A 115343-nucleotide genomic window follows, 5' to 3' on the forward strand; every position below is an offset into this window, starting at 1 on the left:
CCCGGCCTCGCTGGCGAACCTGAACACCGCCATCGACCAGGTCGAGAAGGAGGCCGCGGCCGGCGAGATCGTCGGTGTCGGCATCACCGGCAAGCCGTTCATCTTCGCCGTCGGCGCGGACCTCAAGGGCGTCGAGCTCCTCAAGGAGCACAAGGACGCGCTCGCCATCGGCAAGGGCGGCCACGAGGTCTTCAAGCGCCTCGCGGGCATCGCGGTACCGACCTTCGCGTACTACAACGGCGCGGCGATGGGCGGTGGCGTCGAGGTCGGTCTGCACTGCACCTACCGCACGGTCTCCGCGGCCCTGCCCGCCTTCTCGCTCCCCGAGGTCTTCCTCGGGCTGGTCCCCGGCTGGGGCGGCTGCACCCTGCTGCCGAACCTGATCGGCGCCGAGAAGGCCGTCTCCGTCATCATCGAGAACTCCCTCAACCAGAACAAGCAGCTCAAGGGCGCGCAGGTCTACGAACTGGGCATCGCCGACGCGCTGTTCGAGGGCGCGGACTTCCTGGAGCAGTCCCTGCTGTGGACGGCGTCCGTCCTCAAGGGCGAGATCGTCATCGACCGTCCGGCGATCGACCGCGGTGAGGCCTGGGACCAGGCCGTCGCCAAGGGCCGCTTCATCGCGGACTCGAAGGTGCACGGGGCCGCTCCGGCCGCCTACCGTGCCCTCGACATCATCGCCGCCGCCAAGAACGGCGACCTCCAGCAGGGCTACGACGCCGAGGACCAGGCCCTCGCCGACCTGATCATGGGTGGCGAACTGCGCTCCGGCATCTACGCGTTCAACCTGGTGCAGAAGCGTGGCAAGCGTCCCGCGGGCGCTCCGGACAAGAACCTGGCCCGCCCGGTCACCAAGGTCGGTGTCGTCGGCGCCGGTCTGATGGCCTCCCAGCTCGCGCTGCTCTTCCTGCGCCGCCTGGAGGTGCCGGTCGTGCTGACCGACATCGACCAGGAGCGTGTCGACAAGGGTGTGGGCTACGTCCACGCCGAGATCGAGAAGCTGCTCGGCAAGGGCCGTATCAACCAGGACAAGGCCAACCGCCTCAAGGCCCTGGTCACCGGTGTGCTGGACAAGGCGGAGGGCTTCTCCGACGCGGACTTCATCATCGAGGCCGTGTTCGAGGAGATCGGCGTCAAGCAGCAGGTGTTCGCGGAGGTCGAGGCGGTCGCCCCGGCGCACGCGATCCTCGCCACCAACACCTCCTCGCTGTCGGTCTCCGAGATGGCGTCGAAGCTGAAGAACCCCGAGCGGGTCGTCGGTTTCCACTTCTTCAACCCGGTCGCGATCCTGCCGCTCCTGGAGATCGTCCGCGGTGAGCAGACCGACGACGCGTCGCTGGCCACCGCCTTCGCCGTCGCCAAGAAGCTGAAGAAGACCGCGGTGCTGGTCAAGGACGCCCCGGCGTTCGTCGTGAACCGCATCCTCACCCGCTTCATGGGCGAGATCCAGAACGTCATCGACGAGGGCACCCCGGTCGACGTGGCGGAGAAGGCGGTGGAGCCCCTGGGCCTGCCGATGTCTCCTCTCGTCCTCCTGGAGCTGGTCGGTCCCGCGATCGGTCTGCACGTCTCGGAGACCCTCAACCGGGCCTTCCCGGACCGCTTCACGGTCTCCCCGAACCTCGCGGCCGTCGTCAAGGCGGGCAAGCGCGGCTTCTACGTCTACGACAGTGGCAAGCCCGAGCTCGACCCCGAGGTCGCGGCGCTGCTCAAGCAGGGCGATGTGGTCCTGTCCGAGGAGCAGGTCCGCGAGCGCGTCCTGGACGCCGTGGCGCAGGAGATCGGGCTCATGCTCGACGAGGGTGTCGTCGCCGAGGCGCAGGACATCGACCTCTGCCTGATCACGGGCGCCGGCTGGCCCTTCCACCTGGGCGGCATCACGCCGTACCTGGACCGCGAGGGTGTCTCCGAGCGCGTGAACGGCAAGAAGTTCCTGGCTCCGGGCGTGGCGTCGGTCCCGGCGTAACGGTTCGTACGGCTGTGAAGAGGGCCTCCGCTCCGGACTTCCGGGCGGGGGCCCTCTGGCGTTCGGTCCCGGCGAGAACGGCGGAGGCCGCTTCGAGGCCCACGTACCCGGAACCGGGCCGTCAGACCTCCTGCCAGGCCGCCAGTGCCAGGCCCGGCTCGTCCTTCTGACGGGCGATCCGGAGGTCGCCGTCGGGGGTCACCGTGGCGGCCACGATACGGCCATCCGCGTCCTCGGCGAGGGCCACGGCCGTGCCCGCGGGCAACTGCGGCCCGGACTCCGTCCACCACAGGCCCGCCGACTCCTGCTCGGTCGGACAGGCGGCGAAGGCCACCCGGCCGGAGGCCGAACGCTGGGCGAGCAGCGTGCAGTCGTGGCCCTCGAGGGTGCAGCGCAGCAGGGCCGCCGGGCCGGGGCCGGCCGCCGCCAGCAGCGGGGTGGGCTCGGTGTCCGGACGCCAGGCGTAGAGCATGCCCTCGGGGTCCGCGAAGAACAGGGTGATGTGCTCCTTCGAGGTGGGCAGCGCGCTGAGTGTGCCCGGCTCGACGCGCACCGGCAGCGGGTCGGCGGGGACGGGAGGCGCGCCCGCCTCGCCCTGGCGCCAGCGCAGGACGCCGGCCGGGTCGGTGCCGTACAGCTCGATCCGGCCCGACTCCCCTGTCACGGCGGTCAGTTGCTCGTGCACGCCGGTTCCCCCGAGGTCGGCCCAGGCGTTCCAGCCGCCGCGCTCCTTCTGGATGAGGGCGTGCACACCGTCGCCGCGGTTGCGGACGAAGACATGCGCCCGGCCCTCCGCGTCGACGGCCACGGCGGGTGTGCCGGTGCGCGCGCCGGCTCTGTCGGGGTGGCCGACCGGACTCCAGTCGAGGGCGGCGAGGTGGACGCGGAAGTGCGTGGAGTGGACCAGGCCCGACTCCTTGCCCTTGGTGGGCCGCCAGGCGGCGAGGTGTGCGTAGCCGTCGGGCCCGTGTCCCACGGCGAGGCCGGGGTGCAGGCGCTGCTCGCCGCCGACCTTGCGCCAGGGCAGCCAGGTGTCGCCGCCCGGGCGGCTCTCCGCCCTGCACCACACCGCTTCGTCACGGGTGACGTAGACGCCGAGTCGGCCGTCGCGGGCGCGGATGAGCCAGTCGCCGTTCACTGTACGGACCATTGACACGGGTCCACTCTAATCGGGCTGTTGGCGCCGTCTTCGGGTGGGCCGGTCGTGGGACGCTGGGGGCATGAGTGACGTGCTGCTGGTCGTCGTGGATGCCGCGAATGTCGTCGGGTCGGTACCGGACGGATGGTGGCGGGACCGGCGGGGGGCGGCGGAGCGGTTGCGGGACCGGCTGGCGGTGGACGGGGTACCGGGGCGGGACGGGGCGGTGGAGATCGTGCTGGTGGTGGAGGGGGCGGCTCGGGGGGTGGAGTCCGTACCGGGGGTCCGGGTCGAGTCGGCCGCGGGGAGCGGGGACGACCGGATGGTGGAGCTGGTGGCACAGGCCGGTGAGCGGCCTGTGCTGGTGGTCACCGCGGACCGTGAACTTCGGCGGCGGGTCGGCGAGTTGGGAGCGGAGGTGGCGGGGCCGCGGACGGTTCGGCCGTGAGCGCGTTCCGATGTACGCCGTTGTGCCGTCCGGAGGTGGGTGCAGCCACCTGCCTGGCTGCACCCCCCCGGGTCACTCCGTCTTGCCGGCCGTCGTCGCCCTGCTCCGGCCGAGGCGGCTGTGGCTGCGGCCGTAGAGGAAGTACACGGCGAAGCCGATGACCATCCAGATCGCGAACCGCAGCCAGGTCTCGGCCGGGAGGTTGAGCATCAGCCAGAGGGAGGCCGCCACCGACAGGATCGGGATGAACGGCACCCACGGCGTGCGGAAGGCGCGGGGCAGGTCCGGGCGGGACCTGCGGAGGATGATCACGCCGATGGCGACGACCACGAAGGCGAACAGGGTGCCGATGTTGACCAGTTCGGCGAGTTCGCTCAGGGGCGTGAAGCCGGCGACGATCGCGATGATCACGCCGAGCAGGATGGTCGGGCGGTGCGGGGTCCTGAACTTCGGGTGGACGTGCGAGAAGAACGTGGGCAGCAGTCCGTCGCGGCTCATCGCGAAGAACACCCGGGTCTGGCCCAGCAGCAGGATCATGCACACCGTCGTGAGACCGACCGCGGCGCCGAAGCTGATGAAGCCGGCGAACCAGGGGTGGCCGGTGGCCTTGAAGGCGTCCGCGAGCGGGGCCGTGATGGACAGGTCGGTGTACTTCTGCATGCCGGTCACGACGATCGACACGGCCACGTAGAGGGTCGTGCAGATGAGGAGGGAGCCGAGGATGCCGCGGGGCATGTCGCGCTGCGGGTTCCTGGTCTCCTCGGCGGCCGTGGCGACGACGTCGAAGCCGATGAAGGCGAAGAAGACGACGGAGGCGGCGGTGAAGATGCCCATCACGCCGAAGTTGGAGGGCGCCCAGCCGAACATCAGCTGGATCAGCGGTGACTGGAGACTGTCACCGGCCGGCACGTCCTTCGCCTCGGGGACGAACGGGTGGTAATTGCCGCTCTTGACGAAGAAGGCACCGGCGACGATCACGGTCAGGACGACCGCCACCTTGATGGCGACGACGATCGAGGTCACGCGCGCGGAGAGCTTGGTGCCGAGGACGAGGATGCCGGTGAGCACCAGGACGAGCGCGGCGGCGAGGATGTCGAAGCCGAAGCCGTGGGCCCCGTCGCGGCTGCCGAGCGCCGCCGGCAGATGCCAGCCCGCGTTGTCCAGCAGCGAGGCGATGTAGCCGGACCAGCCGACGGACACCACCGCCGTGCCCAGCGCGAACTCCAGGACCAGGTCCCAGCCGATGATCCAGGCGGGCAGTTCACCGAGGGAGGCGTAGGCGAAGGTGTACGCCGACCCGGCCACCGGGACGGTGGAGGCGAACTCGGCGTAGCAGAGCGCGGCGAGCGCGCAGACGACGCCGGCCACGACGAAGGCCAGGGCGACCGCCGGGCCGGCGTTGTTCCTGGCGACGGTGCCGGTCAGGACGAAGATGCCGGTGCCGATGATGACACCGACGCCGAAGACGGTCAGATCCAGCGCGGACAACGACTTCTTGAGCGCGTGCTCTGGCTCCTCGGTGTCGAGGATGGACTGCTCGACCTTCTTCGTCCGGAAGAGGGTGCTGCTCACGGGTACCTCCCACGCTGTGTCGTCCCCGACATGATCGAGAGGGGGCGTAGGTCGTATGCCCCGGCACGGGCGGATTCACGCGAACGGGCCGGTGACACCACTGCCAAGAGTGGTGTCACCGGCCCGTACGGCCGAGCTGGGAAGGCGCTAGTCGCGGGCGGGCTCCGCCTCGGCGGGGGCCCTGTCGTACCGGCCGTCCAGCTTCGAGACGAGACCCGTGACCTGGCGGGCGATGTCGGGCGCGGTCAGCCCGATCTCGGCCATGATCTCGGCGCGGGACGCGTGGTCGAGGAAGCGGGGCGGGATGCCGAAGTCGCGCAGCGGGACATCGACGCCCGCGTCGCGCAGGGCCTGTGCGATCGCCGAGCCGACTCCGCCGACACGGCTGTTGTCCTCGACGGTGACGACCACGCGGTGCCGCTCGGCGAGCGGGGCCATGGCCTCGTCGACGGGCTTGACCCAGCGCGGGTCGACGACGGTGGCGGAGATGCCCTGCTTGTCCAGCAGTCCGGCGATCTCCAGGCACATCGGGGCGAGGGCGCCGATGGAGACGAGGAGCACGTCGGGCCTGTCCGTCCCCGGCTCGCGCAGGACGTCCATGGAGCCGACGGTGCCCACGGCGGGTACGGCGGGGCCGACGACGCCCTTGGAGTAGCGCAGCACCGTCGGCGCGTCGTCGACCTGGACGGCCTCGCGCAGCTGGGCCCGCAGTTGCTCGGCGTCGCGCGGGGCGGCGAGCCGGAGCGTCGGCACGACCTGGAGCATCGACATGTCCCACATGCCGTTGTGCGAGGCGCCGTCGTCGCCGGTGACACCGGCCCGGTCGAGCACGAACGTCACGCCGCACTTGTGCAGGGCGACATCCATGAGGACCTGGTCGAAGGCGCGGTTCAGGAAGGTGGCGTAGACGGCGAAGACGGGGTGCAGGCCGCCGGTCGCGAGGCCCGCCGCGGACACGGCCGCGTGCTGCTCGGCGATGCCCACGTCGTAGATGCGGTCGGGGAAGGTGTCCGCGAACTTCTTCAGTCCGACCGGCTGGAGCATCGCCGCGGTGATGGCGACGATGTCCTCGCGCTCACGGCCGAGCTTGACCATCTCGTCGCCGAAGACGGAGGTCCAGCTGGCGGCGGAGGCCTTCACGGGCAGGCCGGTGTCGGGGTGGATGGGGCCGATGCCGTGGAAGCGGTCGGCCTCGTCCTGCTCGGCGGGCTTGTAGCCGCGGCCCTTCTCGGTGAGGCAGTGCACGATGACCGGGCCGCCGAACCGCTTGGCGCGGGCCAGCGCCGACTCCAGCGCCTCGATGTCGTGGCCGTCGATGGGGCCGACGTACTTCAGGCCGAGGTCCTCGAACATGCCCTGGGGCGCGATGAAGTCCTTGAGGCCCTTCTTGGCGCCGTGCAGGGTCTCGTAGAGCGGCCGGCCGACGACCGGGGTGCGCTCCAGGAGGTCCTTGCCGCGGGCCAGGAAGCGCTCGTAGCCGTCGGTGGTGCGCAGGGTCGCGAGGTGGTTGGCGAGGCCGCCGATGGTCGGCGCGTAGGAGCGCTCGTTGTCGTTGACGACGATGACGAGCGGACGGTCCTTGGCGTCGGCGATGTTGTTCAGCGCCTCCCAGGCCATACCGCCGGTCAGGGCGCCGTCACCGATGACGGCGACGACGTGGTCGTCCCGCTTGAGGACCTGGTTGGCTTTCGCGAGGCCGTCGGCCCAGCCGAGGACGGTCGAGGCGTGGCTGTTCTCGATGACGTCGTGCTCGGACTCGGCGCGCGAGGGGTAGCCGGACAGCCCGCCCTTGGAGCGCAGCTTCGAGAAGTCGTGGCGCCCGGTGAGCAGCTTGTGCACGTACGACTGGTGGCCGGTGTCGAAGAGGACCCGGTCCTTGGGCGAGTCGAACACCCGGTGCAGGGCGATGGTCAGCTCGACCACACCGAGGTTGGGGCCGAGGTGGCCGCCGGTCTTGGAGACCGCACCGACGAGGAAGCTCCTGATCTCCTCCGCCAGCTGGTCCAGCTCCTCGAGGCTGAGCCGGTCCAGATCGCGCGGTCCCCTGATACGGGTCAGCAGCGGCACCCGTGCCTCCTTGCGTTAGAGCTGATCGAGCTTTGCCGGGCGGGTCGAGTCTAATGTTCTGCGAGAACAATCTTGCCCGGCACCTGGTGGGTGCCGGGCAAGAGGGATCGACCTGAAGGGTGCGACCAGGGGCTATCCGCGTCCCGCCGCCTTCTGAGACCTGCGCGACACCGAGTCGATGACGACCGCGCCCAGCAGAACACCACCGGTGATCATGTACTGGATCGAGGCGTTCATGTTCAGCAGGTCCAGACCGGTCGTGATGGACTGGATGACCAGCATGCCCAGGAGGGCGGACCACACCGAACCGCGGCCGCCGAACAGGCTCGTACCGCCGATGACGGCCGCCGCGATGGCGAGCATCAGGGTGTTGCCGCCGCCGGCGCTGAGCGTCGCGCTCGCGGTCTGACCGGCGAAGAACATACCGCCGATCGCCGCGAACCCGCCGGAGATGGCGAAGACGGTGATCCGGACCATCGGCACGTTGATACCGGCACGACGGGCGGCCTCGATGCCGCCGCCGACCGCGAAGACCTTGCGGCCGTACGTCGTACGCCGCAGCACGAAGTCCACGATCACCAGCGCCGCCAGGAAGATCACCAGCGAGTTGGAGACACCGTTCGCGTTGTTGAGCACGGCCGCGGCCACGAAGGACGCGACGGCGAGCGCGCCGACGCGCAGCAGGATCTCGCCGGTCGGCCGGAAGGGCACGCCCGCGGCCTTGCGACGCCGCTGCTCGCCGAAGTTGCCGACGAGGGTCAGCACGACGGCGAGGCCGGCCAGCAGGTACCCGCCGATGATGGCCTGGTCCATGAAGAAGGAGTTCTGGCCGAGCAGGTGGATCGGACCCGAGTCGGACGGGATGTTGATGGTGCCGCTGGAACCCAGCAGCCACAGCATCAGACCGTTCCAGCCCAGGAGGCCTGCCAGAGTGACGACGAATGCCGGCACCCCGATCTTGGCGAAGAACCAGCCGTGCAGTGCGCCGATGGCGATGCCGACGAGAATCGCCAGGAGCAGCGCGAGCCAGGCGTTCATGCCGTGCTGCACCACCCACACGGCGAACAGGGTGGAGGCCAGGCCGCTGACGGAGCCGACCGACAGGTCGATCTCGCCGAGCAGCAGCACGAACACCAGGCCGATGGCGATCATGCCGGTGGCCGACATGTAGTAACTGATGTTGGAGAGGTTGTCGGCGCTCAGGAAGCGGTCGTTCTTGAACTGGAAGATCGCCCAGATGACGATCAGGCCGATCACGACCGGCAGGGAGCCCAGCTCACCGCCCTTGACCTTGCGGGTGAACTCGGTCCAGTAGCCCTTGAGGCCCTCTTCGCGGACCAGCAGCCGGGGGTCGACCACCGAGACCGGCGCGGCGGTGGGATCGTCGGCGGGGGCGACCGTGGTCTGGCCCTTCGTCGCGGCGTCCGCCTTGGAAACCTTGGATGTGTCGCTCACTTCGCGGCCTCCGTGCTGCGACGCCCCGCGCGACGGGTCACGGCGTTGTCCGTGGCACCCGTGATCGCGGAAATGATCTCTTCCTGACTGGTGTCCTTCACCGAGAAGGAACCGTTGTTCCTGCCCAGCCGCAGCACGGCGACGGTGTCGGCGACTGCCTTCACGTCGGCCATGTTGTGGCTGATGAGGATGACGCCGAGGTTGCGCTCGCGCAGCCGCTCGACGAGGTCGAGGACCTGTGCGGTCTGCTCGACACCGAGGGCGGCGGTGGGCTCGTCCAGGATCACGACCTTGGGGTCGCCGATCAGGGCGCGCGCGATGGCGACGACCTGGCGCTGACCGCCGGAGAGGCTCGCGATCGGGATGCGCACACTCGGGATGCGGATGGAGAGCGTGCTCAGCAGCTCGCGGGCCTTCTGCTCCATCGTGACCTCGTCGATGATGCCGCGGCGCAGCAGCTCGCGTCCGAGGTAGAGGTTGCCGACCACATCGAGGTTGTCGCACAGGGCGAGGTCCTGGTAGACCGTCGCGACGCCGAGTCCCTGGGCGTCGTGCGGCTTGTTGATGCTGACCGGGTTGCCGTCCCACTCGATGATGCCCTCATCGATGGGGTGGACACCGGCGATCGTCTTGACCAGCGTGGACTTTCCGGCGCCGTTGTCGCCGACAAGGGCGACCACTTCACCGGCGTGGACCTCCAGTTCGACATCGGTGAGGGCCTGCACCGCACCGAATCGCTTGGAGACTCCGCGCAACGCCAGCACGGGCGTAGCGGACACGTGAACCATCTCCTTCGCCGCCTGACCGGCGGGGATGCCGCGCTATGGGTAAGGCGCGGAGGGGTCGTACGCACGGCACTCGGCTCGTAGCACTCGACTGACGAGTTGTGCCGTTGGTACGCATTTACTAGTCGAACATGCGCGCGGCCGATGCCTCTTGGCAACGGCTGCGTCCGCCATGCTTCCGTCCGGCGCCCGCCCCGCAGCGGGGTATGAAGGCGGTGCGGGCGCCGGACAGGCTCTGTGCCTGCCTGTCGGGGCGGGTCCGTCGAAGGACTCGCCCCGAGGGCTCAGCGGCTCTTACTGAAGGCCGGCCTTCTTGCACGCGGCGGCGTAGTCCGCGGTGCAGATGTCGGTGACCTTGTACAGACCGTCCTTGACGACCGTGTCGTTGATGTTCTTGACGGTCACCGAGACGGGGGTCAGCAGCTTCGCCTGGACCTTGTCGCCGGAGCCGCTGGTCACCGTGGTGTCGGCCAGGGACTTGATGTCCTTGCCCTGCAGCAGGTTGACCGCGAGCTCGGCGGCGGTGTCGGCCTCCGGCTTGTAGGCCTTGTAGACCGTGGCGGACTGGGTGCCGGCGACGATCCGCTGGATGGCGGCGAGCTCGGCGTCCTGACCGGTCAGCGGGATGGTGCTGATGCCCGCGCCCTTGAGGGTGTTGGCGATACCACCGGCCATGCCGTCGTTGGCGGCGTAGACGCCCGCGATGTTCTTGGCGCCCAGCTGGGTGATGGCCGCGGACACCTTCTGCGCGGCGACGGTGTCCTTCCACAGGCCGGACTGCTCGTAGGCGATGTCGACCTTGCCGTCGAGGACCTTGTGCGCGCCTTCCTTGAACTGCGCGGCGTTCGGGTCGGCGTCGTCACCGTTGATCATGACGACCTTGGACTTCGGGGTCGCCTTGGAGCCGAGCGCGTCGAGCAGGGCCTGACCCTGGAGCTCGCCGACCTTGACGTTGTCGAAGGAGACGTACGCGGAGACCGGGCCCTGGGCCAGACGGTCGTACGCGACGACCTTGACGCCCTTGCTGACCGCGGAGGCGATGGAGGACTTGATGGCCGCGGAGTCCTGCGCGGAGACCACGATCACCTTGACGCCCTTGGTGACCATGCTGCTCATCTGCTGGGCCTGCTTGGCCGGGTCGGCCGCGGCGTTGGCGTAGGAGACGGTGCAGTCGCTGCACAGCTCCTTGACCTTGGCCACGAAGTACGGCTTGTCGAACTTCTCGTACCGCGCGGTGACGTTGTCGGGCAGGAGCAGGCCGATCGACTTGCTGCCGGAGCCGGAGCTGCTGCTGTCACTGCCGCTGTTGTCGTCGCCGGCCTTGCCGCAGGCGGCGACCGAGACGGCGAGAGCCGAAATCGCTACGGACACGGCGGCACGACGCATGAGCGTGTTCACTTGAGAAACCTCCCTGACGAGGCCGCGTCGTTGCGGCCGAGGTGGCTGGAAGTCAACTCGGCCGCACGTGCGACGTCAAGAAGTAAATACTTAACGAGATGGCAACGGCGTCCTGCGTTCTCTAAGTGAAGGCAGGTGCCGCCGCATGCAGCGTGCTGTCCAAAAGGGTCGAATCGCCCATCTCGCTGAGGGCGAGAGCGAGCGCTCCGAGCACCTCCGCGCGACCTCCAAGTGCCCCTGGAAGCACGCTCAGTTGACGTGCCGCACTGGGGATCGCATAGCGGCCGACGGACTCCCTGATCGGCCCGAGCACCAGCTCACCGGCCTCGGCGAGATCACCGCCCAGGACGACTCGGCTCGGGTTCAGCAAGTTGCAGAGATTGGCGACTCCACTGCCGATGTGTCGGCCGACGTCGGCGATCACCCGACGGCAGCCAGGGTCTCCGTCCCGTGCGAGTCGAACAACGCCTTCCATGGTGAGATCGGTGCCGTGGCTGGACTGGAGCAGCGGGAGCACATAGCGCGCGGCCGCGAAGGTCTCCAGGCAGCCGCGGTTGCCGCAACGGCAGACGGGGCCGGACTCATCAAGAGTAATATGCCCGATTTCTCCCGCTGTGCCACCCGGGCCGCGGTAGATCTTGCCCTGGATCACCAGACCGGCGCCCACACCGCTCGCAACCTTGATGTACGCCAGGTCGCGCACCCCCCGGCCACTGCCCCAGACGAGCTCACCGAGGGCGCCCAGGTTGGCGTCGTTGTCCACGTGGACGGGCACGCCGAGGCGCCCCCCGAGCTCCTCGGCGGGCTTGGTGCCGATCCAGCCCGGCAGGATGGCGGAGGAGCCCAGGGAGCCGGATTCCAGGTCGATCGGGCCGGGCACGCCGAGGCCCACGCCGGCGATCTTCGAGCGGTCCACGCCGGTCGCCTCGATCAGCCTGCTGACCAGCTGTTCCGCCCGGTCGAAGCCCTGACTGGAGGAGGCGTCCACGTCCAGCGGCTCGGACTCCTCGGCGAGCACCTGATGGGCGAGGTTCCCGATCGCGACGCGCAGATGGGTGTGCCCGAAGTCCACCCCTATGACGATGCCCGCGTCTCCGCTCAGGGAGACCGCGCGGGCCCGCCGGCCACCCGCCGAAGTGGGCGTGACCTCGACGGTTCCGCCGTCCTTGAGCTCACGGACGATGTTGGAGACGGTCGCGGCGGACAGTCCCGTGGTCCGGGCGATCTCCGCCTGCGTGAGGGACCCGGCCAGCCGGACGGCCCGTACCACCCGCTCCAGGTTGGCTCGGTGCAGCGACGACTGCGACCCCGGAGTCTCCACGACGACCTCCTGCGCGCGGGGACCGCATCGATGAGGCCCCGTCTATGTCCAACTAGTGAACTCTAAGCTGAGCCGTTCGGGTCGCCTCCCGTCAAGAGGTTGAACACTATCCGGGGTGTAGGGCACACGTGAGCGCACCGTCACCGAAGGCGGGGACGGTGCGCGTGCGTGCGCTCGCGCAGCGCTACTTCAGGGTCGCCGAAGTCAGCCCCGCCTGCACCTGGCGCTGGAAGGACAGGTACACCACCAGCATGGGGATCATCGCGATGGTCACCCCGGCGAAGAGCACGGGCAGGTCCGACGCGTATCCCATCTGCTGCTGGAGCTGGATCAGGCCCTGGGTCAGCACATAGCGCTCCGGATCATCGCCGCTCTGGGGCTGCATCAACACCGTGGGAAGGATGAACTGGTTCCACTGGCCCAGGGTGTTGAAGATGCCGACACTGATCAGTCCCGGCTTCGCCATGGGCAGCATGACCTGGAAGAAGGTCCGGGTGTGCGAGGCGCCGTCGAGGACCGCGGCCTCGAAGACGGCCGTCGGCAGCGTCCGGAAGAAGGCGTGCATGAAGAACACCGTGAACGGCATCGAGTAGGCGACGTACACCAGGATCAGCCCCTGGTAGGTGTTCAGCATGTCCAGCCGCTTCACCATGAAGAACAGCGGGACCAGGGCCAGGAACACCGGGAACATCGCGCCCGCGACGAAGAAGAAGTACAGGAACCTGTTGCCCCAGAACTGGTAGCGGGCCAGGACGTAGGCGGCCATGGAGCCGAGCAGCATCGTCAGCGGCACCGAGAAGACCAGCACGATGACGGTGTTCAGGAAGTAGTCGCCGATGCCCTTGTCCCAGGCCCGTCCGAAGACGTCGAGGGACCAGTTCTGCGGCCAGCCGAAGGCCGAACCGCCGATCTGGACATCGGTCTTGAAGGAGCTGAGCACCAGCCACAGCAGTGGCAGCACGATCAGCAGGGCCCACAGCGCGAGGAACCCGTGCGAGAAGGCGTTCAGGACGACGCCCTCGCTGCGCTCGCTGCCGGGGCGGGCCGGGGCCGCGCCCGTGGCCCGCTGTGCCGGGACGGCGGCGGTCTCCTTGATGGGTGCGCTCATCGTCGTATCTCTCCCGCTCAGAACTCGACGCGGTCGCGGCGGGTGGCACGCAGCATGACCACGGACAGGACCAGGGTGAGCAGCAGCATGACGACGCCCATCGCGCAGGCGTATCCGCTCTTGCCGAAGTACTGGAAGTTGCGCATCATCACCGTCGACATCACGTCGCTGTGATGGTCGGGGCCGCCGCCGTAGGCGCCCATGTTCTGGGTCATCGACGACACCAGCACGAACATGTCCATCGCGACGATGCCCAGATAGACCCAGGCGGTCTGCACGGTGTCCCACAGCAGTGGCAGCGTGATGCGGAAGAAGGACTGGTTGCGGCCCGCGCCGTCGATGAGCGCGGCCTCGTAGATGTCCCTCGGAATGGACTGCATGGCGGCCGAGAACAGCACCAGGTAGAAGCCGACTCCGTGCCACACCACGGCGATGACCAGCATCCACAGCACCAGGTCGGGCTCGTTGAGCCATTCCATCGGATTCTCGGCGGAGACCAGGCCGAGTTTGATCAGGATTCCGTTGAGGAGTCCGCCGCCGTCACTGCGGTACACCGCGTTGAACAGCACGGCCACGATCGCCAGCGAGAGCACCTGGGGAAAGAAGTAGACGACCTTGTAGATCTGCGATCCGGCGACTCCCCGCACCCCGCCGGCCCTGCTGCGGCCTCCCGCGTTCAGCATGAACGCGAAGAACAGGGCGAGCAGAATGGTGATCACCGGGATGAAGATCAGGAACAGGATGTTGTGCCAGATCGCCTGCATGAAGACGTCGTCCTGGAACAGCGCCTTGTAGTTGTCCAGGCCGATGAACTTGAACGTCTGCGACTGCCCCTTCCAGTCGGTCAGCGAATAGCCGATCGTCTGGATGTAAGGCCAGATCACGAAGATCAGATAGAGCGACACGGGAGCGAGGAGAAATCCCGCGACGAACCTGTACTGCCCTTTGTGCATTGGCGATTCCTGCCCCTGGGGTCCTTTCCCGGGCCGGAGCACTCCGGCCCGGGAAACGGCGTTGCGGTCAGTCCCGGTGGTTCTTCTTGGAGGCCGGGTCCTTGGCCTGCTTGTCGACCGCGGCCTGGGCCCGCTTCAGCCACTCCTTCGGCTGGATGCGCTTGGCCATCAGCTCGTTGGACGCGGCCTCGATCGCCGCTCCCATCTCGCTGTACCACTCGGTGTACAGGTAACGGAAGGTGTCGTCACCGGCCGCCTTCGAGGCCTCGACGGTGGACTGGGTGCCGGGGCGCAGCTTCACGCTCGGGTCCACGCCGTCCTTGAGGATGGTGAGGGAGTTGGCCTCCTTGGCGAAGAGCGTGGACCACTCCTTGGAGAGCATGTGCCGCATGAACTCCTTCGCGCCCGCCAGGTTCTTGGCCTTGGCCGGGATGATGAAGGGCTCACCGGAGCCGGCCCGGATCGCCTCGAAGGGCAGCGCGCTGTCGGGCAGCAGCGGCATCGGCATGAACTTCATGTCGAAGTCCGCCGGCGTCTGCTTGAGCTGCTCGTTCTCCAGCCAGGAACCGCAGGTGATGAAGGCGGCCTTGTACTGGTTCCAGCGGGTCTGGGACTCGGTGTGGGTGAGGCCGTTGGTGCCCGGCATCAACAGACCCTTCTCCACCACCTCGTAGATCGCCTCGACGCCGGCCTGGGCCGCGTCCGAGCCGACGAAGGCCTTCGGGTCGAGGTTGTCGATCGCCTTCATGGCGTCCAGACCGCCCTTCTTGGCGATCAGGTCCATGATGGCGACGTTGATGTAGTACGGGTACTTGCCCTGGTGGGCGAGGCCGCCGATGCCCTGCTTCTTGGCGTCCTGGCAGACGGCGAGGAAGTCGTCCCAGGTCTTGGGCTCCTCCCAGCCCTTCTCCTTGAAGAGCTTGCCGGAGTACCACAGGCCCCAGACGGTGTAGATGTAGTTGAGGGCGACGACCTTGCCGCCCTGGAGACCCGCGTCGAGGGTCCCCGGGATGATGAGGTCGCGGACCTTCTTGCTCGGGTCGTCGATCGCGGGCGCGTCCAGAACCTCGGCGAGATCGAGCAGCTGCCCGTTCTTGTAGAGGACGTCGACCTTGATCTGCTGGGCGCCGGAGTCGTCGACGATGTCCGGTGGGTTGCCCGCGTTGAAGCGCGGCTGGAGCTTTCCGGTGATCTCCTGGGTGCCGGTGTGGGTGGAGGTGATCCCGAGCTTCTTCTGGAAGTCGGCTTCCCACGCCTTGGCGTAGTCGTCGCCGTAGCCGCCCTTGAAGATCACGACGTCGAGCTTGCTGCCCTTCGCCGCGCCGAAGGGGTTGTCCTTCGAGGCGGTGCCCTTGGTGCTGTCGTCACTCGAATCGTCGCCGCCGCCGCTGGCGCAGGCGGACAGAAACCCGGTCGCGGGAACGGCGGCCAGTCCGAGCGCGGCGGACCGCTTGATCAGATCGCGGCGGCCGACACCTTCATCACCGTGGCTGTCTGCGGAAGTGGATCCCATGCTCAAGTCCTCGCCTTCTCCAGGACTCAGGCGGTGAACCGGATCCTCCCCGGCACCGCGGTCAGGTCAAGCAGGTTCGTGCAGGAGCTTCGTGCAAGAGGTTCGTTCAAGAGGGGTGAATCGCCGACAGGTATAGTCCACTTCCGGTCGGCGTAGCAAGATCGAATGCAATGTTGGCCATGGGTGTTTTCGAGTTGAGACCTCGCGGAAATATGAGCGCCCTGTGCGAAGCTTGCCGGAAAAATCCTCGACATAAGCCCCGAATGCCACAGTCAACACACTTGACAGCACTGACCACTTGGGCCACTACTGATCCTTGCACGGATTGTGTGACAACGTTGTCCGTCCTTGTGCAGGGAGGGTACTCGCCGATGGATCGGTACAGAACTCGGCTCAGACGGAGTACGGCGGTCGTGATCACGGCCGCCTTTTGCGTGACGGTGGGCTCGCAGGGCGCTGCGGTCGCCCTGCCCGAGGCCCCGGCCCCGGCGGACCGGGGGTTCGCCTCCTCCTTCGAGGCCGGCGAACCGGCGCCGGACTGGAACAGCAGCGTCGACGGCGACCGGGCTTCCGGCGTCGACGGCGGCTACAGCACCGGCATCCCTGGCAATGTCACCGACCAGGTCACGGACGTCCGGGCGAGCGCCGAGAACACCGGCGGCGGCGAGGTGAAGGAGAACCTCGTCGACGGCGAGCCCGGTACCAAGTGGCTGGCCTTCGAGTCCACCGGCTGGGCCGAGTTCGACCTGGCCAAGCCGCTCAAGGTGGTCACCTATGCGCTGACCTCGGCCAATGACGCCGCCGAGCGCGATCCCAGCGACTGGACGCTGAAGGGCTCGACGGACGGCAAGGACTGGAAGACCCTCGACACCCGTTTCGGCGAATCGTTCGACGAACGGTTCCGGACAAAGTCGTACGACATCGCGGATCCGGCCGAATACCAGCACTTCCGGCTCGAGATCACGAAGAACAACGGCGCCTCCGGCATCCTCCAACTGGCCGATGTGCAGTTGTCCACGGGCGGCGGCGAGGGGCCGGTGCCGCCGGACATGCTTTCGCTGGTCGACCGCGGTCCGAGCGGATCGCCCACCGCGAAGGCGGGCGCCGGATTCACCGGAAAGAGAGCCCTGCGTTACGCCGGACGGCACACCGCGGTCGGGCGGGCGTACTCGTACAACAAGGTCTTCGACGTGGACGTGAAGGTCGACGCGCTCACCCGGCTGTCCTACCGGATCTTCCCGGCGATGGCGGACGGCGACCGGGACTACGACGCGACGAACGTCGCCGTGGACCTGGCCTTCACCGACGGCACCTTCCTGAGCGATCTCGGGGCGCGTGACCAGCACGGATTCACGCTGTCGCCGCAGGGGCAGGGTGCCTCGAAGGCGCTCTACGTCAACCAGTGGAACCACGTGGCCGCGCGGATCGGGTCGGTCGCGGCCGGGAAGACCGTCGACCGGATCCTCGTCGGATACGACTCCCCGAGCGGGCCGGCGAAGTTCCGGGGCTGGCTGGACGACGTGACGCTGGAGCGGGCCGCGCCCGAGGAGCCCAAGGCGCATCCGTCCGACTACGCGCTCACCACCCGCGGCACCCACTCCAGCGGTGGCTTCTCGCGCGGCAACGACTTCCCGGCGACGGCCGTGCCGCACGGCTTCAACTTCTGGACGCCGGTGACCAACGCGTCCTCGCTGAGCTGGCTGTACGACTACGCGCGGGCCAACAACGCGGACAACCTGCCGACGATCCAGGCGTTCAGCGCGAGCCACGAGCCGAGCCCGTGGATGGGTGACCGGCAGACCTTCCAGGTGATGCCGTCGGCCGCCGCCGGGACCCCGGACACCGGCCGGGAGGCGCGGGAGCTGGCCTTCCGGCACGAGAACGAGACCGCGCGGCCGTACTACTACGGCGTGCGGTTCGAGAGCGGGCTGAAGGCGGAGATGGCGCCCACCGACCACGCGGCGGTCCTGCGCTTCAGCTACCCGGGCGACGACGCGAGTGTGCTCTTCGACAACGTGACGGACCAGGCGGGGCTGACACTCGACAAGGCGAGCGGGACCTTCACGGGCTACTCGGACGTGAAGTCCGGGCTGTCGACGGGAGCGACCCGGCTCTTCGTGTACGGCGAGTTCGACCGGGCGGTGAAGGAGGGCTCGTCGAGCGGGGTCAAGGGCTATCTGCGGTTCGACGCCGGCGCCGACCGGACCGTCACCCTGCGCATCGCCACCTCGCTCATCAGCCTCGACCAGGCCAGGGACAACCTGCGGCAGGAGATCCCGGACGGCACGTCCTTCGACGACGTGAAGGGAAGTGCCCGGCGAGCCTGGGACCGGCTGCTCGGCAAGGTCGAGGTGGAGGGTGCCACACAGGACCAGCTCACCACGCTGTACTCCAGCCTGTACCGGCTGTACCTGTACCCCAACTCCGGCTTCGAGAAGGTCGGTTCGACGTACAGGTACGCCTCGCCGTTCTCCCCGATGCCCTCCCCCGACACCCCGACGCACACCGGGGCGAAGATCGTCGACGGCAAGGTGTACGTCAACAACGGCTTCTGGGACACCTATCGGACCACCTGGCCGGCGTACTCCCTGCTGACGCCCTCTCAGGCGGGCGAGATGGTCGACGGGTTCGTCCAGCAGTACAAGGACGGCGGCTGGACCTCCCGCTGGTCCTCGCCCGGTTACGCGGACCTGATGACCGGCACCTCCTCGGACGTCGCCTTCGCGGACGCGTACGTCAAGGGGGTCGACTTCGACGCGAAGTCGGCGTACGACGCGGCCCTGAAGAACGCCACGGTCGCGCCCCCGTCCTCCGGTGTGGGCCGCAAGGGCATGGAGACCTCGCCCTTCCTCGGCTACACCAGTACCGACACCCACGAGGGCCTGTCCTGGGCGCTGGAGGGCTACCTCAACGACTACGGCATCGCGCGGATGGGACAGGCGCTGTACGCGAAGACCGGCGAGAAGCGCTACCGGGAGGAGTCGGAGTACTTCCTCAACCGGGCCCGGGACTACGTGAACCTCTTCGACACCAAGGCGGGCTTCTTCCAGGGCCGGGACGCGGACGGCAACTGGCGTGTCCCGTCGTCGAGTTACGACCCTCGCGTGTGGGGCTACGACTACACCGAGACCAACGGCTGGGGTTACGCCTTCACCGCCCCGCAGGACAGCCGGGGCCTCGCCAATCTGTACGGCGGCCGCTCCGGGCTCGCCGAGAAGCTGGACGAGTACTTCGCGACGCCCGAGACGGCCTCGCCGGAGTTCGTCGGCTCCTACGGCGGGGTCATCCACGAGATGACGGAGGCGCGGGACGTCCGGATGGGCATGTACGGCCACTCCAACCAGGTCGCCCACCACGTCACCTACATGTACGACGCGGCCGGTCAGCCGTGGAAGACGCAGAAGAACGTCCGTGAGGTGCTGTCGCGGCTGTACGTCGGCAGCGAGATCGGGCAGGGCTACCACGGCGACGAGGACAACGGCGAGCAGTCGGCCTGGTACCTGTTCTCGGCGCTGGGCTTCTACCCGCTGGTGATGGGCAGCGGCGAATACGCAGTCGGCTCACCGCTGTTCACCAAGGCCACGGTCCATTTGGACAACGGCCGGGATCTGGTGGTCAGGGCGCCGAAGAACAGTGCGCGGAACGTGTACGTACAGGGCCTGAAGGTCAACGGGAGGCCCTGGACGTCGACTTCGCTCCCCCACTCGGTCCTGTCCAAGGGGGCTGTCCTGGACTTCGACATGGGTCCCCGGCCGTCCAAGTGGGGCACGGGCAGGAACGCGGCCCCGGTGTCCATCACCCACGACGACGAGGTGCCGACGCCGCGTGCGGACGTGCTCGCCGGTGACGGGGCGCTGTTCGACAACACCTCCGCGACGGACGCGACCGTGACCTCGGTGGATCTGCCGGTGTCCGGATCGGTCAAGGCCCTGCAGTACACGGTGACATCGTCCCGGGACCACGCGAAGGCGCCGGGCGGCTGGACACTCCAGGGCTCGGACGACGGGACCAAGTGGAAGACCCTCGACCGGCGCTCCGGTGAGGCCTTCGCATGGGACCGGCAGACACGGGCGTTCTCCGTGAGGTCCGCGGGTACGTACGGGAAGTACCGTCTCGTGCTCGACGGCGAGGCGGTGGTCTCGGAAGTCGAACTGCTCGCCTGAGCAGGAGCCTTGGGGGTCTCATGCAGGGTGTCGATCCGGCCTGGCTGCCGGACGGGGCGTTCCGGCCGATCGGCACCCGGCGGACCCTGATCCGCGGCTCGCATCCACTGGTGGACACGGTCCACGGGGAGGTGGCTCAGGCCTGCGAACGGTTCGGCGGGAGCGTCTCGCGCGAACCCGGGGCCTGCGACCTGATGTTGGAGCTCAACGGTGACGACGGCTCCGAGGGGTTCATGTTCGGACGCCGTGACGGCTGTACGACCGTCACGGCGTCCGGCGCGCGCGGGTTGCTGTACGGGTTCTTCCATGTCGTGCGGCTCGGAGAGGCGGCGTTCCAGGGGCAGCTCCAACTGGAGAAGCACCGACCGCAGTTGGCGCTGCGGATGCTCGACCACTGGGACAACGTGGCCGTGCACCCGGTCATGGGCCAGGTGGAGCGCGGATACGCCGGCGGGTCGCTGTTCTGGGAGGACGGGCGGGCCCGCGGGCAGTGGGAGCGGGTGCGGCGGTACGGCAGACTGCTCGCGGCCTGCGGCATCAACGCCGTGGCCGTCAACAACGTCAACGTGCACGCGACCGAGGCACGGCTGCTGACCGACCGGATCGGTGAAGTAGCCGCCATCGCGGGCGCGTTGCGGCCGTACGGGATTCGCGTCCACCTCTCGGTGACCTTTGCCGCGCCGATGGTGCTGGGCGGCTTAACGACGGCCGATCCGCTCGACCCTGAGGTGTCGGCGTGGTGGGCCGAGGCGACCGCGCGGGTGTACGCGGCGATCCCCGACTTCGGCGGGTTCGTGGTGAAGGCCGACTCTGAGGGACAGCCGGGCCCGTTCGCGTACGGGCGCACCCACGCCGACGGCGCCAACATGCTGGCCGCCGCTCTGGAACCGCACGGCGGCACGGTCCACTGGCGGGCCTTCGTCTACGACCACCGCCAGGACTGGCGGGACCGCTCGACCGACCGGGCGCGGGCCGCGTACGACCATTTCGTGCCGCTGGACGGGGAGTTCGCCCACAACGCCGTCCTCCAGGTCAAGCACGGGCCGATGGACTTCCAGGTGCGGGAGCCGGTCTCACCCCTGATTGGGGCGATGCCCGGCACGCGGCTCGCGGTGGAGCTCCAGGCGACGCAGGAGTACACCGGGCAGCAGCGGCACACGTGCTGGCTCGGGCCGATGTGGAGCGACGTACTGCGCTTCGGGATCAACGGGGATTCCACGGTCGGTGAGTTGGCGCGCGGTGGGCTCGTCGCCGTGTCCAACGTCGGGAACGACCCGTTCTGGACCGGGCATCCGCTGGCCCAGGCGAACCTGTACACGTTCGGGCGGCTGGCCTGGGAGCCGGGATCCGATCCGCATCACGTCCTCGACGAATGGATCGGGCTCACCTTCGGAGCCGGGCCGGCGGCGGGGGTGCGAGCGGTGTTGACCGGATCATGGCGGACGTACGAGAAGTACACCGCGCCCCTCGGAGTCGGCTTCATGGTCCAGCCGGGGCACCACTACGGGCCGAGCGTCGACGGGTACGAGTACAGCCCGTGGGGCACCTACCACTTCGCCGACCGCGACGGCCTCGGTGTCGACCGGAGCGTGGCGAGCGGGACCGGGTATGCGGGGCAGTACGCGAAGCCCTGGGCGGAGGTGTACGAGTCCGCGGAGGCCTGCCCGGACGAGCTGCTGCTGTTCTTCCACCATGTGTCGTACGACCACATGCTGCACAGCGGCAAGACGGTGATCCAGCACATCTATGACACGCATTTCGAGGGGGTGGCGGAGGTGGAGGCGGCCCGGGAGGCGTGGGCCTCGCTGGCGGGTCTCGTGGACCCGGCGCGCCACGCGCGGGTGACGGAGCGGTTCGAGGAGCAGCTCCGCAGTGCCCGCGAGTGGCGCGATCAGGTCAACAGCTACTTCTTCCGGAAGTCGGGGGTGCCGGACGAGCAGGGGCGGACGATCTACTGAAGACGCAGGACGGCAACGCCCCGCGGGTCGAGAGCGAGCGGGGCGCCCATCTCGGTCCGCTTCCCCGTGAGCAGGTCGGTCGCGGTGGCGTGGGCCGCCAACTCGACTTCGAGCTCGGCGTGGTTGAGAAGAAACAGCAGGCGGCTTCCGTCAGTGGCCGTCCTGGCCGCCACCTCCAGTCCTTCGTGCCCGGCGTACGGGCCGATCAGGTCGTGGCGGGCCAGGACACGGCGGACCACCTGGTTCACACCCGGCTGGTCGAGGGCGGTGGCGACGTACCAGCCCTCGCCCTGCCCGTAGTGGTTGCGGGTCACGGCGGGGGTTCCGGCATAGAAGTCCGCGCCGTACGTGGCGACCGTCTCGGCACCCCGCGGCCGCACGATCTCGAAGACGAGTCTGCCCTCCGAGCCCAGTTCGGGGACGGGCTGGGCGAACTCCGGCGGACGGGAGTCCCACTCGTCGATCCGGATGCCCATCAGGGGCGCGAGGGGACCGGGCACATCGGTGAGGAAGGCCCGGTCGTGCTCGTCGACCCGGCCGGAGAGGAAGGTGGCGAGGACCGTGCCGCCGCGTTCCGCCACCGCTTCGAGGCGGGCGGCGAGGTCGCCCTTGACCATGTGCAGGGCGGGGGCGACGACCACGTCGTACGGGGTGAGGTCGGTGGTGTGCGGGACGACGTCCACGTCCGCGCCTGCCTCGCGGGCGGCCCGGTAGTAGGCGTGCACCACCTCCTGGTACCGGACCAGGCGCGAGGGGCCGTCGGAGATCTCCAGGGCCCACCAGCTGTCCCAGTCGAAGAGCAGGGCGGTGCGGGCCGGGGTGCGGGCGCCGAGCGACGCGTTGCCGAGCAGCTCCAACTCCTCGCCCAGGGCGGCCACTTCCCGGAAGACCCGGGTGTCGTCGCGGCCCGCGTGGCCGATGACCGCTCCGTGGTACTTCTCGCAGGCTCCCCGGGAGGCGCGCAGCTGGAAGTAGAGGGCCGCGTCGGCGCCGTGGGCGATCGCCTGGTAGGTGGCCAGGCGCAATTCTCCCGGCCTGCGCAGAGGGTTGACGTCACGGCAGGCGGTGGTGGACGGGGTCTGCTCCATCAGCCAGAAGGGAGCACCGCCCTTGAGGCCGCGCATCAGGTCGTGGGCCAGGGCGGCCCAGGTCGGCGGGGCGTCCAGGGGCGGGTAGCTGTCCCAGGACACGAAGTCGAGGTGGGGTGCCCAGCGGTGGTAGTCGAGGGGGCGAAACATGCCCATGAAGTTGGTCGTGACGGGGGTGACCGGATCATGGGTGCGGATCACCTCCTTCTCGGCGAGGAAACAGCCGAGCAGCGCGTCGGTGGTGAAGCGGAAGTAGTCGAGCGTGATGCCCTGGAAGGCGGTGTGGTCGGGGCCACGCCAGTGCTCGGTGAGGGCGCTCGGCGGTTCGATCTCCTCGAAGGAGGTGTAGCGGTGCGACCAGAAGGTCGTCCACCAGGCGTCGTTGAGGGCGTCGAGAGTGACGTATCTGTTCCGCAGCCAGTCCCGGAAGGCCTCGGCGCACAGATCGCAGTAACAGACGCCGCCGTACTCGTTGTTGATGTGCCAGGCGAGCAACGCCGGATGGTCCGCGTACCGTTCGGCGAGTCGTTCCGCCATGGCCGTGGCGAGTCGGCGGTACGCCGGTGAGCTGGGGCAGAAGTTGTGGCGCTGCCCGTAGCGGTGCCGGCGGCCCTCGAAGTCGGTGCGGTTGACCTCGGGATACCGGTGCGCGAGCCAGGGCGGCAGGGCGGCCGTGCCGGTGGCCAGACAGACCTGTCGACCCTCGGCCGCCGCCCGGTCCAGGATGCGGTCGAGGACCGTGAAGTCGTAGGTGTCCTCGGCGGGTTGGGTGAGGGACCATGAGAAGACGCCGACGGTGAGGGTGTCGATGCCGGCCCGGCCGAACAGGCGGTGGTCGGCGTCCCAGACCTCCTGCGGCCACTGCTCGGGGTTGTAGTCGCCGCCGTAGGGGATCTTGGAGCTCGACGGGCTCATGCGGTGAAGTCCTCCTGGGTCTCGGCGATCACCGGGCGGCTGCTGTGCAGCAGGGACAGCAGCAGCGGGGCCGCCAGCAGGGCGGGCAGCGCCTCGGTCAGTACGGCGGTCCCGGCGGCCGACAGGACGAGCAGCGAGGCGGCGCCGAGGGTGGCGCGGCCGTGCCGGAACAGGAAGTAGCCGGCGAGGCGTGCGGTGTCCCTCGCCCGGAAGGCGAACAGGGCGGTGAGGACGAGCGCGTGCGCACCCCAGAGAAGGGAGCCGACGCCGATCGCCGCGAGCAGTACGGCCCACCAGCCGGGCAGACCGGTGGCGGTGAAGTGGGTGAGCGTGAAGGCGATGACCGTGAGCCAGGCCAGCAGGGGTGTCCACAGTTGCAGGGCGGGGACGGCGTTGAGCCGCCAGCCGCGCCAATAGGACCGGGCCGGGTGGAGGTCGGTGAGGTCGCGGTCGCGGTGGTGGAGGGCGTACAGGGCGGCGGCCGTGGCCGGGCCGAGGGGCAGCAGGCATACGGCGGCGAGCGGGAGGTTGGCGGGGGCGGGGCCCAACAGGAGCAGACCCGCCAGCCCCGGGGAAGCGGCACCGAGCAGCAGGGCCTCGACGGTGACGAGGGTGTGGATGAGGGCCGCGGCACGGGAGAGGGAGCCGGTGCCGAAGGAGGGGGCGGCGGAGGCGGTGGGGTGAGGGGCGGCGGCGGGGAACTCGTGGTTCTCCGGGGGCCGTCGCCCGGCGGGTGGCCGGCGTGGGGCGGTGCCGGGCCGGACGGCGCGCACCCCGGGACCCGCTCCCGGCCGTGCCGGGGTGGCGTGTGCCGCCGCCCGGGTGCGACCGGCTGCCGCCCGTACCCGGCTCACCCGGCTCACCGCGGCCCCGTCCCCAGCAGTCGGCGTTCGTCCCACCACTCCGGTGCCTCCTCCACGACCGGGCTCACCTCCACGAGCGTGATCTCGTGTCGGGCCAGCGTCAGGTCCAGTTCGGTCCGGTCGTCCTCGACCGGCAGCCGCAGGTGCTGCCGGCCGGGTTCGGCGGCCTCGTGGAGTACGTCGAGCTGGTGCGGGCGGGGTGAGCGCGGGCTGCCCATCCGCTGCCAGGCCGTGCGGGCGTTGCCGTGCTCCTCGTCGACCACGGACCGCCGTACGAACGCCTCCCGTGCACCCGGCAGCGGCACGGACAGGCGCAGCCGGTGCCGGGACGGCCCGGGTGTCTCGCCGCTCGCGTCGACCGGCGCCCAGGCGAGGACGGTCACCCGGCCGTCGGGGTGCCGGGTGACCAGGTGGTCGGCGCCACGGGTGAGCAGGTCGGGGCCCATGCGGGCCATGAAGGCGTAGAGGTGGTAGGTCGGCTTCCGCACCTGTCGGTGGGTGAGCAGACCGAAGCCGCCGTGGAAGAGCGCGGTCGGCGGGCCGTTCTCCTCGAACATGTCGCTGAAGGTCCAGTACGAGAAGGAGTCGACGTGATCGCCGCCGCGCGCGAGGACCGGAGCCAGGTACGCCGCGTGGAAGGCGGTGTCGTGGACCGGGTTGTCGGGGCGGTAGGAGGAGTTGAACTCCGTGATGTGCACGGGCAGTTCCGCGAGCCGGGTGCCCTTCAGCCGTTCGCGGGGCGTGGCGAACTGGTCCAGGAGGTCCTGGGCCGGTGCCAGGGTCTGGTGGGTGCCGAAGGGGACGTGCCGGGCGGGGCCCGAGGTGTAGGCGTGCTTCGACACGAAGTCCACCGGGACGTCGCGCTGTGCGGCGAACTCGGCGAAGCGGTCCAGCCACTCGTCGGCGGCCGGTGAGATCGCGGGGCCGCCGACCTGGAGATCCGGGTCCACGTCCTTCACCACGCCCGCCGTCACCTCGTACAGGCGGTGGTACGCCTTCTCGTCCGCGCCCTGCCAGAAGTCGGGCAGGTTGGGCTCGTTCCACACCTCGATGGGCCAGGTGCGCACCTCGGCGAGACCGTAGCGGTCGATGAGATGCCTGAGGGTCGCCCGGACCAGGTCGGCCCACTCCTTCTCGGACCGGGGCGGGGTGACGTTCCCGTGCCACCAGAACACGGTCTGCTCCCCCGACGCCAACTCCGTCGGCATGAAGCCGAGTTCGAGGAAGGGGCGGATGCCGAGCTCCAGGTAGGCGTCGACGACCTGGTCGACGTAGGTGAAGGAGTGCCGGACGTGCCGGACGCCCTCGGGCCACTCGTACGGCCGGTACACGCCCATGCCGTCGCTCAGCAGCCCGTGGCCCCGGATGTACCGGAAGCCGATCTCGCGCTGGAGCAGCTTCAGGGAGTCCTGGTAGTCGCGGCGCAGGGCGAGTTCGATCCGCCCGGTGCCCACGCAGTGGCGCCAGGCGTCGGAGAAGGGTCCGGACGGCTCGATGGGGACGCGGAAGATCACCCGTTCTCCTTCTGGAAACGCTCGTGCGCCTTGTTGTGCAGGTCGACGAGTTGCTGCATGTTCTTCGCCTTCAACTCGGCGACGAACGCGTCCCATTCGGACAGCGGGCGCTTGCCGAGCACGAACTGGAGGGTGTTCTGGATGGCGTGGTCCTTGAGCGGGGTGTCCCACAGGGTCGCCTGCTCCTGCTCGAAGGACTGCAGGGGGTGCGCCGGGTCGACGGGCAGTTCCTTGCGCCGGGACATGACGTCCTGGAACTTCTTCTCGTCCGGGCTGAAGTTGGAGGACACCAGCTCCCAGCTGCCGCCGTAGGTGAACACGCCGTTGAAGAAGCCGTAGTCCTTCTGGAGGTCCTTCGGGGCGTCGGGATCGGAGCCCATCAGCGAGATGCCGGGCTTCAGCGTGTACCTGCCGCCGGACTCGGTGTAAGTGACGCCCTCCACGCCCCACTTGCAGAACTTCTGGCCCTCGTCGGAGTACCAGAGCCAGTCCACGAACTGCATCATCGCGACGAAGTCGGCGCTCTTGAGGGCCTTGCTGGAGATCATGACGCCGTTCTCCAGCCGGATGCCGCTCAGCAGGACCGGTCCTGCCGGACCGAGCGGAACCGGGACCATCTCGATCGTCGAGCCCTTGACCTGCTTGTTCAGGTTGTAGCGGTAGTTCTGGACCAGCTCCTGCGGGTTGGCGCTGATCGCATAGGACTTCTCGGCCAGCAGCTTCTGAATGGCCTGGTCGTCCTGCTGGGTGAAGCTCTCGGGGTCCAGCAGCTTCTCGGCGACGATCTTTCTCAGGTACTCGATCATCTGCCGGTAGCCGTCCTGGGTCGCCGTGAAGACGAACTTCTGCTTCTTGGCGTCGAAGCTGATGTTGTCGTACGCCCAGCCCGCCCGGACGCCGTACGCCTGGCCCAGATAGCCGAACAACGCGCCGCAGGGGAAGGGGGTGTTGGTGCTCCAGCGGTCCGTCCACGGGTACTTGTCCGGGTACTCCGCCTTGAGCGCCTTGAGGACGTCGTACACCTCGTCCCAGGTCGTGGGCAGGGACAGTCCGTGCCGGTCGAGGACGTCCGTGCGGAAGGACAGCGAGTAGCCGGCCTTGGGCCTCTCGTGCAGGCCGGGCAGCAGGTAGTACTTGCCGTCGGACTGGCGGATGGAGTCGAGCTCCGGCTCCAGCTTCCACTTCTTCACCTTGTCGCGGAAGTTGGGCATCAGGTGCGTGTAGTCGCTGACCGGGAGGATGGCTCCCGACGAGACGAAGGCCACCTCGGAGGGGTGGTACGTCTTCGGGATCAGGAAGGGCGCGTCGCCCGCGCCGATGAGGACGCTGCGCTTCTTCTCGTAGTCGGCCAGGGGGACGTCGAGGGGCTTGATGGTGACGCCGGTGCGCCGGGTGACCTCCTTCCAGAACAGCCAGTTCTTCTTGAGGGGGTAGACCGGGTTGTCGTTGTGCAGCAGGGAGAAGGACAGCGCCTTGGTGGCCTTGAACTGCTGGCCCGCCTGGTACTCCTTCATCGCGCCGTTCTGCTTCTTGGACAGGTCCTTGGAGTCGCCTCCGTCGTCGCCGCTGCCGCAGCCGGTGAGGGTGGCGAGGCCGATGAATCCCGCGGCGGCCAGGATCTGACGCCGTGACAGCTGTCCGGTGTTCTCCACGGATACTCCCTTGTTCCGTAAGTACATTGATGGGCTGTCAGCCCTTGACCGCGCCGAGCATCACGCCCGAGACGAAGAAACGCTGGACGAACGGGTACACGCAGATGATCGGCAGCGCGGTGAGCACGATCGTGACCGCCTGGATGCTCGCGCCGACCTGGCTGAGCTCCGCGGTGCCGGCGCCCGCGTTGCCGCCCCCGGTGGCACCGGCGATGAGGTTGCGCAGATAGACGGTGACCGGCATCAGGTCGGAGTGGTCCATGTAGAGGAACGCGCTGAACCAGGAGTTCCAGAAGGACACCGTGTAGAAGAGCACCATGGTCGCCACGACCGCCTTGGACAGCGGCAGCACGATCCTGAGGAGGATGCCGTAGGTGCTCAGGCCGTCGATCTGCGCGGCCTCCTCCAGATCGGTCGGCAGGCTCTCGAAGAAGGCCTTCATCACCAGCAGGTTGAAGACACTGATCGCGTTGGGCAGCGCGATGGCCCAGACGCTGTTCTTCAGCCCGAGGTGGGTGACCAGGAGGTAGTTCGGGATGAGGCCGCCGGTGAAGAACATCGTGAACACGGCGATGCCGACGAGCAGTCCGCGCCCCCTGAGGTGCTTCTTCGACAGGACGTAGGCGTAACAGGTGGTCAGGACCATGGCCACGGCGGTGGACACGAGCGTGTAGAACACGGTGTTGCCGTAGTTCCGCCAGAACATCGAGTCCTGGAAGACGATCCGGTACGTGGTGAGGTTGAACCCCTTGGGCCACAGGGTCACTTCACCGGCCCGGATCTGCCGTTCCCCGCTGAAGGACCTCGCGACGATGTTCACGAAGGGGTACAGGGTCACGAGTACCACGAGGGTGAGGACCATCCCGTTGACGCCCTGGAAGACCCGGTAGGAACGGCTCGTCCTCACCACAGGCTGGTCCCCACTGTGCGGCGCGAGAGCGTGTTGGCGGTCGTGATCAGGACCAGGCCGATGACCGCCTCGAACAGGCCGATGGCGGCGGCGTAACTGAAGCTGTTGGACTCGACTCCCGCCCGGTAGACATACGTCGAGATCACGTCGGCGGTCGGGTACGTCAGCGGGTTGTAGAGCAGCAGGACCTTCTCGAAGCCGACCGCCATGAACGTGCCGATGTTGAGGATCAACAGCGTGATCATGGTGGGGCGGATGCCGGGCAGGGTGACGTGCCAGATCTGCTTCCAGCGGTTGGCGCCGTCGATGCGCGCGGCCTCGTACAGGTCCTCGTCGATGGTGGTGAGCGCGGCGAGGTAGAGGATCGTGCCCCAGCCGGCGGTCTGCCAGACCTCCGAGCCGACGTAGATCGTGCGGAACCAGTCGGGTTCCTGGATGAAGCGGATCTCTTCGTGGCCGAACCAGCCGAGGGCATGGTTGACCGGCCCGTCGGTGGCGAGCATCTGCATCGTGAGGCCCGCGACGATCACGATCGACAGGAAGTGCGGGAGGTACGACACCGACTGCACGAACCGCTTCAGGGACCGCCGGCGCACCTCGTTGAGCAGCAGGGCGAGGACGATCGGGATCGGGAAGCAGAACACCAGCGTGAGCCCGCCGAGCCACAGGGTGTTGCGGAACACCTGCCAGAAGGTCGGGTCGCCGAGGAACATGCGCACATAGCGCAGACCCACCCAGTCCTCGCCGAACATCGAACCGCCGGGCTCGAAGCGCCGGAACGCGATCACGTTGCCGATCATCGGCAGATAACGGAAGACCAGGAAGAACAGCAGCGGCAGGACGGCCAGCGAGTAGAGCTGCCAGTCGCGGCGCAGGGTCCGGCGCCAACTCCTGCGCGGCGAGGGGTGGGGTGCGGCCACGGGGGGGTCTTGGACGCTGGACGGTGGAGAGGCCGACTTGACGGATGTGCTCATGCTCGGTCCTCTCAGACGGAGGCACGGAACCGAAACTTTCGAGCGCTTACCGGTAACTTCGCGGCAACTTAGAGTGCCGGAGAAAGCGCTGTCAATGGGGCGGGCAGGAGATACCTGGGGTAGGAGTGGGGTAGGACAGGGGAGCGACATCCCGGCTCTCTCCGCAAGTTTCACTAAATGGACCGACACATGCGAGGTGCCCTGTGCCTGCGTTCGACCTGCCCGTCAGGGAGTTGGAGCACTACCGTCCCGATGTCCGGGAACCCCCGGATTTCGACGAGTTCTGGCGTGACACCCTGAAGGAGGCGGCGCAGCCGGACGTGTTGGTGTCGGTGCGCCCGGCGGAGAGCGGGCTGCGGCTGGCCCAGACCTGGGACGTGACCTTCCGCGGCTTCGCCGGCGATCCGGTACGCGCCTGGTACAGCAGACCCACCGGGGTGCGCGAGCCACTGCCCGCGGTCGTCGAGTACGCCGGCTACGGCCGTGGCCGCGGCCTCCCCCACGAGCGGCTGACCTGGGTGAACGCCGGGTACGCGCACCTGCTGATGGACAACCGCGGCCAGGGCGACCAGTACGGCAACGGCGGCGCGACCCCCGACCCGCACGCCTCGGCACCGGGCGGTCCGGGTCCCGCGGTACGGGGGTTGCTCGATCCGCGCGCCTACCACTACCGGCGGCTGATCACGGACGCGGTGCGTGCGGTGGCCGCTGTGCGCGCCCTTCCGGGTGTGGACGCGTCCCGCGTCGCGGCCGTCGGCAACAGCCAGGGCGGCGGACTGGCGCTGGCGGTCGCGGGGCTGGTACCGGATCTGGCGGCGGTCCTGGTCACCGCGCCTTTCCTGTGCGGGATCCGGCGGGCCCTGGACCTCACCGACGCAAGTCCGTACGGCGAGATCGGTGCGTACCTCTCGGTGCACCGGGGCGTGGAGGAGGCCGCGTACCGCACGCTCTCGTACGTGGAGGGCGTCTCCTTCGCGCGGCGCGCTGCCGCCCCGGCCCACTTCGGAACGGGCCTGCGTGACACGGTGTGCCCGCCGAGCGGGGCGTACGCGGCCTTCAACCGCTACGGCGAACTGACCGGCGTGGACCCCCGCAAGGAGATCCACGCCTACCCGTACAACGGCCACGAGGGCGGCGACGCGGTGCAGGTGCGGCGCCAACTCGACTGGCTGCGCGAGGTGTTGGAGTTCAGTCGGTAGCCAGGGTGAACACGTGCAGGTCCGTGTTCTGCGGCAGTGTCACGCTCGCGATCCTCTTGCCCTCCGGCGCCGTGAACGGCTTCGTGGGGGGCTGCCGCCTCCCTCGACGGTCCAGTCGGTGAAGGCGAGTTCGACCGTGCCGGTGCTGCCGTCGGTGTAGGTGATGGTGGCCCGGCTCTCCTGGTTGCCGTTGACCGTGCTGCCGACGAAGGACAACTGGTCGACCGGCTCGCCCAGTTGGATGGTCTGACCCGATGCCGTCGCGTTGTCGGGTCGGCCGCTCGGCGAGTTCGGCCGGGTGAAGGTCAGGCCGTTGGTTGTGCCCCGCTCGCCCGGGGTGAGGCCGGCCGTCTCCAGCGCCTGGCGGGAGTAGCTCCAGCCGCCGCCGTCGTAGTCGGCCTCGTCGTGGTCGCCGGTGTCGTCCGAGATCCCGGTGTTGTCGTACGCGGCGAGGAGGGTCGGGCGCGGCCACCCCCAACTGAGTTGACATCGTTGTCCGTTGACGCGGTAGAGTCAGGTGTAGACCACTCGACAACGTTGTCGCGCGTCGCGTCTCACAAGCCATGCACCATCCGTGTCGGCCATCACCCCCCTTGCGCCGGCACGGCTCGCGGACCCGGTGGCGCACAGCCCCACCGGGTCCGCCCTGAGCATGAAGGTCCGAGCGTGTGCTGACGGCGGCTCAGCCGACGCGGCAGGGAAGTGCCGTGGCGGTGTCGCCTCCGGAGCCGGTGACGACGTATCCGAACGTCGCACTCTGTCCCGGACTGAGCGAGCCGTTCCAGTTGGCGTTGTGCACCATCACGGCCTGGCCGGTGTAGGTGGCGTTGCCGTTCCAGAGACTGTCGACCTTCTGTCCGGTCGGCAGGGTCCAGTCGACCATCCAACCCAGCATCGGCACGTCGCCGGAGTTGGTGACGGTCACCTCGGACTGGTAGCCGCCGCTCCAACTGCCCGTGGTCTTGCGGGTGGCAGTGCAGGTGCCGGGCACCGGCTCGGACGGGTTGCCGGGCTCGTGGATGCCGGTGACCTCGCCGTTGCCGCCGTCGAAGACCACGTCGGAGCAGGAGTAGAAGGTCTCCGCGCTGTCCGAGCGCTGCCAGACCATGTAGATGATGTGGCGGCCGGACTTGTTCGCCGGAAGCTGCCCCGTCCAGGAGTAGTTGGCCTCGACCGTGCCCGGGCTGCCGTTGAGCGGCGGGTGGTCGACGCTGAGGAACGGCTGGGCCTCCATGTCGTCCCAGGTGAGGGTCTTCTTGGGGTCGAAGCCGTCCTTGGTGACGTAGACGTAGAACCAACCCGGGTGCGCGGCCCAGGCGTTGTAGGAGAAGTCGACCGTCTTGCCCGCGGTGAGATGGGTGAGCGGCCAGTCGTCGCGGGCGGCGTTGAAGCCGGTGAAGTTGGTGTTGCCGCCGCTGCACAGCTGGCCGTCCGGCACGAAGCCGCGGGTGCGGCCGGCGCCGTCCGAGCGGAGTACGGAGAACCAGTTGTAGAACGGTGTGGTGCCGCTGACCGCCTGCGCGTTCTTGCAGGCCGGGTTGACCGGCTTGATCTCACCGGTGTCGGTCAGCGCGTCCTGCCAGCACAGGAAGGTACGGCTGGCGGGCTTCATCGGGGTGCCGTGGGCCTCGGCCTTGCCGCCGGCCGTGAGGACGAGACTGAGGGCGGGGATGGTGGCGAGCAGGGAGACGAGGACCAGGAAGAGGGCTCTGGGGCGTGTCACCCTCGATAACTTTGTCAGGATCATGACAGTCCAGTCCGTTCCTTGGGGTACGGGCCGTGTGGGGTGTGTGGTTGCCTGTGGCTGCCGTGGGATGGGGGCGACCGGCGGGCGGGTTCCGGTCCGTCCGAATGGGAGCGCTCCCACCCCACGTGTTGCGGAAGGTAGCGCGAACCGGGGCGACTGTAAACAGCTGGCGGTGTCTTCGCCTCGGTGCGGTCCCGCGTCCCCCTGGTAAGTACCGGCCGCGTTCTGGTGGGGCAGGCGGTCGCGGAGTTCGCCGGGGGCGGTGGTAGCGCAGTGCTGCGGGAGGTCGGGGAGCCGGGTGCCGTCGGACGGCCGAGGGCTCGACTCGCGCCCTTCCAGAGCCCGTAGCCGTCGGGCAGGTATCGCACGGTCGGCCGGTGGGGCGGTGGGGCGGTGGCAGGTGCTGCCCACCTCGCGGGCACCTGGGGTCTGGCTACGCCGGGCCCCAGGTGACCGTCCCAGGGCTCAGCGTTTGAGCGTGAAGGTGAAGGCGCTGGAGAGTCTGGCGTTCAGCCGGACCCCGGAGACCAGCTTGCCCTCCGTGATGAGTTTCTCGACCTCGGTCCGGGAAAGGCCGCAGCCTTCGGCGATCAGCCGCACCGGACGGACGGGTATCCGCGCCGCGAAACGGACCGATACGTCGATCACCTCGCGGTTGAGATGAGCCGTTCCGCCGGTGTCGAGGCGCCAGGCGCCGTCCCAGTCCAGGGCGGTGCGGTTACGGCGTCGCAGGACCGGGTCCTGGAGCAACTCGGCTGCCAGGCCCGGGTCGTTGGCGTGCAGCCGGTCCAGCAGTTCAGGTCGTACGGAACGCACACACGGCTCCGTTCCAGGACCGTGAGCTTCGCCGTGTCCCCGCAGACAGTGCAGAGCACGAGGAGCCAGGCGTCGATGAGCTTGTGGTTCGCGTTGACGCGAAACTTGCCGTTCGCCCGGAAGCGTTGCGATGCGCACGCGTGACAACGGCGGAGAACGAGCGGGAGGCAGGTGGGCATGACCACCCAGTCGGTGAGCACAGGAGTACACCGGTTTCAGTGAGAAGTCCGCAGCAAAAAGCAGCGCGGCGCACAGGTGCGACGCGCGACCGATCAGCGCTCGGGGGGTCTCACACGGTGTACAACGGCACGTCCTTGCCTGGGGAACCCGGTTCGGCAGCACGGTAATGGCGGTCAGCGGCGCGGCTCCACTGGTTTTCGATCCTGCGACCGGAGTGAGGGTCTGACCGCTTGAGAGATGATCAACCCACGCAATCACACCGACGCCCCGTTGCCCGAGACCGCCCGCTCCTCCTCCACCGCCGTCTCCAGGGCCGCCGGGAGCTCGATCGTGAACTCGGTGCGTCCCGGGACGCTGTTCACCTGGATGTGGCCTCCGTGGGCCGCCGAGATCGCCGCCGCGATGGCCAGACCCAGGCCGGAGCCACCGGAGTTGGCGTCGGCTCGGGAGCGGGAGGTGTCTGCTCGGGTGAAGCGTTCGAAGACCGTGGGCAGGAGGGCCGGGGGGATGCCGGGGCCGTTGTCGCGGACGCGGATCACGCAACGACCGTCCGCGGACTCCACCGCTGCCGTCACCCTCGTGCCGGCCGGTGTGTGCATCCTCGCGTTGGCCAGGAGGTTGGCCACCACCTGGTGCAGGCGGGCCGCGTCTCCGGTCACCAACGCCGGGGTGTCCAGGCTCAGTTCGAGCTGCCAGTCGTGGCCGCTCCCCGCCGCGCGCGCGTCCCACACCGCCTCCGCGACCAGTCCCGCCAGATCCACCTCGGCGGACTGGAGGGGGCGGCCCTCGTCGAGGCGGGCCAGCAGGAGCAGGTCCTCCACCAGGCCCGTCATCCGTGCCGACTCCGCCGAGACCCGGCGCCAGGCCAGCACCGGTTCGATGCGGTCGGTGCCGCGGTTCATCAGCTCGGCGTATCCGGCGATCGAGGCGAGCGGTGTGCGCAGTTCGTGGCTGGCGTCGGCCAGGAAGCGCCGCATGTGTTCCTGGCTGCGCCGCATCCGCTCCTCGCCGCGCTGCCGCTCGGCGAGGGAGGACTCCACGTGGTCGAGGAGATGGTTGAGCGCGGCGCCGACCTGGCCGGCCTCACTGTCGGGGTCGGTGTCCCGCTCGGGTACCCGCGGCAGGCCGGTGACCTCGCCGTGCCCGAGCGGGGCGCGGGAGACCTGGGCGGCGGTGGCGGCGACCCGGCCGAGGGGGCGCAGTTGCCGCCGTATGACCACCGCGCAGACGCAGCCGGCGACGGCGAGCCCGGCCACGGCGACGCCCGTCTCAATCATCACGAGTCCACTGATCATGTTCTGGACGTCGTCCATGGGCAGGCCGGCGAGGACCCGGACACCTCCGTCCACGAGGACGGTGACCCGGTAGGTGCCGAGGCCGGGCACGGTCCGGGTGTGCATCGCCCCGTCCGCCCGGATGCCGGCCAGGGCGGTGCGCTGGCCGGTACCGAGGCCGCGGGTCGGGCCGTCCTGGACGACGACGGCCGCGGAGACGACGGCGCCGTCCTCGTCCAGCCGGGCGGCGAGCATTCCGGCGGGCTGCCCGCTCTCCCCCAGGAACGTCAGATCGTCCTGGTGGTCCTGGTGCAACGAGGCTCCTCCCAGGGCCCGTTCGGCGGTGTCGCGGACCCGGTCGTCGAGGTTGCCCATCAGATAGGCGTGTTGGAAGAGCGTGGTGATCAGGCCCATCGCGACGCACATGACGACCAGCGTGGCGCTGACGAAGACGAGCAGGCGGGTGCGGGTGGAAGGGGTGCGGGTGGAACGGGTGCGCGTCCTCGCGCTCGACCGCCGGCTCATCTCCCGTCCTCCGCGGCGCTGATGGAGTACCCGAGACCGCGCACGGTGTGGATCATCGGTGTCCGTCCCCTGTCGATCTTCCGGCGCAGGCTGGAGATGTAGACCTCGACGAGATTGCCGCCGCCGAAGGAACTGCTCCAGACGTGGTCGAGGATCTGCGCCTTGCTGAGGACCTGGCGCGGGTGGCCGAGCAGGAGACCGAGCAGGTCGAACTCCTTCGCGGTGAGCTGGACGGGCTCGCCCGCGCGGCGCACTTCGCGGGTGTTCTCGGTCAGGACCAGGTCGCCGAGCACATGGACGCGGTCGTCGGGGCGTCCGTGCCCGGACCCGGCCCGGCGCAGCAGTGCGCGCAGCCGCAGTACGACCTCCTCCAGGGAGAAGGGCTTGGTGACGTAGTCGTCGGCACCGGCCTCCAGCCCGTCGAGCCGGTGTTCCAGGGCGTCGCGGGCGGTGAGCATGAGGACGGGCAGTTTCGGGGTCTCGAAGCGCAGCCGGCGCAGCACCTGGAGGCCGTCCAGGTCGGGCAGCATCCCGTCGAGGACGACGGCGTGCGGTGCGCAGTCGCGTGCGGTCCTCAGCGCGCTGCGCCCGTCCAGGGCCGGATAGGGGCGCCAGCCCGCCTCGGTGACGGCGACGGACAGCACTTCGTTGAGTGCGGGCTCGTCGTCGACGATGAGCACGCGTACACGGCCCGTTCGGGGCCCGGAGGTGCTGGTCATGTACCGATCGTGTCCCGGCCCGCTGAGGGAATCCTGTGTTCCACCTGAGGGTGGGTGATGACCTGCGGTGACGGGGGTACGGCGAAGGGCCGCACCCCCGTCACCGGGAGTGCGGCCCTCAGGCGCCCGAAAGAACTCCGGAAAGGAGTCCGGAAGGGCTTACTTGCGGATGAGGCTGCGCAGCACGTACTGCATGATGCCGCCGTTGCGGTAGTAGTCGGCCTCACCGGGGGTGTCGATGCGGACGACCGCGTCGAACTCGACGCCCGTGTCGGTGGTGACCTTGACCGTGCGCGGCGTGGTGCCGTTGTTGAGCTCCTCGACACCGGTGAAGGAGAAGGTCTCCTCGCCGGTCAGGCCGAGGGACTCGGCGCTCGCGCCCTCCGGGTACTGCAGCGGCAGGACGCCCATGCCGATGAGGTTCGAGCGGTGGATGCGCTCGTACGACTCGGCGATGACGGCCTTGACGCCGAGGAGCGCGGTGCCCTTGGCGGCCCAGTCGCGGGACGAGCCGGAGCCGTACTCCTTGCCGGCCAGGACGACCAGCGGGATGCCCTGCTCGATGTAGTTGCGGGAGGCGTCGTAGATGAACGACACCGGGGCGCCCTCGACGGTGAAGTCGCGGGTGTAGCCGCCTTCCGTGCCCGGCGCGATCTGGTTGCGCAGACGGATGTTGGCGAACGTGCCGCGGATCATGACCTCGTGGTTGCCGCGGCGCGAGCCGTAGCTGTTGAAGTCACGACGCTCCACACCGTGCTCGGTGAGGTACTTGCCGGCCGGGGTGTCGGCCTTGATGGCGCCGGCGGGCGAGATGTGGTCCGTCGTCACCGAGTCGCCCAGCTTGGCCAGGACCCGGGCGCCCGTGATGTCGGAGACCGGGGTGGTCTCCATCGTCATGTCCTCGAAGTACGGGGGCTTGCGGACGTAGGTCGACTCGGCGTCCCACTCGAAGGTGTTGCCGGTGGGGATCGGCAGCGCCTGCCACTGGGCGTCGCCCGCGAAGACGTCGGCGTAGGACTTGTTGAACATGTCCTCGCCGATGGCGTTCGCCACGACGTCGTTGACCTCGGCCTCGGAGGGCCAGATGTCCTTCAGGTAGACCGGGTTGCCGTCCTGGTCCGTGCCGAGGGCATCGCGCGTGATGTCCACCTTCATGGAACCCGCGAGGGCGTACGCGACGACCAGCGGCGGGGAGGCCAGGTAGTTCATCTTGACGTCGGGGTTGATACGGCCCTCGAAGTTCCGGTTGCCGGAGAGGACCGAGGTGACCGCGAGGTCGTGCTCGTTGACGGCCTGGGAGACCTCCTCCGGCAGCGGGCCGGAGTTGCCGATGCAGGTGGTGCAGCCGTAGCCGACGAGGTTGAAGCCGACCTTGTCGAGGTAGGGGGTGAGCCCCGCCTTGTCGAAGTAGTCGGTGACGACCTTGGAACCCGGGGCGAGGGTGGTCTTGACCCACGGCTTGCGGGTCAGGCCCTTCTCCACGGCCTTCTTCGCGACGAGCGCGGCGGCGACCATGACGTACGGGTTGGAGGTGTTGGTGCAGGAGGTGATGGCCGCGACCGTCACCGCGCCGTGGTCGATCTCGTACGTCGAGCCGTCGGGGGCGGTCACGGTGACCGGGTTGGACGGGACGGCCGCGCCGGTGCCCGCGTCGTGCTGCGGTGCGCCGGCGCCGTTCTCCGGGCTGCCGTAGGCGGGGGCGTCGGAGGCCGGGAAGGACTCGGCGCTCGCCTCGTCGACCGGGGAGGCGGACGCGGCAGCGGTCTGCGCGACGGGGGCGTCGACGTAGTTGAGGACGTCCGTCGCGAACTGCTCGGCCGCGTTGGCGAGGACGATGCGGTCCTGCGGGCGCTTCGGACCGGCGATCGACGGGACGACCGTCGACAGGTCCAGCTCGAGCTTCTCGGAGAAGTCCGGCTCGGCCTTCGGGTCCAGCCAGAGGCCCTGCTCCTTGGCGTACGCCTCGACGAGCGCGAGCTGCTGCTCGGAGCGGCCGGTGAGCTTGAGGTACTTGATGGTCTCGTCGTCGATCGGGAAGATCGCGGCGGTCGAGCCGAACTCCGGCGACATGTTGCCGATGGTGGCGCGGTTCGCGAGGGAGGTGGCGGCGACGCCCTCGCCGTAGAACTCGACGAACTTGCCGACGACGCCGTGCTTGCGCAGCATCTCGGTGATGGTCAGCACGAGGTCGGTGGCGGTGGTGCCGGGCTTGAGCTCACCGGTGAGCTTGAAGCCGACGACGCGCGGGATCAGCATGGAGACCGGCTGGCCGAGCATCGCGGCCTCGGCCTCGATGCCGCCGACGCCCCAGCCCAGCACGCCGAGGCCGTTGACCATGGTGGTGTGCGAGTCGGTGCCGACGAGGGTGTCGGGGTACGCCTGGCCGTTGCGGACCATGACGGTCCGGGCCAGGTGCTCGATGTTCACCTGGTGGACGATGCCGGTGCCCGGCGGGACGACCTTGAAGTCGTCGAACGCGGTCTGGCCCCAGCGCAGGAACTGGTAGCGCTCGCGGTTGCGGCCGTACTCCAGCTCGACGTTCTGTGCGAAGGCCTCGTTCGTGCCGAACTTGTCGGCGATGACGGAGTGGTCGATGACCAGCTCGGCCGGGGAGAGCGGGTTGACCTTCGCGGGGTCGCCGCCGAGCTCCTTGACGGCCTCACGCATGGTGGCGAGGTCGACGACACAGGGCACGCCGGTGAAGTCCTGCATGATCACGCGGGCCGGCGTGAACTGGATCTCCTGCGACGGCTGGGCCTGGGAGTCCCAGCCGCCGAGGGCGCGGATGTGGTCGGCGGTGATGTTCGCGCCGTCCTCGGTACGGAGCAGGTTCTCCAGAAGAACCTTGAGGCTGTACGGCAGGCGGGCCGAGCCCTCCACCTTGTCCAGCCGGAAGATCTCGTACGACTCGTCGCCCACGCTGAGCGTGGCGCGGGCGTCGAAGCTGTTCGCCGACACGACAGTCTCCTTCATTTTTGTGCGCTTACCACCGCATCCTGCCGCCACGCCGTCCTGGCCGATCCGCTAAGGTAAGGCTAAGTTAGGTACGCCTTACTGCCAGACCCGGCGAACGTGTGACTGCGGTACGCCTCGGCAGATATCTCGATGTCGAGATAACTCTAGTACATGAGGCCGGAATGGTCATGCCCGGCCTCGCTGCGATGTCCCGGCGAAACCGGGGCGACCCCGTTCACACGGAGCGTCGACGACCGCACCTCCGCCCTTCTCGGGTGCCGCAGCCTTCTCTTCCGGAGGCGCCACTGTCGCGCTTCCCCGTGGGCCTGGCGGAGACAGGCCGTTCCGGCCGCCGACGTTCCGGCGGCGCTCGCCGGATCCCCCTGCGAGACCGCCCTCGCCTGCCGCTCACCGTGACCATCCCGCACCAGCCCCTCTCGGGCACATGCACACCGGCACCGACACCGAACACCGGCGAGCCGTGACACTCCGCCGCCGACTCAGAGGTGCCACTCGCCCTCGCTCCGCAGCACGTGACAGGCCGGCGCCTGGGCACGTTCGGCCTCGGCAGACACGTTCGACTGCCCAACTCCCCCATAACAGCGGGCCGGTGTGAACCCGGTACCCATCACTTCGCCGAGCCGGGGTATTCGAACGGCATCGAAAGCACGCGACCGACCTTCAACGGGAGGCCCCCATGCCGCTCACGTTCCGCAAGAGTTTCCGGATTCTTCCCGGGGTGCGGCTGAACATCAACCGGCGCTCCTGGTCCATCACGACCGGCGGCGGAAGCCACGGACCGAAGCACACGCACAGCAGCACGGGACGTCGTACGACATCGGTTGATTTGCCCGGACCTTTCGGATGGCGTCGGACCCGTACCGCCAAGCGTCACTGACGTTTCCTCAGGTTCGCCCGGACCCCTCCCCGAACGGACCCCTCGGGAATGCGCCATCTCATATCTGAGATAGCCTCAACCCCATGGCAGACGACTACCTCGTACGTATCGGCAAGCTCATCCGTGACGCCCGGCAGCACCGGGGCTGGACACAGTCGCAGCTTGCCGAGGCGCTCGGCACCAGTCAGAGCGCCGTCAATCGCATCGAGCGCGGCAATCAAAACATCAGCCTTGAGATGATCGCCCGTATCGGTGAAGCACTCGACAGCGAAATCGTCTCTCTGGGCTACGCGGGCCCGATGCATCTGCGGGTGGTCGGCGGCCGTCGGCTGTCCGGCGCGATCGACGTCAAGACGAGCAAGAACGCGTGCGTGGCCCTGCTGTGCGCCTCGCTCCTCAACAGGGGGCGCACGGTGCTGCGCAGGGTCGCCCGCATCGAGGAGGTCTACCGCCTTCTGGAGGTGCTGAGCTCCATCGGGGTGCGCACCCGGTGGATCAACGGCGGCGTCGACCTCGAACTCGTGCCGCCGTCCGAGTTGGACATGGACGCCATCGATGCCGAGGCCGCCGTCCGCACGCGCTCGATCATCATGTTCCTGGGCCCGCTGCTGCACCGCATGGACAGCTTCAGGCTGCCGTACGCCGGCGGCTGCGACCTCGGCACCCGGACCATCGAGCCGCACATGATCGCGCTGCGCCGGTTCGGTCTGGACGTCGCGGCGACCGAGGGCCAGTACCACGCCCGGGTAGACCGGGCGGTCCGCCCCGACCGTCCGATCGTGCTGACCGAACGCGGCGACACCGTGACGGAGAACGCGCTGCTCGCGGCCGCCCGCCACGACGGCGTCACCGTCATCCGCAACGCCTCCTCCAACTACATGGTCCAGGACCTCTGCTTCTTCCTGGAGGCCCTGGGGGTCAAGGTCGAGGGCGTCGGCACCACCACCCTGACCGTGCACGGCGTGCCGCACATCGACGTGGACGTCGACTACTCCCCCTCCGAGGACCCGGTCGAGGCGATGAGCCTGCTGGCCGCGGCCGTGGTGACGGAGTCGGAGCTGACGGTGCGCCGGGTGCCGATCGAGTTCCTGGAGATCGAGCTCGCGGTGCTGGAGGAGATGGGCCTCGACCACGACCGTACGCCGGAGTACTTCGCCGACAACGGCCGTACCCGCCTGGTCGACCTCACGGTCCGGCCCTCCAAGCTGGAGGCGCCGATCGACAAGATCCACCCGATGCCGTTCCCCGGCCTGAACATCGACAACGTCCCGTTCTTCGCGGCCATCGCCGCGGTCGCACAGGGCCAGACCCTCATCCACGACTGGGTCTACGACAACCGCGCGATCTATCTGACGGATCTGAACCGGCTGGGCGGCCGCCTCCAACTCCTCGACCCGCACCGGGTGCTGGTGGAGGGACCGACCCGCTGGCGGGCCGCCGAGATGATGTGCCCGCCGGCCCTGCGCCCCGCCGTGGTCGTCCTGCTGGCGATGATGGCGGCCGACGGCACGTCCGTCCTGCGCAACGTCTATGTCATCAACCGCGGTTACGAGGACCTGGCCGAGCGGCTCAACTCGGTGGGGGCGCAGATCGAGATCTTCCGGGACATCTGACGTCCAGGACGAAGTGGTGGCGCGGGTCGACTGCGCCCCGGGACGCGAGGGCGCCTATGTTGGCGGCCATGCAGTCCTACACGATCGGCCAGGCCGCACGGCTGCTCGGCGTCAGCCCCGACACCGCGCGGCGGTGGGCGGACGCCGGGCGGGTCCCCACCCACCGGGACGACAGCGGTCGGCGCCTCATCGACGGGCGGGACCTGGCCGCCTTCTCCGTGGAGCTGGCCAAGGGGGACGGCGGTGAGGAGGAGACCTCCCACACCTCCGCCCGCAACGCCTTCCCCGGCATCGTCACCGCGGTGAAGCTCGGTGATGTCGCGGCCCAGGTGGAGATCCAGGCGGGCCCGCACCGGCTCGTGTCGCTGTTGACGCGGGAGGCCGTGGAGGAACTCGGCCTGGAGGTCGGGGTGGAGGCCACCGCCCGGGTGAAGTCGACGAACGTGCACATCGACCGCACCTGAGCACGGCCACCGCCCGGGTCAGAGGGTGAGCAGTTCCTCGTGGAAGCCGCCGAACTCCCGCTCTTCGTCGATGAGATGGACCTCCAGGATCCAGTGACAGCGGCGTCCGGCCCTGTCGGTGCGGCGCAGCGGGGTGTCGTTGGCGGGGGTGATGTACGACTCCACGTCGGCGCCGTCGATCCACTCGTGCGGGAACTCGCCGACCAGGTGGCCGGCGTGCCAGCCTCCCAGCTTCCAGCCCGACCCGGTCGCCAGCTGCTCGATCTCGGCGTACAGGCGCGCGCCGGTGATCTCCGGGTCGGCCTCGAAGCGGCTGCGGCCCGCGGCGAAGATTTTCGGCAGGTCGTCGCGGAGGCGGTGCTTGACCGGGTCGTCGCCGAGGACGAAGGTGCGGCCGAAGTCGGCCTCGTACTCCTCGAAGATCGGGCCGAAGTCCGCGAAGACGATGTCGTCCGCGCCGATCACGCGGTCCGGCGGGTTCTCCCGGTACGGCTTGAGCGTGTTCGGTCCGGAGCGCACGATCCGCCTGTGCCAGTGCCGGGTGGTACCGAACAGGTCGTTCGCCAGGTCCCGGATGCGGTCGCTGACCGCCTGCTCCCCCTCGCCCGGCACGACCAGCCCGCGCTCCCCGATCTCCGCGAAGAGCCGCTCGGCCTTCGCCTGGGCGTCCAGCAGTCTCGCCGCGCGCGTGGGTTCGTCATCCGCCATGGGGCCGACCGTAATCACCCGGATCAACCGGCGGCAACACCATTCATCGAGCCGCATACCGTACAAACGCACATGCCAACCTGATGGATCAGGTATCCGGCTCATGCGATGCGACAGGTGACTTTGCCCTTGCATCTGCGTCAGTATGATCGGCATGTGCCCGTGAGGACCAAAGGAAGTGGACCCGTGATGATCCCTACCGTGCGCCGGACCCGCCGGGCCTTGCGGGTGGCCGGTGCAGGTGTCGCCGCGCTGTTGGCCCTGACCGCCTGCTCGTCGTCCGACTCGGACTCCTCGTCCTCGAAGCCGGACTCCTCCGCCTCGGACCGGCTCTCCGGCACGGTGACCGTCTTCGCCGCCGCCTCCCTCCAGGAGAGCTTCACGGCCCTGGGCAAGCGGTTCGAGCAGGACCACCCCGGCACCCGGGTCACCTTCAGTTTCGGGGGCAGCGACTCGCTCGCCGCGAGCATCACCGGTGGCGCACCGGCGGACGTCTTCGCGTCCGCCAGCCCCAAGACGATGAAGATCGTCACGGACGCCGGGGACGCCTCCGGCACACCCGTGACCTTCGTGCGCAACCAGCTGGAGATCGCCACCCTGCCCGGCAACCCGGACAAGGTGGCGTCGCTGAAGGACCTCACGAACAAGGACCTGAAGGTCGTGCTGTGCGACAAGGAGGTGCCCTGCGGCGCCGCCGCGCAGAAGGCCCTCGGCGCGAGCAAACTGAAGCTGACCCCGGTCTCCTACGAGCAGGACGTCAAGGCCGCGCTGACGAAGGTCGAGCTGAAGGAGGCCGACGCGGCCGTCGTCTACAGGACCGATGTGCGCGCGGCGGGTGACAAGGTGGAGGGCGTGGAGTTCCCCGAGTCCGCCGACGCCGTCAACGACTACCCGATCACCCTGCTCAAGAGCACGCGGCACACGGACGCCGCGAAGGCGTTCATCGCGCTCGTGCGGTCCGCCGAGGGCCGGAAGGTCCTGACCGGGGCCGGGTTCCTCGAGCCGTGACCGTTCCCTCGTCGAGCAGGGCCGATGCCGCGACCGAGACCCTCCGGGGCGGGCCGCGGCGTCGGCGCGTCCGGACGGCCGGCGGCGGCCGCGGTGTGCCATTGCCTCTCCTCGTGCCCGCGCTGATGGGTCTGGCGTTCCTGATCGTGCCGCTGATCGCCCTGCTCGTACGGGCGCCCTGGCGGAGCATGCCCGAGCAGCTGACCGGCGCCGAGGTGTGGCAGGCGCTCCAGCTGTCCCTGATCTGCGCCACGGCCGCGACCGCGGTGAGCCTCGTGCTGGGGGTCCCGCTGGCCTGGCTGCTGGCCCGCGTCGAGTTCCCCGGCCGCGGTCTGGTCCGTGCCCTGGTCACCCTGCCGCTGGTCCTCCCACCGGTCGTCGGCGGTGTCGCCCTGCTCATGGCGCTGGGCCGCAACGGGGTCGTCGGGCAGTGGCTGGACGCCTGGTTCGGGATCACACTGCCCTTCACCACCGCCGGGGTCGTGGTCGCGGAGGCGTTCGTGGCGATGCCGTTCCTCGTCATCAGCGTGGAGGGCACCCTGCGGGCCGCCGACCCGCGCTACGAGGAGGCGGCGACGACCCTGGGCGCCTCCCGCTTCACCGCGTTCCGCCGGGTCACCCTCCCGCTGATCGCGCCGGGCATCGCGGCGGGCGCGGTGCTGGCCTGGGCGCGGGCGCTGGGCGAGTTCGGCGCGACGATCACTTTCGCCGGCAACTTCCCCGGCCGCACCCAGACCATGCCGCTGGCCGTCTACCTCGCCCTCCAGAGCGCCCCGGAGGCGGCCGTCGCCCTCAGCCTGGTCCTGCTGGCCGTGTCCGTGGCGGTACTGGCGGGACTGCGCGACCGTTGGATGACGGCAGGATGACACCGTTGGACGACAGCCGGATGACCGAGAAGCCCCGCCCCGCCCCCGACGCGACACCGGACGCGCCCGCCGCCCCCGGCGGTCTCGACGCCCGTCTCGTCGTGGACCGCGGAGCCTTCCGGCTCGACGTGTCGCTGTCGGTCGCCCACGGCGAGGTCGTCGCCCTGCTCGGCCCGAACGGTGCCGGGAAGACCACCGCCCTGCGCGCGCTGGCCGGGCTGACCCCGCTCACCGAAGGTCATCTACGGCTGGACGGCGCCGCGTTGGAGCGTACGCCGCCGGAGTCCCGCCCGGTGGGCGTCGTCTTCCAGGACTATCTGCTCTTCCCGCACCTCAGCGCCCTGGACAACATCGCCTTCGGCCCGCGCTGCCAGGGCGCGAGCAAGGTGGCGGCCCGCGCACGAGCCGCCGAGTGGCTGGACCGTATGGACCTCGCGGCCCACGCGGCCGCCAAGCCCCGCAAGTTGTCCGGCGGGCAGGCCCAACGCGTCGCGCTGGCGCGGGCGTTGGCCACCCGCCCCCGGCTGCTGCTCCTCGACGAGCCCCTCGCCGCCCTCGACGCCCGCACCCGTCTGGAGGTCCGAGCCCAACTCCGGCGCCACCTGGCGGAGTTCGAGGCCGTGGCCGTACTCGTCACCCACGATCCGCTCGACGCCATGGTCCTCGCCGACCGCCTCGTGGTCGTCGAACACGGCACGGTCGTCCAGGAAGGCGCCCCCTCCCACATCGCCCGCCACCCCCGTACCGACTACATCGCCCGGCTGGTCGGCCTGAACCTCTACCGGGGCGAGGCCGAGGGGCACACGGTCCGCCTGGAGGCGGGGCCCGCCCTCATCACCACGGAAGACCTCACGGGCCCCGTCTTCGTGGCCTTCCCGCCGAGCGCCGTGACCCTCCACCGCGAACCGCCCACCGGCTCCAGCGCCCGCAACCACTGGCGGTGCGAGGTCGCCGGCCTGGAGACCCACGGCGACCAGATCCGCGCCGACCTCACGGGCGAGCTCCCCCTCGTGGCGGACCTCACGACGGTGGCCGCCGCGGAGCTCGACCTGCACCCGGGCGCGGAGGTCTGGGCGGCGGTGAAGGCGGCGCAGACGCACGCGTATCCGGTCTGAGGAGGCCCGGAGGTGCGGGGCCGCGCAGGCACCCTCGCCACCGCAGTGACCGGACGAATCCACCCCCTCGGCCCTGCGGACCACCGAACCCGGCCGGGCACGGTGGGCGCCCGTGGACGATCCGCGCACACCTGACCGGTCCGGAGACATGACCGGCGGGTCCCTGTCCAGCCGGTCGGCTCGGTGGAGCCGCCGCTCCCCTCTCACTCGTACGGGCCTTCCGGGCAGGCCGTCCGGCCTGCCCGTTCCTAGCGTGAAGGCCTGCGTGGTGCGTCCGCCCGGCCCGCTCCCGGCCGCCGCCCCGAAGGAGGAGACCATGGCCCTGGCCACCCTCGAACACGGTTCCGACGTCCGGGCGGTCCTGCGGTGACCGCCGGGGACACCCCGCCCGCGCTGCGGTGCGCGAGCCGGCACTCCGGTCCGCGGGACGGGGAGGAGTGCGGGGCCCGCGCCCGTTTCCAGATCGCCTGCCATGCCCGGCCACCGCTGGTCGTGTGCCCTCAACACCTCGGTCCCGCCCTGCTGTTGGCCGAGGGTGTGTTGTGGCCGCCGGAGATCACACTCGTGCGCTGACCGCCCGGTGGGGAGCGTGGGCCGTACTCAGCCCTTCGTCAGCGTGATGTCCCGCTGCTCGGCGGCGTGGAAGCGGGGCAGCGGCAGACCGCCCTGGAGGCTGAGTTCCATGAGGGTGGCCTCGACGTGGGCCGCACCCGGTTCGAGGGCGCCCGAGGTGACCTTGCCCGTGTTCTCCCAGCTGCGCTGCACGCCGTCGCACACCGCGCGGGTTCCGCCGATGCCGTAGCGCACCGACGAGGAGCGCCCGCCCACGGAGGAGCTCACGAACACGGGGCCCGTGCCGGCGGTGCAGCGGTAGGTGCCGGACAAAGTCACGGTTCCGTCCTCGGCGATACGGCCGACGGAGTCGACGGTGACGGTCTCGGACGCGTCGGCGCTCGCGGGCAGTGCGGGGGCGGCCAGCAGGAACAGTGCGGCACCGGCAGCGGCGGTGAGAGCGAGGCGAACAGGCATGGGGGGTACCTCCCGGATGAGTGGAGTGAGGGTCTCCACTGCTACCGGGTACGCGCCCGGACAGCCGTGATCGTCACTCCTTCGGTGGCGAGTCCGCACCGAGCGTCGTGGAACCGTCCGAGAGTTGTCCGCGTGTTGTCACGCTTCACGTCGGACCGTTCCGATGAGTCCGCGACGGGAGCATGGTCTACCCATACGGATACGGCCCCCACAGGGACGGTCCAACCAATGTGGAGGTGCGCCATGTGTTCTCACCAGTCTTCGTGCGCTTCGTCCGACAACACCGCCGTGCACATCGTCGCCGCCCATCCCGAGCAGGGCTGGAACCTGCTGTGCAACGGCGCGATCGTCTTCGACGACACCGGCGAGCTGCTTCCCGACGGCCGCGTCGTCGCCCCGCACCGGGTGCCGACCGGAGAGTTGGCCGTCGCCGCCTGATCATCGGCGGCATACGGCGGCCTCGCGCCGGAAGACCGGCGCCGCTAGGGCAGTACCGCGAACCCGTCGAGCTCCACCGCCGCCTGGTCGTCCCACAGGCGCACGACCTCCACGACGGCCATCGCGGGATAGTCCCGGCCCGCCAACTCCCGCCAGATACGGCCCAGTTCGCGGGCGTGGGTGCGGTAGGCGGCGATGTCGGTGGCGTAGACCGTGACCCGGGCGAGGTCGGAGGGGGTACCGCCGGCGGCGGCGAGGGCGGTCAGGAGATTGGTGAGCGCCTTCTCGAACTGCTCCGGCAGGGAGTCGCCCACCACCTTGCCGTCGGTGTCGAGGGCCGTCTGCCCCGCCAGGAAGACCACCCGGGACCCGGTGGCGACGACCGCGTGCGAGAAGCCGGTGGGCGGGGAGAGTTCGGGCGGGTTGATGCGCTCGGCGCTCACGAGGCCTCCAGGTTCGCGTACAACTCCTTGGCGATGATGCCCCGTTGCACCTCGCTCGCCCCTTCGTAGATGCGCGGGGCGCGCACCTCCCGGTACAGGTGCTCCAGCAGATGTCCGCGCTGGAGGGCGCGCGCGCCGTGCAGCTGGACCGCGGTGTCGACGACGTACTGCGCCGTCTCGGTGGCCAGCAGCTTCGCCATCGCCGCCCGCTTGGGCACGTCCGGGGCGCCTTCGTCGTACGCCGTCGCCGCCGCGTACACCATGAGGCGGGCCGCGTCCGTGCGCAGGGCCAGCTCGGCGACGGTGTGGGCGACACTCTGGAGGTCCCTCAATCTGCCGCCGAAGGCCTCCCGCCGGGCGGTGTGCGCGAGGGTCGCGTCCAGCGCCGCCTGCGCCATGCCGACCGCGAAGGCGCCGACGCTGGGCCGGAAGAGGTTGAGGGTTCCCATGGCGACCCGGAAACCGCGGTCGACCTCACCGAGGACGTCGTCGGCGCTCACCGGAACGGCGTCGAGGGCGAGGGCGCCGATGGGGTGCGGGGAGAGCATGTCGAGGGCGGTGCCGGTGAGACCGGGACGGTCGGCGGGCACGAGGAAGGCGGTCACTCCACGGGCTCCGGCGCCGGGGGTGGTCCGGGCGAAGACGGTGTAGAAGTCGGCTTCGGGGGCGTTGGAGATCCAGCACTTCTCCCCGGTCAGCCGCCAGCGGGAGGGGCCGTCGGGGACCGCGGACAGGGACAGTGCCGCCGCGTCCGACCCCGCCCCCGGCTCGCTCAGCGCGAACGCGGCCACCGCGCTGCCGTCGCCGACCGCCGGCAACCAGCGCTCCCGCTGGGCCGGGTTGCCGTGGGCGTGGACGGGGTGGGCGCCGAGACCCTGGAGGGCGAGGGCCGTCTCCGCCTCCGTACAGGAGTACGCGAGGGACTCCCGCATCAGACAGAGGTCGAGGGCCCCGGAGGTGAACAGCCGCTCCAGCAGGCCGAGTCGACCGAGCTCGGCGATCAGCGGACGGTTCACATGCCCCGGCTCGCCCTTCTCCGCGAGCGGGCGCAGCCGTTCCGCGGCGAGGGCACGCAGCTCCGCACACCGGGCGGTCTGTGACGGTGCGAGTGAGAATGCGGGCATTGCCGGTCCCCTCTCGTCGACAGGACTCCACGACAGTATCGCGCGCCGTTGACTGTCGTCACCAACACGATACGCTCCTTGTGCGAGCCCACCATCGACGCCCACCAGGCGGCCCACTCGGCCCACGCGGCCCACAAGGCAAGGGGGCGACCCGCCATGAACGTCTCGGCCCATGTCGACACCTTCGCGCGCGACCACCTCCCGCCCCCCGAGCAGTGGCCGGAGCTCCGCTTCGACCTGCCGGAGCTGAGGTACCCCGATCGGCTGAACTGTGCCGCCGAGCTGCTGACGGGCCCGCCCGACGACCGCCCGGTCTTCCACACCCCGGCCGGGGACACATGGACGTACGGCACACTGCGCGCCCGGGTCGACCGGCTCGCGCATGTGCTCACCGGTGACCTCGGGGTCGTCCCCGGCAACCGTGTCCTGCTGCGCGGCCCGACCACGCCCTGGCTCGCGGCCTGCTGGCTGGCGGTACTGAAGGCCGGCGCGGTCGCCGTGACGGTGCTGGCCCAGCAGCGCCCGCACGAGCTGGCCACGATGTGCGGGATCGCACGCATAGAGCACGCCCTGTGCGACATACGCTCCGTCGACGACCTCGCCAAGGCCGAGATACCGGGCCTCAGGATCACGACGTACGGCGGCGACGCCCCCGACGACCTCCTGAACCGCGAGGCGCCCCAGACGCCGTACCCCGCTGTGGAGACCGCGGCCGACGACGTGGCGCTGATCGCCTTCACCTCCGGGACCACCGGGCGCCCCAAGGGCTGTATGCACTTCCACCGGGATGTGCTCGCGACAGCCGACACCTTCTCCAGGCATGTGCTGCGGCCCCATGTGGACGATGTGTTCGCGGGCAGTCCGCCGCTCGGTTTCACCTTCGGGCTCGGCGGTCTGGTGGTCTTCCCGATGCGCGCGGGCGCCAGCTCCCTCCTCCTCGAACAGGCCGGTCCCCAGCAGTTGCTGCAGGCCGTCGCCGAGCACCGGGTCTCCGTTCTCTTCACCGCGCCCACCGCCTACCGCGCCATGCTCGACGGGATCGACGCGTACGACGTCTCGTCCCTGCGCCGCTGTGTCTCCGCCGGTGAGAACCTCCCCGCGGCCACCTGGCGGGCCTGGCGGGAGCGGACCGGGCTGCGGATCGTCAACGGCATCGGCGCCACCGAGCTGCTGCACATCTTCATCTCCGCGGCCGACGAGGACATCCGGCCGGGGACGACCGGGGTGCCGGTACCCGGATGGCACGCGCGCGTGGTCGACGAGAGGGGTCACGAGAAGCCCGACGGCGAGCCCGGACTGCTCGCCGTACGCGGCCCGGTCGGCTGTCGTTATCTCGCCGATCCCCGGCAGCGCGAGTACGTGCGGGACGGCTGGAACATCACCGGCGACACATACATCCGCGAGAACGATGGTTACTTCCGCTATGTGGCCCGCGCGGACGACATGATCATCTCCGCCGGGTACAACATCGCCGGACCGGAGGTCGAGGACGCCCTGCTGCGACACCCGGACGTGGTCGAGGCGGCGGTCGTGGGGCGGGCCGACGAGGCACGTGGTCAGGTCGTCGTCGCCTTCGCGGTCCTGAAGGAGGGCGCCGAACGAGATGCCGACGCGCTGCGCGCCTTCGTCAAGGGCGAACTGGCACCCTACAAATGCCCGCGCGAGATCGTCTTCCTGGACGCGCTGCCGCGCACGGCGACCGGAAAGCTCCAGCGGTTCAGGCTGCGCACCGATGGTGACCAGCAGTGATCCACACGACCTAAGATGATCAACGTGTCCGACCAGCATGCACCACGGTCTCTCATCGTCACGCTCTACGGAGCCTACGGCCGCTTCATGCCGGGCCCCGTGCCCGTCGCCGAGCTGATCCGGCTGCTGGCCGCGGTCGGCGTGGACGCCCCCTCCGTACGGTCGTCGGTGTCCCGCCTCAAGCGGCGCGGGCTGCTGCTGCCGACCCGCACGGCACAGGGCGCCGCCGGCTACGCGCTGTCCCCGGACGCCCGCCAGCTGCTCGACGACGGCGACCGGCGCATCTACGCGGTCACCCCGCCCGAGGACGAGGGCTGGGTGCTCGCCGTGTTCTCGGTGCCCGAGTCGGAGCGGCAGAAGCGGCACGTGCTGCGCTCCCGACTGGCCGGACTCGGCTTCGGCACGGCGGCCCCCGGGGTGTGGATCGCCCCGGCGCGACTGTACGAGGAGGCCCGGCACACGCTCCAGCGGCTGCGGCTCGACCCGTACGTGGACTTCTTCCGCGGCGAGCATCTCGGTTTCGCGGCGACCGTGGAGGCGGTCTCCCGCTGGTGGGACCTGGCCGCGATCGCCAAGGAGCACGAGGCGTTCCTCGACCGCCACGCGCGCGTGCTGCACGACTGGGAGGAGCGGGCCGACACTCCGCCGGAGGAGGCCTACCGCGACTACCTCCTCGCCCTCGACTCCTGGCGCCACCTCCCCTACGCCGACCCCGGGCTGCCTGCCGCGCTGCTCCCGGAGGACTGGCCGGGCGGGCGGGCGGCGGCGGTGTTCCGGGGCCTGCACGAGCGGCTGCGGGACGCGGGGGCCACGTTCGCCGGTCTGTGATCCCGGGCCGTCGCAGTCGCGCGGTGCGCCGAGAGGAGCGGCCCCTCAAGCCCCCAGTCCGAGCCGGGGCTTCGGGGCATCCGTGCGGCCGGTCTGTGGCCGGCGGCTGCCCGCGCGGTACGGGTCGGGCCAGGCGACGCCGGGACCGTCGTACCCCTGCTCGGCGGCCGCGTGCAGGGTCCAGTGGGGGTCGTAGAGATGCGGGCGGGCCAGCGCGCACAGGTCCGTACGCCCGGCCAGGATCAGTGAGTTGACGTCGTCCCAGGAGGAGATGGCGCCGACCGCGATCACCGGGACGCCGGTCTCGTGGCGGATCCGGTCGGCGTACGGCGTCTGGTACGACCGCCCGTATTCCGGGTGCTCCTCGGCCACGACCTGCCCGGTCGACACGTCGATCGCGTCGGCGCCGTGCGCGGCGAAGGCGCGGGCGATCTCGACGGCGTCCGCGGCCGTGTTGCCGCCCTCGGCCCAGTCGGTGGCGGAGATACGGACGGTCATGGGCCGTTCCTGCGGCCACACTCCCCTGACGGCGTCGAAGACTTCGAGTGGGAAGCGGAGGCGCTTGGCAAGCGAGCCGCCGTAGGCGTCTGTGCGGCGGTTGGTCAGCGGGGAGAGGAAGCCGGAGAGCAGATAGCCGTGGGCGCAGTGCAGTTCGAGGAGGTCGAAGCCGGCTCGGGCGGCCCGCACGGCGGCTTGCGTGAACTGCAGGCGGATGTCGGTCAGTTGGGCACGGCTGAGCTCGCGCGGGGTCTGGTTGGAGGGCTTGTACGGGATCGGGGACGGCGCCACGACCGGCCAGTTGCCCTCGGTCAGCGGCTCGTCGATGCCCTCCCACATCAACTTGGTCGAGCCCTTGCGGCCACTGTGGCCGAGCTGCACACCGATCGCGGTGCCCGGCGACCGCGCATGGACGAAGTCGGTGATCCGCTTCCACGCCTCGGCCTGTCTGCCGTTGTAGAGGCCGGTGCAGCCGGGCGTGATGCGCCCCTCGGGCGAGACGCACACCATCTCGGTCATCACCAGCCCGGCGCCGCCGAGCGCCCTGGCCCCCAGGTGGACCAGGTGGAAGTCGCCCGGGATGCCGTCGGTGGCGGAGTACATGTCCATCGGTGAGACCACGACCCGGTTGCGCAGGGTCAGACCGCGCAGCCGGAACGGGGTGAACATCGGGGGCGTGCCCGGCGGGCAGCCGAACTCGCGCTCCACGGCGCCGGTGAAGCGGGCGTCGCGCAGGCGCAGGTTGTCGTGGGTGACCCGGCGGCTGCGGGTGAGCAGGTTGAAGGCGAACTGGCGGGGCGGCTGGTCCAGGTAGAGGCCGAGGTTCTCGAACCACTCCAGGCTCGCGCGGGCGGCGCGCTGCGTGGAGGCGACGACGGGTTTGCGCTCCGCCTCGTAGGCCGCCAACGCCTGTGTCAATGACGGGTGTTCCTCCAGGCAGGCGGCCAGGGCGAGGGCGTCCTCCACGGCGAGCTTGGTTCCGGAGCCGATGGAGAAGTGGGCGGTGTGGGCCGCGTCGCCGAGCAGCACGGTGTTGCCGTGCGACCAGCGTTCGTTGACCACCGTGCGGAAGGTGGTCCAGGTGGAGTCGTTGGAGCGGAGGGGGCGGCCGCGGAGTGCTTCGGCGAAGATCTTGGCGCAGCTCTGCGTCGACTCCTGTGCGCCGACCTCGTCGAAGCCGGCCGCCCTCCAGACCTCCTCTCGCATCTCGATGATCACGGTGGAGGCGTCGGGCCCGTAGGGGTAGCCGTGGAGCTGCATCACGCCGTGCTCGGTCTCGGCGATCTCGAACCGGAAGGCGTCGAAGGCGAAGTCGGCGGCGAGCCAGATGTAGCGGCAGTGGTGCGAGGTCACATGGGGGCGGAACACGGGTGCGTGGGCCCCGCGTGTGGTGCTGTTGACTCCGTCGGCGGCGATGACGAGGTCGTCCGTCTTTTCGAGACCGGCCGGGGCCCGGGTACGGAAGCGGAGGTCCACGCCGAGCGCGCGGCAGCGGTCGTGCAGTATCTCCAGGAGTCGTCTGCGACCGAGGGCGGCGAAGCCGTGTCCTGAGGAGGTGTGCCGGACGCCCCGGTGCACGATGTCGATGTCGTCCCAGCGGACGAAGTCGGCCTGCATCGCCTCGTAGACCACCGGGTCGGCGTGCTCGATGCCACCGAGGGTCTCGTCGGAGAGGACCACTCCGAAGCCGAAGGTGTCGTCGGGGGCGTTGCGTTCCCAGACGGTGATTTCACGTCCGGGATCGAGCCGCTTCAGCAGAGCTGCCGCGTACAGCCCACCAGGACCGCCGCCGATGATCGCGATGCGTCGGACAGACGTGGACATGATCACCGCCCCTTCCACTTCGGCGGCCTCTTCTCCGTGAACGCCGCGTGGAACTCCCGGTAGTCCTCGCCGTTCATCAGCAGGGCCTGCGTCGAGGCGTCCAGTTCCACCGAGGCCGCCAGCGGCATGTCCAGTTCCGCCGTCAGGAGGGCCTTCGTCTGTGCGTACGCCAGGGCCGGGCCCTCGGCCAGGCGGTGGGCCAGGGCCTGGGCCGCCTCGTCCGCGCCGCCCTCCCCCGTCAGTTCGCTGATCAGGCCGATGCGCTCGGCCTCGGGGGCGCGGACCGGTTCGCCGAGCATGAGGAGGCGGGTGGCATGGCCGAGGCCGACGACGCGGGGCAGCAGATAGGCCGCGCCCATGTCGCCGCCGGACAGGCCGACCCGGGTGAAGAGGAAGGCGAAGCGGGCCGAGGGGTCCGCCACCCGGAAATCGGCCGCCAGGGCGAGGACCGCGCCGGCGCCCGCCGCCACCCCGTGCACGGCCGCGATCACCGGGAACGGACACTCCCGTACGGCCCGCACCACCTGGCCCGTCATCCGGTTGAAGTCGAGGAGCTGGGCGGTGTCCATGGCGAGGGTCGCGCCGATGATCTCGTCGACGTCACCGCCGGAACAGAACCCGCGGCCCTCACCGGCCAGGACCAGGGCGCGCACGGAACGCTCGCGGGACAGCTCGGCGAGCAGGTCGCGCAGGTCGGCGTAGGCGCCGAAGGTGAGCGCGTTGAGTCTGTCGGGGCGGGCGAGGGTGACCGTGGCGACGCCGTCGGCGAGGTCGACGCGCAGATGCTGCCAGTCGGGGGTGCGGGCGGCGGAGCCGGTGAAGGGGCTCATGATCGTGCGGCCTCCTCGTGCTCGGAGTGCTCGGACGACGTGCGAGTGGCGAGGTTCCAGGTGCGCTCTGCCCTTCGAAGCTATCACTCATCTTTGACTGTCGTCATGAGTGCGCGATAGAGGTGCGAGAGGTGTCCGGATGTGACCTGGCCCCGTCACATCCGTCACGGCTCGTCGACAGACCGGCAACGGCGGGATCAGCCGTGGGAGGCAAGCCGTTGCTACGGGTAAGCCGCCTGCCAACGGGGCCGAAGGTCCCGTACGGTGCCCGCCGGACGACTCTGCCGAGGGCGCCGTACCATTCATCGGGTTGAAAGCAGGACAGCCTGCTCATGAACGGAACCGCCTTGCAAGATCGCCCCCCAGCCTCCGCGTCCTGGCGCATCGCGCTGCCGCATTCCGCCGCGGCCGTGCCCGTGGCGCGCGCTCTGGTCCGCACCGCGCTGGCCGAGCTGGAGCACGGGGCGGACTGCGACACCGCGGAGCTGCTGACGGCCGAGCTGGTGGCGAACGCCGTGGAGCACACGGTCGGCGACACCCCGATAGAGCTGGTCGTGGAGCTGCTGCCGACCGGCTGCCAGGTGGAGGTGCACGACCCGGACCCGGCGCCTCCGGGGCATCTCACCCGGCCGGACACCACGGAACCGGATCCCTGGCAGGAGCACGGCCGGGGGCTGCTCCTGATCAGGGCGCTCAGCTCGTCGTGCGGTCACCGCCCCACCGAGACCGGCAAGGCGGTGTGGTTCCACCTCAAGGCGGTGCCGCCTCAGTGGCACCCGGCGTGAGGTTCAGGCCAGGGTCGCGACCAGCACGGCCTTGATCGTGTGCAGGCGGTTCTCCGCCTCGTCGAAGACGACCGAGTGCGCCGACTCGAACACCTCGTCCGTGACCTCCAGGGAGTCGAGGCCGTGGGTCTCGAAGATCTCCTGGCCCACCTTCGTACCGAGGTCGTGGAAGGCGGGCAGGCAGTGCAGGAACTTGACGTCCGCGTTCCCCGTGGCCCGCAGCACGTCCATGGTCACCGCGTACGGCGACAGCGCGGCGATCCGCTCGTCCCACACGTCCTTCGGCTCGCCCATGGAGACCCAGACGTCGGTCGCGACGAAGTCCGCCCCTCGCACGCCCTCCTGCAGCGACTCGGTGAGGGTGATCCGCGCCCCGCTGTCCACGGCGAGCGCACGCGCCCGCTCGACGATGTCCTGCGCGGGCCAGTAGGCCGTCGGCGCGACGATCCGTACGTCCATGCCCAGCAGCGCACCGGTGATCAGATACGAGTTGCCCATGTTGAACCGCGCGTCACCGAGGTAGGCGAACGCGATCTCCCGGACCGGCTTCGCGGTGTGCTCGGTCATCGTGAGCACATCGGCCAGCATCTGTGTGGGGTGCCAGTCGTCGGTGAGCCCGTTGTAGACGGGCACCCCGGCGTACGCCGCCAGCTCCTCCACCTTCTGCTGGCTGTCCCCGCGGTACTCGATCCCGTCGTACATACGGCCGAGCACGCGCGCGGTGTCGCGTACGGACTCCTTGTGCCCGATCTGCGAGCCGGACGGGTCCAGGTAGGTCGTCGAGGCGCCCTGGTCCGCCGCGGCGACCTCGAACGCGCAGCGCGTGCGCGTCGAGGTCTTCTCGAAGATCAGCGCGATGTTCTTCCCGCTCAGGTACCGGGTCTCGGCCCCCGCCTTCTTGGCGGCCTTCAGCTCGGCCGCCAGCTCGACCAGCCCGAGGAACTCCTGCTCGGTGAAGTCGAGCTCCTTGAGGAAATGACGGCCGGCGAGGGCGGTCGGAACTGTCGCCATGGGGGGGCGCTCCAGAGGTACGTGATCAGACGGACCTTGGAAGTCTATACGACCTTCAGCATTTATATACAGACAGCTGTACGACCCTGCGCACACGGGTTCCCTATACGGCCGCCCGTTCCACCGGACAGCTCATGCAGCGCGGCCCGCCCCTGCCCCGCCCCAGCTCGCTGCCCGGGATCTCGATGACCTCGATGCCCTGCTTGCGCAGATGGGTGTTGGTGGTGGCGTTGCGCTCGTAGGCGACGACGACACCCGGCTCGACGGCGAGGACGTTGCAGCCGTCGTCCCACTGCTCGCGCTCGGCGGCGTGCACGTCCTGGGTGGCGGTCAGGACCCGGATCTCGCTCAGCCCGAGCGCGGCGGCGATCGCGCGGTGCATGTGCTCCGGCGGGTGGTCGGTGACCTTGAGTTCCTTGTCGCCGACGCCGGGTTCGATGGTGTACGACCGGAGCATGCCGAGCCCGGCGTACTGGGTGAAGGTGTCGCCGTCGACCATCGTCATCACGGTGTCGAGATGCATGAAGGCCCGCCGTTTCGGCATGTCGAGGGCCACGATCGAGTGCGCGGAGCCCTCGGCGAACAGCTTGTGCGCGAGCATCTCGACGGCCTGGGGCGTGGTCCGCTCGCTCATGCCGATGAGGACGGCGCCGTTGCCGATGACGAGGACGTCGCCTCCCTCGATGGTGGACGGGTAGTCGGCCTGGCCCTCCGACCAGACGTGGAACGTTTCGTCACGGAAGAGCGGGTGGTGGCGGTAGATCGCCTCGAAGTGGACCGTCTCGCGCCGGCGGGCCGGCCGGCGCATGGCGTTGACGGCGACCCCGTCGTAGATCCAGGCCGAGGTGTCGCGGGTGAAGAGGTGGTTGGGCAGCGGGGCGAGGAGGAAATCGTCGAGGTCCATCACATGGAAGCGCACGGAGGTCGGCTCCGGGTGCGCCTCCAGGAACTCCCGCTTGGTCATCCCGCCGACGAGCGCCTCCGCGAGTTCTCCGGCGGGCAGCGCCTCGAAGGACGCCCGGAGGTGGTCGGTGGCCAGCGGGCCGTACTCCTTCTCGTCGAAGACCCGGTCGAGCACGAGCGACCGGGCCTGCGGGATCTCCAGGACCTCGGTGAGCAGGTCGCCGAAGAGGTGCACGGCGACACCGCGGTCGCGCAGCACGTCGGCGAACCCGTCGTGCTCGGCGCGCGCCCGGCGCACCCAGAGCACGTCGTCGAAGAGGAGTGCGTCCTTGTTGCTGGGGGTGAGCCTTTTGAGCTCGAGATCCGGCCGGTGCAGGATGACGCGGCTGAGCCGCCCGGCTTCGGAGTCGACATGGAATCCCATGCCTCCATCCTGACCACCGAGGGGCCTCTTGACCCGCGGTCCGACCGGCTTTCTTGTTCTCGTCCCCTTGACGACAACTCGCTCTTCCGGTTATCGTCCAACAGACGAAAAGAGGGGGCTCGATGGCCGACATCACCCGGCGCCTCGGCTGGCGCCATCTGCGCGGCGCACCCACGGCGCACATCCGGCACCACCGCGGCGGCACACTGCTGCACGACGGTCCCGGGCTCAGCTTCTGGTTCCGCGCACTGACGGCCGCGCTCTCCGAAGTCCCGGTGGACGACCGCGAGCTGGCCATGACCTTCCACGCCCGTACGTCCGACTTCCAGGACGTGGCGGTGCAGGCGACCGTGACCTACCGGATCGGGGACCCGGCGCTCGCGGCCGCCCGTCTGGACTTCTCGATCGACCCGGACACCGGAGTGTGGCGGGGTGCGCCCCTGGAGCAACTGGGCACACTGCTCACGGAGACGGCCCAGCAGCACGCGCTCGACGTACTGGCCCGCACTCCCCTGTCCGTCGCCCTGGTCGACGGGGTGGCGGCGGTGCGCGAGCGGGTCGCGGCGGGCCTGGACGCCGAGCCACGGCTGCCGGCCACCGGCATCGAGGTGGTCGCCGTACGCGTGATGGCGCTGCGTCCCGAACCGGAGGTGGAACGGGCCCTGCGCACCCCGGCCCGCGAACAGATCCAGCAGGAGGCCGACCGGGCGACCTACGAACGGCGGGCCGTCGCCGTGGAGCGCGAGCGGGCCATCGCCGAGAACGAACTGGACAGCAAGATCGAACTCGCCCGCCGCGAGGAGCAGTTGGTGGACCAGCGGGGCACGAACGCCCGCCGGGAGGCCGAGGAGCACGCGGCGGCGGACGCGGTCCGGGCCGAGGCGGAGGCGACGCGGTCGGTCCGGCTGGCTCGCGCGGAGGCCGACGGAGTGCGCGCGGTCGGCGACGCCAAGGCACAGGCGCAGGCCGCCTGGTTGAAGGTGCACGCGGAGGTCGACGTCGCCACGCTGCACGCCCTCACCGGGACCCGGCTCGCGGAGAACCTGCCGAACATCGACAGCGTGACGATCTCCCCCGACGTACTGACGGGACTCCTGGCCAAACTGGGCGCACGGGAGCCGGAGTGAGTCTCGCGCCGCGCGCGGTCCTGGTCCATCGCACCACGGAGTACGAGGAGTTGGTGGCCCACCACGGCACCCACGGCCAGGCCGCCTTCTTCCTCTCCTCCCGGGGCCGGGACATCCGGGAGGTCGCCGAACGCCACGACCGCACCCGGCGGGCGCTCGCGGAGGTGACCTCCGCGATTCCGCTGACCTGGCGCCAGGCGCGGGTGGAGCGGGCCGACCTGGACCGTTTCCTGTTCGCTCCCGAGGACGTCGTGATCGTGGTCGGACAGGACGGACTGGTGGCGAACGTGGCCAAGTACCTCTCCGGGCAGCCGGTGCTGGGCATCGACACCGAGCCCGGCCGCAACCCCGGTGTCCTGGTGCGGCACCGACCGCGGGACACGGCCAAGTTGCTGACGGCGTCCGGTGCGGGTGTCGACGAGTTGACGATGGTCGAGGCGGTGGCGGACGACACCCAGCGGCTCGTCGCGCTGAACGAGATCTACCTGGGCGCCGCCGGACACCAGACCGCCAGATACCGCCTGGGCCTGGAGGGCGACGGGGGTGTCGTCGAGGCCCAGGCCTCCTCCGGGGTGCTGGTGGGGACGGGGACCGGAGCCACGGGCTGGCTCCGGTCCGTGTGGCAGGAGCGGGGCGCCGCCCTACGGCTGCCGGCCCCGACGGAGACCCGCCTGGTCTGGTTCGTCCGCGAGGCCTGGCCCTCCCCGGCCACCGGCACGTCGCTGACCGCCGGCGAACTCCCCGCCCCCGCCCGCCTCCGCCTCACCATCGAGTCCGAACGCCTGATCGCCTTCGGGGACGGGATGGAGGGCGACTCGCTGGAGCTGACGTGGGGGCAGACCGTGGAGGTGGGGGTGTGCGGGGAGCGGTTGCGGTTGGTGGGATGACCCACGCCTCACAAACGCGGGTCCACCGGCTCCGACTCCAGCGCCAGCACCCCGAACACCGCCTCGTGCACCCGCCACAGCGGCTCGCCCTCCGCCAATCGGTCCAGGGCCTCGAGACCGAGGGCGTACTCACGGATCGCGAGAGAGCGCTTGTGGTTCAGGAACCTCTTGCGCAGCCGGTCGAGGTTCTCCGGACGGGTGTACTCGGGACCGTAGATGATCCGCAGGTACTCCCGGCCGCGGCACTTGATGCCGGGCTGGACCAGACGGCCCTCCGTACTGCGGACCACCGCGCCGAGCGGCTTGACGACCATGCCCTCGCCGCCGCGCCCGGTCATCTCCAGCCACCAGTCGACGCCCGCCCGCACCGACTCCGGGTCACCGGTGTCGACGTAGAGGCGCCGGGTCGTCTGGAGCAGGCCCGTGCCGTCGTGCTCCACCAGGCGGTCGAGGAGGGCCAGTTGCTCGTCGTGCGGGAGCGCGGCGAGGCTGCGGCCCTGGACCGCGAGGATCTGGAACGGGGCCAGGCGGACACCGTCCAGGCCGTCGGTGGTCCAGCAGTAGCGCCGGTACGCGTCGGTGAACGCGCTCGCCGCGTCGGCCCGTTCACGCTGGCGGCCCAGCAGGTCCGTCACGTCCACGCCCCGGTCCGCGGCGCCCTGGAGCGCGGCCAGCGCGCCCGGGAACACCGCGCCGGACGCGGCGCCGACGGCCGCGTACTGCGACCGCAGCAGACCGGAGGCCTTCAGCGACCACGGCATCAGCTCGGCGTCCAACAGCAGCCAGTCGGTCGCGAGTTCGGTCCACAGACCCGCCTCGCCGATCGCCGTGCGCAACCGGTCCAGGATCGCCTCCGTCACCGACTCGTCGTCGAAGAACGGCCGGCCGGTGCGGGTGTACAGCGAGCCGGTCGGACCGTCGACGCCGAAGCGCCTGCGGGCCGCCTCCGCGTCCCGGCAGACCAGGGCCACCGCCCGCGAACCCATGTGCTTCTCCTCGCACACGACCCGCTCGACACCGTCCTGCGCGTACTGCGCGAAGGCCTCTTCCGGGTGCTCCAGGAAGCCTTCGACACGCGAGGTCGCCGTCGGTGCCATGGTCGGCGGAAGATACGGCAGCAGCCGCGGGTCCACCGCGAAGCGGCTCATGACCTCCAGAGCCGCGGCGGCGTTCTCCTCGCGGACCGCCACCCGGCCCTGGTGCCGGGTCTCGACCGCCCTGCGGCCGTGCACGTCGGCAAGGTCGAGGGGCCGGCCGTCCTGCCCGCCGGGCGCCTCCGACTTCAGCGGCTTCGTCGGCTCGTACCAGACCTGCTGCGCCGGTACGTCGACCAGCTCCCGCTCCGGCCAGCGCAGTGCCGTGAGCTTGCCGCCGAAGACCGCTCCGGTGTCCAGGCAGATCGTGTTGTTGAGCCAGGTCGCCTCCGGGACCGGGGTGTGGCCGTAGACCACGGCCGCCCGGCCGCGGTAGTCCTCCGCCCACGGATAGCGCACCGGCAGCCCGAACTCGTCGGTCTCACCGGTGGTGTCGCCGTACAGGGCGTGCGAGCGGACCCGCCCTGAGGTGCGGCCGTGGTACTTCTCCGGCAGACCGGCGTGGCAGACGACCAGGCGGCCGCCGTCGAGGACGTAGTGGCTGACCAGGCCGTCGATGAACTCCCTCACCTCGGCCCGGAACTCGTCCGTGACGCTCTCCATCTGCTCGATGGTCTCCGCAAGGCCATGGGTGTGCTGGACCTTGCGGCCCTTGAGGTAACGGCCGTACTTGTTCTCGTGGTTGCCCGGCACGCACAGCGCGTTGCCCGACTTCACCATCGACATCACGCGGCGCAGCACACCGGGGCTGTCCGGGCCGCGGTCGACGAGGTCACCGACGAAGACGGCCGTACGGCCCTCCGGGTGCACGCCGTCTGCGTAGCCCAACTTGCCCAGCAGCGACTCCAGTTCCAAGGCGCAGCCGTGGATGTCGCCGACGATGTCGAAGGGGCCGGTGAGTTGGGTCAGGTCGTTGAAGCGCTTCTCGGTGACGACGGTGGCGTTCTCGATGTCCGCCACCCCGCGCAGCACGTGCACCTTGCGGAAGCCCTCGCGCTCCAGGTGCCGGATCGAGCGCCGCAGTTCGCGGATGTGGCGCTTGATGACCCGGACCGGCATGTCGGCCCGGTCGGTGCGGCCCGCGTTGCGCTCGGCGCACACCTCCTCGGGCACGTCGAGCACGATGGCGATGGGCAGCACGTCGTACTGCTTGGCCAGGTCGATCAGCTGCCGTCGGGAGTCCGACTGCACGCTGGTCGCGTCGACGACCGTGCGGCGGCCGGCGGCCAGGCGCTTGCCCGCGATGTAGTGCAGGACGTCGAAGGCGTCCTTCGTCGCGCCCTGGTCGTTCTCGTCGTCGGAGACCAGGCCCCGGCAGAAGTCCGAGGAGATCACCTCGGTCGGCTTGAAGTTCCGGCGGGCGAACGTGGACTTGCCGGAGCCGGAGGCGCCGACGAGGACGACGAGGGAGAGGTCGGTGACGGGAAGAGTCCGCCCCGTGCGCTGGGTCTCGGTCATGCCGCCTTCGCCTCCTTCTCGGTGCTGGTCACGGTGCTGGTCACCGCTGTGCTGATCTCGAAAACGGCCATCTGGGTGGGGGGTCCGACCTCCGGGTCGTCCGGCCCCACCGGGACGAACTCCACGCCGTAGCCGTGCCGTTCGGCCACCGACGACGCCCAGTCACGGAACTCCTGCCGCGTCCACTCGAAGCGGTGGTCGCCGTGCCGGACATGCCCGGCCGGGAGCGACTCCCAGCGGACGTTGTACTCGACGTTCGGGGTCGTCACGAGGACGGTGCGGGGGCGGGCCGCGCCGAACACCGCGTACTCCAGGGCGGGCAGCCGGGGCAGGTCGAGGTGCTCGATCACCTCGCTGAGCACGGCGGCGTCGTACCCCTTGAGCCGCTTGTCGGTGTAGGCCAGCGAACCCTGGACGAGCTGGACGCGGGAGGCCATCCGCTCCCCCATGCGGTCCAGCTTCAGCCGCCGGGAGGCGATGGTGAGCGCCCGCACCGACACGTCGACGCCGACGATCTCGGTGAACTTCGGGTCCTTGAGCAGCGCCTGCACCAACTGGCCCTGTCCGCACCCGAGGTCCAGGACGCGGGCGGCACCGGCGGCGCGCAGCGCCTCCAGGATCGCCTCGCGGCGCTGGACGGCGAGCGGGGTCGGCTTCTCCTCGGTCTCGGTCTCCGCCTCGACGGCGTTGTCGATGTCCTCGACCGCGCTGTCGTCGGCCTCCGCGAGCCGCACCAGTTCCAGGCGCTCCATCGCCTCCCGCGTCAGCGACCAGCGGCGGGACAGATAACGGCTGGTGATCAGCTTCTGCTCCGGGTGCGCGGGCAGCCAGCCCTCACCGGCCCTGAGCAGCTTGTCGACCTCGTCGGAGGCCACCCAGTAGTGCTTGGCGTCGTCGAGGACAGGGAGGAGGACGTACAGGTGGCGCAGGGCCTCGGCGACGGTGAGCCGCGTGGACTCCAGTTCGAGACGGACGTACCGCGAGTCGCCCCACTCGGGGAACTCGGTGTCCAGCGCGACCGGTTCGACGGTCACGTCCCAACCGAGCGGCTCGAAGAGACGCCGTACGAGCTCCGGGCCGCCACGGGCCGGAAGCGCGGGCACCTCGACGCGCAACGGCCGCGGCTGCGAGGGCAGTTCGGGCTTCGCGGTGCACACCCCGCGCATCGCGCTGGAGAACACCGCGCTCAGCGCCACCGCGAGCAGCGAAGAGGCCGCGTACGGGCGGTCGTTGACGTACTGCGCGAGCGCCGCGTCCGGGGCGCCGCCGCGTCCCTTGCCCTTGCCGCGCCTGACCAGCGCCACCGCGTCGACCTCCAGCAACAGCGCCGCCGTGCAGCGCTGATCGTCCGCCTCCGGGTACAGGACGTGCGCCCTGCCGTAGGAGGTGGAGAACGCCTGCGCCTTGTCGGGATGCTTGTGCAGCAGGAAGCCGAGGTCGGTGGCGGGGCGCTCGGGAGTGCCGGTGGTACTGATCGTCAGGAACATGCGAGTGGCCTTTCCGGCCGGTGGACGGGACAGGATGCCGTGCGCGCGAAAGCCCCCGAGACGGTGATCCCGGGGGCTCGGCAGGACGACGCTCTCAGCTTCCCACAGCGGGTCCCACCTGCGCATTCGAATAACCAGGAGGCTCCGGTCTACGACAGCTGCGACTGCACCCGCGCGGAGATCAGCTCCAGGTGGTCCAGGTCGTCGAGGTCGAGGACCTGGAGGTAGATCCGACTCGAGCCCACGGCGGCGTAGCGGCCGATCTTGTCGACGACCTCGGCGGGGGTGCCGGCCAGGCCGTTGGCCTTGAGCTCCTCGACGTCACGGCCGATCGCCGCGGCGCGACGGGCGACCTCCTGGTCGTCCTTGCCGACGCACACGACGAGGGCGTTGGAGAAGGTGATCGCGTCGGCCGCGCGGCCCGCTTCCTGCGCGGCGGCACGGACCCGGCCGAACTGGGTCTCGCTGTCCTCGGGCGAGCCGAACGGCATGTTGAACTCGTCGGCGTAGCGGGCGGCGAGGCGCGGGGTACGGGTCGCGCCCTGGCCGCCGATCAGTACGGGGATCCTGTCCTGGGCGGGCTTGGGCAGCGCGGGCGACTTCGTGAGCTCGTAGTGCTCGCCGTGGAAGTCGAAGGTCTCGCCGGGCGCGGTGGCCCACAGACCGGTGACGATCTCCAGCTGCTCCTGGAGGCGGGGGAACTTCTCCTTCGGGAACGGGATGCCGTACGCCGTGTGCTCCTCCTCGAACCACCCGGCGCCCAGGCCGAGTTCGACGCGGCCGCCGGACATCTGGTCGACCTGGGCGACCTGGATGGCGAGGACGCCGGGGAGCCGGAAGGTGGCGGCGGTCATCAGGGTGCCGAGGCGTATCCGCTTGGTCTCGCGGGCGAGACCGGCGAGGGTGATCCAGGCGTCGGTGGGGCCGGGCAGGCCGTCGGCATCGCCCATCTTCAGATAGTGGTCGGAACGGAAGAAGGCGTCGAAGCCGAGGTCCTCGGTGGCCTTGGCGACGGTGAGGAGGGTGTCGTAGCTCGCGCCCTGCTGGGGCTCGGTGAAGATGCGGAGATCCATGATTCCATCCTGCACGCAGGAGTTCACCGTGGTCCCACCGGTCCCTGTGACCCCGCCAGTGACCGAGCCCTGCGGTGATCGTTGGCGCAGGTGGAGCCGGCTCGTCGTCGCCGGTGCGTGATCCGTTACCCGCGTCGGCCCCTCCGCCGGGGTCCTTGGGCCGAGGAGGCCTCATGTCCGAAGAAACCGTGCCGCCGACTGCGGGGGGTTGGGCAGCGGCTCTGACGGCGTTGGATGCGGATCTTCAGGGGGCCGGGGATTCTGGGCTGGGGGTCGGTGAGGAGGGGGTGGGCTGAGGGTTGTCCGGTGGCTGCGGATCGGTGGGGGCCGGTCGCGCCCCGCGGCGGAGCCGCTGATGTCACTGCCCCGCGCCCCTAGGTGGGTACAGCCGGGCTGCTTCGACTGCACCCACTCAGGGGCGCGGAACCGCGCGACCAGCCACGACGCACCCGCAGCCGAAAAGCTCACCCCGCCTCGGGCAACTCCTCCCCCCGGTCCGCCAGTCTTCGCAGCATCTGCAGTACCCGGTCCCGCGACTCGTCCGCCGCGTCGATCGCCTCCATGCACTGCCAGTACGTCGTCTCGTCGTCCGCCGCGCAGGCGAGGCCGACCAGGGCTATGCCCACCTCGCCGAGGAGGCCGCCGAGGCAGAGAAGGGCCTGGCGGGCATCGCCGAGTTCGGTGAGCTGCGCGGCCCGCAACTCCGCCACGGCGATGTCGGGACGCTCCAGGACTCCGCAGCCCCGGCCCGCCAGCTCGGTCAATCCCAGCGCCTCGCCCCGGAGTTCGGGGGGCCCGGCGACCGCGAGGCGGCTCCCTATCGCCTGGGCCAGGGCCTGCGCCTGCCACACCTCCGCCATGACCTGAGGCGCCTCGCCGCCCCCGGCCAGGGCACGCCTGCTCGTCACGATGAGCCGCACCGCGTCCATCGGCTGCCCCCGTCTGTCGCGACGTACCCCGGGGCACGTCCGCCCGAACTCCCTTGTCCACTACCCAGAGTGAGGTCGCCTGGAACGAAAAACCAGAGGTAGACGGAAATCTGTGGACAACAAATCGATTTCGAAGCCATTTTTCATCACGGAGAGTGAAAGAGGACTGACCCCTTCCTCACGGCGCCGGAAACCGCCGCTCGTTGCGGTCGATCTTCGCGTCCAGTGCGGCCAACGGATCGACGCCGAGCACCTCGCACAGCTGGAGCAGATACGCGAGCACGTCGGCGATCTCGTCCGTGACGCGGTGCGCGGTGTCCGGGTCGTCCATCACCCGCGTCGACTCCTCGGGCGTCAGCCACTGGAAGATCTCCAGCAGTTCGGACGCCTCCACACTGAGCGCGGCGACGAGGTTCTTGGGGGTGTGGTACGGCTGCCAGTCGCGGGCCGCCGCGAAGTCGGCCAGCCTGCGCTGCAGTTTCGCCACGTCAAGAGGTTCGGTCACGGCTCCAGGTGTACCACCGTGACGCCGTCCACCCCCGTGGCCCACGAGGCGTCGCTCACCGCGCCGACGAGCCTGATGTGCCCGCGCTCGCACATCCGCACGGCCAGCCGCAGCAGTTCGGTCCGCTGCCGCGGGTCCAGGCTCCGGTCGAGGTTGTCGGCGAGCACGGTGAGCGTCTGCATCGCCGCGGGCACCTCACCGGCCGGGTCGACCTCCAGCACTCCGGGGCCGGTGAGCAGCACCAGGGCGAGGGCGAGATACCTCAACTCGCCGTCGCCCAGCCGCCCGAGCTCCGTCCGGCTGCCGTCCCCACGGTCGAGCAGGGCCCGGACCATGTCGGCGGGCAGGGGTTCGGCGAGCACGTCGGCGACGGGTCCCGCGCATCCGGCGCGCACCGCGGCGACGAGTTGCGCGTGCCGTCGGCCGCACTCCGTGCGGGTGCGCCACAGGACGTCGGCGAGGTTGTCGCAGCCGCCGAGCAGCCGTCCGGAACCGGTCGGGACGGGCAGGCGCATGCGTCCGGGCCGTGGGTCGCAGCCGAAGACGGAGCGCAGGGCGACGACCATCTGTTCGGCGGCGGCGAGAACGCGTCGCTGTCCATCCGTCTTGCCGGCCACGCGCAACGGCAGCAGGGGGGTGCCGAGCTGGTCGTCCGGGAGCGGGGCGCGGGTGACCGGCGCGGTCCCGGCGGTGTGCCAGGCGGCCTGTACGGATCGGCGGGAGGGGTCGCGCAGGGCGGTCTCCAGCAGGACCAGCCCGCCGGAGGTCAACCGCTCCCCCACGATGCGCAGTTCGGGCTCGGCCTGGACGGCGACATCGAGCCGGACCGGACCTTCGGGCCCGTCGGCCGTGCAGCCGATCCGGAAGCCGCGACGGCGCTGAGCGTCGGGGCGGGCCCGGTCGGGGACGCACGAGAGGGGGTACGGGAACACCTCATCGAGGCTCGCGCCGCCACCGAGTCGCGCGAGCGACTCGTACGCCCGGAGCGCGCTCGTCTTGCCGCTCCCGCTGGGCCCTGCGAACAGGGTCAGCGGCCCGAGCGGCAGCCCGGCCCGCCGGTGTCCGGCGTACGCGGAGAGCCGCAGCTCGGTGAGACAGGGCCGGTCGGGCCGGCGCTGCGGCGACTCCGCGAGCGGCGAAGCGGCCTGGGCCGGTACGACGGAGGAGGTGGGGGACACACGCATATCCGGACCGTAGGACTCCGCCACGGGGCGAACCGTTCCTCCGTCGCGGCCTTCCCACGAACGAGCGAACGCCACCCCGGCCGGCCGTGACGTCCGTCCGGAAGCAGCCCGCCCCCATGTCGACCGACGGCCCCACAACCGGACCACCGTCGAACCAGCGCGCCAGCCTCACTACCGCGCCGGCAGATCAGCCAGGCCGCCCCCGCGACCAGCCCCCGCCCCCAACCGCTATGCCCCCGGCATCCCCGCGCTCTCCATCAACCCCGTCACCTCGGTGCCGGCCGGAGTGAGCAGGAACACGTTCCGGTCCACCCGGTGCATCCCGCTGGCCAGTCCGAACACGACGCCCGTGCTGAAGTCGAGGACCCGCTTGGCGACGTCCGTCTCCGCGCTGGTGAGGTCGAGGAGGACGGGGATGCCCGCCATCAGGGTCTCGGCGACCTCGCGGGCGTCCGCGAAGACGTTGATCCGCAGGACCACGAACCGGCGCCGGGCCTCGGTCTCGGCCTCCGGCACGGACCGGTGGTCGACCGCGGACGGCCACGCGTCCCGCCCGCGCAACGGAACGACCTGGGCGAGCCCCTCCCACTGTTCATCGGTGACGTCGTACCTGTTCACCGGCTGCCCCCGCTCCGATTCGCATTCAATGCCTGCACCAGCCAATTCTTACGCCAAGTCACCCGTTCGGCCCAACAACGACACGGTCCGCGACGGACACGGCGGACACATCACGTCACCCTCGACCGGACGAAAGGGTCTTACCCCCCTCACACCGGACTCTTGGCCTCCGTCGCCACCTCGCTCACCGGGTCCGATTAGCGTCCGGTGCCGTGCTCCTGGCAGAAACTCAGCTGTCGGCGCCCGGCCGGCCGACCCAGCCGGCGGTGTCCACCGCCCCGGAACCTCCCACGCAGTGGCATCGCGTCCTGACGCTGCTGGCGGACGTCAGCCTGTTCATCGGCACGCGCCAGGTGTGGACACAGGCGGCCACCCACCGGCCCGCCGTGGCCGCGGTCATCTCGGCCTGTTACGCGTCGATCCTCGTCTGCGGCGTGCTCGCCCTGGTCGTGCGCGGCCGGCGCTCCCTCGCGCGCGTGGACCTGTGCGTGCTGGTGACCGGTCTGACGCTCGCCCTGTGTGCGTTCGCCCTGTTCCACCGCGGCTCCGACGAGTCCGTCCTCACCGCGCAGGCGGCCCGCGACCTGGTCGCCGGGCACGGGATCTACGGCCGTCCCTGGCCCTGGCTCTTCGGCGGCAACGGCATCGCGCTCACCCCGACCGTCACGGGCGGCTACGACTACACCTACGGCTATCCCCCGCTCGCCCCGCTGCTGACCGCCCCCCTGCTGTGGCTCGGCCACGGCGGTCTGCCGGCCATAGCGATGAGTACGGGTGCGCTGCTCGTCGGCACGGTCGTGCTGTGGTGGCTGCTGCCGACGCCGTGGCGGTCGGCGGCGACGATGACGTGCCTGGGATTCTCGATGGTCTCCATGTACGGCCGGCTCGGTTACCCCGCGATCCTGGCGCTGGCCCTGCTGGTGCCGGTGGTGGTGCGCTGGCCCCGGATCGGGCGGGGCGGGCGGCTGGGTCCGACCGGGGTGGCGCAGGCCGCCTGTCTGGGGGCGGCGTGCGCGGCGCAGCAACTGCCGTGGTTCCTCGCGCCGTTCCTGCTCGCCGGGATCTACGCGGTACGGCGCGGGGAGTTCGGCGCGCGGGCGGCGGGGCTGGTGGTGCTGCGGCTCGCCGGGGTCGCTGCCGCCGTATGGCTGTTGATCAACGCGTACTTCGTCGTGAGCCAACCGGTCGCGTGGCTGAAGGGGATCGCGCTGCCGCTGATCCAGGGCGCGGTGCTGCACGGCCAGGGCCTGGTGGGCGTGTCGCTGTATCTCACGGGCGGCAGCGACCGGCTCGACTGGTACGGGTACGCGAGTCTGCTGCTGCTCGCCGGTCTGCTGGCGCTGTTCGTGGTGTTCGTGCGCCGCCTCGGCCCGGCGGCGACCGTGCTGCCGTGGCTGGCCTTCTGGCTGGCGACGCGTTCGCAGGACGGCTACTACCTGATGATGACCCCGTTGTGGCTGGCGGCGGCGGTCACCGCGCCCGCGCCGGAGTTCGCGGGGGCCTGGCAGCCGTTCACCCGCCGGCTCACCGGCCCGCACCGGCGTCCGGCACGGATCGCCGCGGCTGTTCTGCTGCTGAGTCCGGCACTGGCGAGCGCGGCGCTGGCGGCCACCGGCTCACCGCCCCTGCGCATGGAGGTCACCTCCGTGCGGCACGACGTCCGCACGCTCTCCCGGCTGACGCTCCGTGTCACCAACACGGACGACGAGGCCCTCACGCCCCATTTCACCCTCACCCGGGGTCAGGGCATGTACCCGTACTTCTCGGTCCTGCGGGGACCCAGGACGCTGACCGCGCACGCGACGGCGACCTATGAACTGCGGCCGCCCGGGGGGACGTACGCCCTCCCGAAGCCGGGTCGGCACATCCGGCTCCGGGTGTTCACGTCCTCGCCGCAGACGCTGTCGAGCACCTACGTCACGCTGCCGACCGCTTGAAGCGGAGCGAGGCGGTGACCGTGGTCAGGCCGCGGATCATGCCCAGCTGGTTCCAGCCCAGGCCGAACTGGTCGCGGTCCACCGAGAACTCGGCGTTCAGCGTGACCGCGTCGGCGCTCACGTCGCCGACCTTTGCGGTGAACGACTGGGGGCGGCTGATGCCGCGCGCGGTGAGCTGACCGATCACGTGCACCTGGTCGCCGTCCCGCAGCTCGGCGCTGCGCACCGCGAAGGTGATCTGGGGGTGGTTCTCGACGTCGAAGAAGTCGGCGCCGCGCAGGTGTTCGTCGCGCTTGGCGTTCTTGGTGTCGAGGGAGGCGGCGTCGAGGGTCACGGTGCCGACGGCGGACCCGTCTGCCCGCACCTCGCCCTGGCCTTCCACGCCGGCGAAGGCGCCCTTCACGGTCACCAGGCCCCACATGGTCTTGTGCTTGAGCGCGACGGTGGTGGCGGTCCGGTCGAGCTGCCAGGTCCCGGTTTCGACGGCGACGGTCATGATCCCTCGGTTCTGTAGTTCAAATTTGGATGATGTCACGCTAGCGCATACTCCAAATTTGAACAACAGCTACACTCGAAGCATGGCCGATCCGTCCGAATGTCCCGCCGCGTCCGGCGGACTCCTGCCCCCTGAGCTGCACGCATGGATGCTGATGCTGGCCGCGACGGGAGCCGTCGAGCAGGAGCTGCGCTCCGTCGTGAAGGAACGGCTGGACGTCTCGCACGACGAGTTCCTGGTCCTGTCGCTGCTCGGCGCACACCCCGGCCAGGCCCTGCGCATGACCCAGATCGCCGAGCTCCTGGGCCGCCCGAAGACCCGCCTCACCTACCAGATCGCCTGCCTTCAGCACGCCGGTCTGGTCACTCGCAGATCGGTCTGCGGTGACAAGCGGGGCATCGAGGTCACCCTCACCGAGAAGGCCCGAGGGCTGCTCAAGGACGCCTCCGACGCACTCGCCGAGACGGTCAAGGAGGCCTTCGGGCGCTTCGTCGGCCCCGCGCAGCGCCAGGCGTTGTGCGCGCTGATGCCCGACTTCGTCGCGGAGCCGGCACCGGAGTAGTCACCGGTGCGGCCGCGGGTACCCGGCCGGTGCCCGCGCCGACACCGGAGGAGGGACTCATGACGACCTCCGACCTGCCCGCTCCTGCCGTACGCCGACCCGACGCACCCACGCCGGACACAGCGGCCCTGGAACACGCGCTGCGCGAGCAGGTCGACGGCGAGGTCCGCTTCGACGCCGGGAGCCGGGCCGCCTACTCGACGGACGCCTCGAACTTCCGTCAGACCCCGATCGGCGTGGTCGTGCCCCGGACGCCCGAAGCGGCCGCGGAGGCGGTGGCCGTGGCCCGCGAGCACGACGCGCCGGTGCTGTCCCGGGGTGGCGGGACCAGCCTCGCCGGACAGTGCACCAACACCGCCGTGGTGATCGACTGGTCGAAGTACTGCGACCGTCTGGAGTCCGTAAACCCCGACGCCCGCACCTGTGTCATCCAGCCCGGCATCGTCCTCGACGAACTCAACCGCCAACTCGCCCCGCAGGGACTGCGGTTCGGACCGGAGCCCGCCACCCACGCCAACTGCACCATCGGCGGCATGATCGGCAACAACTCCTGCGGGGCCACCGCGCAGGCGTACGGCAAGGTCGTCGACAACATCGCACGCCTGGAAGTCCAGTTGTACGACGGCACCCGGTTCTGGTGCGGGGAGACCAGCGACGAGGAGTACGCCGAGATCGAGCGGCACGGAGATCTGCGGGCCCGGCTGTACCGGCAGTTGCGCGCCCTGCGCGACACCTACGCCGACGAGATCCGCGCCCGCTTCCCCGACATCCCGCGCCGCGTCTCCGGCTACAACCTCGACTCGCTGCTCCCGGAGTACGGCTTCGACGTCGCCGGGCTGCTGGTCGGCAGCGAGTCGACGCTGGTCACGGTGGTGCGCGCGGAGCTGGAACTGGTCCCGGTGGTCAAGGAGCGCACCCTGGTCGTCCTCGGGTTCCCCGACATCGAGACGGCCGCGGACGCGGTACCGGCGATCCTGCCGTACGAGCCGATCGCCCTGGAGGGCCTGGACGCGCGGCTGATCCGGGACGAACGGATCAAGCGCCTCAACCCCAAGGCCCGCGCCGAACTCCCCGAGGGAAACGCCTTCTTGATGGTGCAGTTCGGCGCGGACACCCCGCAGGAGGCCGACGAACACGCCCACCGCATGCTCGGCGGCCTGCACGAGTCGGAGCACGACCCCCAGGTCGCCTTCCTCGACGACCCGTCCCACGAACAGGAGTTGTGGCAGGTCCGCGAGGCCGGACTCGGCGCCACCGCGCACATCCCCGGCCGCCCCGACACCTTCGAGGGCTGGGAGGACTCCGCGGTCCCACCCGAACGGCTCGGCGACTACCTGCGCCGACTGCGGTGCCTGTACGACGAGTTCGGCTACCTGAGCGACACCGGGCCCAGTCTCTACGGCCACTTCGGGCACGGCTGTGTGCACACCCGGATCCCCTTCGACCTGTACTCCGCCGACGGGGTCGCGGCCTACCGGCGGTTCATGGAGCGGGCGGCCGACCTGGTCGTCGAGTTCGGCGGTTCCCTCTCCGGCGAGCACGGCGACGGACAGAGCCGGGGCGAGCTGCTGCCCCGCATGTTCGGGGAGCGACTGGTCACCGCCTTCGGCCAGGTGAAGGCCCTCTTCGACCCGTTCGACCGGATGAACCCCGGGAAGGTCGTGGCGCCGTACGGACTCGACGAGAACCTGCGCCTCGGCGGCGACTGGGCGCCGTACGACCCCCGCGACCTGCACTTCCGCTTCCCGCACGACGGCGGGTCCTTCGCCGACGCCGCCAACCGCTGTGTGGGCGTGGGGAAATGCCGTCAGCACACCACCGAGGGCGGCGCGGTGATGTGCCCGTCCTACCAGGTCACGCACGAGGAGGAGCACTCCACGCGTGGGCGGGCCCGGCTGCTGTTCGAGATGCTCGACGGGCACGGCGACAGCCCGGTCCAGGGCGGCTGGCGGTCGGAGGCGGTCCGGGACGCGCTCGATCTGTGTCTGGCCTGCAAGGGCTGCAAGAAGGACTGTCCGGCGGACGTCGACATGGCCACGTACAAGGCGGAGTTCCTCTCCCACCACTACGAGGGCCGCTGGTGGCGCAGGCCCCGCGCCCATCTCTCCATGGGCTGGCTGCCCGCCGTGGCGCAGGTCGTGGGACGCACCCGGCTCGGGCCCGTCGTCAACGCGTTGACCCACACCCCGCCGCTGTCCAGGGCGGCGGTGGCGCTCGCGGGCGTCGAGAACCGCGAGATCCCGCTGTTCGCCGGGGAGACGCTGCAGCAGTGGTTCGCCCGGCACGAGCCGTACGGGGACGGGGCGCGCGGCAGCGTCCTGCTGTGGCCGGACACCTTCACCAACCACTTCCACCCGCACATCGGACAGGCGGCCGTGACCCTGATGGAGCACGCGGGCTGGCGGGTCGTCCTGCCGAAGGAGCCGCTGTGCTGCGGTCTGACCTGGATCTCGACCGGACAACTCGCCACCGCGGAGCGGGTGTTGGGCCGGACCGTGCGCAGGCTGGCCGAGCACGTCAGGGCGGGCGGTCTGGTGGTCGGCCTGGAGCCCAGCTGCACGGCCGTGTTCCGCTCGGACGCGCCCGAGCTGTTCCCCACCGACCGTGACGTGCGGCGGCTGCGCGACCGGACGGTCACACTCGCGGAACTCCTCACCGAGCACTCCCCCGGCTACGAGCCGCCGCACGTCCCGGAACGCTCTGCAAAGGCTCTCGCCCAGGTGCACTGCCACCAGCACGCGGTACTGGACTGGCAGGCCGACCGGGAGCTCCTGCGCCGCGCCGGGGTCGACGCCGAACGACTCGACTCCGGCTGCTGCGGTCTCGCCGGCAACTTCGGTTTCGAGCCGGGCCACCTGGAGGTCAGCGAGGCGTGTGCGGAACGCGTCCTGCTCCCCCGGCTGCGCGAGGAGCCCCCGGAGACGGTGGTCCTGGCCGACGGCTTCAGCTGCCGGACCCAGATCCACGAGCTCGACAGCGGCGGCCACGAGGGGGTGCACCTGGCGGAGCTGCTGGCGAGCGCGATCCCGGGGGCACCGGGCAGCGCGTACGGTGTGGCGCCGGGCGCGAGGCCGGCCGGCCCGAGCCGCAGGGCCAGGGCACTGACCTCGGCCGGGGCGGGGCTCGCAGGTCTGGCCGCGGCGGCCACGGCGGCTCGGTACCTCCGGAACAAGCGGTGACCGGACCTTTCCCGGGGGAGCCGCACCGCCGTAGGCGCTCTCAGCCCGCCAGTTCCATCAGCACTCCCCTGGCCCGCGCCACCCGGGACCGCACCGTCCCCACAGGACACCCGCTCACCACGGCCGCCTCCTCGTAGGACAGCCCCAGCATCTGCGTCAGCACGAACGCCTCGCGCCGCTCGTCCGGTAGCGCGGCCAGCAGGTCGAGCAGCGCTATACCGTCGTCGAAGCCGGGCACGCCCCGCGGTTGGGCGCGTTCGGCCGCGGCCTGCCAGTCGGAACCGTCGTACCGGCGGGGCCGGGCCGCGGCATGGCGGAACCCGTCGATCACCGCACGGCGGGCGATGGAAAGGAGCCAGGCCCGCGCCGAGGACCGCCCCTCGAACCGGTGCAGGCTGCCGAGCGCCCGCAGGAACGTGTCCTGGGCCAGGTCGTCCACGGCCTGGGGGTCGGCGCAGAGGTAGGAGACATAGCGCAGCACGTCATGGTGGAGCGCGCGGACGAACTGCTCGACGGCGTCGGTGTCACCGGCACGGGCGGCGAGGGCCCAGGCGGTGGCGGAGGCGTCGGCGGACTCCCGTTGAGCGCGGGGGTCGGCCGGGGCGGGCGGGGCGGAAGTGATCACCAGGTGTCCTTCTCGGGTCAGCCGTGATCCGGACCGCCGGCTGTGCACACGGGGGCGCGGGGCGGTCCGGTGAGGAGACGCGGTCGTACGGCGCCGGCGTGGATGTGCACGTGGGCGTACGGCCGGGGGCCGAGTCGCGCAGGGGCGGCCTCGGCGCACTGGCTGTCGTCAGGCGACAGCGGTCCCCGGGGGCGGACCGCGATGGCTGATCGCGTGGCCGAGAAGGAGAAGGCGCGGCTCCCGCTGCGAGCGGGGCCGGCAGGCCCGCGGACGCGGGCGGTCGGGGGTGGCGGGCAGGGCGAGCAGCAGCCGCAGCGGGGCGACCAGCCGTGCCGCGACGGCCCGCAGGATGCGGAACGCGGCCCGCTCGCCGTACGCCAGCCAGAGGCCGGTCAGGAGTGCGGCGAGCAGGTGGGCGGCGTACATCCCGAAGGGCACGAGGAACGACAGGGCGCCGACACCCGACGAGGTCCCCATGGAGGCCGCATCGACGGAGTCCATGCCGCTCATGTGCATGGACTCCGTGTGCATCCCGCCCATGTCCTGCGCCACCGCTGTGGACTGCGCGAGGGAGAACGCCAGGTGGAGGGCCGTCTGGGCGCCGACCACGACGGCCACGATCAGCGGCAGCCCGCGTTCACGGCCGGCCAGACACCAGCCCGCGCAACCGGTCACGGCCAGGCCCGCGGCCAGTGTCCGGCCCGGCACCTGGGCGCCGGACATGAGGACGTGGCCCAGGGCGGCGAGCAGCACACAGACGGCCGCGAACACCGCGGCCCGTACTGTGCGTGCACACCACCCAGCAGTCATGGCGCCTCATCCTCCCATCCGGGCACCCGTCGTCACCTGTGGGTACGGAAATCCGCAGGTCCCCGCTCAGCGCGCACGGCGGCTCCGGACGACGGCGAAGGCGCCGGCCGCCAGTCCCAGGACGCCCACGACCAGTCCGGCGACGCCGAGACCGCGGGCGGTGGAGTCGCTCGCGGACGCCTTGGCAGGCGCGGCGGCGGAGGTCTTCGACGCGGTGGCCGACGCGGTTGTGCCCGCCGTCAGCTTGAGGACCGGCGCCGGGTTCTCCGGCTCGTCGTCTCCCTGGGCGGCCTCCTCGATCCAGCGGACGACCTTGCCGTCGGAGTAGGTCTGCAGGGTCTTGAAGGTCAACTGGGCGGTGTCATCGGGAAGTTGGCCGAACGCGACGTCGAAGTCCTCGTAGTGGCCGGGGCCGATCTTTCCGCCGGTCCAGGTGATCTCGGAGACCGCGTCGGTGATCGTGCCGTCGTCCGTCTTGACCGGCGTCTTGAGCTTGGTGTCGGTGACCTCGGCGGTCCAGCCGTCGTGCGGGGAGACGAGCACGCCGAGCAGGGGGTGGTCGGTGGGCAGGAACAGCTGGACCTTCGTGGTGCTGGCGGTGTCGCTCTCGTCGGGTACGCGGAAGGTCAGGGCGCCGTCGGTGGCGCCCTTGGCGTAGCTGTCGGGGTGGACGGTGACGTGCGCGGAGGCGACGCCGGCGGCGGTGAGGACGGCGCAGGCGGCGAGGGCGGTGCCGAGGCCGGCGCGGCGCAGGGCGATGCGTGCTGAGGACATGGGTGAGGGATCTCCGTACTGACAGGAAGGGGTGGAGGGTCAGAGCGCGTACGGGATCGTCGTGGGCGGTCCCCGCCGGTGGACCGTGTGGCGGAGCAGGACCGGGCGGGGGGTGCGCGGGCCGTCGGCCGGTGGGCGGACGGGGTCCGGGGCGACCGGTTCGCCGTACCCCTGCCACCAGGCCGCGAGGCCCGGTACGAGCGCGGCCGCCCGGCGCAGGAGCGACCACAGGGCGGCCTCGCCGCGCCGCAGCCACCAGGTCAGCAGGACGGCCGCCGAGACGTGGGCCGCGGTGGCGTGCGGGGTCAGGGCGTGCGCGTGCGTGTGGGTCATGCGCACGCCGTGCATGACCATCACCGTGTGGGGTCGCACCGAGCCGAAGGCCAGATGCAGTCCGCCCTGGGAGGTGAGCGTCGCCGCGCCGATGGCCCCGAGCGACCGTTCCCGGCCGCCGAGCAGCCACCCGGCCGCGAACACCGGTACGAACCCGGCCGCCTGTGTCCACACCGGCGGCGCCATACCGGTCGCCAGTGTGTGTCCTCCGGCGGCCAGCAGCACACAGAGCGCGGCGAACACCGCCGCGCGCAGGCTGCGGACCGCTGGGGACGCCCTCATGGCGACCGATACTGCCACGTGTGGCCGAAGCCCCGCCCACGGGTGCGGTCAGTAGATGTCACGTACATAGCGCTTCTCCGCGGCGAGTTGCTTCACATAGGCCGCCGCGCCCGCCTGGTCCAGGCCGCCGTGGAGGGCCGCGATGTCCCGGAGCGCCTGGTCGACGTCCTTCGCCATGCGGGAGGCGTCGCCGCACACATAGAAGTGGGCGCCGTCCTGGAGCCAGGACCACAGCAGCGGGCCGTGCTCGCGCATCCGGTCCTGGACGTACACCTTGGCGCGCTGGTCGCGGGAGAAGGCGGTGTCCAGGCGGGCGAGGGTGCCGTCCGCGAGGAACCCGGTCAGCTCCTCCTCGTAGTAGAAGTCGGTCGCCCTGTGCTGTTCGCCGAAGAACAGCCAGTTCGGGCCCCGGTGGCCGAGCGCCCGGCGCTGCTCCAGGAAGCCGACGAAGGGCGCGACACCGGTGCCGGGGCCGACCATGACCATGGGCGTGGCGGAGTCGGCCGGCGGGCGGAAGTGCGGGGAGCGCTGGACGTGGACGGGCACCGGGGTGTCCGTGGCGGCGTCGGCGAGGAAGGGTGAGCAGACGCCCTGGCGGGGCCTGCCGTGCAGGTTCTCGTAGCGCACCACGGAGACGGTCAGCGAGACGAGGTGCGGGTCGGTCAGCGGGCTGGACGATATGGAGTACAGGCGCGGCTGGAGGCGTCCGAGGGCCTGCGCCCACTCCTGCGGGCCGGCCTTCACGGCGTACTCCGTGATCACGTCCACGGCCTGCCTGCCCCAGCCCCACTTGGCGAGCTCGTCCTTGTTGTCCGGGCGCAGAAGCTTCTTCAACTCCCTTGCGTCACCGGTGCGTTCGGCGACGAACCGGAGCAGGCCGGGGGTGATCCTGGTGATGTCGAGGTGGCGCCTGAACGCCTCGCCGAGCGCGACCTCGCCCACGCCGTTGACGTCCACCGCGGCCCCGGCGTCCAGACCGGTGACCGCGAGCCACTCCTCCACCAGGTCGGCCGAGTTGAGCGGCCGGATGCCGAGGGCGTCGCCCGCCTCGTACAGCAGCGGGCTCTCGGCGTCCCGGGTGTCGAAGGTGAACCTGCGGACCTCCTTGCCGGCGCCGGGCAGGCTCAGCAGGCGGTTGCCGGCGAGTCGGGCGAGGACGGGGGCGGGCTTCTTCGGGCGGGGCGGGGTGACGGGGAGGGCGGGCAGGGCGGGGGCGGCGGGTCGCGCGGTCGGACCGGCGAGGGCGACGGACGTACCGGAGGCAGCCGTCGAGGTGCCGGAGTGCGCCTCGGCCTGGTCGGACAGGGCCGTCAGGACCTGGTCCAGCCAGCCGTGTGCCGCGTCCTCGAAGTCCGGTTCGCAGTCCGTGCGCGGGGCGAGCCGCAGCGCGCCCAGTTCGTCGAGGCGCTGGTCGAGGCGCCGGCCGTGGCCGCAGAAGTCGTCGTACGACGAGTCGCCGAAGGCCAGCACCGCGTACCGGCGGCCTTCCAGGCGGGGGGTCCCGGGGTCGGCCAGGGTCTCCCAGAAACCGCTGCCGTTGTCGGGGGCGTCGCCGTCGCCGAAGGTGCTGGTGATCAGCAACAGGTCGGCGCCGGGCGGCAGTTCACCGAGGTCGGCTTCGTCCATGCCGAGCAGCGAGGCGGGGTGGCCGACCGTCTTGAGCCGCTCGGCGGTGGCGGCGGCGAACTCCTCGGCGTTGCCGGTCTGCGAGGCCCACAGGATGACGACCTCACGGCGCAGTTGTGTGGCCGAGGGCTGTGTGGCCGCCGCCCGGGAGTACATCCCGGCGAGTGTGCCGTTCACCCACAGGGCGTGTTCGGGACTGAAGGGCGCGTCGGGCGGCAGCACCGGCACCCCGGGCGCCCCGGCGGGGACTCCGGCGAGGAAGCCGACCAGGTACTGGCGCTCCTGCGCGGTGAGGACGGGCGGCGGTGCGGGGTCGAGGCCGAAGACGGACGCGGCCGTGGACGCAACCGGAGCAACCTCGGCGATCTCATGCCCGGTTACCGAACCCGGAGCCATCACGGCCGCCGGTGTCCGCAAGGCCACCGGCGTCGGCACCTTCGTGAGCGACACCGCGCACACCTTGAACTCCGGCTGGAACGACAGCGGATCGACGGCGTCGTTCGTCACCGCGTTGACGCTCAGGTACTCCCCGAACAGGTCGTTCCAGTGGAAGGGCGCGAAGCAGCACCCCGGCCGCACCCGGTCCGTCACCACGGCCGGCAGCACGGCCCGCCCGCGCCGCGAGGCCACCTCGACGGAGTCGCCGTCGGCCACCCCGAGGGCCGACGCGTCCTGCGGATGCAGCTCCACGAAGGGCCCGGGGTTCAGCTTGTTCAGCTTCGCCACCCTGGACGTCTTGGTCAGCGTGTGCCACTGGTGCTGGAGCCGCCCGGTGTTCAGGACGAAGGGGTAGTCGTCGTCCGGCATCTCGGCCGGCGGAATGTGCGGCCGGGCGTAGAAGACGGCACGCCCGCTCGCGGTGGGGAAGGCCAGCGAACCGTCCTGCGCCACGTACCGGATCGGGTTCCGGTCCGGCCCGTCCGGACTCGCCGCGGGCCACTGCACCGGCGTCTGCCGAAGCCGGTCGTAGGAGACCCCGCGCAGATCCCAGCCCGTCTTCGGGTTCCAGGCCCGCTTGATCTCCTCGAAGACGTCCTCGGCACTGTCGTAGGAGAACCCCTTCTCGTACCCCATCTCGCAGGCGACGGCGGCGATGATCCGCCAGTCGGCCATCGCCTCGCCGGGCGGGTCGGCCACCGCCGGGGTCAGCGTGAGGTTGCGCTCGCTGTTGACGAAGACGCCCTCGCCCTCCGTCCACAGCGCACCCGGCAGCACGACGTCGGCGTACGCGTTGGTCTCGGTGTCGGCGAAGACGTCCTGCGTGACGACGAACTCGGCGGCTTCCAGGCCCTCGATGACCGTGCGGCGGTTGGCGACGGAGGCGACCGGGTTGGTGCAGATGATCCAGCACGCCTTGATCTCGCCGTCGGCCATCTTCTGGAACATCTCGACCGTGCCCTTGCCGACGCCGTCGGCGCGCAGGGTGTCCGGGGGCAGCTCCCAGAGCTCCTCCATGAAGGCCCGCTCGTCATCGACGAGGACGGACCGCTGGCCGGGCAGTCCCGGCCCCATGTAGCCCATCTCGCGGCCGCCCATGGCGTTGGGCTGGCCGGTGAGGGAGAAGGGGCCGCTGCCGGGGCGGCACAGGGCGCCCGTGGCGAGGTGGAGGTTGACCAGGGCGTTGGTGTTCCAGGTGCCGTGGGTGGACTGGTTGAGCCCCATGGTCCACAGGCTCATCCACTCACCTGCCGAGCCGATGAGCCGCGCCGCCTCCCGGATGTCCTCCTCGGCGAGGCCTGTCATGGCGGCCACCGTGGCGGGCGGGTAGTCGGCGAGGAACTCCGGCATCGCCTCCCAGCCCTCGGTGTGCGCGGCGATGAAGTCGGGGTCGATGTCGCCGTCCGCGTGCAGCAGATGCAGCAGGCCGTTGAGGAGCGCGAGGTCGGTGCCCGGCTTGATCTGGAGGTACAGGTCCGCCTTCGCGGCCGTGGCGGTGCGTCGCGGGTCGACGACGATCACCTTGGCGCCCGCCGACTTCACCCGCTCCATCATCCTCAGGAACAGGATGGGATGGCAGTCGGCCATGTTGGAGCCGATGACGAGGAAGAGGTCGGCCTGCTCGAAGTCCTGGTACGAGCCGGGCGGCCCGTCCGCGCCGAGCGAGAGCTTGTAGCCGGTGCCGGCGCTGGCCATGCACAACCGGGAGTTCGACTCGATCTGGTTGGTGCGGATGAACCCCTTGGCGAGCTTGTTGGCCAGGTACTGGGCCTCCAGGCTCATCTGCCCGGACACGTAGAGCGAGACGGCGTCGGGGCCGTGCTCGTCGACGATCTCCCGCAGCCGCCGGGCCGTCTCGGTGATCGCCGCGCCGACGGCTTCAGGCGCCGGCTCCTCCCCCCGCTCGGGCCGTACAAGGGCCGTGGCCAGCCGCCCGGGCGCGGCCAGCAGGTCGGCGGTGGTCGCGCCCTTGGTGCAGAGCTTGCCGAAGTTGGCGGGGTGCTCCTTGTCGCCGGACGCCTTCAGGACCGTACGCCGTCCGTCCGGGCCGGTCCCGATGTCGAGGACCAGGCCGCAGCCCACACCGCAGTACGAGCAGACCGTCCGCACCACGGGCACGCCTCCTGACCTCAGCCGACTCGATCTCCCCCGACCGTACGAAACGCCCATTACACAGATGTCTCCCGTGCCGTTCATCAGGGGTTACACCGCACGCACACCGGAGCGGCCAGTGTTGTGAGCGCCTGCGCGGCTGAGAGGGTCCCCCGATCCGACGCGCCACAAATTTGGAACGGTTCCATTTCTTGAACCATTCGTGTTTGTGGGGGTAGGTTGGTCGCATGACCGCCCCCCAGCTTCCGAACACCGCCGATGAGCTGCGCGGTGCCGGCCTGCGGGTGACGGCCGCGCGCGTCGCACTGCTCGAGACCGTCCGGGCCGGTGACCACCTCCCGGCAGACGCGATCGCCACAGGTGTGCGCGACCGTCTCGGCCACATATCCCTCCAGGCCGTGTACGAGGCCCTGCACTCGCTCACCGCGGCGGGTCTCGTGCGCCGCCTCGAGCCGCCCGGCAGCGCGGCACGGTTCGAGGGACGGGTCGGGGACAACCACCATCACCTGGTCTGCCGGTCGTGCGGGGCCGTCGTCGACGTCGACTGTGCCGTCGGTCACGCGCCCTGCCTGACAGCTTCCGACGACCGCGGCTTCTCGATCGACGAGGCCGAGGTCATCTACTGGGGCCTGTGCCCCGACTGCTCCGCCCAAAGGCTTACTTCAGCACCCTGATCAAGGCTTACTTCAGCACCGTGATCCACCCAGTTCGGAAGGACTTCCATGTCTGAGAACCACGACGCAATCGTCACCGACCCCAAGCCCGAGGGCACCGGTGGCTGCCCGGTCGCGCACGGGCGCGCCGCGCACCCCACCCAGGGCGGCGGCAACCGCCAGTGGTGGCCGGAGCGGCTCAACCTGAAGATCCTCGCCAAGGACCCGGTCGTGGCGAACCCGCTGGGTGCGGACTTCGACTACGCCGAGGCGTTCCAGGCCCTCGACCTGGACGCCGTGAAGCGGGACATCGCCGAGGTGCTGACCACCTCGCAGGACTGGTGGCCCGCGGACTTCGGCAACTACGGCCCGCTGATGATCCGGATGGCCTGGCACAGCGCCGGCACCTACCGCATCAGCGACGGCCGCGGCGGTGGCGGCCGCGGCCAGCAGCGCTTCGCGCCGCTGAACAGCTGGCCGGACAACGGCAACCTGGACAAGGCCCGCCGTCTGCTGTGGCCGGTGAAGAAGAAGTACGGCCAGTCCATCTCCTGGGCCGACCTCATGATCCTCACCGGCAACGTCGCCCTGGAGACCATGGGCTTCGAGACCTTCGGCTTCGCCGGCGGCCGCGCCGACGTCTGGGAGGCCGACGAGGACGTCTACTGGGGTCCCGAGACCACCTGGCTCGACGACCAGCGCTACACCGGCGACCGTGAGCTGGAGAACCCGCTCGGCGCGGTCCAGATGGGCCTCATCTACGTCAACCCCGAGGGCCCCAACGGCAACCCGGACCCGCTGGCCGCCGCCCGCGACATCCGCGAGACCTTCCGCCGCATGGCGATGAACGACGAGGAGACCGTCGCTCTCATCGCCGGTGGTCACACCTTCGGCAAGACCCACGGCGCGGGCCCGGCCGACGCGGTCGGCAACGACCCCGAGGCCGCCTCCATGGAGGAGCAGGGCCTGGGCTGGAAGTCCACCTACGGCACCGGCAAGGGCGGCGACGCCATCACCTCCGGTCTCGAGGTCACCTGGACCACCAAGCCCACCCAGTGGAGCAACGACTTCTTCGACATCCTCTTCGGCTACGAGTGGGAGCTCACCGAGTCCCCGGCCGGCGCCAAGCAGTGGGTGGCCAAGGACTCCCAGGAGATCATCCCGGACGCGCACGACCCGTCGAAGAAGCGTCGTCCCACGATGCTCACCACCGACCTCTCGCTGCGCTTCGACCCGATCTACGGCGAGATCTCCAAGCGCTTCCACGAGAACCCGGACCAGTTCGCGGACGCCTTCGCCCGCGCCTGGTACAAGCTGACCCACCGTGACCTGGGCCCGAAGTCCCTGTACCTCGGCCCGGAGGTCCCGGCGGAGACGCTGCTGTGGCAGGACCCGCTGCCGCAGGCCGAGGGCGAGACCATCGACGCCGGTGACATCGCGTCCCTGAAGGCCAAGGTCCTGGAGACCGGCCTCACGGTCTCGCAGCTCGTCTCCACCGCGTGGGCCTCGGCGTCCACCTTCCGCGGCAGCGACAAGCGCGGCGGTGCCAACGGCGCCCGCATCCGCCTGGAGCCGCAGCGCGGCTGGGAGGTCAACGACCCCGAGCAGCTCACCCAGGTGCTGCGCGTCCTGGAGGGCATCCAGGCCGACTTCAACACCGGTGCCAAGAAGGTCTCCCTGGCCGACCTGATCGTCCTCGCGGGTGCCGCAGCGGTCGAGCAGGCCGCCAAGGACGCCGGCTACTACGTGGAGGTCCCCTTCACGCCGGGCCGTGTGGACGCGACCGAGGAGCACACCGACGTCGAGTCCTTCGCGGCGCTGGAGCCGGTCGCGGACGGCTTCCGCAACTACCTCGGCAAGGGCAACCGCCTGCCGGCCGAGTACCTGCTGCTCGACAAGGCGAACCTGCTCACTCTGAGCGCCCCCGAGATGACCGTCCTCGTCGGTGGTCTGCGTGTCCTCGGCGCCAACCAGGGCGGCACGGCGCACGGCGTCCTCACCGACCGTCCGGGCGTCCTGACCAACGACTTCTTCGTCAACCTGCTCGACCTGGGCACGACGTGGAAGTCCACCTCCGAGGACCAGACGGCCTTCGAGGGCCGTGACGCGGAGACGGGCAAGCTGAAGTGGACCGGCACCCGTGCCGACCTGGTCTTCGGCTCCAACTCCGAGCTGCGCGCGCTCGCCGAGGTCTACGCGAGCGACGACGCGAAGGAGAAGTTCGTGAAGGACTTCGTCGACGCGTGGGTCAAGGTCTCGAACCTGGACCGCTTCGACCTGGTCTGAGTACCTGTCGGAACACCTGTCGGAGCATCTGAATGACGCGGGGGCCGGTCCACACGGACCGGCCCCCGTGCCGTGTCTAGGCGAGCGTGGCCATGAACTTCCCGAGCCGCGCGATCCCCTCGCGCAGTTCGTCGGCCGAGGCCGCGTAGGACAGCCGTACATGGGTGTCGGCGGTGGCCACCCCGAAGTCCCGCCCCGGCGTGAGCGCGACGTGCGCCTCCCGCAGCGCCCGCCCGCAGAACTCCCACGAGGTGAGCCCGGTGCCGCTGACGTCGAAGTAGACGTAGAAGGCCCCGTCCGGCGGCACGGGCACCGGCAGCCCGATCTGCTCGAGGCCGTCCAGGACAAGGGCCCGCCGCCGCTCGAACTCGGCCCGCCGCTCCTCGCACACGGCGAGCGACTCGGGCGTGAAGCAGGCGAGCGCGGCGTACTGGGCGGGGGTGGAGGCACAGATCATGTAGTTCTGGGCGAGCCGCTCCAGGGCGGGCACCAGCGCCTCGGGCACCACACACCAGCCCAGCCGCCAGCCGGTCATCCCGAAGTACTTCGAGAAACTGTTGATGACCACGGCTTCCGGGTCGTACGACAGCACACTGCGCGGCGGCCGCCCGTGCTCGTCGTGGTCACCGAGGTCGAGGTAGATCTCGTCGACGATCCGCCAGGCGTCCCGCTCCCGGGCGAGCTCGCAGATGGCCGCCAACTCGTCGGCCGGGACGGAGGTGCCGGTCGGGTTGGAGGGGCTCGCGACCATGATCCCGCGGGTGCGCTCCGTCCAGTACGACCGTACGGAGGCCGCGTCCAGCTGGTACCGCGAGCCGGCACTGGTGGGCACGAGCGTGACCCGCGCCCCGAAGCTCTCGGCGATCTGCCGGTTGCACGGGTACGAGGGGTCGGCGATGAGCACCTCGTCCCCGGGATCGACGAGCGCGGCGGCGCCCAGCACCAGCGCGGCCGACGCCCCGGCGGTCACGACGACCCGGCCCGGATCGACGTCGACGCCGTGCCGCTCACCGTAGAACCGCGCTATGGCCAGCCGCAGTTCGGGCAGCCCGAGCGCCCCCGTGTACGTCATGGGCCGGCTCCCCACGGTCCCCCGCAGCGCGTCCAGCACGGCCGGCGGCGCCCCGAAGTCCGGTTCCCCCAGGCTGAGCTTGACGACGTGCTGCCCCTCGGCCTCCAGCGCCGCGGCGTGCTTGCCGAACTCCATGGCGTAGAACGGCGCGACGGACTGGGCGCGTTGCGAGATCCTCATACGGCGGGCCTCCCGGGGGGCATGTGATCGAGGGCTCCAGAAGGGCCACGCAAGGGTGCGGTGTGTCAGCGACATCGTGCCGCAGGAACCCGGAGCCGGGGTAATCGTGTGCCGTGGGGTCCACCGGGAAGGTGGTTGTTCGGGCTCGCTCGGCCCCGTGACGTTCCCGCTTCATGACCCCTTCGGAGACCCGGCGTGACACTCGGCGGCATACCCGCACCTTCCGCACAGGACACCGCTCCCGACCCGGAGGCGCGCAAGCAGCGTCTGCGCCGCCGCCTGGAGCGGCTGATCGGCGTGGCCGCCACCGAGGGCAACGACCTGGTGCCCCTGCGCAACGGCGACGAGATCTTCCCCGCGATGCTCGGGGCGATCCGTTCGGCCCGGCACACCATCGACATGATGACGTTCGTGTACTGGCGGGGGCAGATCGCCCACGACTTCGCCGACGCGCTGGCCGAGCGCGCCCGCGCGGGGGTACGGGTGCGACTGCTGCTCGACGGCTTCGGCGCCAAGGAGATCGAGCGGCGGTTGCTGGACCTCATGAGTGCCGCGGGCGTGCAGGTGGCCTGGTTCCGCAAACCCGCATGGCTGTCGCCGTTCAAGCAGAATCACCGCTGCCACCGCAAGGCCCTCGTCGTCGATGAGGGCACCGCCTTCACCGGCGGCGTCGGTATCGCCGAGGAATGGTGCGGCGACGCGCGCAACCCCGCCGAGTGGCGGGACACGCACGTCCAGGTGCGCGGTCCGGCCGTCGACGGCATCGCGGCAGCGTTCGCGCAGAACTGGGCCGAGTGCCACGACGAACTCTTCGACACCCGGGACCGCTTCACGGAACACGCGCAGGCGGGCTCGTCGGTGGTACAGGTCGTCCGCGGCTCCGCCAGCATCGGCTGGCAGGACATGCAGACGCTCATCAGGATCATGCTCAGCTCCGCCGAGGAACGCTTCAGGCTGGCCACCGCCTACTTCGCCCCGGACGCCTACTTCATCGACCTGCTGTGCGAGACCGCTCGTCGCGGCGTGCGGGTCGAGATCCTGTTGCCCGGTCCCCACACCGACCAGCGCGCCTGCCAACTGGCCGGCCAGCACCACTACACGCGTCTCTTGCGGGCCGGGGTGCACATACGTCAGTACCAGCCGACCATGATGCACGCCAAGATCATCACCGTGGACTCGGTGGCCTCGCTCATCGGATCCACCAACTTCAACCGCCGGTCCATGGACCACGACGAAGAGGTGATGCTCGCCGTCCTGGACGAGGAGTTCACCGCCTGCCTCGACCGGGACTACGAGGCGGACCTCGAGCGCAGCGTGGACATCGACCTCCATCGGTGGAGACGGCGGGCCGTGCTGCAACGCGTCGAGGAAGCCGCGGTCGGACCGATCCGCCGCTTCCTGTGAAACGCACGAGGCGGCGCGGCGACCGCGGCTCACGGACAACGCCGCCCTCTCCGCCAGAACGGACAGAGAGCCCTGCCATGGATGACGCAGACGGGCGTACCGCCCGTTGGTGGACGGCGCTGCGCCGGACGCCGGTGGCCGTCTGGAACGACGACATCACCGACTGGGCCGCGGCGCTGACCTATTACGCGGTACTGGCCCTTTTCCCGTCGCTGCTGGTGATCCTGTCGATTCTCGGTCTGGCCATGCCCACCGCCGAGCCGGGCGTCATCGACCGCATGGTGCAGGCCACTCCTGCCGCGTCCCGTGCTCTGCTGCGCGGCACCCTGCGGCAGATGGCCGGGCAGGAGTCGACGGCGTGGACGCTGATCTTCGCCGGAGGGACGGGTGCCCTGTGGTCGGGGTGCAGCTATCTGAGCGTCTTCCGTCGGGCGCTGTACTCCATGCACCGCATCGACGCGGACCGGCCGGTCTGGCGTACCGCTCCGCGCATCGTCGCCACGGCCCTGGTGCTGCTCGCCCTGCTCCTCACGTCGACCCTCGCACTGCTGCTCAGCGGCGGCCTCGTCCGGCGTCTGGGCAGCGCGCTGGATCTCGGCACCGGACCGCAGGCCGCCTGGGACACTCTGCGGTGGCCGGTCATCGCCGCGGTGGCCGTCGCCCTGGTACTCGTTCTGTACCGTTCGGGCCCGGGGTGCTCCCGCCCCGTCGGGCGGATGGCGCCCGGCGGCACCTTGGCGGTGGCCCTTCTGCTGGCCGTCTCTCTCGGGTTCGCCCTGTACACCTCGCATGTCGGCACGTACAGCCGTCTGTACGGCTCGCTCGCGGGCGTCGTGGTCTTCCTGATCTGGTTGTGGCTGTCCAACCTGGCACTACTGGTCGGCGCCCAGTTCAACGCCGAACTGGCGAAGGAGCCCGGTCACGGGGGATGAGCGGAATGCGGCTGCGGTGAGTGTGGGTGAGTGCGTCCCTCCCGACCGCCCCTACCGACGCGCTCCCCGAGAGACCGGGCGGCCATGGGCCGGCCCCCGAGGTCACCGTGGCCACGGTGACGCCCCTGCACCCGGGCGGCCGGATCGGCGTGCGCACACCGTGATCCGCCGCACGGTCGAGCGGGAGGCGAACGCCCGAGCAGCGGTCATGGGCGAGGCGCCGGACGCTCGGGCCGGCCGGTGGGGGACGCCTCGCCGGGTTCGCCCCGCACGCCGCCGACCGACTTCTGCCCGAGGGTCCCAGCAGGAGGCGGGCGCATATCCGCGACTCCCCACACACCGGCAGCCGGGCACCGCCTGGGACCGTCCCGGCTGAACTTCGCGAGCGGGATGCCAGTGCCACACGACATCCCGCCGGGCTCGATCCGCCGGCCGCTCCTCCGGCAGACGGGCAGAGAACTCGCCACACTTGCACTTTGAAACCGATCGGTTTACGGTACTGGAAACCGATCAGTTTCTCATTGTGGAGGCGGACATGACCGCACTGAAGCCCGGCCAGACGTCACGCCCCACCATCGACATCCCGGGGACCACCAGCCACACCCTGACCCCGCGCACAGGACGTCACCGTCACGAGGGAACCCTGCGCTACCTCAAGGCGGGCTCCGGCGCTCCCCTGGTCCTGCTGCACACCGTGCGCACGCAGGCCGAGCACTTCCGCCTCCTCATCCCGCTGCTCGCGGACCGGTACACCGTGTACGCCCTCGATCTGCCGGGGATGGGCTACTCCGAGATCGTGCCCGGGGCGTCCTACGACGAGCCGGCGATGCGTGCGGGCGTCGAGCGGCTGCTCACCGAACTCGACCTCCACGACGTGACGTTGGTCGGAGAGTCCATGGGGGCGGTGCTCGCCCTGACCACCGCGGCCGACCTGCCGGACCGGGTACGACGCGTCATCGCGGTGAACACGTATGACTTCCCCGGCGGAATCGCCCGTTCCAGTCTCCTCGCCCGTGTGGTGGTCGGCGGAGTCCTCGCACCCGGAGTGGGCCCGGTGATCGCCGGCGTGGAGCCCAGGACCGCTCTCCGCAAGATCCTGCAGGGCGGCCTCGGCGACAAGAGCGCCCTGCGCGAGGATTACGTGGACGAGCTCCTCCAGGTGGGCGCCCGCCCCGGCTACCCGACCGTAGCCCGGGGCGTGTACCAGGCCCTGCCCAGCCTCATCGCGGCCCGCTCCCGCTACCCCGAGGTGAAGGCGCCCGTCCACTTCGTCTACGGCGAGAAGGACTGGTCCCGTCTCTCGGACCGCGAGGCCAACAAGCACCTGCTGCCGACCGCCGACTTCACCCAGGTCCTGAAGGCGGGCCACTTCATCGCCCTGGAACGCCCGGACGTCCTGGCCGACCTGCTGACCGCGACGGCGTGACGACCCGTGGCCGTCCCTGCTGAGCCGGCCGAACGCCACTCTCCCGGCGCCCAGTTCTCCGCGTTCCCTCCCGGCCGCCCAGGTCAGGCACCTTTGGCCACCGGCTCCAGAATCGCCACGCGCTCCGCGTGCGACGTCATCGAAAACATGTCGCATGGAGCGAAGATCGTAGAAAAATGGCAGGTCAAGCCGCGCTTTCCGACCCTTCAATGAGCCCGACGGCCCCGCGGCGTGCGGGTCAGCGGAGCTGCGCGAGATCGATGGCGTTCGCCATCGCCTGGTCGCCCGCGGAGTTCGGGTGCAGGTGGTCTCCGCTGTCGTAGGCAGGCAGGAGCTTCAGCGGGTCGGACGGGTCGGCCATCGTCCTGGCGAAGTCGATGGTGCCGTCGAAGGCATGACTGGTGCGGATCCAGTGGTTGACCTTCTGGCGGATCGCGTCGCCGGCGGCGGTGTAGTAGGGGTCGCCCTTGGTGTTGGTGTAGGCGGCGTCCTTGTAGGGGAGGAGGGTGCCGCCGTAGATGCGGACGTGGGCGGCGTGCGCCTTGGCGATCAGGGCGCGGTAGCCGTCGATCAGGTCCCGGGCGGTGAGTGCCTTGCCGCCGGGGCCGGCGTTGTTGCCGATGTCGTTGATGCCTTCGAGCAGGATCACGCTGCGGACCCGGGGTTCGCCCAGGGCGTCGTGGGTGAAGCGGTCCAATCCGCTGACGCCCAGTTCGGGCTCGGCGGCCGGTGCGTCGGTGAGGAGCCGGTTGCCGCTGATACCTGCGTTCACAACGCCCAGGCGGCTGCCACCCGGCTGCGCGGCGAGGCGGCGGGCGAGGTCGTCCGGCCAGCGGGTGTTGGTGCCCGGTGAAGAGCCCCATCCGTCGGTGATGGAGTCGCCGAAGGCGACCAGGGTGCTGCGTGCGCGGGGGTTGAGAACGTCCAGGCCGTCCAGGAAATACCAGGAGCTGGTCGTACTGGGGTAGTTCGCGGTGCCGGTGTCCGCGGTGTGGTCGCCCGTCCTGGAGGTGTAGCTGGTGTCCCGGGCGACGGAGTGGAAGGTGGCGGGGCCGGTCGTCTTGGGTAGATAGACGCTGACCAGCAGGTCCTCGTCAGCGGCGGTGGTGAAGTCGACGGCGTCACTGCTGAGTTCGCCCCCGGCCGGGATCACCGCTCCGGTGGCTCCGTGAAAGGTGACCTTGTGCCGGGTGCGGGCGGCGAGACTGCCGCCCGAGGTGCGTACGGCGACGCTCACGGCACCGATCACCAGCGGCGCGCTGCCGTATGCGTTACTCAGCCGCAGCCGCACCTTCCTGCCCGCGATGTTGGTGTGCACCACCATCCGCACCGTCCGGTCGGAGAGACTCGCCCCGCCGGCCGTCATGCCGGCTTCCCAGCCGCCGATCCATGGCTGCCCTGCGGCGTCGGCCGCCGCCGTCACCGTCGCTGATGCGGCGAGCATCCCGGACACCAGCAGTACCGCGGTGGCCCTCCGAGTGCGTCGCGTGCCGAATGTCATCTTCATCCACTCCACCGATAAGTCGCTGCACGCGCTCACCCAGCCCTGGTAGACACCGCTGTGTGGGAAGACGCGCTGATGTGCCGTTGAGCCTTGCACGGCAGCTGAGCGATGTGAGGGGGGAGAAATCTTCCCCGTTTGCTCCACGCAGAGGGGGTAAGACGCAGCGCCCTTGCAGCGTCGCCGGGACGTGATGGTGAATCACGAGCCGTCGTGTGGTGCGGGGGTAGCAGAACCAAGGCCGCCATCGCTGCCTCATCCCCTGGACCGCGGCGTAGAAGGCAGCCGACCCGTCGGCGTCCAGGTCACCGGGGAGCCGACCCGCATCGATGTCGGCACGGATACAGCCTGTGATGAGGCAACCCGGCCACTGCCGTGCGGGCGTCCTGGCCCTGCTCCAAGCGGGCTCCGTAGGTGCGTGCGTACAGCTGGACGGCGTTGTCGACAGTTAGCGAGGCGACCGACGTCGACGACCCGAATCACGAGCCTGTCAAGGGTGCCGGAGCTGTGGAACGTACCCGGGGAATGAGAAGGCCAGTCGCCGACCCGGGAATTCGCGTCCAGGGGACGAATTCCTCCCCCCATCGCGAGTGGACAGCATCTCCGCATCCGCGAATCATGGTGTGCGGACCGCCGCTTGGCGGATCGACGGCGACGAAAGTGAAAGGCGCCATGATCCAGACTGTTTCGTTCAGGAACAAGGCGGTGGAAATCGCGGCACACCTTCACCTGCCGGACGATTTCGACGAAGAAAAGAAGTACCCCGCCCTCGTCGGAATTCACCCGGCCGGCGGTGTCAAGGAACAGACCATCGGCCAGTACGCGAAGCGGCTGGCCGCCCATGGATTCGTCACGGTGGTCTACGACTCTTCCTACCAGGGGGAGAGCGGCGGCGAACCCCGCCTCTTGGAGGACCCGCCGACCAGAGTCGAGGACGCTCGGTGTGCGGCGGACTTCCTGACCACTCTCCCGTACGTCGACACCGAGCGGATGGGCGTGTTCGGTATCTGCGCCGGTGGCGGCTACGCGATCAGCGTGGCCCAGACCGAACACCGCTTCAAGGCGGTGGCCACCGTCAGCGCGGCTCCGATGGGCGAGGGCTCCCGGGCTTTCCTGGGCCGGCTCTCCCCGGTGCCCGAACAGATCAAGACCCTGGAAGCGGTCGCCCAGCAGCGCACGGCGGAGGCGAACGGAGCGGCGCCGGTCTACGCCCCGTTCGTCCCGGAGACGCTGGAAGAGATCGACGACAACACACCGGACCTTCTGCGTGAGGGATACGACTATTACCGGACTCCGCGTGGCCGGCATCCCCGTTCGAAGGGTCGTTTCCTGCTGACCAGCCTGGACAAGATGTACGCATTCTCGGCGTTCGACCAGATTCCGGAGCTGCTGACGCAGCCGATGCTCCTCATCGCGGGAAGCAAGGCCGACACCAAGGTTTTCAGCGACCAGGCGTACGAGCTCTCCAGCGGCCCGAAGGAATTGTTCGTCGTCGACGGTGCGACTCACATCGCCATGTACGACGTACCCGAGTACATGGATCAGGCGATCACCAAGATGGTGAAGTTCTTCGCCGTCCTCTGACAGCGGAATTCCTTCGAGGAGCACGATCACCATGTCCGATCCCGGCCGCCCAACCATCGCCATCTCCTTTCATTCCGATGTCGTCCGGATCCGTCCAGCTGTGCCCACTGCCCGTCGGTGATGGTGTCGACCGGGGGCCGGACTGGCCGCGGGCTTCACCGACTCCGGAGCCAAGAGCGGCGACAAGTCCTCCGCCCTCGGCCACTTCGCCACCCCGGCCGCCCAGCACGGCATGCACGGCATGCACGGCATGCACGGCATCAGCCTGGGCCTGCTGCCGGGCCGGGACTCCACCACCGGCAGCGAGGACGACATCAACCGACTGGGCTTCTTCCTCGGCGCCGGCGCCCAGAGCCCGACCGACGCCGTTCCGGAAGCGGTCCACACGTCGGACATCGCCACCGCGGAGCACCTGGGCGTCGCGTCGCACGCCAGGCCGCGATCTTCCGCGCCGGCCAGACCGTCCTCGCCGCCTGATCACACCTGCCCTCCCCATCGCACCGATCCACCCTCAGCAAGGAGCAAACCGTGTCCGACTCCCCGCATCTCGCCCTCATTCGCCGGGTGTACGAATCCGGGATGGCCCCGGAAGTGACGAGTGAGGTCATGGCGCCGGACCTCGTCTGGGACATCACCCCCGGCTTCCCCAACAGCGGCGTCTACCACGGCTGGGACGACGCGGCGAAGAACTTCTTCGGCAGGACGATGCCGAACTACGAGTCCTTCGGCGCAGTGCCCGAGGAGTTCTACGCGGACGGAGAGGGCCACGTCTTCGTGTTCGGCCACTACCACGCCGAGACGAAGACCGGGAACAAGGCCGACGTCCGCTTCATCCACCTGTGGACCGTCCGCGACGGCAAGGCCGTGAGTATGCGGCAGGCCGCCGACAGCCACGTCCTCCAGGAAGCCCTCAAGGGCTGACACCCTCGTCAGGAGACCGACAACCATGGCGAAGATCCTCTTCGTGATCACCGCGTCCGACCACTGGACGCTGGCCGACGGCACCCGCCAGCCGGCCGGGTTCTGGGCCGAGGAAGCCCTCGGCCCGTACCAGGTCTTCAAGGAGGCCGGACACGAGATCGCCGCGGCGACCCCCGGCGGCGTGCCCCCCACCGCCGACGCCCTCAGCCTCACCCCGGACTTCAACGGCGGCGAGGAAGGCGCCGAGCGCATGCGGACCGCACTGCGGAAGGCCACCGAGTTGGCGAACCCGCTGCGCATCGAGGACGTGGACATCGACGACTACGCGGCCGTCTTCTACTCCGGCGGCTGGGGCCCGATGGAGGACCTCCCCGACAACGCCGAGTCCGGCAAGCTGCTCACCGAGTGGCTCGCCTCGGGCAAGCCGGTGTCCCTGGTGTGCCACGGCCCCGCCGCCCTGCTGGCCACCATCGGCCCCGACGGGACGTCCCCGTTCACCGGCTACCGCCTGACCGGCCTCTCCAATGCCGAGGAGAAGCAGAACGGTCTCGCGGACCGTGCGAAATGGCTGCTGCAGGACCGTCTCGTGGGCGATCTCGGGGCGGACTACCGAGAGGCCGACCCCTTCACCCCGCACGTCCAGGTCGACCGCACGCTGTACACCGGCCAGAACCCCTACTCGGCCGTCCCCCTGGCCCACGAACTCGTCAAAGCACTGAGCTGACAACCGGGCGGTGCTCTGCTGCGGCAGCGGAACGACGGGCTCACCGCCCACTGGCCGAACAGACAGGGGACGGATCTGTCCCCCTCACAACACGTGCCCTTTGTGCCACCCTGAAGGTCATGAACCGCAACCCGCATCTGAACGAGCTGGGTGAGTTCCTCAAGGCTCGTCGTGCCGAGCTCACCCCGTCCGAGGTGGGGCTGCGCGGCGGGCATCGGCGGCGTGTGAAGGGGCTGCGCCGTGAGGAAGTGGCCCTCCTCGCGGCGATCAGCACCGAGTACTACACCCGGATCGAACAGGGACGGCTACCGGCATCGGCTCCCCTGCTCGACGAGATCGCCCAGGTGCTGCGCCTCAACGACGCCCAGCGCACCTACCTCGTGCACCTCGCGGCGAAGGAGCGGGGGCGCCCGTCCACGTACCGCGAGCGCCAGCAGGTGGACCCCCAACTGCAGCGCATGCTGGACGACCTCACGACCTCCCCGGCCTTCGTCATCGGGCGGTGCACCGACATCCTCGGCTGGAACCGGCTCGCCGCCGCTCTGTGGACCGATTTCGGGCGCTACTCCGAGCACGAGCGCGTGTTCGTCCGGCTGCTGTTCACCGAGCCCTGGATGCGCGAGCTGTACGTCGACTGGGAGGAGGTCACCCGGCTGGCCATCGCCCAGCTGCGCATGGAGAGCGCGCGCTACCCCGACGACCAGCCTCTCACCGCACTGGTCCAGGAGCTCTCCGCCCGTGACGCGCAGTTCCGGCAGTGGTGGACCGAACACGACGTCGCGATGCGCGGCAACGGCGTCAAGAAGCTGCGTCACCCGGTGGTGGGCGAGCTGACGCTCGACTGGAACACGCTCACCTGCGGCACCGATCCCGACCAGCACATCATCGTGTGGAACGCCGAACCCGGGACCCCGTCCCACGACGGGCTGCGTCTCCTCGCCTCCTGGACCGCCGACCAGAAACCGACGGCGTCCGACGCGACCACCTGAGCCTGTCATGCACGGGGGGAGAAATGCGTCCCCCCTACGGCGGCATCCCCGCCAAGATCTTTCCCCTTTTCCGGGCGCACCCGAGACGCCAGAGTCGGACACCTCAGCGACCGCTCGTCAGACGAGGTGCTTCGCATGAAGGCAGTAGGTTTCACGGAATTCGGCGGGCCGGAGGTGCTCCGTGTCCTCGACCTGCCCGTCCCGGAGGCTGGTCCCGGCGAGGTGCGCATCCGGGTGCACGCGGCGACCGTCAACGCGGTCGACGCCCTCCAGCGCAGCGGCCCCGCCCGGTCGCCGGACGCCCGGCCGCCGTTCGTTCCCGGCATGGAAGCCGCCGGCGTCGTGGACCAGATCGGCGCCGGTACGGACACCGTCCTGGGCGTCGGTGACCACGTGATGGCGTTCGTGCTCGCCGACGGCGCCCGCGGCGCCTATGCAGAGCGTGTCGTCGTACCGGCGGAGTCGGTCGTGCGCGCTCCCCAGGGCGCAAGCGACGAGGAGGCCGCGTCGCTGCCGATGAACGGCCTGACCGCGCGCCTGGCGCTGGACACGCTCGGCCTGGAACCCGGGCAGAGCATCGCCGTCACCGGAGCGGCCGGAGCGGTGGGCGGTTACGCCGTCCAGCTCGCCAAGGCGGACGGGCTGCGGGTGGTGGCCGACGCCTCGGAGCAGGACGAGACCCTCGTCAAGGAACTCGGCGCCGACGTGGTCCTTCGTCGCGGAGCCGAGTATCCGGACCGGGTGCGTGCGCAGGTCCCGGAGGGCGTCGACGGGCTCCTCGACGGCGCGTCCCTCGGCGCTCTCACGGCCCGCGCGGTGCGTGACGGTGGCCGGGTGGTGACACTGCGTGGCTACGACGGTCCCGGCGAACGCGGCATCGTCTACGCGCCGATCGTCGTGTTCCGCTACGCCCGGGAGCGCGCCAGGCTGGACCGGCTTCGGCAGCAGGTGGAGGAAGGCCGTATCACCCTCCGGGTCGCCAGGACGTTCCCCGCGGAGCAGGCCGCCGAGGCACACCGGCTGCTCGCGGCGGGCGGTGTGCGGGGCCGACTGGTCCTGACGTTCTGATACGGGGCACGCGTGGGGGGCTGGCACGGCTGCTCTCGACGCCGTGCAGCGGGTGCAGCAGGACGGCGGGGGCGGGCTCGGCGACGTCGTGTGGCCGCCCCTTGCTGCGGGGTCTTGAAGAAACCGGGGTCGCGCGCGGACGCCGTGGTCCTTGGCAAGTTTGTCCAGGTGCACGGCGAACAGCGCGTTCGCGGTCTTGGCCTGCCCGCACGCCTGCCTGTCGTAACCCCGCTCCCGCTGGACGTCGTCCGAGCGGATGCCGGACATGTGGTGGTCGCCGGAGGAGACGGATACGATCCGGGCGCCGCCGGACGAGAGGGCCGGCCACAGATGATTGACAGAGCGAAGTGGCCGTGGTGACTGATCGCGAACTGCGCCTCCCAGCCGCGCCCCACCCGCGTTTCGGGGCACGCCATGATGCCGCTCTGGACGAGATCCAACAGCGCCGTCCGGCCACCCGCGAGGGCATGGACCTGACCCTCACCGACGCGGCGCGCGAGACCTCGGCGAGGCTGGATGGGGACCCGACCGGCCGACGGATCTGGTCGAACTCGTCGAGGAGTTGTCCTCACAGCTGTCGGGCTCGGACAGGGAACGACCGCACGTCCCGGGGCCCCGGGCCCGAGTCCGTCGTATGACGTGATCCCAGGGGCGTGCGGCGGACTTTGCCAGGCCCCGGCCCCACGACGGCGTGCCGACGGCCACACTTCCCGGGCGCGCCACGATGGCCCCCTGGCCGCACGGGACAGCGCCCGAACCGGGCCATCGGCCTTCAGGCTGTCGCATCCCGCGCGGGCCGGTGCGAGTCCGCAGTCCACGACGCCAGGAAGAGCAGCCCGTCGTGGGACGGGCTGCTCGGAGCGGCGGTCGAGACCAGCAGCTTCTGGGTCGGGTCGGCCGCGCAGGTCAGACTGTCCCAGTCGAGGGTGAGGTCGCCGACGATCGGGTGCCGCAGCCTCTTGGTACCCATGCGCAGGCCGTTCATCTGGCGGCCGGCCCACCACTGCCGGAAGTCGGCGTCGGCAACAGACAGTTCGCCGACGAGTGCGGCGAGCCCCGGGTCGCCCGGATACCGGACGGCTTCCAGGCGCAGATGGGCCACGCAGGTCCGGGCGTTCGTCCTCCAGTCGAGGCAGAGCTCCCGGAAGGCGGGGTCGGTGAAGAGCAGCCGCGCGTAGTTGCGCTTCTTCACGGGGATCCTGTCGAAGTCGGTGAGCAGAGCGGCTGCCAGGGGGTTCCAGGCGAGTACATCGGTGCGGCGGCCGAGGACGAGTGCGGGGGTGGTCGTCAGGTCGTCCAGGATGCGCCTGAGCTGCGGGTGGACCTTCTGCGCCGACAGGCGGCGGGGTTCCTGGTCGCCCTTCGACGCCAGGTCGAACAAGTGGGCGACCTGGTCGTCGTCGAGGTGCAGGACCCGGGCGAGCATGGCGAGCACCGGTCTCGACACCGGGGCGCGCCCCTGTTCCAGCCGGGCATAAGCGCGGGGACTGATCCCGGCGAGTCGGGCGACCTCCTCACGGCGCAGCCCCGGCACCCGCCGTGGTGCCCCCGACTCGGGAAGGCCGACGGCCCGCGGGCTGAGTCGGGCCCGGCACACCTTGAGGAATTCTCCCAGTTCGGGCAGAGGTTCTTGGGTGTACACAGCATTGAGCATCGCAGCATTCACCTGGAATGTGAGGGGGAGGCTTTTCTCCCCGGTCCGGGAACCGCCTTTTCATCGCGGGTCGGCATGACCGGTCGGCCCGTCGTACCGGTCGGACCCGCCGGTCATGAGCCCGCCAGGCCGACCTGTGCTCCGCGAGGCGAGGGCACGCAGTCCGTCGTACGACGGCGTGCCGGGCTCGGCTGTCCAGACGACGAGCTCCTGATCGGGATCTCCGCCGCAGGTCAAGATGGACCAGTCCAGGACGAGTTCACCCACGATGGGGTGACGGAACCTCTCGACGCCCGCCCCTCGGGACGGTAGGTAACGGCTTCCCCACCACTGCCCGAAGTCCCTGTCCTCCACGGAGAGTTCACCCACCAGCCCGGCCAGCCGCGGATCGTCGGGGTACTCGTCGGCCGCCACGCACAGACGGGCCACGCAGTCGCGTGCGACGGCCCGCCAGTCCGCGTACAAGGTCCGCATGGAGGGATCGGTGAAGAGGATGCGGACGCAGTTCCGCCTGCTCTCCGGCACCTTCGCGAAGTCGGTGAACAGGGCGGCGGCGAGTGGATTCCAGGCCAGGATGTCCATACGGCGGCCGATCACCACGCCGGGACTCGCGGTGAGATCGTCGAGCAGGCGGCGCAATTGGGTGTGCGCCTTCTGCGCGGTCGGCCGACGGTGTGGCGTCCGGTGCCGACCGGCCAGCTCGAACAGGCGGTCACGCTGGTGGCCGGACAGGCGCAGGACTCGGGAGAGTGCGGCGAGCAATGAAGCGGACGGCTGGACGCGGCCCTGCTCCAGCCGGGTGTAGTGGTCGGTGCTGACGGCGGCGAGTACGGCGACCTCTTCTCTGCGCAGTCCTGGCACGCGTCGGCCGCCGGTGTCGGGCAGACCGACGGTGTGCGGGGTCAGCTCGGACCTACGCGACTTCAGGAATTCTCCCAACTCGTTCGGATGCGCTTCGCCGGTCATGGCGCCAGTGTGGCACCGCCCGGTCCACGGCAAGGGGGTAAGGATCTCTCCCCTGTACAAGGAATTCCCCGCATGAAATTCTCCCCTTTGCGGACGCCCGCGGAAGCGACAGGGTCGAGGACGAATTCGATGGCCGAAACGGGCTGACACAGGGAAAGCACCTGTGCCGGCAGGCAGCACGCTTCAGGGAATGAGACTGTTTTCCACGTATCTCCCTTGCGACCGGCGCCCAGATGACCAGGAACTCGTCCTGAGTGCGGCCGTGCTGGCGGGAACGTCCTGGGACAGCGCCTGCGTGTCGCACCGCCCGTCGTGCTGCTGGTCGTGGGTGCTCTCATCGGCCTCGTCCCGGCCGTTCGGAAGACCCAACCACACACAACGGTCAGCCTCAGGAGTGAGAGAATACGCAGCTCAGAGGCCCTTCGCTGCGGGCTCCAGAATCGCCACGCACTCCACATGATGCGTCATCGGAAACAGATCGAACACCCGGAGCATCCGCACCCGGTACCCCCCGTCCCGGAAGTACCCCAGGTCCCGCGCCAGCGCCGCCGGGTCGCAGGCGACGTACGCGATGCGCCGCGCGCCCAGGGACGACAGGTGTTCGACGGTCTTACGGCCGGCCCCCGCCCGCGGCGGGTCGAGGACGATCAGGTCGACCTCCGTGATCCCGGTGCGCGGCAGCACCGACTCCACCTTGCCCTGTTCGATGCGGACCCGGTCGAAGGAGGCGAGGTTGTGCCGGGCGTCCTCGACCGCGCGCTTGCCGGACTCGATGCCGAGGACCGCGCCCTTGTCGCCGAGGCGGTCCGCCAGCGCCCCCGCGAACAGGCCCACACCGCAGTACAGGTCGAGCGCCATCTCGCCCTTGCGCGGCAGCAGGCCCTGCATGACCGCCTTCACCAGGGTGTCGGCCGCCTGCGGGTGCACCTGCCAGAAGCCGCCGCTGCCCACCCGGTGGGTGCGGCCGTCGGCCCGCTCACGCACGAAGGCACGGCCGTGGACGCGGTGGATGCCGCCGTCGTGCTCCTCGACGCGCATCACGGACACCGGCTTGTCCAGCTCCACCAGCGGCAGCCGGGCGCCCGGGCGGGGCTCCAGGATGACCATGCGGTCCTGGGAGCCGGTCGCCGCGATCGCCTCCACGGACGCCATCCCGGACCAGTCGCGCTCCTCGATCCCCAGCTCGCTGACGCCCGGCGCCGCGATCATGCAGTGCTCGATCGGCTCGACCTCGTGCGAACGGTGGCGGCGCAGACCGGCGTTGCCGTCGGCGTCCACCGCGTACTGCACGCGGGTGCGCCAGGCGGGCACCTCGCCCGCCGGCAGCTTGTCGCCCTCGGCCGGCATGACCGTGCCGTCCCAGCCGGCCTCCTCGGGGGTGAGACCGGCGAGCCGCTTCAGCTGCTCGGCGACGACCTCCCCCTTGAGACGCCGCTGGGCGCCGGGCTTGGCGTGCTGCCAGTCGCAGCCGCCGCAGCGGCCGGGACCGGCGTAGGGGCAGGGCGCCTCGATGCGGTCCTTGGACGGCTCCAGGATCGACACCGCGTCCGCGCGCAGGAAACGCGCTCCCTCCTCGCCCTCCGTCACCCGGGCCACGATCCGCTCACCGGGCAGCGTGTGCCGGACGAACAGGACCTGGCCGTCGTCCGTGCGGGCGATGCAGTGCCCGCCGTGCGCGACGGGGCCGACCTCGACTTCGAACTCCAGCCCCACCAGCGATTTCTTCGGTTCTGCCTGCATGGCGGGGTGACTCCACAACGTCAAGGGAAGCGGTGGGTCGACAACCCACCAGGACAACAGCCCACCAGTCTACTTCGGCGCCGGCGTCTCCTTCGCCCGCTGCTCGGCCGGACCGCGCCGCACCGCGCCGGGCGCGTTCCAATCCTGCCGCCTGCGAGCGCGCTTCTTCGCCGCCTCCGAGGACTGCAGCTGATAGGGCACCGAGGTCACCATGACCCCCGGCGTGAACAGCAGCCGGCCCTTGAGCCGGAGCGCGCTCTGGTTGTGCAGCAGATGCTCGTACCAGTGGCCGACGACGTACTCGGGGATGATCACGGACACCGCGTCGCGCGGCGACTCCTTCCGGAGCCCCTTGACGTAGTCGATGATCGGCCGCGTGATCTCGCGGTACGGCGAATCCAGCACCTTCAGCGGTACGTCGATCCCGCGCCGTTCCCACTCGGCGCGCAGCGCCTTGGTCTCGGCCGGGTCGACGTTGACGCTCAGGGCCTCCAGCGAGTCCGAGCGCATCAGCTTGGCGTAGGCGAGGGCGCGCAGCGCCGGGCGGTGGATCTTGGAGATCAGGACGACGGAGTGGACGCGGGACGGCCGGAGGCTGTCGTCGCTCGGGCCCTCGGGCGCCGCGATCTCCTCGGACACCCGGTCGTAGTGCTTCCGGATCGCCGTCATCGTCGCGTAGAAGATGCACATGCCGAGCAGGGCCACCCAGGCGCCGTGGGTGAACTTGGTGACCAGGACGACGACCAGGACGAGCCCGGTGAAGAAGGCACCGAAGGCGTTGATCGCGCGGGAGCGGATCATGTGGGTGCGCTTGGCGGCGTCCTTCTCGGTGGCCAGGTGGCGGTTCCAGTGCCGGACCATGCCGGTCTGGCTGAGCGTGAACGACACGAACACGCCGACGATGTAGAGCTGGATCAGCCGGGTCGAGTCGGCGCCGTAGATCCACACCAGGAGTCCGGCCGCTCCGGCCAGCAGCACGATGCCGTTGGAGAAGGCGAGGCGGTCGCCGCGGGTGTGCAGCTGGCGCGGCAGGTAGCGGTCCTGGGCGAGGATCGAACCGAGCAGCGGGAAGCCGTTGTAGGCGGTGTTCGCGGCGAGGAACAGCACGAGCGCGGTGGCCGCGGCCAGCACGATGAACAGGAAGCTGCCCTTGCCGAAGACGGCCTCGGCGACCTGGGAGATCACCGGGTTCTGGACGTAGTCGGCGCCGAGCGCGACGCCGTTGTGGATCAGGTCGACGGCCGGGTTCTCGGCCATGCGGACCTTGGTGACCATGGCCAGCACGATGATCCCGCAGAACATCGTCACGGCGAGCAGGCCCATCATCGCGAGCGTGGTCGCCGCATTCTTCGACTTGGGCTTGCGGAAGGCCGGTACGCCGTTGGAGATGGCCTCGACGCCGGTGAGCGCGGCGCAGCCGGAGGAGAAGGCGCGCAGCAACAGGAAGACAAGGGCGAATCCGGCCAGGCCCTGGTGCTCGGCCTTGATGTGGTAGTCCGCCGTCGGTGCCCGCATGGTGTCGCCCAGAACCAGACCGCGGAACGCACCCCACGCGATCATGATGAACACGCCCGTGACGAAGACGTACGTCGGAATCGCGAACAGCGAGCCGGACTCCTTCATGCCACGCAGGTTCATCAGCGTGAGCAGGATGATCACGGCGATCGCGCAGAACACCTTGTGCTCGACCACGAAGGGGACCGCGGAGCCGAGGTTCTCGATGCCCGAGGCGATGGAGACGGCGACCGTGAGGACGTAGTCGACCAGCAGGGCGCTGGCGACCGTGAGACCCGCCTTGGGGCCGAGGTTGGTGTTGGCCACCTCGTAGTCGCCGCCGCCGCTCGGGTACGCGTGCACGTTCTGCCGGTAGGAGGCGACCACCGTGAACATCAGCACGACGACCGCCACGGCGATCCACGGGCTGAAGTGGTACGCCGACACGCCCGCGATGGACAGGACCAGCAGCACCTCGCCGGGCGCGTACGCCACGGAGGACAGCGGGTCGGAGGCGAACACCGGGAGGGCGATGCGCTTCGGCAGGAGCGTTTCCCCGAGCCGGTCACTGCGCAGTGCGCGCCCGATGAGGATCCGTTTGGGCACGTCGGTCAGTTTGGACACAACAGAGAAGCGTAAGCGTTCGAAAGGAAGAACAACCACCCGGCACCCCGCATCTGCCCTCCGGGTGAAATCCGGACCCCCTCCGGCTACGGATTGCGCAGGTGAGCGGGGCGGCATGCCTATATGACAGGACCCCGCCCCTACTGCTCCCGGAGGTTCCATGCACACGACCGCAGAGCTGATCGGCGCCGCGGCAGCCCTCGTCGGCCTCGGGATCCTGACGCTCGCGAGCGTCCGCAGCATCAGCCGCCGCTGACCGGCCCGAAGTCGGGGCAACCGTGCACAGGGGTGCCGTCGTCCTACGCCCGTGTGTAGCTTGGGCGTCGGTCTGAGACCCTGATGTGGCTGAGCAGTACTTATTGACACCGGAAGGACGGTCGTGCACATCGTCATCATGGGCTGCGGGAGAGTGGGTTCCGCTCTCGCCCAGGCCCTGGAGCAACAGGGGCACACGGTCGCCGTGATCGACCAGGACCCCACCGCCTTCCGACGACTGGGCTCCGGTTTCGGCGGTCGCCGTGTCACCGGGGTCGGTTTCGACCAGGACACCCTGCGCGAGGCGGGCATCGAGGAGGCCGGCGCCTTCGCCGCGGTCTCCAGCGGCGACAACTCCAACATCATCGCCGCGCGCGTGGCCCGCGAGATGTTCGGCATCGAGAACGTCGCTGCCCGCATCTACGACCCCCGGCGCGCCGAGGTCTACCAGCGCCTGGGCATCCCGACGGTGGCCACGGTCCGCTGGACGGCGGACCAGATGCTGCGCCGGCTGCTGCCCTCGGGCGCGGAGCCGTTGTGGCGTGATCCCACCGGTGGGGTCCAGCTGGCCGAGGTGCACGCCTCGACCGCCTGGGTCGGCCACAAGATCAGCAGGATGCAGGAGGAGACGGGCGTCCGCGTGGCGTTCCTGACCCGCCTCGGCGAGGCCATACTGCCCACCTCGCAGACGGTGCTGCAGGAGGGCGACCTCGTCCACGTGATGATGCGCACGGACGACATCGAGAAGGTCGAGGCGTCCTTCGCCGAGGGCCCCGAAGAGGAGGGCGGTCACTGATGAGGGTCGCCATTGCCGGTGCCGGTGCGGTCGGCCGCTCGATCGCGGGCGAACTGCTGGAGAACGGCCACGAGGTCCTTCTCATCGACAAGGCGCCGACCGCCATCTCGGTCGAGCGCGTACCGCAGGCGGAGTGGCTGCTCGCCGACGCCTGTGAGATCACCTCCCTCGACGAGGCCGCGCTCCAGCGCTGCAACGTCGTGATCGCCGCGACGGGCGACGACAAGGTCAACCTGGTCGTCTCCCTGCTGGCGAAGACGGAGTACGGCGTCCCGCGGGTCGTCGCCCGGGTGAACAACCCGAAGAACGAGTGGCTGTTCAACGAGTCCTGGGGCGTGGACGTCGCCGTCTCCACCCCGCGCCTGATGTCCGCCCTGGTCGAGGAGGCGGTGAGCGTCGGCGACCTGGTCCGCCTGCTCCGCTTCAGCCACGGCGACGCGAACCTTGTCGAGCTGACCCTGCCCGAGGAGTCGGCCCTGGCCGGCACGACGGTCGGCGACGTGGAGTGGCCCGAGGACACCTCCTTGGTCACCATCATCCGCGGCACCCGCGTGCTCACCCCGTCCCGGGAGGACTCCCTGGAGGCCGGCGACGAACTCCTGTTCGTGGCCGCCCAGGCCCGCGAGGAACAGCTGGAGGACCTGCTGTCGGTCCGCCGCGAAGAAGCCTCTTAGGAAGCCACTTGGGCGGTACGACGGCGGAGGGCGCCCTGCACACGCAGGGCGCCCTCCGCCGTCGTAGAAGAAGTGCCGGCAGTATCGGCAGTACCGCGATCTACGCCTCGCGCCGGTGCCGTCCGCCCGCGGCCTCCGTGTCCCCGTGCTCCGCGGCCTCGGCCGCCTTGCGCTCCTCCTCGGCCTTCTCCTCGGCCTCCATCTCCGCGAACACGTCGATCGGAGCCGGCGCCTTCGCGAGGAAGACCCAGGTGAGCCACACGGCGAGCAGGAAGGGCGGGATCTTGAGGGCGACCAGGACCCAGCCGAGCTGCGCGGTGTCGGCCCACCAGTACAGCGGGAAGAGGATCGCGCACTTGGCGAGCAGGATGCCGCCCCAGGCGTAACTGGCCTTGGAGTACGCCTTCTTGCGACCGGGGTTGCGGGTCCGCCAGGAGAGGTTCTCCTTGAAGACCGGGCCGAGGATGAGCCCCATCAGCGGCACACCCGCGAGCGTGGTGATGATGTACGCCAGCCCCAGGCCCAGGGTGTACAGCATGCCCGGGAGATAGAAGTTCTTGGCGTTGCCCGTCATCATCGCGAAGACGACACCGAAGGCGACGCCGAAGACACCGCTGAAGGCGTGCTTGACGGTGTCCCGCATGACCAGACGGACCACGACCAGCAGCAGTGACACCGCGAGCGCGGCGATCGCCGACAGGTGCAGGTCCTTGTTGATGGTGAAGATCGTGACGAAGAGCAGGCCCGGCAGGACCGTCTCGACCATGCCCCGGACGCCGCCGAACGCCTCGAACAGGGCGGCCTCGGTCACCGCCCGTGCGTCGTCGGCCTGAGTGTCTTCGGTCGGCTTGTCGAGAGACGTCACCGGCTACTCCCGTCCCACGGGTCGGAGTTCGTATTTCGGATTGAACAGCACCCGGCGGCCCCGGCTCATCGAGATCCGCCCGGAGGCGATCAGCTTGCGCCCCGGTTCTATCCCGACGATGGACCGCCGGCCGAGCCACACCACGTCCAGGGCGGCGGAGCCGTCGAACAGCTCGGCCTCCAGGGCCGGGACGCCCGCGCGCGGACGCAGGGTGACCGTGCGCAAGGTACCAGTAACGGTCACGATCTGGCGGTCGTGGCAGTCGCCTATCCGAGTGCAGCCTGCGGTCTCGGTGTCCTCCCGCAGCTCCTCGGACTCCAGGTCCTCCTGAGACGAGGAGAGCCGGTCGAGCATGCGCCGGAACCGGCCCACCGGCTTCTCGGAACGCGGAACAGCACTCATATCCGAAAGCGTACCGGGGTGCGCCGACAGCGTTGTACCCGCAGCACTAGCGTTCGAACCGGTATCCCATCCCCGGTTCCGTGACGAAGTGCTTGGGATGCGAGGGGTCCGCCTCCAACTTCCGCCGCAGCTGGGCCATGTAGACCCGCAGGTAGTTCGTCTCCGTCCCGTACGACGGCCCCCAGACCTCCTGGAGGAGCTGCTTCTGGCCGACGAGCCGGCCGGTGTTGCGGACCAGCACCTCCAGCAGGTGCCACTCGGTGGGGGTGAGACGTACGTCTCGGCCGTGCCTCTGGACCTTCTTGGCGGCCAGGTCGACGGTGAACTCGTCGGTCTCCACCAGGACCTCGTCCTCGCCGCCCCCAGTGGGCTCGGCGCGGCGCACGGCGGCCCTGAGGCGGGCGAGCAACTCGTCCATGCCGAAGGGCTTGGTGACGTAGTCGTCGGCGCCCGCGTCCAGCGCCTCGACCTTCTCGTCGGAGGAGTGCCGGGCGGACAGCACGAGGATCGGCACCCGGGTCCAGCCACGCAGTCCCCGGATCACCTCGACGCCGTCCATGTCGGGCAGGCCCAGGTCGAGGACGACCACGTCGGGGTGGCGGGCGGCGGCGAGCCGGAGCGCGGTGGCGCCGTCGTGCGCCGCGTCGACCTCGTACTTGCGCGCCCTGAGGTTGATCACGAGGGCCCGCACGATCTGCGGCTCGTCGTCGATGACCAGCACTCTGGTCATGTGGCCTGCCTTTCGGTTTCTGCCGCTGCTTCTGCTTCTGCCGCTGCCGTTGCCTCTGCCTCTGCCTCTGCCTCTGCCTCTGCCTCTGCCTCTGCGAAGGGGTCCACGAGGAGCTCCGCGTGTGTGTGCTCCGCGCGGAGCGTCAGCACCATGGTGAGGCCGCCCCCGGGTGTGTCCTCGGCGTTGAGGGTGCCGTTCATGGCCTCCGCGAAACCCCGGGCCACCGCGAGCCCGAGCCCCACCCCCGCGCCGCGCGGGGCGTCGCCGCAGCGCTGGAAGGGCGCGAAGATGCGCTCCTTGGCCTCGTCGGGGACGCCGGGGCCGCGATCCACGACCCGTACCTCGACCCGGTCGGCGATGGCGCTGGCGGAGACCCGGACGGGGTGGCCGGGTGGGCTGTACTTGACGGCGTTCTCGACCAGGTTGGCCACCGACCGCTCCAGCAGCCCCGGGTCGACGGCGACCATCGGCAAAGTCTCCGGCACGTCCATTTCCACGCTCCCGTCGGGCACCCCGCCGAGCGCCATCGGCACCACCTCGTCGAGGTCGATCTCCCGGATGATCGCGGTGACCGTGCCGGTCTGCAGGCGGGACATGTCGAGCAGGTTGCCCACGAGATGGTCCAGCCGGTCGGCGCCCTCCTCGATGCCCTCCAGGAGCGCTGCCTGGTCCTCCTCGGACCACGCCACGTCATCGGACCTGAGCGACGAGACGGCCGCCTTGATGGCGGCGAGCGGGGTCCGCAGATCGTGCGAGACGGCCGCCAGCAGCGCCGTACGGATGCGGTTGCCCTCGGCCAGTGTGCGGGCCTGGTCGGCCTCCTCCTGGAGCCTGCGGCGGTCCAGGACGACGGCGGCCTGGGCGGCGAAGGCCGCGAGCACCCGGCGGTCCTCGGCGGGCAGCACCCGGCCGGTGAGCGCGAGCGCCATGTGGTCCCCCACCGGCATGTCGACGTCGGCGTCCTCCGGCCGCTCGACGGGCGGTCCGAGCCCCGCCCGGCCGGCGCAGGTCCACGGCTCGACGTCGCCCGCCCGTTCCAGCAGGGCCGCCGACTCCATGCCGAAGGTCTCCCGGACGCGCTCCAGGAGTTCCTCCAGGCGGGTCTCGCCGCGCAGCACGTTGCCGGCGAGGAAGGACAGGATCTCCGACTCGGCGCGCAACCGGGCGGCCTGGTGGGTGCGGCGGGCGGCGAGGTCGACCACGGAGGCCACCGAGATGCCGACGCCCACGAAGATCACGATGGCGACGATGTTCTTCGGGTCGGCGATGGTCCAGCGGTGCAGGGGCGGTGTGTAGAAGTAGTTCAGCAGCAGCGAGCCGAGCGCGGCCGACGCGAGCGCGGGGAAGAGTCCGCCGAGCAGGGCCGCCGCGACCACGACCGCCAGGAACAGCAGCATGTCGTTGGCGAGCCCGAGGTCGACGGTGGTGAGCAGGATCGTCAGGAACGCCGGGCCGGCCAGACCGACCAGCCAGCCCCACAGGATCCGGGCCCGCCCCAGCCGGGCGCTGCGGGCGACGGGCAGCCCGCGCCCCTTGGCGACCTCGTCGTGGGTGACGATGTGCACGTCCAGGTCGGGCCCGGACTCACGGGCCACGGTCGCGCCGACGCCGGGTCCGAAGACGTACTGCCAGGTCTTGCGGCGGGAGGAACCGAGGACGATCTGGGTGGCGTTGACCCCGCGCGCGAAGTCGAGCAGCGCGGCCGGTATGTCGTCGCCGACGACATGGTGAAAGGTTCCTCCAAGGTCTTCCACGAGGGTCCTCTGGACTGCGAGTTCCTTGGGCGAGGCGGAGGTCAGACCGTCGCTGCGGGCTATGTAGACGGCGAGCACCTCGCCGCCGGCGCCCTTCTCCGCGAGGCGCGCGGCCCGCCTTATGAGCGTCCGCCCCTCCGGCCCGCCGGTCAGCCCGACGACGATCCGCTCCCTGGATCCCCAGATCCTGGAGACCTGGTGATCGTTGCGGTACTGCTTGAGGTACTCGTCGACCCGGTCGGCCACCCACAGCAGCGCGAGCTCCCGCAGGGCCGTCAGATTGCCCGGCCGGAAGTAGTTGGAGAGCGCCGCGTCGACCTTGTCCGGCTGGTAGATGTTGCCGTGCGCCATGCGACGCCTGAGCGCCTGGGGCGACATGTCGACAAGCTCGATCTGGTCGGCCCGGCGTACGAACTCGTCGGGCACGGTCTCCTGCTGCCGGACCCCGGTGATCGACTCGACCACGTCTCCGAGCGACTCCAGGTGCTGGATGTTCACGGTCGAGACCACGTCGATCCCGGCCGCGAGCAGTTCCTCCACGTCCTGCCAGCGCTTGGCGTTGCGCGAGCCCGGGATGTTGGTGTGGGCGAGTTCGTCCACCAGGGCGACGGCGGGGGCGCGGCGCAGGAGGGCATCGACATCCATCTCGCCGAAGACGGAGTCCCGGTAGGCGATCTCCCTGCGCGGAGTCGCTTCCAGCCCGTGCAGCATCACCTCGGTGCGCGGCCGCCCGTGGTGCTCCACGAAACCCACGACACAGTCGGTACCCCGCTCGATCCTGCGGTGCGCCTCGGACAGCATCGCGTACGTCTTGCCGACGCCCGGTGCCGCACCGAGATAGATCCGAAGCCTGCCGCGTCCCATGGGTCCATTGTCTTCCGGTCAACACTGCCTACGCAGCGTCGACCTTACGGCCGCCGATCCGGGCGGAGGGGGCGGGAGGGGGCTCGGGGGTGGTCTTTGACGCAACTCTGACGCGGGGGGAGCTACGAGGTCTCGGGGTCGGACTGGGCAGTTCTGGCCTCGCGGGGGGCGGGGACGGGGGCGGCAACCCGTGGGCTTACGGCGAGGGCCGGGGGCGGGGCTCTGCAGCGCTGGGCTCCTGGGGGCCGGGGCGCATGGTTATGGGGGCGTGGTTACGGGGGGCCGGAGACGGTGATTCCCTGGTTCGCGGCGCGCGCCGACGGGACGGACTCGACAACCCGGCCTCGCAGAGGGGCCGGGAGGCGGGGACGTGGTGACGGGGGCCTTGGGGGCTGGCTCGCGCCTACGGCGGCACCGGCACCGGCAACGCGGGCCGCCCCGGCCCCTTCACCGCCGTACGCATCCTGGACGGCACGTCGGTGGGGACGGTGCCCTGCCACAGCTGCGGTCACCGCGAAGCCGGTCACCTCGGTCTGCCCGTAACCGCGGCCCATGCCTCCGCCCGCGAGGCCGGCCACGACCTGTCCCACCTGCGGGCGAGCGTCACCGCAGCTCTGGCATCGCGGAGGGCCAGGGACGGCACTCCCCAGGTCTCGCGACACTCGCCCGGGGGACATACTCGGCAACCTGGCCTCGGGAGGCGGGGACGGGCTCAGCAGCCCCTGGCCCGTCGAGACGGAACCCTGAAACCCGGCTCGGCGATCCAGGACGTCGGGGTGGGGGCCCAGGACAGGCGGCGACCCGGCCCCGGAGCGGAAGGCCAGGAGGAGGCTCCTGCCCGCCGTGAGGCGCCCTTGGAATTCGGCTCGGTGATCCAGGACGTCGTGACGCGGGCCCCCGAAACCGGCTGCCAGCCCCGGCCATCGGCACGCGGGCCCCGGAGACCAGCCGGTGGCCCCGGACGCATGGTTCACCCGGCGCCTCGACAGCGACCGGCGATCACTGGTGGTCCCGGCCACGCGGCCGGCCCCGGCACCCTTGACGCCGGCCCGGAGGTCCCCCGCAGCACACTCCGCAGCCTTCCCGGGCCGGAGCTGCACCCCAGTTCGGCGGAGCCCAGCGCTCGCACACGCCCCGTAACCCTTCACGGCCACACCGGCCCGGGGCCACCCAGTCCGCACCCACACCGCCATAGGCCGAAGCACCCCTCGCGGCGAGCCCCCGGACCGACCGACTGAGCCCCCTCGCAACCACTGCGCACGCCGCTCCCACCCGGCCACCCCAACCAACCAACCAAGGGACCGCCCCCGAGCACCCCCTCAGCGCCCCACGATCTCCCCGTCCCCCAACTCCAGCACCCGGTCCGCCAGGTCCAGCAGGGTCGCGTCGTGCGTGGCCACCAGTGCCGTGACGTTCTCGCTGCGTACGACGGCCCGCATCAGCTCCATCACGGCGTGACCGGTCTCCGCGTCCAGTTGGCCGGTCGGCTCGTCGGCGACGAGGAGGGCGGGGTTGTTGGCGAGGGCGCGGGCGATGGCGACCCGTTGCTGCTGGCCCCCGGAGAGCTCACCGGGCCGCTGCTTCGCGTGGTCCGCGAGGCCGACCAGGGCCAGCAGCAGCTCGACGCGCTCCTCACGCGCGCGTGCGTCCATCCGCCGCAGCCGCATCGGCACACCGACGTTCTCGGCGGCGGTGAGGATCGGGATGAGCCCGAAGGACTGGAACACGAAGCCGATCCGGTCCCGGCGCAGGGCCAGCAGCCCATCCTCGTCCAGCCCGGCGACGTCCACCCCGTCGAGCACGACCCGCCCCCGGTCGGGTCGGTCGAGCCCGCCGACGATGTTGAGGAGCGTGGTCTTCCCGGAGCCCGAGCGCCCCTTGAGCGCGACCAGCTCACCGCGCGGCACCTCGAAGGAGACCCCGCGCAACGCGTGCACCGCGGCGGCCCCCTCGCCGAACGACCTGTGGATGTCCTCGACCCGCACCATGGTCTCGGTGACCACCTGAGTCATGCGTCCTCCCCCGTGAAACCCCGTGAACCCGTGAAACCCCGTGAACGTGTGAAACCGGGCGCCAGTATCACCGCCCGGCGCCCGGCCTTCAACGGTTTCAGTTCGGGTTGTCCCCGTGGGTGAGAGTCTCCCAGGCCACGAAGAGGTTGTTGCTGCCCGCCGGACGGTTCCGCTCCGTCAGCGCCTGCGTGTTGGTCATGCCCATGCCAAGCCGATTGTGCAGCGCGTTGTACCCGACCTCGGTGACCGGCCCGAACCCGAGCTTCAGCGACCCACCGCACAGCCAGCTCGGCACGGCCGTCCCCAGTTCGTACTTCGCCTGGAACCCCAGCGCCTGCCGCAGCCGCTCGCCCACATCCGTGCCGTACAGGTCCTGCCCCTGGATCCGGCTCGTCTCGGCGACGTGCGAGATCGCGGAGATGCCGTACCCGGTGTGCGTGAGGTCCCGGCAGGTCTCCTGGGTGAGCCCGGTGACGAAGGTGGACTGCCCCTGCCAGTAACTGACGATCTTCTCTCGGGTGTCGAGGTTCTGGCTCGGTACGGTCTTCGGCAGTTCACCGTCGGAGGCGAGGTAGACATAGGCCGCGGTACGGGTGCGGAACTTCGCCATGGCCTTGTCGTACGACGTCTTGTCCTCCAGGAAGACCGAGATGCCGACGGCCGCCTCCGTCATCGACAGCTCCCAGTTGCCGTTGGAGTTCGAGCCGTTGATGATCTCGGGCAGGTAGACGTTGCGCAGCATGGTCGCGAAGCGCCCGGAGTTCGCCCAACTCCCGTTGTACGTGTACTTGATGATCTCGGCGGCCCGGGGCCACGAGGAGCCGGCCCAGCCGGTCTGGAGGGGCGCGTTGCTGTTGGTGTGGTCGGTGATCACGGCCGACCAGGCGTCCATGAGCTGGATGGCCTTCTTGGCGTACCGCTCGTCCCGGGTGATGTACCAGGCGAGGGCGTCGGTGTAGGCGGCGATCGCGTCCTCGCGCTCGTCGGTGCAGCCGTAGTTGGGGTTCGAGTACGACCCGCACTCGACGATCGCGCGCGGCTTGGGCGTGCGGTTCAGATCGGCGTACTTGCTCGCCAGCATCGCGTCGAAGGCACCCTTCCAGGGCTGGGCACCCGCGTTCACCTTGCTGCGGGCGAAGTCCAACTGCCCCTGGGAGACGGTGACTCCGGGATGGACGAAGGTGGCGGGCGCGGCATCGGCGGGCACGGCGAGAGCACCGGCGGCGAGGGCCGCGACAGCGGTCAGGAGAGCGGTTCTGCGCATAGGTGGGGGGCCTTCCGTTCTCGTATATGAACGCCAAGCGCCTTTATGAACAGACGCGTTGAGCCGAGAAGGTAGGTACAGACCAATCCGCCGTCAAGGTCCCGCGCACGAAAAAGGGCCGCACCCCCTGACGGGGTACGGCCCTCGATGTCGTACGGCTACCGGACCTCGGTAATCTCCGGTCCGCGCTGGAGCTGGCCCATGCCGCCGGAGAAACGGGAGCCCTCGTCCTGCTGCTGAATGCCCTCGGGGACCATCTGGGCGTCGTTCGGCAGCTTGAGGACGATCGGGTCGCGGGGCGCCATCGGACCCTCGCCGCGGACCACGACCGTGTCCCGGAAGATCTGCTCCAGGAGCCCGGCCGCCTGCGGCTGCACCGCGCCCTGCCCCGAGATCACCCCGCGCAGGAACCAGCGCGGTCCGTCCACACCCACGAACCGCACGACCTGGAAGCCGCCCGTGCCGTCCGGCAGCTGCACCGGCACCTGGGCCCGCAGTTCCCAGCCCAGCGGACCCTCGACCTCGTCGACGATGCCGCCCTGCTGGGTGATGCCGGAACCGATCTCCTCGCGCACCTCGCCCCAGATGCCCTCGCGCTTGGGAGCGGCGAAGGCCTGGAGCTGGATGGCGCTGTCGCGCAGCACGACGGTGGCCGCGACGATCGCGTCGCCCGCGACCTCGACCCGCAGCTCCATGCCGTCGACACCCGGTACGAACAGACCGCCCAGGTCCACGCGGCCCTCAGCGGGGTCGCGGACCTCGGTGTCGTCCCAGGGCCCGTCGGGACGCGGCTCCGGCTCCAGCCGTACGCGCTCGCGCTCTACGTCGTCCGCCTCAGTGCCGACGCTGTCGACGACCTGCTCGGCCTCGCCGGCCGCGTCCTCGGCGGCACCCTTCTTGTTGCGACGTCCGAACACGTCACTGTCCTTCCCGGTCGGATACGACCGATGCGTATCGATTCCCACCCGTTGTGCCGCCCACGGCGGCCTCAGCGTCTGTATCGCCCCCGTCGCCCACGGCGGCGTGACCGCCGGTGGACCCGAAGCCCCCCTCGGCCCGCGCCGAGTCGGGAAGCTCCGCGACCTCCTGGAAGCGGACCCTCTCGACCTGCTGGACGACGAGTTGAGCAATCCGGTCGAAACGCTCGAACCGCACCGACTCGTGCGGGTCGAGGTTCACCACGATCACCTTGATCTCCCCACGGTACCCGGCATCAACCGTCCCCGGGGCATTCACGAGAGCGACACCGCAGCGGGCGGCGAGACCGGATCGTGGGTGCACGAAGGCCGCGTACCCCTCCGGCAGCGCCACAGACACCCCGGTGGGCAGTACGGCCCGCTCCCCGGGCTTCAGTTCACGGCTCTCGGTGGTCCGCAGATCGGCCCCCGCGTCACCGGGGTGCGCGTACGACGGAAGCGGTACGTCGGGGTCGACGCGCCGGATCAGCACGTTCAGGGGGTCACGGCTCACGGGTTCACCTCGAAGGCACGGGCACGCCGGATCTGGTCCGGGTCGTCCATGGCGGCCCGGATCTCCTCCGGGCGGCCGTTGTCGATGAAGTGGTCGACCTTGACCTCGATGAACAGGGCGTCGGCACGGACCGCGACGGGCCCCTCGGGGCCGCCGATCCGGCCGGTCGCGGTCGAGTAGATCTTCCGCCCGGCCACCGCGGTCACCTCGGCCTCCAGGTACAGCACCGTGCCGACCGGCACCGGCCGGACGAAGTCGGTCTCCAGCCGTCCGGTCACGGCGATCGTGCGCAGCAGCCAGTTGAGCGAGCCCAGGGTCTCGTCGAGGGCGGTCGCGAGCACACCGCCGTGCGCGAGTCCCGGGGCGCCCTGATGGGCGGGGCGCACGGTGAACTCGGCGGTGACCGAGACCCCCTCGCCGGCCCGCGCCGCCAGGTGCAGCCCGTGCGGCTGCTCGCCGCCACAGCCGAAACACTGGCCGTAGTGCGCACCGAGCAGCTCACCGGGCGCGGGAGCGTCCGGGTGGCGCACAGGTCGCGCCGCGTCGGCGGGAGGCTTCAGAGCCGGGGAAGTACCACTCACAGGCGCAGACCTTACCCGCCCGCCCGTCTCCCACCGCCACCCTGCCTGACGGCCCTTCGCGCCGACTCCCCCTGACATCGGCTGTGCCCGGACACCGTGCCAAGCTTGGTTCCATGCAGCCCTCCGCCGCCCCGTACGACGAACGCCTCACCGCCCCCCGCTCCTGGTGGCTGATCTCCCTCCTGGTCGGCGTCGCCTTCGCGCTGATCCTGCTCCCCTTCGGGACGCTTCCGCTGCTCGGCGGCCTGGTCGGCGGCACCGCCGCGGCGGCGATCTGCGCCAGCTCCTACGGCTCGCTGCGCATCCGCGTCGTGGGGGACTCCCTGATCGCGGGCGAGGCGAAGATCCCGGTGTCGGCGCTGGGCGAGACGGAGATCCTGGACCCGGAGGAGGCCCGGGCCTGGCGGACCTACAAGGCCGACACCCGGGCCTTTCTGCTGCTGCGCTCCTACATCCCCAGGGCGCTGAAGGTGGAGGTCACCGATCCGGACGACCCGACGCCGTATCTCTACCTGTCGACGCGCGAGCCGGAGCGGCTGGCCGAGGCGCTGAAGACGGCCCGCACGGCCGCCGCCTAGCACGTTCGTGCAGGGCTTCACCCGACCGCAGGGACAGTGAGGCCCGGACTTCTCACGGAAGTCTTACGTCTCCAGCTCCAGTGGGTCGGCCGGGATCTCGAGCGCCGGCAGCGCGGGGAGTTCGTCCCAGGCCACCTGGACCTTGCGCAGATCCTTGCGGATCCGCTCCGCGAGCTTTCTGGTGTCCCTGCGGTTCATGACCGCCCCGACGGCCGCGCCGACCAGGAACGGCATGAGGTTCGGCAGGTCGCGGATCATCCGCTTCATGATCTGCTGCCGCAGCTGCTGCTTCATCGGGCTGTTGAGCGCGCCGCTCACCGTCGACGGCTTCTTCACGTCGATCCCGCGCTCTCCCGACCAGGAGTTCAGATACGCGGTGCTGCGCTCCTTGAGGTTCCCGGGCGGCCGTACGCCGTAGACCTCGTGGAGTTCGGCGATCAGCTTCAGCTCGATCGCGGCCACGCCGGTGATCTCGGCGGCCAGTTCGGTCGGCATCGCGGGCGGGACGGGGAGCATCGCCGCCGCACCGATCCCCGCTCCGACCGTCGCCGTGGCGCTCGCGGCGCCCGCGACGAGCTTGTCCGCGAGCTGCTCGGGTCCAAGGCCGGGG

90 protein-coding genes and 3 pseudogenes (2 of these 93 cut by a window edge) are annotated in these 115343 nt (G+C 70.2%); 33 read left to right on the forward strand and 60 right to left on the reverse strand.

Annotated features, from left to right (window positions below; translation table 11 throughout):
• Positions 1-1966, forward strand: the 3' portion of a protein-coding gene (locus ACGFWE_RS32940; RefSeq protein WP_393603677.1) for a 3-hydroxyacyl-CoA dehydrogenase NAD-binding domain-containing protein. 161 nt of this gene lie to the left of the window's left edge; the window shows 1966 of its 2127 coding nt (coding positions 162-2127); the start codon falls outside the window, past its left edge; it ends in the stop codon at positions 1964-1966.
• Positions 1967-2087: 121 nt separating this feature from the next.
• Here the strand turns inward: ACGFWE_RS32940 and ACGFWE_RS32945 are convergent, their stop codons facing one another.
• Positions 2088-3116, reverse strand: coding sequence for a hypothetical protein (locus ACGFWE_RS32945; RefSeq protein ID WP_393603679.1), 1029 nt, complete (start codon positions 3114-3116; stop codon positions 2088-2090).
• Between the two features lie 70 nt (positions 3117-3186).
• Here ACGFWE_RS32945 and ACGFWE_RS32950 point away from each other — a divergent pair, with 70 nt between their 5' ends.
• A complete protein-coding gene (locus ACGFWE_RS32950; RefSeq protein WP_393603681.1) occupies positions 3187-3552 on the forward strand; it encodes an NTP pyrophosphohydrolase in 366 nt (121 codons plus the stop codon).
• Between the two features lie 72 nt (positions 3553-3624).
• Here ACGFWE_RS32950 and ACGFWE_RS32955 read toward each other — a convergent pair whose 3' ends face one another.
• The 9 genes from ACGFWE_RS32955 to ngcE all read right to left on the reverse strand — a co-directional run bounded on the left by ACGFWE_RS32955 (position 3625) and on the right by ngcE (position 15724).
• Positions 3625-5124 (reverse strand): amino acid permease, encoded by a 1500-nt coding sequence (locus ACGFWE_RS32955; RefSeq protein ID WP_393603683.1) that lies wholly within the window; start codon positions 5122-5124, stop codon positions 3625-3627.
• Between the two features lie 147 nt (positions 5125-5271).
• Positions 5272-7191 (reverse strand): 1-deoxy-D-xylulose-5-phosphate synthase, encoded by a 1920-nt coding sequence (gene dxs / locus ACGFWE_RS32960; RefSeq protein WP_393603685.1) that lies wholly within the window; start codon positions 7189-7191, stop codon positions 5272-5274.
• A gap of 132 nt (positions 7192-7323) precedes the next feature.
• Positions 7324-8646, reverse strand: coding sequence for a sugar ABC transporter permease (locus ACGFWE_RS32965; RefSeq protein ID WP_352382106.1), 1323 nt, complete (start codon positions 8644-8646; stop codon positions 7324-7326).
• Positions 8643-9434 carry an ATP-binding cassette domain-containing protein gene (locus ACGFWE_RS32970; protein WP_393603687.1) on the reverse strand — a complete coding sequence of 264 codons (792 nt, stop codon included), beginning with the start codon at positions 9432-9434 and terminating at the stop codon, positions 8643-8645. Before ACGFWE_RS32970 ends, ACGFWE_RS32965 begins: the two co-directional genes overlap by 4 nt.
• 291 nt (positions 9435-9725) lie before the next feature.
• The gene (locus ACGFWE_RS32975) at positions 9726-10817 is read right to left on the reverse strand and encodes a substrate-binding domain-containing protein (RefSeq protein ID WP_352382557.1); all 1092 of its coding nucleotides are present in this window, start codon (positions 10815-10817) and stop codon (positions 9726-9728) included.
• 133 nt (positions 10818-10950) lie between these two features.
• On the reverse strand, positions 10951-12150 hold the full coding sequence (locus tag ACGFWE_RS32980) for an ROK family transcriptional regulator (protein WP_352382109.1): 1200 nt from the start codon (positions 12148-12150) through the stop codon (positions 10951-10953).
• Positions 12151-12334: 184 nt separating this feature from the next.
• The gene (locus tag ACGFWE_RS32985; RefSeq protein ID WP_352382111.1) at positions 12335-13258 is read right to left on the reverse strand and encodes a carbohydrate ABC transporter permease; all 924 of its coding nucleotides are present in this window, start codon (positions 13256-13258) and stop codon (positions 12335-12337) included.
• A gap of 17 nt (positions 13259-13275) precedes the next feature.
• Positions 13276-14211, reverse strand: coding sequence for a carbohydrate ABC transporter permease (locus tag ACGFWE_RS32990; RefSeq protein WP_393603690.1), 936 nt, complete (start codon positions 14209-14211; stop codon positions 13276-13278).
• A gap of 67 nt (positions 14212-14278) precedes the next feature.
• Positions 14279-15724, reverse strand: a complete 1446-nt coding sequence (gene ngcE, locus ACGFWE_RS32995; RefSeq protein WP_393603692.1) for an N-acetylglucosamine/diacetylchitobiose ABC transporter substrate-binding protein — start codon at positions 15722-15724, stop codon at positions 14279-14281.
• Positions 15725-16095: 371 nt separating this feature from the next.
• Between ngcE and ACGFWE_RS33000 the strand changes: the two genes are divergently transcribed.
• Together ACGFWE_RS33000 and ACGFWE_RS33005 are read left to right on the forward strand one after the other, a co-directional pair.
• The gene (locus tag ACGFWE_RS33000) at positions 16096-19887 is read left to right on the forward strand and encodes a GH92 family glycosyl hydrolase (protein WP_393603694.1); all 3792 of its coding nucleotides are present in this window, start codon (positions 16096-16098) and stop codon (positions 19885-19887) included.
• Positions 19888-19907: 20 nt separating this feature from the next.
• Complete coding sequence (locus ACGFWE_RS33005) at positions 19908-21845, forward strand: alpha-glucuronidase (protein ID WP_393603696.1); 1938 nt, start codon at positions 19908-19910, stop codon at positions 21843-21845.
• On the opposite strand, the gene ACGFWE_RS33010 is transcribed toward ACGFWE_RS33005, so the two are convergent.
• The 6 genes from ACGFWE_RS33010 to ACGFWE_RS33035 all read right to left on the reverse strand — a co-directional run bounded on the left by ACGFWE_RS33010 (position 21839) and on the right by ACGFWE_RS33035 (position 29761).
• Entirely contained in the window at positions 21839-23848 is a 2010-nt protein-coding gene (locus ACGFWE_RS33010; protein ID WP_393603698.1) for a beta-galactosidase, read from the reverse strand. The genes ACGFWE_RS33005 and ACGFWE_RS33010 overlap by 7 nt on opposite strands.
• Positions 23845-24468, reverse strand: coding sequence for a hypothetical protein (locus tag ACGFWE_RS33015; protein ID WP_352382559.1), 624 nt, complete (start codon positions 24466-24468; stop codon positions 23845-23847). Before ACGFWE_RS33015 ends, ACGFWE_RS33010 begins: the two co-directional genes overlap by 4 nt.
• Positions 24469-24707: 239 nt before the next feature.
• A complete protein-coding gene (locus ACGFWE_RS33020) occupies positions 24708-26222 on the reverse strand; it encodes a xylan 1,4-beta-xylosidase (protein WP_393603899.1) in 1515 nt (504 codons plus the stop codon).
• The gene (locus tag ACGFWE_RS33025; RefSeq protein ID WP_393603700.1) at positions 26222-27877 is read right to left on the reverse strand and encodes an extracellular solute-binding protein; all 1656 of its coding nucleotides are present in this window, start codon (positions 27875-27877) and stop codon (positions 26222-26224) included. Before ACGFWE_RS33025 ends, ACGFWE_RS33020 begins: the two co-directional genes overlap by 1 nt.
• A 37-nt stretch (positions 27878-27914) precedes the next feature.
• Positions 27915-28787 carry a carbohydrate ABC transporter permease gene (locus ACGFWE_RS33030; RefSeq protein ID WP_352382124.1) on the reverse strand — a complete coding sequence of 291 codons (873 nt, stop codon included), beginning with the start codon at positions 28785-28787 and terminating at the stop codon, positions 27915-27917.
• Complete coding sequence (locus ACGFWE_RS33035; RefSeq protein WP_352382126.1) at positions 28781-29761, reverse strand: ABC transporter permease subunit; 981 nt, start codon at positions 29759-29761, stop codon at positions 28781-28783. The genes ACGFWE_RS33030 and ACGFWE_RS33035 overlap by 7 nt, the downstream gene beginning before the upstream one ends.
• 203 nt (positions 29762-29964) lie before the next feature.
• Here ACGFWE_RS33035 and ACGFWE_RS33040 point away from each other — a divergent pair, with 203 nt between their 5' ends.
• Complete coding sequence (locus ACGFWE_RS33040; RefSeq protein WP_393603702.1) at positions 29965-30960, forward strand: acetylxylan esterase; 996 nt, start codon at positions 29965-29967, stop codon at positions 30958-30960.
• Here the strand turns inward: ACGFWE_RS33040 and ACGFWE_RS33045 are convergent.
• The 6 genes and pseudogenes from ACGFWE_RS33045 to ACGFWE_RS33070 all read right to left on the reverse strand — a co-directional run.
• Positions 30950-31419: pseudogene (locus ACGFWE_RS33045) on the reverse strand (glycoside hydrolase family 92 protein); the annotation flags it as partial. The gene ACGFWE_RS33040 and the pseudogene ACGFWE_RS33045 overlap by 11 nt on opposite strands.
• A 223-nt stretch (positions 31420-31642) precedes the next feature.
• The gene (locus ACGFWE_RS33050; protein ID WP_352382130.1) at positions 31643-32707 is read right to left on the reverse strand and encodes a lytic polysaccharide monooxygenase; all 1065 of its coding nucleotides are present in this window, start codon (positions 32705-32707) and stop codon (positions 31643-31645) included.
• Between the two features lie 465 nt (positions 32708-33172).
• Positions 33173-33723: pseudogene (locus ACGFWE_RS33055) on the reverse strand (DUF1062 domain-containing protein).
• Positions 33724-33957: 234 nt separating this feature from the next.
• On the reverse strand, positions 33958-35502 hold the full coding sequence (locus ACGFWE_RS33060; RefSeq protein ID WP_393603705.1) for a sensor histidine kinase: 1545 nt from the start codon (positions 35500-35502) through the stop codon (positions 33958-33960).
• A complete protein-coding gene (locus tag ACGFWE_RS33065; protein ID WP_393603707.1) occupies positions 35499-36221 on the reverse strand; it encodes a response regulator transcription factor in 723 nt (240 codons plus the stop codon). The genes ACGFWE_RS33060 and ACGFWE_RS33065 overlap by 4 nt, the downstream gene beginning before the upstream one ends.
• A 159-nt stretch (positions 36222-36380) precedes the next feature.
• Complete coding sequence (locus ACGFWE_RS33070; protein ID WP_393603709.1) at positions 36381-39179, reverse strand: aconitate hydratase; 2799 nt, start codon at positions 39177-39179, stop codon at positions 36381-36383.
• A gap of 694 nt (positions 39180-39873) precedes the next feature.
• On the opposite strand from ACGFWE_RS33070, the gene ACGFWE_RS33075 reads away from it, so the two are divergent.
• The 3 genes from ACGFWE_RS33075 (at position 39874) to ACGFWE_RS33085 (ending at position 42151) form a co-directional block, all read left to right on the forward strand.
• Positions 39874-40074, forward strand: a complete 201-nt coding sequence (locus ACGFWE_RS33075; protein ID WP_123763654.1) for a DUF4236 domain-containing protein — start codon at positions 39874-39876, stop codon at positions 40072-40074.
• 83 nt (positions 40075-40157) lie between these two features.
• Positions 40158-41687 carry a UDP-N-acetylglucosamine 1-carboxyvinyltransferase gene (locus ACGFWE_RS33080; RefSeq protein WP_352382139.1) on the forward strand — a complete coding sequence of 510 codons (1530 nt, stop codon included), beginning with the start codon at positions 40158-40160 and terminating at the stop codon, positions 41685-41687.
• Between the two features lie 68 nt (positions 41688-41755).
• On the forward strand, positions 41756-42151 hold the full coding sequence (locus tag ACGFWE_RS33085) for a helix-turn-helix transcriptional regulator (protein WP_352382141.1): 396 nt from the start codon (positions 41756-41758) through the stop codon (positions 42149-42151).
• An 18-nt stretch (positions 42152-42169) separates the two neighbouring features.
• Here ACGFWE_RS33085 and ACGFWE_RS33090 read toward each other — a convergent pair whose 3' ends face one another.
• The gene (locus tag ACGFWE_RS33090) at positions 42170-42859 is read right to left on the reverse strand and encodes a M24 family metallopeptidase (protein ID WP_393603712.1); all 690 of its coding nucleotides are present in this window, start codon (positions 42857-42859) and stop codon (positions 42170-42172) included.
• Positions 42860-43048: 189 nt separating this feature from the next.
• Here ACGFWE_RS33090 and modA point away from each other — a divergent pair, with 189 nt between their 5' ends.
• Genes modA through ACGFWE_RS33105 form a run of 3 tightly spaced genes read left to right on the forward strand, consistent with a single transcriptional unit; the run spans position 43049 to position 45848 of the window.
• The gene (gene modA, locus ACGFWE_RS33095) at positions 43049-43867 is read left to right on the forward strand and encodes a molybdate ABC transporter substrate-binding protein (protein WP_393603714.1); all 819 of its coding nucleotides are present in this window, start codon (positions 43049-43051) and stop codon (positions 43865-43867) included.
• Complete coding sequence (gene modB / locus ACGFWE_RS33100; protein ID WP_393603716.1) at positions 43864-44733, forward strand: molybdate ABC transporter permease subunit; 870 nt, start codon at positions 43864-43866, stop codon at positions 44731-44733. The genes modA and modB overlap by 4 nt, the downstream gene beginning before the upstream one ends.
• Positions 44734-44753: 20 nt before the next feature.
• Complete coding sequence (locus ACGFWE_RS33105; RefSeq protein WP_393603901.1) at positions 44754-45848, forward strand: ABC transporter ATP-binding protein; 1095 nt, start codon at positions 44754-44756, stop codon at positions 45846-45848.
• Between the two features lie 600 nt (positions 45849-46448).
• Here the strand turns inward: ACGFWE_RS33105 and ACGFWE_RS33110 are convergent.
• Entirely contained in the window at positions 46449-46877 is a 429-nt protein-coding gene (locus ACGFWE_RS33110; RefSeq protein WP_393603718.1) for a DUF6299 family protein, read from the reverse strand.
• 243 nt (positions 46878-47120) lie between these two features.
• Here ACGFWE_RS33110 and ACGFWE_RS33115 point away from each other — a divergent pair, with 243 nt between their 5' ends.
• A complete protein-coding gene (locus ACGFWE_RS33115; protein WP_352382152.1) occupies positions 47121-47315 on the forward strand; it encodes a DUF5999 family protein in 195 nt (64 codons plus the stop codon).
• Positions 47316-47359: 44 nt separating this feature from the next.
• Here the strand turns inward: ACGFWE_RS33115 and ACGFWE_RS33120 are convergent, their stop codons facing one another.
• Complete coding sequence (locus ACGFWE_RS33120; RefSeq protein ID WP_352382154.1) at positions 47360-47758, reverse strand: RidA family protein; 399 nt, start codon at positions 47756-47758, stop codon at positions 47360-47362.
• The gene (locus ACGFWE_RS33125) at positions 47755-48882 is read right to left on the reverse strand and encodes an acyl-CoA dehydrogenase family protein (protein WP_393603720.1); all 1128 of its coding nucleotides are present in this window, start codon (positions 48880-48882) and stop codon (positions 47755-47757) included. Before ACGFWE_RS33125 ends, ACGFWE_RS33120 begins: the two co-directional genes overlap by 4 nt.
• Before the next feature lie 156 nt (positions 48883-49038).
• Here ACGFWE_RS33125 and ACGFWE_RS33130 point away from each other — a divergent pair, with 156 nt between their 5' ends.
• Positions 49039-50631 (forward strand): AMP-binding protein, encoded by a 1593-nt coding sequence (locus ACGFWE_RS33130; protein ID WP_352382564.1) that lies wholly within the window; start codon positions 49039-49041, stop codon positions 50629-50631.
• 15 nt (positions 50632-50646) lie between these two features.
• On the forward strand, positions 50647-51459 hold the full coding sequence (locus ACGFWE_RS33135; RefSeq protein WP_393603722.1) for a PaaX family transcriptional regulator C-terminal domain-containing protein: 813 nt from the start codon (positions 50647-50649) through the stop codon (positions 51457-51459).
• 45 nt (positions 51460-51504) lie between these two features.
• On the opposite strand, the gene ACGFWE_RS33140 is transcribed toward ACGFWE_RS33135, so the two are convergent.
• Together ACGFWE_RS33140 and ACGFWE_RS33145 are read right to left on the reverse strand one after the other, a co-directional pair.
• Positions 51505-53781, reverse strand: coding sequence for a bifunctional salicylyl-CoA 5-hydroxylase/oxidoreductase (locus ACGFWE_RS33140; RefSeq protein WP_393603724.1), 2277 nt, complete (start codon positions 53779-53781; stop codon positions 51505-51507).
• A 2-nt stretch (positions 53782-53783) separates the two neighbouring features.
• On the reverse strand, positions 53784-54611 hold the full coding sequence (locus tag ACGFWE_RS33145) for an enoyl-CoA hydratase family protein (RefSeq protein WP_352382162.1): 828 nt from the start codon (positions 54609-54611) through the stop codon (positions 53784-53786).
• A 332-nt stretch (positions 54612-54943) separates the two neighbouring features.
• Here ACGFWE_RS33145 and ACGFWE_RS33150 point away from each other — a divergent pair, with 332 nt between their 5' ends.
• On the forward strand, positions 54944-55396 hold the full coding sequence (locus ACGFWE_RS33150; RefSeq protein WP_352382163.1) for an ATP-binding protein: 453 nt from the start codon (positions 54944-54946) through the stop codon (positions 55394-55396).
• Positions 55397-55399: 3 nt separating this feature from the next.
• Here ACGFWE_RS33150 and argF read toward each other — a convergent pair whose 3' ends face one another.
• Together argF and ACGFWE_RS33160 are read right to left on the reverse strand one after the other, a co-directional pair.
• On the reverse strand, positions 55400-56407 hold the full coding sequence (gene argF, locus ACGFWE_RS33155; RefSeq protein ID WP_393603726.1) for an ornithine carbamoyltransferase: 1008 nt from the start codon (positions 56405-56407) through the stop codon (positions 55400-55402).
• A gap of 103 nt (positions 56408-56510) precedes the next feature.
• Entirely contained in the window at positions 56511-57734 is a 1224-nt protein-coding gene (locus tag ACGFWE_RS33160; protein WP_393603728.1) for an arginine deiminase, read from the reverse strand.
• 122 nt (positions 57735-57856) lie between these two features.
• Here ACGFWE_RS33160 and ACGFWE_RS33165 point away from each other — a divergent pair, with 122 nt between their 5' ends.
• Together ACGFWE_RS33165 and ACGFWE_RS33170 are read left to right on the forward strand one after the other, a co-directional pair.
• Complete coding sequence (locus tag ACGFWE_RS33165; protein WP_393603730.1) at positions 57857-58861, forward strand: SPFH domain-containing protein; 1005 nt, start codon at positions 57857-57859, stop codon at positions 58859-58861.
• Positions 58858-59748, forward strand: a complete 891-nt coding sequence (locus ACGFWE_RS33170) for a hypothetical protein (protein WP_393603732.1) — start codon at positions 58858-58860, stop codon at positions 59746-59748. Before ACGFWE_RS33165 ends, ACGFWE_RS33170 begins: the two co-directional genes overlap by 4 nt.
• An 8-nt stretch (positions 59749-59756) precedes the next feature.
• Here ACGFWE_RS33170 and ACGFWE_RS33175 read toward each other — a convergent pair whose 3' ends face one another.
• The 7 genes from ACGFWE_RS33175 to ACGFWE_RS33205 form a co-directional block, all read right to left on the reverse strand.
• Positions 59757-62300 carry a polynucleotide kinase-phosphatase gene (locus ACGFWE_RS33175; RefSeq protein WP_393603734.1) on the reverse strand — a complete coding sequence of 848 codons (2544 nt, stop codon included), beginning with the start codon at positions 62298-62300 and terminating at the stop codon, positions 59757-59759.
• Positions 62297-63787 (reverse strand): 3' terminal RNA ribose 2'-O-methyltransferase Hen1, encoded by a 1491-nt coding sequence (locus ACGFWE_RS33180; RefSeq protein WP_393603736.1) that lies wholly within the window; start codon positions 63785-63787, stop codon positions 62297-62299. Before ACGFWE_RS33180 ends, ACGFWE_RS33175 begins: the two co-directional genes overlap by 4 nt.
• 149 nt (positions 63788-63936) lie before the next feature.
• The gene (locus ACGFWE_RS33185; RefSeq protein WP_393603738.1) at positions 63937-64860 is read right to left on the reverse strand and encodes an LLM class F420-dependent oxidoreductase; all 924 of its coding nucleotides are present in this window, start codon (positions 64858-64860) and stop codon (positions 63937-63939) included.
• A gap of 464 nt (positions 64861-65324) precedes the next feature.
• Positions 65325-65789, reverse strand: coding sequence for a DUF6099 family protein (locus tag ACGFWE_RS33190; RefSeq protein ID WP_393603740.1), 465 nt, complete (start codon positions 65787-65789; stop codon positions 65325-65327).
• 178 nt (positions 65790-65967) lie between these two features.
• On the reverse strand, positions 65968-66294 hold the full coding sequence (locus tag ACGFWE_RS33195) for a nucleotide pyrophosphohydrolase (protein WP_352382181.1): 327 nt from the start codon (positions 66292-66294) through the stop codon (positions 65968-65970).
• Entirely contained in the window at positions 66291-67478 is a 1188-nt protein-coding gene (locus tag ACGFWE_RS33200) for an ATP-binding protein (RefSeq protein WP_352382183.1), read from the reverse strand. The genes ACGFWE_RS33195 and ACGFWE_RS33200 overlap by 4 nt, the downstream gene beginning before the upstream one ends.
• A gap of 228 nt (positions 67479-67706) precedes the next feature.
• Entirely contained in the window at positions 67707-68096 is a 390-nt protein-coding gene (locus tag ACGFWE_RS33205) for a cell division protein SepF (protein ID WP_352382185.1), read from the reverse strand.
• 212 nt (positions 68097-68308) lie between these two features.
• Here ACGFWE_RS33205 and ACGFWE_RS33210 point away from each other — a divergent pair, with 212 nt between their 5' ends.
• Positions 68309-70033 (forward strand): hypothetical protein, encoded by a 1725-nt coding sequence (locus ACGFWE_RS33210; RefSeq protein WP_393603743.1) that lies wholly within the window; start codon positions 68309-68311, stop codon positions 70031-70033.
• Here the strand turns inward: ACGFWE_RS33210 and ACGFWE_RS33215 are convergent.
• Complete coding sequence (locus tag ACGFWE_RS33215; RefSeq protein ID WP_352382187.1) at positions 70014-70529, reverse strand: YceI family protein; 516 nt, start codon at positions 70527-70529, stop codon at positions 70014-70016. The two genes, ACGFWE_RS33210 and ACGFWE_RS33215, sit on opposite strands and share 20 nt — an antisense overlap.
• Before the next feature lie 82 nt (positions 70530-70611).
• Here ACGFWE_RS33215 and ACGFWE_RS33220 point away from each other — a divergent pair, with 82 nt between their 5' ends.
• Entirely contained in the window at positions 70612-71091 is a 480-nt protein-coding gene (locus ACGFWE_RS33220; RefSeq protein ID WP_352382189.1) for a MarR family transcriptional regulator, read from the forward strand.
• Positions 71092-71150: 59 nt separating this feature from the next.
• Positions 71151-74270, forward strand: coding sequence for an FAD-binding and (Fe-S)-binding domain-containing protein (locus ACGFWE_RS33225; RefSeq protein ID WP_393603745.1), 3120 nt, complete (start codon positions 71151-71153; stop codon positions 74268-74270).
• A 40-nt stretch (positions 74271-74310) separates the two neighbouring features.
• Here ACGFWE_RS33225 and ACGFWE_RS33230 read toward each other — a convergent pair whose 3' ends face one another.
• The 5 genes from ACGFWE_RS33230 to ACGFWE_RS33250 all read right to left on the reverse strand — a co-directional run bounded on the left by ACGFWE_RS33230 (position 74311) and on the right by ACGFWE_RS33250 (position 81327).
• Positions 74311-74895, reverse strand: a complete 585-nt coding sequence (locus ACGFWE_RS33230) for a sigma-70 family RNA polymerase sigma factor (protein WP_352382193.1) — start codon at positions 74893-74895, stop codon at positions 74311-74313.
• A 168-nt stretch (positions 74896-75063) separates the two neighbouring features.
• Complete coding sequence (locus ACGFWE_RS33235; RefSeq protein ID WP_393603748.1) at positions 75064-75705, reverse strand: hypothetical protein; 642 nt, start codon at positions 75703-75705, stop codon at positions 75064-75066.
• Between the two features lie 66 nt (positions 75706-75771).
• Positions 75772-76479, reverse strand: a complete 708-nt coding sequence (locus ACGFWE_RS33240) for a YcnI family protein (RefSeq protein WP_352382197.1) — start codon at positions 76477-76479, stop codon at positions 75772-75774.
• A 39-nt stretch (positions 76480-76518) separates the two neighbouring features.
• A complete protein-coding gene (locus ACGFWE_RS33245; protein WP_352382199.1) occupies positions 76519-77094 on the reverse strand; it encodes a hypothetical protein in 576 nt (191 codons plus the stop codon).
• A 48-nt stretch (positions 77095-77142) separates the two neighbouring features.
• A complete protein-coding gene (locus ACGFWE_RS33250) occupies positions 77143-81327 on the reverse strand; it encodes a molybdopterin-dependent oxidoreductase (RefSeq protein ID WP_393603751.1) in 4185 nt (1394 codons plus the stop codon).
• Positions 81328-81497: 170 nt separating this feature from the next.
• On the opposite strand from ACGFWE_RS33250, the gene ACGFWE_RS33255 reads away from it, so the two are divergent.
• Positions 81498-81944, forward strand: coding sequence for a Fur family transcriptional regulator (locus ACGFWE_RS33255; protein WP_352382200.1), 447 nt, complete (start codon positions 81498-81500; stop codon positions 81942-81944).
• Positions 81945-81992: 48 nt separating this feature from the next.
• Positions 81993-84209, forward strand: a complete 2217-nt coding sequence (gene katG, locus ACGFWE_RS33260) for a catalase/peroxidase HPI (protein WP_352382202.1) — start codon at positions 81993-81995, stop codon at positions 84207-84209.
• Between the two features lie 76 nt (positions 84210-84285).
• Here the strand turns inward: katG and ACGFWE_RS33265 are convergent, their stop codons facing one another.
• Complete coding sequence (locus tag ACGFWE_RS33265) at positions 84286-85461, reverse strand: pyridoxal phosphate-dependent aminotransferase (protein WP_352382204.1); 1176 nt, start codon at positions 85459-85461, stop codon at positions 84286-84288.
• Positions 85462-85656: 195 nt separating this feature from the next.
• Here ACGFWE_RS33265 and ACGFWE_RS33270 point away from each other — a divergent pair, with 195 nt between their 5' ends.
• The 3 genes from ACGFWE_RS33270 (at position 85657) to ACGFWE_RS33280 (ending at position 89223) form a co-directional block, all read left to right on the forward strand.
• Complete coding sequence (locus ACGFWE_RS33270) at positions 85657-86865, forward strand: phosphatidylserine/phosphatidylglycerophosphate/cardiolipin synthase family protein (RefSeq protein ID WP_393603754.1); 1209 nt, start codon at positions 85657-85659, stop codon at positions 86863-86865.
• 77 nt (positions 86866-86942) lie between these two features.
• Complete coding sequence (locus ACGFWE_RS33275; protein WP_352382206.1) at positions 86943-87797, forward strand: YihY/virulence factor BrkB family protein; 855 nt, start codon at positions 86943-86945, stop codon at positions 87795-87797.
• Positions 87798-88332: 535 nt separating this feature from the next.
• Positions 88333-89223, forward strand: a complete 891-nt coding sequence (locus ACGFWE_RS33280) for an alpha/beta fold hydrolase (protein WP_393603756.1) — start codon at positions 88333-88335, stop codon at positions 89221-89223.
• A 238-nt stretch (positions 89224-89461) separates the two neighbouring features.
• On the opposite strand, the gene ACGFWE_RS33285 is transcribed toward ACGFWE_RS33280, so the two are convergent.
• Positions 89462-90724 carry a GDSL-type esterase/lipase family protein gene (locus tag ACGFWE_RS33285; protein WP_393603758.1) on the reverse strand — a complete coding sequence of 421 codons (1263 nt, stop codon included), beginning with the start codon at positions 90722-90724 and terminating at the stop codon, positions 89462-89464.
• A gap of 507 nt (positions 90725-91231) precedes the next feature.
• Here ACGFWE_RS33285 and ACGFWE_RS33290 point away from each other — a divergent pair.
• The 5 genes from ACGFWE_RS33290 to ACGFWE_RS33310 all read left to right on the forward strand — a co-directional run bounded on the left by ACGFWE_RS33290 (position 91232) and on the right by ACGFWE_RS33310 (position 96010).
• Entirely contained in the window at positions 91232-92308 is a 1077-nt protein-coding gene (locus tag ACGFWE_RS33290) for an alpha/beta hydrolase (RefSeq protein ID WP_393603760.1), read from the forward strand.
• Positions 92309-92836: 528 nt separating this feature from the next.
• Entirely contained in the window at positions 92837-93229 is a 393-nt protein-coding gene (locus ACGFWE_RS33295; protein WP_352382216.1) for a nuclear transport factor 2 family protein, read from the forward strand.
• Positions 93230-93254: 25 nt separating this feature from the next.
• Complete coding sequence (locus ACGFWE_RS33300) at positions 93255-93953, forward strand: type 1 glutamine amidotransferase domain-containing protein (protein ID WP_393603762.1); 699 nt, start codon at positions 93255-93257, stop codon at positions 93951-93953.
• A 119-nt stretch (positions 93954-94072) separates the two neighbouring features.
• Positions 94073-94942 (forward strand): helix-turn-helix domain-containing protein, encoded by an 870-nt coding sequence (locus ACGFWE_RS33305; RefSeq protein WP_393603764.1) that lies wholly within the window; start codon positions 94073-94075, stop codon positions 94940-94942.
• Between the two features lie 135 nt (positions 94943-95077).
• Complete coding sequence (locus ACGFWE_RS33310) at positions 95078-96010, forward strand: NADP-dependent oxidoreductase (protein WP_393603766.1); 933 nt, start codon at positions 95078-95080, stop codon at positions 96008-96010.
• Positions 96011-96142: 132 nt separating this feature from the next.
• Here ACGFWE_RS33310 and ACGFWE_RS33315 read toward each other — a convergent pair.
• From ACGFWE_RS33315 to ACGFWE_RS33335, 5 genes and pseudogenes are all read right to left on the reverse strand, one after another.
• Positions 96143-96474 (reverse strand): annotated as a pseudogene (locus ACGFWE_RS33315) (oxidoreductase); the annotation flags it as partial.
• 308 nt (positions 96475-96782) lie between these two features.
• Positions 96783-97664 carry a helix-turn-helix domain-containing protein gene (locus ACGFWE_RS33320; protein WP_393603768.1) on the reverse strand — a complete coding sequence of 294 codons (882 nt, stop codon included), beginning with the start codon at positions 97662-97664 and terminating at the stop codon, positions 96783-96785.
• 60 nt (positions 97665-97724) lie between these two features.
• On the reverse strand, positions 97725-98630 hold the full coding sequence (locus tag ACGFWE_RS33325; protein WP_393603770.1) for a helix-turn-helix domain-containing protein: 906 nt from the start codon (positions 98628-98630) through the stop codon (positions 97725-97727).
• A gap of 411 nt (positions 98631-99041) precedes the next feature.
• A complete protein-coding gene (locus tag ACGFWE_RS33330) occupies positions 99042-100370 on the reverse strand; it encodes a class I SAM-dependent RNA methyltransferase (RefSeq protein WP_352382227.1) in 1329 nt (442 codons plus the stop codon).
• Positions 100371-100439: 69 nt separating this feature from the next.
• Positions 100440-102488 carry an APC family permease gene (locus ACGFWE_RS33335; RefSeq protein ID WP_352382229.1) on the reverse strand — a complete coding sequence of 683 codons (2049 nt, stop codon included), beginning with the start codon at positions 102486-102488 and terminating at the stop codon, positions 100440-100442.
• A 379-nt stretch (positions 102489-102867) separates the two neighbouring features.
• Here ACGFWE_RS33335 and ACGFWE_RS33340 point away from each other — a divergent pair, with 379 nt between their 5' ends.
• Both ACGFWE_RS33340 and ACGFWE_RS33345 read left to right on the forward strand, forming a co-directional pair.
• Entirely contained in the window at positions 102868-103539 is a 672-nt protein-coding gene (locus tag ACGFWE_RS33340; protein WP_352382230.1) for a TrkA family potassium uptake protein, read from the forward strand.
• Positions 103539-104213 carry a TrkA family potassium uptake protein gene (locus ACGFWE_RS33345; protein WP_352382232.1) on the forward strand — a complete coding sequence of 225 codons (675 nt, stop codon included), beginning with the start codon at positions 103539-103541 and terminating at the stop codon, positions 104211-104213. The genes ACGFWE_RS33340 and ACGFWE_RS33345 overlap by 1 nt, the downstream gene beginning before the upstream one ends.
• Positions 104214-104313: 100 nt before the next feature.
• On the opposite strand, the gene ACGFWE_RS33350 is transcribed toward ACGFWE_RS33345, so the two are convergent.
• From ACGFWE_RS33350 to ACGFWE_RS33390, 9 genes are all read right to left on the reverse strand, one after another.
• Positions 104314-105078, reverse strand: coding sequence for a DUF3159 domain-containing protein (locus ACGFWE_RS33350; protein ID WP_393603773.1), 765 nt, complete (start codon positions 105076-105078; stop codon positions 104314-104316).
• Between the two features lie 3 nt (positions 105079-105081).
• On the reverse strand, positions 105082-105480 hold the full coding sequence (locus ACGFWE_RS33355; protein WP_037710883.1) for an OB-fold nucleic acid binding domain-containing protein: 399 nt from the start codon (positions 105478-105480) through the stop codon (positions 105082-105084).
• 46 nt (positions 105481-105526) lie between these two features.
• Positions 105527-106210, reverse strand: a complete 684-nt coding sequence (locus ACGFWE_RS33360) for a response regulator (protein ID WP_352382236.1) — start codon at positions 106208-106210, stop codon at positions 105527-105529.
• Positions 106207-108828, reverse strand: coding sequence for an ATP-binding protein (locus ACGFWE_RS33365; RefSeq protein WP_393603776.1), 2622 nt, complete (start codon positions 108826-108828; stop codon positions 106207-106209). The genes ACGFWE_RS33360 and ACGFWE_RS33365 overlap by 4 nt, the downstream gene beginning before the upstream one ends.
• 1319 nt (positions 108829-110147) lie before the next feature.
• Positions 110148-110840, reverse strand: coding sequence for an ABC transporter ATP-binding protein (locus tag ACGFWE_RS33370; RefSeq protein ID WP_393603778.1), 693 nt, complete (start codon positions 110838-110840; stop codon positions 110148-110150).
• A 97-nt stretch (positions 110841-110937) separates the two neighbouring features.
• Positions 110938-112104, reverse strand: coding sequence for an alginate lyase family protein (locus ACGFWE_RS33375; RefSeq protein WP_393603780.1), 1167 nt, complete (start codon positions 112102-112104; stop codon positions 110938-110940).
• A gap of 158 nt (positions 112105-112262) precedes the next feature.
• Positions 112263-113021: a DUF3710 domain-containing protein gene (locus ACGFWE_RS33380; protein ID WP_352382246.1), complete on the reverse strand. Its 759-nt coding sequence runs from the start codon at positions 113019-113021 to the stop codon at positions 112263-112265.
• 1 nt (position 113022) lies between these two features.
• The gene (dut, locus tag ACGFWE_RS33385; RefSeq protein ID WP_393603782.1) at positions 113023-113574 is read right to left on the reverse strand and encodes a dUTP diphosphatase; all 552 of its coding nucleotides are present in this window, start codon (positions 113572-113574) and stop codon (positions 113023-113025) included.
• Positions 113571-114155: a PaaI family thioesterase gene (locus ACGFWE_RS33390; RefSeq protein ID WP_352382250.1), complete on the reverse strand. Its 585-nt coding sequence runs from the start codon at positions 114153-114155 to the stop codon at positions 113571-113573. The genes dut and ACGFWE_RS33390 overlap by 4 nt, the downstream gene beginning before the upstream one ends.
• Positions 114156-114268: 113 nt before the next feature.
• Between ACGFWE_RS33390 and ACGFWE_RS33395 the strand changes: the two genes are divergently transcribed.
• On the forward strand, positions 114269-114733 hold the full coding sequence (locus ACGFWE_RS33395; protein ID WP_352382252.1) for a DUF3093 domain-containing protein: 465 nt from the start codon (positions 114269-114271) through the stop codon (positions 114731-114733).
• 63 nt (positions 114734-114796) lie between these two features.
• Here ACGFWE_RS33395 and ACGFWE_RS33400 read toward each other — a convergent pair whose 3' ends face one another.
• Positions 114797-115343 carry the 3' portion of a hypothetical protein gene (locus tag ACGFWE_RS33400; protein WP_352382254.1) on the reverse strand. It continues 350 nt past the right edge of the window, so the window shows 547 of its 897 coding nt (coding positions 351-897); its start codon lies off the right edge, out of view — the gene reads right to left on this strand; its stop codon occupies positions 114797-114799.

It is taken from the genome of Streptomyces sp. NPDC048523, assembly GCF_043199815.1.
Lineage (GTDB): Bacteria > Actinomycetota > Actinomycetes > Streptomycetales > Streptomycetaceae > Streptomyces.

What these genes read in the sequence shown, in the direction of transcription:
- ACGFWE_RS32945 (WP_393603679.1), bottom strand. Translation starts at nt 3,116, where the DNA reads ATGGTCCGTACAGTGAACGGCGACTGGCTCATCCGCGCCCGCGACGGC.
- ACGFWE_RS32950 (WP_393603681.1), top strand. Translation starts at nt 3,187, where the DNA reads ATGAGTGACGTGCTGCTGGTCGTCGTGGATGCCGCGAATGTCGTCGGG.
- ACGFWE_RS32970 (WP_393603687.1), bottom strand. Translation starts at nt 9,434, where the DNA reads ATGGTTCACGTGTCCGCTACGCCCGTGCTGGCGTTGCGCGGAGTCTCC.
- ACGFWE_RS32975 (WP_352382557.1), bottom strand. Translation starts at nt 10,817, where the DNA reads ATGCGTCGTGCCGCCGTGTCCGTAGCGATTTCGGCTCTCGCCGTCTCG.
- ACGFWE_RS32985 (WP_352382111.1), bottom strand. Translation starts at nt 13,258, where the DNA reads ATGAGCGCACCCATCAAGGAGACCGCCGCCGTCCCGGCACAGCGGGCC.
- ACGFWE_RS32990 (WP_393603690.1), bottom strand. Translation starts at nt 14,211, where the DNA reads ATGCACAAAGGGCAGTACAGGTTCGTCGCGGGATTTCTCCTCGCTCCC.
- ngcE (WP_393603692.1), bottom strand. Translation starts at nt 15,724, where the DNA reads ATGGGATCCACTTCCGCAGACAGCCACGGTGATGAAGGTGTCGGCCGC.
- ACGFWE_RS33000 (WP_393603694.1), top strand. Translation starts at nt 16,096, where the DNA reads ATGGATCGGTACAGAACTCGGCTCAGACGGAGTACGGCGGTCGTGATC.
- ACGFWE_RS33005 (WP_393603696.1), top strand. Translation starts at nt 19,908, where the DNA reads ATGCAGGGTGTCGATCCGGCCTGGCTGCCGGACGGGGCGTTCCGGCCG.
- ACGFWE_RS33010 (WP_393603698.1), bottom strand. Translation starts at nt 23,848, where the DNA reads ATGAGCCCGTCGAGCTCCAAGATCCCCTACGGCGGCGACTACAACCCC.
- ACGFWE_RS33035 (WP_352382126.1), bottom strand. Translation starts at nt 29,761, where the DNA reads ATGAGCACATCCGTCAAGTCGGCCTCTCCACCGTCCAGCGTCCAAGAC.
- ACGFWE_RS33050 (WP_352382130.1), bottom strand. Translation starts at nt 32,707, where the DNA reads ATGATCCTGACAAAGTTATCGAGGGTGACACGCCCCAGAGCCCTCTTC.
- ACGFWE_RS33060 (WP_393603705.1), bottom strand. Translation starts at nt 35,502, where the DNA reads ATGAGCCGGCGGTCGAGCGCGAGGACGCGCACCCGTTCCACCCGCACC.
- ACGFWE_RS33065 (WP_393603707.1), bottom strand. Translation starts at nt 36,221, where the DNA reads ATGACCAGCACCTCCGGGCCCCGAACGGGCCGTGTACGCGTGCTCATC.
- ACGFWE_RS33075 (WP_123763654.1), top strand. Translation starts at nt 39,874, where the DNA reads ATGCCGCTCACGTTCCGCAAGAGTTTCCGGATTCTTCCCGGGGTGCGG.
- ACGFWE_RS33080 (WP_352382139.1), top strand. Translation starts at nt 40,158, where the DNA reads ATGGCAGACGACTACCTCGTACGTATCGGCAAGCTCATCCGTGACGCC.
- ACGFWE_RS33085 (WP_352382141.1), top strand. Translation starts at nt 41,756, where the DNA reads ATGCAGTCCTACACGATCGGCCAGGCCGCACGGCTGCTCGGCGTCAGC.
- ACGFWE_RS33090 (WP_393603712.1), bottom strand. Translation starts at nt 42,859, where the DNA reads ATGGCGGATGACGAACCCACGCGCGCGGCGAGACTGCTGGACGCCCAG.
- modA (WP_393603714.1), top strand. Translation starts at nt 43,049, where the DNA reads ATGATCCCTACCGTGCGCCGGACCCGCCGGGCCTTGCGGGTGGCCGGT.
- ACGFWE_RS33105 (WP_393603901.1), top strand. Translation starts at nt 44,754, where the DNA reads ATGACCGAGAAGCCCCGCCCCGCCCCCGACGCGACACCGGACGCGCCC.
- ACGFWE_RS33110 (WP_393603718.1), bottom strand. Translation starts at nt 46,877, where the DNA reads ATGCCTGTTCGCCTCGCTCTCACCGCCGCTGCCGGTGCCGCACTGTTC.
- ACGFWE_RS33115 (WP_352382152.1), top strand. Translation starts at nt 47,121, where the DNA reads ATGTGTTCTCACCAGTCTTCGTGCGCTTCGTCCGACAACACCGCCGTG.
- ACGFWE_RS33125 (WP_393603720.1), bottom strand. Translation starts at nt 48,882, where the DNA reads ATGCCCGCATTCTCACTCGCACCGTCACAGACCGCCCGGTGTGCGGAG.
- ACGFWE_RS33130 (WP_352382564.1), top strand. Translation starts at nt 49,039, where the DNA reads ATGAACGTCTCGGCCCATGTCGACACCTTCGCGCGCGACCACCTCCCG.
- ACGFWE_RS33135 (WP_393603722.1), top strand. Translation starts at nt 50,647, where the DNA reads ATGATCAACGTGTCCGACCAGCATGCACCACGGTCTCTCATCGTCACG.
- ACGFWE_RS33140 (WP_393603724.1), bottom strand. Translation starts at nt 53,781, where the DNA reads ATGTCCACGTCTGTCCGACGCATCGCGATCATCGGCGGCGGTCCTGGT.
- ACGFWE_RS33145 (WP_352382162.1), bottom strand. Translation starts at nt 54,611, where the DNA reads ATGAGCCCCTTCACCGGCTCCGCCGCCCGCACCCCCGACTGGCAGCAT.
- ACGFWE_RS33150 (WP_352382163.1), top strand. Translation starts at nt 54,944, where the DNA reads ATGAACGGAACCGCCTTGCAAGATCGCCCCCCAGCCTCCGCGTCCTGG.
- argF (WP_393603726.1), bottom strand. Translation starts at nt 56,407, where the DNA reads ATGGCGACAGTTCCGACCGCCCTCGCCGGCCGTCATTTCCTCAAGGAG.
- ACGFWE_RS33160 (WP_393603728.1), bottom strand. Translation starts at nt 57,734, where the DNA reads ATGGGATTCCATGTCGACTCCGAAGCCGGGCGGCTCAGCCGCGTCATC.
- ACGFWE_RS33165 (WP_393603730.1), top strand. Translation starts at nt 57,857, where the DNA reads ATGGCCGACATCACCCGGCGCCTCGGCTGGCGCCATCTGCGCGGCGCA.
- ACGFWE_RS33175 (WP_393603734.1), bottom strand. Translation starts at nt 62,300, where the DNA reads ATGACCGAGACCCAGCGCACGGGGCGGACTCTTCCCGTCACCGACCTC.
- ACGFWE_RS33180 (WP_393603736.1), bottom strand. Translation starts at nt 63,787, where the DNA reads ATGTTCCTGACGATCAGTACCACCGGCACTCCCGAGCGCCCCGCCACC.
- ACGFWE_RS33185 (WP_393603738.1), bottom strand. Translation starts at nt 64,860, where the DNA reads ATGGATCTCCGCATCTTCACCGAGCCCCAGCAGGGCGCGAGCTACGAC.
- ACGFWE_RS33190 (WP_393603740.1), bottom strand. Translation starts at nt 65,789, where the DNA reads ATGGACGCGGTGCGGCTCATCGTGACGAGCAGGCGTGCCCTGGCCGGG.
- ACGFWE_RS33200 (WP_352382183.1), bottom strand. Translation starts at nt 67,478, where the DNA reads ATGCGTGTGTCCCCCACCTCCTCCGTCGTACCGGCCCAGGCCGCTTCG.
- ACGFWE_RS33215 (WP_352382187.1), bottom strand. Translation starts at nt 70,529, where the DNA reads ATGACCGTCGCCGTCGAAACCGGGACCTGGCAGCTCGACCGGACCGCC.
- ACGFWE_RS33220 (WP_352382189.1), top strand. Translation starts at nt 70,612, where the DNA reads ATGGCCGATCCGTCCGAATGTCCCGCCGCGTCCGGCGGACTCCTGCCC.
- ACGFWE_RS33225 (WP_393603745.1), top strand. Translation starts at nt 71,151, where the DNA reads ATGACGACCTCCGACCTGCCCGCTCCTGCCGTACGCCGACCCGACGCA.
- ACGFWE_RS33235 (WP_393603748.1), bottom strand. Translation starts at nt 75,705, where the DNA reads ATGACTGCTGGGTGGTGTGCACGCACAGTACGGGCCGCGGTGTTCGCG.
- ACGFWE_RS33240 (WP_352382197.1), bottom strand. Translation starts at nt 76,479, where the DNA reads ATGTCCTCAGCACGCATCGCCCTGCGCCGCGCCGGCCTCGGCACCGCC.
- ACGFWE_RS33245 (WP_352382199.1), bottom strand. Translation starts at nt 77,094, where the DNA reads ATGAGGGCGTCCCCAGCGGTCCGCAGCCTGCGCGCGGCGGTGTTCGCC.
- ACGFWE_RS33250 (WP_393603751.1), bottom strand. Translation starts at nt 81,327, where the DNA reads ATGGGCGTTTCGTACGGTCGGGGGAGATCGAGTCGGCTGAGGTCAGGA.
- ACGFWE_RS33255 (WP_352382200.1), top strand. Translation starts at nt 81,498, where the DNA reads ATGACCGCCCCCCAGCTTCCGAACACCGCCGATGAGCTGCGCGGTGCC.
- katG (WP_352382202.1), top strand. Translation starts at nt 81,993, where the DNA reads ATGTCTGAGAACCACGACGCAATCGTCACCGACCCCAAGCCCGAGGGC.
- ACGFWE_RS33265 (WP_352382204.1), bottom strand. Translation starts at nt 85,461, where the DNA reads ATGAGGATCTCGCAACGCGCCCAGTCCGTCGCGCCGTTCTACGCCATG.
- ACGFWE_RS33275 (WP_352382206.1), top strand. Translation starts at nt 86,943, where the DNA reads ATGGATGACGCAGACGGGCGTACCGCCCGTTGGTGGACGGCGCTGCGC.
- ACGFWE_RS33280 (WP_393603756.1), top strand. Translation starts at nt 88,333, where the DNA reads ATGACCGCACTGAAGCCCGGCCAGACGTCACGCCCCACCATCGACATC.
- ACGFWE_RS33285 (WP_393603758.1), bottom strand. Translation starts at nt 90,724, where the DNA reads ATGACATTCGGCACGCGACGCACTCGGAGGGCCACCGCGGTACTGCTG.
- ACGFWE_RS33300 (WP_393603762.1), top strand. Translation starts at nt 93,255, where the DNA reads ATGGCGAAGATCCTCTTCGTGATCACCGCGTCCGACCACTGGACGCTG.
- ACGFWE_RS33305 (WP_393603764.1), top strand. Translation starts at nt 94,073, where the DNA reads ATGAACCGCAACCCGCATCTGAACGAGCTGGGTGAGTTCCTCAAGGCT.
- ACGFWE_RS33310 (WP_393603766.1), top strand. Translation starts at nt 95,078, where the DNA reads ATGAAGGCAGTAGGTTTCACGGAATTCGGCGGGCCGGAGGTGCTCCGT.
- ACGFWE_RS33320 (WP_393603768.1), bottom strand. Translation starts at nt 97,664, where the DNA reads ATGCTCAATGCTGTGTACACCCAAGAACCTCTGCCCGAACTGGGAGAA.
- ACGFWE_RS33325 (WP_393603770.1), bottom strand. Translation starts at nt 98,630, where the DNA reads ATGACCGGCGAAGCGCATCCGAACGAGTTGGGAGAATTCCTGAAGTCG.
- ACGFWE_RS33330 (WP_352382227.1), bottom strand. Translation starts at nt 100,370, where the DNA reads ATGCAGGCAGAACCGAAGAAATCGCTGGTGGGGCTGGAGTTCGAAGTC.
- ACGFWE_RS33345 (WP_352382232.1), top strand. Translation starts at nt 103,539, where the DNA reads ATGAGGGTCGCCATTGCCGGTGCCGGTGCGGTCGGCCGCTCGATCGCG.
- ACGFWE_RS33355 (WP_037710883.1), bottom strand. Translation starts at nt 105,480, where the DNA reads ATGAGTGCTGTTCCGCGTTCCGAGAAGCCGGTGGGCCGGTTCCGGCGC.
- ACGFWE_RS33360 (WP_352382236.1), bottom strand. Translation starts at nt 106,210, where the DNA reads ATGACCAGAGTGCTGGTCATCGACGACGAGCCGCAGATCGTGCGGGCC.
- ACGFWE_RS33365 (WP_393603776.1), bottom strand. Translation starts at nt 108,828, where the DNA reads ATGGGACGCGGCAGGCTTCGGATCTATCTCGGTGCGGCACCGGGCGTC.
- ACGFWE_RS33370 (WP_393603778.1), bottom strand. Translation starts at nt 110,840, where the DNA reads ATGACTCAGGTGGTCACCGAGACCATGGTGCGGGTCGAGGACATCCAC.
- ACGFWE_RS33375 (WP_393603780.1), bottom strand. Translation starts at nt 112,104, where the DNA reads ATGCGCAGAACCGCTCTCCTGACCGCTGTCGCGGCCCTCGCCGCCGGT.
- ACGFWE_RS33395 (WP_352382252.1), top strand. Translation starts at nt 114,269, where the DNA reads ATGCAGCCCTCCGCCGCCCCGTACGACGAACGCCTCACCGCCCCCCGC.